The 107,193-nt window shown below is 30.2% G+C and carries 97 protein-coding genes, 1 tRNA gene and 1 other RNA gene (1 of these 99 cut by a window edge); 56 read left to right on the top strand and 43 right to left on the bottom strand.

Features of this window, described 5'->3' with window-relative positions:
* The 3 genes from cas9 to BTO16_RS02305 all read right to left on the bottom strand — a co-directional run.
* Positions 1–1,307 (bottom strand): type II CRISPR RNA-guided endonuclease Cas9 (gene cas9, locus BTO16_RS02315; RefSeq protein ID WP_407675510.1); only part of this gene is annotated, 1,307 nt, incomplete at its 3' end.
* Between the two features lie 740 nt (positions 1,308–2,047).
* Positions 2,048–2,680 carry a response regulator transcription factor gene (locus BTO16_RS02310; RefSeq protein WP_105020051.1) on the bottom strand — a complete coding sequence of 211 codons (633 nt, stop codon included), beginning with the start codon at positions 2,678–2,680 and terminating at the stop codon, positions 2,048–2,050.
* 82 nt (positions 2,681–2,762) lie between these two features.
* Positions 2,763–5,756: a ligand-binding sensor domain-containing protein gene (locus tag BTO16_RS02305; RefSeq protein WP_245891939.1), complete on the bottom strand. Its 2,994-nt coding sequence runs from the start codon at positions 5,754–5,756 to the stop codon at positions 2,763–2,765.
* Positions 5,757–5,950: 194 nt separating this feature from the next.
* Between BTO16_RS02305 and BTO16_RS02300 the strand changes: the two genes are divergently transcribed.
* The 11 genes from BTO16_RS02300 (at position 5,951) to BTO16_RS02250 (ending at position 19,663) form a co-directional block, all read left to right on the top strand.
* Positions 5,951–6,463, top strand: a complete 513-nt coding sequence (locus BTO16_RS02300; protein WP_105020050.1) for a nuclear transport factor 2 family protein — start codon at positions 5,951–5,953, stop codon at positions 6,461–6,463.
* A 253-nt stretch (positions 6,464–6,716) separates the two neighbouring features.
* Complete coding sequence (locus BTO16_RS02295; RefSeq protein ID WP_105020049.1) at positions 6,717–7,655, top strand: NAD-dependent epimerase/dehydratase family protein; 939 nt, start codon at positions 6,717–6,719, stop codon at positions 7,653–7,655.
* 76 nt (positions 7,656–7,731) lie between these two features.
* Positions 7,732–9,717 carry a M1 family metallopeptidase gene (locus BTO16_RS02290; RefSeq protein WP_105020048.1) on the top strand — a complete coding sequence of 662 codons (1,986 nt, stop codon included), beginning with the start codon at positions 7,732–7,734 and terminating at the stop codon, positions 9,715–9,717.
* Positions 9,718–9,785: 68 nt separating this feature from the next.
* Positions 9,786–11,768: a M1 family metallopeptidase gene (locus BTO16_RS02285; protein ID WP_245891937.1), complete on the top strand. Its 1,983-nt coding sequence runs from the start codon at positions 9,786–9,788 to the stop codon at positions 11,766–11,768.
* A 42-nt stretch (positions 11,769–11,810) separates the two neighbouring features.
* Complete coding sequence (locus BTO16_RS02280; RefSeq protein WP_105020047.1) at positions 11,811–13,547, top strand: amidohydrolase family protein; 1,737 nt, start codon at positions 11,811–11,813, stop codon at positions 13,545–13,547.
* Between the two features lie 48 nt (positions 13,548–13,595).
* Positions 13,596–15,668 (top strand): prolyl oligopeptidase family serine peptidase, encoded by a 2,073-nt coding sequence (locus BTO16_RS02275; RefSeq protein ID WP_105020046.1) that lies wholly within the window; start codon positions 13,596–13,598, stop codon positions 15,666–15,668.
* A gap of 53 nt (positions 15,669–15,721) precedes the next feature.
* Positions 15,722–17,212 (top strand): M28 family peptidase, encoded by a 1,491-nt coding sequence (locus BTO16_RS02270; RefSeq protein WP_105020045.1) that lies wholly within the window; start codon positions 15,722–15,724, stop codon positions 17,210–17,212.
* 50 nt (positions 17,213–17,262) lie between these two features.
* On the top strand, positions 17,263–18,579 hold the full coding sequence (locus tag BTO16_RS02265) for a DUF418 domain-containing protein (protein WP_105021476.1): 1,317 nt from the start codon (positions 17,263–17,265) through the stop codon (positions 18,577–18,579).
* Positions 18,576–18,782 carry a hypothetical protein gene (locus tag BTO16_RS02260; protein ID WP_105020044.1) on the top strand — a complete coding sequence of 69 codons (207 nt, stop codon included), beginning with the start codon at positions 18,576–18,578 and terminating at the stop codon, positions 18,780–18,782. Before BTO16_RS02265 ends, BTO16_RS02260 begins: the two co-directional genes overlap by 4 nt.
* A gap of 356 nt (positions 18,783–19,138) precedes the next feature.
* Positions 19,139–19,414: a hypothetical protein gene (locus BTO16_RS02255; RefSeq protein ID WP_146105329.1), complete on the top strand. Its 276-nt coding sequence runs from the start codon at positions 19,139–19,141 to the stop codon at positions 19,412–19,414.
* A gap of 176 nt (positions 19,415–19,590) precedes the next feature.
* Positions 19,591–19,663 (top strand) — tRNA-Gly (locus tag BTO16_RS02250).
* A 157-nt stretch (positions 19,664–19,820) separates the two neighbouring features.
* Here BTO16_RS02250 and BTO16_RS02245 read toward each other — a convergent pair.
* The gene (locus tag BTO16_RS02245) at positions 19,821–20,471 is read right to left on the bottom strand and encodes a rhomboid family intramembrane serine protease (RefSeq protein ID WP_407675513.1); all 651 of its coding nucleotides are present in this window, start codon (positions 20,469–20,471) and stop codon (positions 19,821–19,823) included.
* Between the two features lie 89 nt (positions 20,472–20,560).
* Here BTO16_RS02245 and BTO16_RS02240 point away from each other — a divergent pair, with 89 nt between their 5' ends.
* Positions 20,561–21,469 (top strand): lysophospholipid acyltransferase family protein, encoded by a 909-nt coding sequence (locus BTO16_RS02240; protein WP_105020041.1) that lies wholly within the window; start codon positions 20,561–20,563, stop codon positions 21,467–21,469.
* Here the strand turns inward: BTO16_RS02240 and BTO16_RS02235 are convergent.
* From BTO16_RS02235 to glmM, 3 genes are read right to left on the bottom strand one after another with little or no spacing between them, the layout of a single operon-like run.
* Positions 21,459–22,928 carry an aminotransferase class V-fold PLP-dependent enzyme gene (locus tag BTO16_RS02235; RefSeq protein ID WP_105020040.1) on the bottom strand — a complete coding sequence of 490 codons (1,470 nt, stop codon included), beginning with the start codon at positions 22,926–22,928 and terminating at the stop codon, positions 21,459–21,461. The genes BTO16_RS02240 and BTO16_RS02235 overlap by 11 nt on opposite strands.
* Positions 22,928–23,761 carry a hypothetical protein gene (locus tag BTO16_RS02230; RefSeq protein ID WP_245891935.1) on the bottom strand — a complete coding sequence of 278 codons (834 nt, stop codon included), beginning with the start codon at positions 23,759–23,761 and terminating at the stop codon, positions 22,928–22,930. The genes BTO16_RS02235 and BTO16_RS02230 overlap by 1 nt, the downstream gene beginning before the upstream one ends.
* Positions 23,762–25,153, bottom strand: coding sequence for a phosphoglucosamine mutase (gene glmM, locus BTO16_RS02225; protein ID WP_105020038.1), 1,392 nt, complete (start codon positions 25,151–25,153; stop codon positions 23,762–23,764).
* A gap of 143 nt (positions 25,154–25,296) precedes the next feature.
* Here glmM and BTO16_RS02220 point away from each other — a divergent pair, with 143 nt between their 5' ends.
* Together BTO16_RS02220 and BTO16_RS02215 are read left to right on the top strand one after the other, a co-directional pair.
* Entirely contained in the window at positions 25,297–26,100 is an 804-nt protein-coding gene (locus BTO16_RS02220) for a DUF6090 family protein (RefSeq protein WP_105020037.1), read from the top strand.
* Positions 26,101–26,305: 205 nt separating this feature from the next.
* Positions 26,306–26,926: a hypothetical protein gene (locus tag BTO16_RS02215; RefSeq protein ID WP_146105328.1), complete on the top strand. Its 621-nt coding sequence runs from the start codon at positions 26,306–26,308 to the stop codon at positions 26,924–26,926.
* A gap of 126 nt (positions 26,927–27,052) precedes the next feature.
* On the opposite strand, the gene rimO is transcribed toward BTO16_RS02215, so the two are convergent.
* On the bottom strand, positions 27,053–28,369 hold the full coding sequence (gene rimO / locus BTO16_RS02210) for a 30S ribosomal protein S12 methylthiotransferase RimO (RefSeq protein ID WP_105020035.1): 1,317 nt from the start codon (positions 28,367–28,369) through the stop codon (positions 27,053–27,055).
* A 125-nt stretch (positions 28,370–28,494) separates the two neighbouring features.
* On the bottom strand, positions 28,495–30,135 hold the full coding sequence (locus tag BTO16_RS02205) for an amidase family protein (RefSeq protein WP_105020034.1): 1,641 nt from the start codon (positions 30,133–30,135) through the stop codon (positions 28,495–28,497).
* A 100-nt stretch (positions 30,136–30,235) separates the two neighbouring features.
* Here BTO16_RS02205 and BTO16_RS02200 point away from each other — a divergent pair, with 100 nt between their 5' ends.
* The 7 genes from BTO16_RS02200 (at position 30,236) to BTO16_RS02170 (ending at position 37,677) form a co-directional block, all read left to right on the top strand.
* On the top strand, positions 30,236–31,495 hold the full coding sequence (locus tag BTO16_RS02200; protein WP_105020033.1) for an NAD(P)/FAD-dependent oxidoreductase: 1,260 nt from the start codon (positions 30,236–30,238) through the stop codon (positions 31,493–31,495).
* A gap of 143 nt (positions 31,496–31,638) precedes the next feature.
* Entirely contained in the window at positions 31,639–32,667 is a 1,029-nt protein-coding gene (locus BTO16_RS02195; protein ID WP_105021475.1) for a glycoside hydrolase family 26 protein, read from the top strand.
* Between the two features lie 193 nt (positions 32,668–32,860).
* Positions 32,861–33,208, top strand: a complete 348-nt coding sequence (locus BTO16_RS02190) for a hypothetical protein (RefSeq protein ID WP_105020032.1) — start codon at positions 32,861–32,863, stop codon at positions 33,206–33,208.
* A gap of 88 nt (positions 33,209–33,296) precedes the next feature.
* Positions 33,297–33,800: a hypothetical protein gene (locus BTO16_RS02185; RefSeq protein ID WP_146105327.1), complete on the top strand. Its 504-nt coding sequence runs from the start codon at positions 33,297–33,299 to the stop codon at positions 33,798–33,800.
* 32 nt (positions 33,801–33,832) lie between these two features.
* Positions 33,833–35,767: a KUP/HAK/KT family potassium transporter gene (locus tag BTO16_RS02180; protein WP_105020030.1), complete on the top strand. Its 1,935-nt coding sequence runs from the start codon at positions 33,833–33,835 to the stop codon at positions 35,765–35,767.
* Positions 35,768–36,029: 262 nt separating this feature from the next.
* Positions 36,030–36,707, top strand: a complete 678-nt coding sequence (locus BTO16_RS02175) for a VTT domain-containing protein (RefSeq protein WP_105020029.1) — start codon at positions 36,030–36,032, stop codon at positions 36,705–36,707.
* A 25-nt stretch (positions 36,708–36,732) separates the two neighbouring features.
* Positions 36,733–37,677, top strand: a complete 945-nt coding sequence (locus BTO16_RS02170; protein WP_105020028.1) for a TerC/Alx family metal homeostasis membrane protein — start codon at positions 36,733–36,735, stop codon at positions 37,675–37,677.
* Between the two features lie 194 nt (positions 37,678–37,871).
* Here BTO16_RS02170 and BTO16_RS02165 read toward each other — a convergent pair whose 3' ends face one another.
* On the bottom strand, positions 37,872–39,185 hold the full coding sequence (locus BTO16_RS02165) for a hypothetical protein (RefSeq protein WP_105020027.1): 1,314 nt from the start codon (positions 39,183–39,185) through the stop codon (positions 37,872–37,874).
* Between the two features lie 141 nt (positions 39,186–39,326).
* Here BTO16_RS02165 and BTO16_RS02160 point away from each other — a divergent pair, with 141 nt between their 5' ends.
* From BTO16_RS02160 to BTO16_RS02130, 7 genes are all read left to right on the top strand, one after another.
* Complete coding sequence (locus tag BTO16_RS02160) at positions 39,327–40,139, top strand: TonB-dependent receptor plug domain-containing protein (protein WP_105020026.1); 813 nt, start codon at positions 39,327–39,329, stop codon at positions 40,137–40,139.
* A 31-nt stretch (positions 40,140–40,170) separates the two neighbouring features.
* Complete coding sequence (locus BTO16_RS02155; protein ID WP_105020025.1) at positions 40,171–41,727, top strand: TonB-dependent receptor; 1,557 nt, start codon at positions 40,171–40,173, stop codon at positions 41,725–41,727.
* Between the two features lie 120 nt (positions 41,728–41,847).
* A complete protein-coding gene (locus tag BTO16_RS02150) occupies positions 41,848–42,849 on the top strand; it encodes a zinc-dependent alcohol dehydrogenase family protein (protein WP_105020024.1) in 1,002 nt (333 codons plus the stop codon).
* 223 nt (positions 42,850–43,072) lie between these two features.
* Positions 43,073–45,133: a hydantoinase/oxoprolinase family protein gene (locus BTO16_RS02145; RefSeq protein WP_105020023.1), complete on the top strand. Its 2,061-nt coding sequence runs from the start codon at positions 43,073–43,075 to the stop codon at positions 45,131–45,133.
* A 2-nt stretch (positions 45,134–45,135) separates the two neighbouring features.
* Positions 45,136–46,815, top strand: coding sequence for a hydantoinase B/oxoprolinase family protein (locus tag BTO16_RS02140; RefSeq protein WP_105020022.1), 1,680 nt, complete (start codon positions 45,136–45,138; stop codon positions 46,813–46,815).
* A 15-nt stretch (positions 46,816–46,830) separates the two neighbouring features.
* A complete protein-coding gene (locus tag BTO16_RS02135) occupies positions 46,831–47,142 on the top strand; it encodes a cupin domain-containing protein (protein ID WP_105020021.1) in 312 nt (103 codons plus the stop codon).
* A gap of 38 nt (positions 47,143–47,180) precedes the next feature.
* Complete coding sequence (locus BTO16_RS02130) at positions 47,181–48,479, top strand: cytosine permease (protein WP_105020020.1); 1,299 nt, start codon at positions 47,181–47,183, stop codon at positions 48,477–48,479.
* A 231-nt stretch (positions 48,480–48,710) separates the two neighbouring features.
* Here the strand turns inward: BTO16_RS02130 and ftsY are convergent, their stop codons facing one another.
* From ftsY to BTO16_RS02080, 8 genes are all read right to left on the bottom strand, one after another.
* Entirely contained in the window at positions 48,711–49,664 is a 954-nt protein-coding gene (gene ftsY, locus BTO16_RS02125) for a signal recognition particle-docking protein FtsY (RefSeq protein ID WP_105020019.1), read from the bottom strand.
* 289 nt (positions 49,665–49,953) lie between these two features.
* Positions 49,954–50,106 (bottom strand): DUF4295 domain-containing protein, encoded by a 153-nt coding sequence (locus tag BTO16_RS02120; RefSeq protein ID WP_105020018.1) that lies wholly within the window; start codon positions 50,104–50,106, stop codon positions 49,954–49,956.
* A 52-nt stretch (positions 50,107–50,158) separates the two neighbouring features.
* Positions 50,159–50,341, bottom strand: coding sequence for a 50S ribosomal protein L33 (gene rpmG, locus BTO16_RS02115; RefSeq protein WP_104809583.1), 183 nt, complete (start codon positions 50,339–50,341; stop codon positions 50,159–50,161).
* A 26-nt stretch (positions 50,342–50,367) separates the two neighbouring features.
* Entirely contained in the window at positions 50,368–50,607 is a 240-nt protein-coding gene (rpmB, locus tag BTO16_RS02110; RefSeq protein WP_091892271.1) for a 50S ribosomal protein L28, read from the bottom strand.
* Positions 50,608–51,037: 430 nt separating this feature from the next.
* Positions 51,038–52,279 (bottom strand): competence/damage-inducible protein A, encoded by a 1,242-nt coding sequence (locus tag BTO16_RS02100; RefSeq protein ID WP_105020016.1) that lies wholly within the window; start codon positions 52,277–52,279, stop codon positions 51,038–51,040.
* A 330-nt stretch (positions 52,280–52,609) separates the two neighbouring features.
* Positions 52,610–53,218 (bottom strand): fumarylacetoacetate hydrolase family protein, encoded by a 609-nt coding sequence (locus BTO16_RS02090; RefSeq protein WP_105020014.1) that lies wholly within the window; start codon positions 53,216–53,218, stop codon positions 52,610–52,612.
* A 96-nt stretch (positions 53,219–53,314) separates the two neighbouring features.
* Positions 53,315–54,184, bottom strand: a complete 870-nt coding sequence (gene purU / locus BTO16_RS02085; protein WP_105021474.1) for a formyltetrahydrofolate deformylase — start codon at positions 54,182–54,184, stop codon at positions 53,315–53,317.
* Between the two features lie 155 nt (positions 54,185–54,339).
* Positions 54,340–55,179: a 1,4-dihydroxy-2-naphthoyl-CoA synthase gene (locus tag BTO16_RS02080; RefSeq protein ID WP_105020013.1), complete on the bottom strand. Its 840-nt coding sequence runs from the start codon at positions 55,177–55,179 to the stop codon at positions 54,340–54,342.
* A gap of 70 nt (positions 55,180–55,249) precedes the next feature.
* Between BTO16_RS02080 and BTO16_RS02075 the strand changes: the two genes are divergently transcribed.
* Positions 55,250–56,407 (top strand): alpha/beta hydrolase-fold protein, encoded by a 1,158-nt coding sequence (locus BTO16_RS02075; protein ID WP_105020012.1) that lies wholly within the window; start codon positions 55,250–55,252, stop codon positions 56,405–56,407.
* A 1,130-nt stretch (positions 56,408–57,537) separates the two neighbouring features.
* Here the strand turns inward: BTO16_RS02075 and BTO16_RS02070 are convergent.
* The 3 genes from BTO16_RS02070 to fsa all read right to left on the bottom strand — a co-directional run bounded on the left by BTO16_RS02070 (position 57,538) and on the right by fsa (position 60,582).
* Entirely contained in the window at positions 57,538–57,993 is a 456-nt protein-coding gene (locus BTO16_RS02070; RefSeq protein ID WP_105020011.1) for a S1 RNA-binding domain-containing protein, read from the bottom strand.
* A complete protein-coding gene (gene menD / locus BTO16_RS02065; protein WP_105020010.1) occupies positions 57,993–59,651 on the bottom strand; it encodes a 2-succinyl-5-enolpyruvyl-6-hydroxy-3-cyclohexene-1-carboxylic-acid synthase in 1,659 nt (552 codons plus the stop codon). The genes BTO16_RS02070 and menD overlap by 1 nt, the downstream gene beginning before the upstream one ends.
* A gap of 277 nt (positions 59,652–59,928) precedes the next feature.
* Positions 59,929–60,582, bottom strand: a complete 654-nt coding sequence (gene fsa / locus BTO16_RS02060) for a fructose-6-phosphate aldolase (RefSeq protein WP_104809591.1) — start codon at positions 60,580–60,582, stop codon at positions 59,929–59,931.
* Positions 60,583–60,765: 183 nt separating this feature from the next.
* Between fsa and BTO16_RS02055 the strand changes: the two genes are divergently transcribed.
* A complete protein-coding gene (locus tag BTO16_RS02055) occupies positions 60,766–61,788 on the top strand; it encodes a hypothetical protein (protein WP_105020009.1) in 1,023 nt (340 codons plus the stop codon).
* A gap of 3 nt (positions 61,789–61,791) precedes the next feature.
* Here BTO16_RS02055 and BTO16_RS02050 read toward each other — a convergent pair whose 3' ends face one another.
* A complete protein-coding gene (locus tag BTO16_RS02050; RefSeq protein WP_105020008.1) occupies positions 61,792–62,595 on the bottom strand; it encodes an SDR family oxidoreductase in 804 nt (267 codons plus the stop codon).
* Between the two features lie 106 nt (positions 62,596–62,701).
* Positions 62,702–62,800: signal recognition particle sRNA small type (gene ffs / locus BTO16_RS02045), an RNA gene on the bottom strand.
* Between the two features lie 175 nt (positions 62,801–62,975).
* On the opposite strand from ffs, the gene BTO16_RS02040 reads away from it, so the two are divergent.
* The 5 genes from BTO16_RS02040 to BTO16_RS02020 all read left to right on the top strand — a co-directional run bounded on the left by BTO16_RS02040 (position 62,976) and on the right by BTO16_RS02020 (position 69,493).
* A complete protein-coding gene (locus BTO16_RS02040) occupies positions 62,976–63,497 on the top strand; it encodes a DUF4199 domain-containing protein (protein ID WP_105020007.1) in 522 nt (173 codons plus the stop codon).
* Positions 63,498–63,567: 70 nt separating this feature from the next.
* Entirely contained in the window at positions 63,568–64,524 is a 957-nt protein-coding gene (locus BTO16_RS02035; protein WP_105020006.1) for a glycosyltransferase family 2 protein, read from the top strand.
* 44 nt (positions 64,525–64,568) lie between these two features.
* On the top strand, positions 64,569–66,284 hold the full coding sequence (locus BTO16_RS02030) for a phospho-sugar mutase (protein WP_105020005.1): 1,716 nt from the start codon (positions 64,569–64,571) through the stop codon (positions 66,282–66,284).
* Entirely contained in the window at positions 66,284–68,110 is a 1,827-nt protein-coding gene (locus tag BTO16_RS02025; RefSeq protein ID WP_105020004.1) for an ABC transporter ATP-binding protein, read from the top strand. The genes BTO16_RS02030 and BTO16_RS02025 overlap by 1 nt, the downstream gene beginning before the upstream one ends.
* Positions 68,111–68,260: 150 nt before the next feature.
* Positions 68,261–69,493 carry a HEPN domain-containing protein gene (locus BTO16_RS02020; RefSeq protein ID WP_105020003.1) on the top strand — a complete coding sequence of 411 codons (1,233 nt, stop codon included), beginning with the start codon at positions 68,261–68,263 and terminating at the stop codon, positions 69,491–69,493.
* A gap of 213 nt (positions 69,494–69,706) precedes the next feature.
* Here BTO16_RS02020 and BTO16_RS02015 read toward each other — a convergent pair whose 3' ends face one another.
* The 4 genes from BTO16_RS02015 to BTO16_RS02000 all read right to left on the bottom strand — a co-directional run bounded on the left by BTO16_RS02015 (position 69,707) and on the right by BTO16_RS02000 (position 75,863).
* Positions 69,707–73,159, bottom strand: coding sequence for a pyruvate carboxylase (locus BTO16_RS02015; RefSeq protein ID WP_105020002.1), 3,453 nt, complete (start codon positions 73,157–73,159; stop codon positions 69,707–69,709).
* 99 nt (positions 73,160–73,258) lie between these two features.
* On the bottom strand, positions 73,259–73,654 hold the full coding sequence (locus BTO16_RS02010; RefSeq protein ID WP_105020001.1) for a hypothetical protein: 396 nt from the start codon (positions 73,652–73,654) through the stop codon (positions 73,259–73,261).
* Between the two features lie 9 nt (positions 73,655–73,663).
* Positions 73,664–74,434: a DUF1647 domain-containing protein gene (locus BTO16_RS02005; protein WP_105020000.1), complete on the bottom strand. Its 771-nt coding sequence runs from the start codon at positions 74,432–74,434 to the stop codon at positions 73,664–73,666.
* 13 nt (positions 74,435–74,447) lie between these two features.
* On the bottom strand, positions 74,448–75,863 hold the full coding sequence (locus BTO16_RS02000) for a CCA tRNA nucleotidyltransferase (RefSeq protein ID WP_105019999.1): 1,416 nt from the start codon (positions 75,861–75,863) through the stop codon (positions 74,448–74,450).
* A gap of 235 nt (positions 75,864–76,098) precedes the next feature.
* Here BTO16_RS02000 and BTO16_RS01995 point away from each other — a divergent pair, with 235 nt between their 5' ends.
* Positions 76,099–76,902, top strand: coding sequence for an alpha-1,2-fucosyltransferase (locus BTO16_RS01995; protein WP_105019998.1), 804 nt, complete (start codon positions 76,099–76,101; stop codon positions 76,900–76,902).
* Positions 76,899–77,645 carry a glycosyltransferase family 25 protein gene (locus tag BTO16_RS01990; RefSeq protein WP_245891933.1) on the top strand — a complete coding sequence of 249 codons (747 nt, stop codon included), beginning with the start codon at positions 76,899–76,901 and terminating at the stop codon, positions 77,643–77,645. Before BTO16_RS01995 ends, BTO16_RS01990 begins: the two co-directional genes overlap by 4 nt.
* Here the strand turns inward: BTO16_RS01990 and BTO16_RS01985 are convergent.
* Both BTO16_RS01985 and BTO16_RS01980 read right to left on the bottom strand, forming a co-directional pair.
* Positions 77,642–78,397 carry a glycosyltransferase family 2 protein gene (locus BTO16_RS01985; RefSeq protein ID WP_105019996.1) on the bottom strand — a complete coding sequence of 252 codons (756 nt, stop codon included), beginning with the start codon at positions 78,395–78,397 and terminating at the stop codon, positions 77,642–77,644. The genes BTO16_RS01990 and BTO16_RS01985 overlap by 4 nt on opposite strands.
* Positions 78,398–78,411: 14 nt before the next feature.
* Positions 78,412–79,227 carry a 2,3,4,5-tetrahydropyridine-2,6-dicarboxylate N-succinyltransferase gene (locus tag BTO16_RS01980; RefSeq protein WP_105019995.1) on the bottom strand — a complete coding sequence of 272 codons (816 nt, stop codon included), beginning with the start codon at positions 79,225–79,227 and terminating at the stop codon, positions 78,412–78,414.
* A gap of 187 nt (positions 79,228–79,414) precedes the next feature.
* Here BTO16_RS01980 and ruvX point away from each other — a divergent pair, with 187 nt between their 5' ends.
* The 4 genes from ruvX (at position 79,415) to mazG (ending at position 82,198) form a co-directional block, all read left to right on the top strand.
* On the top strand, positions 79,415–79,828 hold the full coding sequence (gene ruvX / locus BTO16_RS01975; RefSeq protein WP_105021473.1) for a Holliday junction resolvase RuvX: 414 nt from the start codon (positions 79,415–79,417) through the stop codon (positions 79,826–79,828).
* A 303-nt stretch (positions 79,829–80,131) separates the two neighbouring features.
* A complete protein-coding gene (def, locus tag BTO16_RS01970; RefSeq protein ID WP_105019994.1) occupies positions 80,132–80,722 on the top strand; it encodes a peptide deformylase in 591 nt (196 codons plus the stop codon).
* 140 nt (positions 80,723–80,862) lie between these two features.
* Positions 80,863–81,282, top strand: a complete 420-nt coding sequence (locus BTO16_RS01965) for a DUF5606 family protein (RefSeq protein ID WP_105019993.1) — start codon at positions 80,863–80,865, stop codon at positions 81,280–81,282.
* Positions 81,283–81,418: 136 nt separating this feature from the next.
* The gene (gene mazG, locus BTO16_RS01960) at positions 81,419–82,198 is read left to right on the top strand and encodes a nucleoside triphosphate pyrophosphohydrolase (RefSeq protein WP_105019992.1); all 780 of its coding nucleotides are present in this window, start codon (positions 81,419–81,421) and stop codon (positions 82,196–82,198) included.
* Between the two features lie 112 nt (positions 82,199–82,310).
* Here mazG and BTO16_RS01955 read toward each other — a convergent pair whose 3' ends face one another.
* Together BTO16_RS01955 and BTO16_RS01950 are read right to left on the bottom strand one after the other, a co-directional pair.
* Entirely contained in the window at positions 82,311–83,177 is an 867-nt protein-coding gene (locus BTO16_RS01955; protein ID WP_105019991.1) for an OmpA/MotB family protein, read from the bottom strand.
* 208 nt (positions 83,178–83,385) lie between these two features.
* On the bottom strand, positions 83,386–86,025 hold the full coding sequence (locus BTO16_RS01950; protein ID WP_105019990.1) for a valine--tRNA ligase: 2,640 nt from the start codon (positions 86,023–86,025) through the stop codon (positions 83,386–83,388).
* A gap of 124 nt (positions 86,026–86,149) precedes the next feature.
* Between BTO16_RS01950 and BTO16_RS01945 the strand changes: the two genes are divergently transcribed.
* Positions 86,150–86,560 carry a DUF1573 domain-containing protein gene (locus BTO16_RS01945; protein WP_105019989.1) on the top strand — a complete coding sequence of 137 codons (411 nt, stop codon included), beginning with the start codon at positions 86,150–86,152 and terminating at the stop codon, positions 86,558–86,560.
* Between the two features lies 1 nt (position 86,561).
* Here BTO16_RS01945 and BTO16_RS01940 read toward each other — a convergent pair whose 3' ends face one another.
* The gene (locus BTO16_RS01940; protein WP_105019988.1) at positions 86,562–87,902 is read right to left on the bottom strand and encodes an aspartyl protease family protein; all 1,341 of its coding nucleotides are present in this window, start codon (positions 87,900–87,902) and stop codon (positions 86,562–86,564) included.
* A gap of 151 nt (positions 87,903–88,053) precedes the next feature.
* Here BTO16_RS01940 and BTO16_RS01935 point away from each other — a divergent pair, with 151 nt between their 5' ends.
* From BTO16_RS01935 to BTO16_RS01910, 6 genes are all read left to right on the top strand, one after another.
* Positions 88,054–89,244: a pyridoxal phosphate-dependent aminotransferase gene (locus BTO16_RS01935; RefSeq protein ID WP_105019987.1), complete on the top strand. Its 1,191-nt coding sequence runs from the start codon at positions 88,054–88,056 to the stop codon at positions 89,242–89,244.
* Positions 89,245–89,316: 72 nt separating this feature from the next.
* The gene (gene murB / locus BTO16_RS01930) at positions 89,317–90,324 is read left to right on the top strand and encodes a UDP-N-acetylmuramate dehydrogenase (RefSeq protein WP_105019986.1); all 1,008 of its coding nucleotides are present in this window, start codon (positions 89,317–89,319) and stop codon (positions 90,322–90,324) included.
* A gap of 245 nt (positions 90,325–90,569) precedes the next feature.
* Positions 90,570–91,175 carry a hypothetical protein gene (locus BTO16_RS01925; protein WP_105019985.1) on the top strand — a complete coding sequence of 202 codons (606 nt, stop codon included), beginning with the start codon at positions 90,570–90,572 and terminating at the stop codon, positions 91,173–91,175.
* 3 nt (positions 91,176–91,178) lie between these two features.
* On the top strand, positions 91,179–92,261 hold the full coding sequence (locus BTO16_RS01920) for a sensor histidine kinase (RefSeq protein WP_105019984.1): 1,083 nt from the start codon (positions 91,179–91,181) through the stop codon (positions 92,259–92,261).
* Between the two features lie 11 nt (positions 92,262–92,272).
* Complete coding sequence (locus tag BTO16_RS01915) at positions 92,273–93,601, top strand: sigma-54-dependent transcriptional regulator (RefSeq protein WP_105019983.1); 1,329 nt, start codon at positions 92,273–92,275, stop codon at positions 93,599–93,601.
* Positions 93,602–93,796: 195 nt separating this feature from the next.
* Positions 93,797–94,162 (top strand): hypothetical protein, encoded by a 366-nt coding sequence (locus tag BTO16_RS01910; protein WP_105019982.1) that lies wholly within the window; start codon positions 93,797–93,799, stop codon positions 94,160–94,162.
* Positions 94,163–94,282: 120 nt separating this feature from the next.
* Here BTO16_RS01910 and BTO16_RS01905 read toward each other — a convergent pair whose 3' ends face one another.
* From BTO16_RS01905 to BTO16_RS01875, 7 genes are all read right to left on the bottom strand, one after another.
* Positions 94,283–94,954, bottom strand: a complete 672-nt coding sequence (locus tag BTO16_RS01905; RefSeq protein ID WP_105019981.1) for an SCO family protein — start codon at positions 94,952–94,954, stop codon at positions 94,283–94,285.
* Positions 94,923–95,537 carry a toxin-antitoxin system YwqK family antitoxin gene (locus tag BTO16_RS01900; protein ID WP_105019980.1) on the bottom strand — a complete coding sequence of 205 codons (615 nt, stop codon included), beginning with the start codon at positions 95,535–95,537 and terminating at the stop codon, positions 94,923–94,925. Before BTO16_RS01900 ends, BTO16_RS01905 begins: the two co-directional genes overlap by 32 nt.
* Before the next feature lies 1 nt (position 95,538).
* Positions 95,539–96,294 carry a YHYH protein gene (locus BTO16_RS01895; RefSeq protein WP_105019979.1) on the bottom strand — a complete coding sequence of 252 codons (756 nt, stop codon included), beginning with the start codon at positions 96,292–96,294 and terminating at the stop codon, positions 95,539–95,541.
* 84 nt (positions 96,295–96,378) lie between these two features.
* Positions 96,379–96,657, bottom strand: a complete 279-nt coding sequence (locus BTO16_RS01890) for an EF-hand domain-containing protein (protein WP_105019978.1) — start codon at positions 96,655–96,657, stop codon at positions 96,379–96,381.
* A gap of 201 nt (positions 96,658–96,858) precedes the next feature.
* Positions 96,859–97,350 (bottom strand): hypothetical protein, encoded by a 492-nt coding sequence (locus BTO16_RS01885; protein ID WP_105019977.1) that lies wholly within the window; start codon positions 97,348–97,350, stop codon positions 96,859–96,861.
* Between the two features lie 5 nt (positions 97,351–97,355).
* Positions 97,356–97,673: a hypothetical protein gene (locus tag BTO16_RS01880; RefSeq protein WP_105019976.1), complete on the bottom strand. Its 318-nt coding sequence runs from the start codon at positions 97,671–97,673 to the stop codon at positions 97,356–97,358.
* An 86-nt stretch (positions 97,674–97,759) separates the two neighbouring features.
* Positions 97,760–98,341 (bottom strand): RNA polymerase sigma factor, encoded by a 582-nt coding sequence (locus BTO16_RS01875; protein WP_105019975.1) that lies wholly within the window; start codon positions 98,339–98,341, stop codon positions 97,760–97,762.
* A gap of 92 nt (positions 98,342–98,433) precedes the next feature.
* Between BTO16_RS01875 and BTO16_RS01870 the strand changes: the two genes are divergently transcribed.
* From BTO16_RS01870 to lipA, 7 genes are all read left to right on the top strand, one after another.
* Positions 98,434–98,637, top strand: a complete 204-nt coding sequence (locus BTO16_RS01870; protein ID WP_105019974.1) for a membrane or secreted protein — start codon at positions 98,434–98,436, stop codon at positions 98,635–98,637.
* Positions 98,638–98,651: 14 nt separating this feature from the next.
* The gene (locus tag BTO16_RS01865) at positions 98,652–99,755 is read left to right on the top strand and encodes a glycosyltransferase (protein ID WP_105019973.1); all 1,104 of its coding nucleotides are present in this window, start codon (positions 98,652–98,654) and stop codon (positions 99,753–99,755) included.
* Complete coding sequence (locus tag BTO16_RS01860) at positions 99,746–100,309, top strand: RNA polymerase sigma factor (RefSeq protein WP_105019972.1); 564 nt, start codon at positions 99,746–99,748, stop codon at positions 100,307–100,309. Before BTO16_RS01865 ends, BTO16_RS01860 begins: the two co-directional genes overlap by 10 nt.
* A gap of 2 nt (positions 100,310–100,311) precedes the next feature.
* Positions 100,312–101,532, top strand: a complete 1,221-nt coding sequence (locus BTO16_RS01855; RefSeq protein WP_105019971.1) for an Nramp family divalent metal transporter — start codon at positions 100,312–100,314, stop codon at positions 101,530–101,532.
* A gap of 233 nt (positions 101,533–101,765) precedes the next feature.
* Positions 101,766–101,888 carry a hypothetical protein gene (locus BTO16_RS17930; RefSeq protein ID WP_262503028.1) on the top strand — a complete coding sequence of 41 codons (123 nt, stop codon included), beginning with the start codon at positions 101,766–101,768 and terminating at the stop codon, positions 101,886–101,888.
* A gap of 12 nt (positions 101,889–101,900) precedes the next feature.
* Positions 101,901–102,086, top strand: a complete 186-nt coding sequence (locus tag BTO16_RS01850) for a hypothetical protein (RefSeq protein ID WP_105019970.1) — start codon at positions 101,901–101,903, stop codon at positions 102,084–102,086.
* A gap of 54 nt (positions 102,087–102,140) precedes the next feature.
* Positions 102,141–103,013: a lipoyl synthase gene (lipA, locus tag BTO16_RS01845; protein ID WP_105019969.1), complete on the top strand. Its 873-nt coding sequence runs from the start codon at positions 102,141–102,143 to the stop codon at positions 103,011–103,013.
* Between the two features lie 95 nt (positions 103,014–103,108).
* Here the strand turns inward: lipA and BTO16_RS01840 are convergent, their stop codons facing one another.
* Positions 103,109–104,284, bottom strand: a complete 1,176-nt coding sequence (locus BTO16_RS01840; RefSeq protein WP_105019968.1) for a GlmU family protein — start codon at positions 104,282–104,284, stop codon at positions 103,109–103,111.
* Positions 104,285–104,417: 133 nt separating this feature from the next.
* A complete protein-coding gene (locus BTO16_RS01835) occupies positions 104,418–105,041 on the bottom strand; it encodes a T9SS type A sorting domain-containing protein (protein ID WP_170064399.1) in 624 nt (207 codons plus the stop codon).
* A 245-nt stretch (positions 105,042–105,286) separates the two neighbouring features.
* On the opposite strand from BTO16_RS01835, the gene BTO16_RS01830 reads away from it, so the two are divergent.
* Positions 105,287–105,853 (top strand): acyl-CoA thioesterase, encoded by a 567-nt coding sequence (locus BTO16_RS01830; RefSeq protein ID WP_211298189.1) that lies wholly within the window; start codon positions 105,287–105,289, stop codon positions 105,851–105,853.
* A 39-nt stretch (positions 105,854–105,892) separates the two neighbouring features.
* On the opposite strand, the gene BTO16_RS01825 is transcribed toward BTO16_RS01830, so the two are convergent.
* Positions 105,893–106,759, bottom strand: coding sequence for a DUF5777 family beta-barrel protein (locus tag BTO16_RS01825; protein WP_105019966.1), 867 nt, complete (start codon positions 106,757–106,759; stop codon positions 105,893–105,895).
* A 4-nt stretch (positions 106,760–106,763) separates the two neighbouring features.
* Positions 106,764–107,193, bottom strand: the 3' portion of a protein-coding gene (locus BTO16_RS01820; protein WP_105019965.1) for a YceI family protein. Its footprint extends 116 nt past the window's final position; 430 of the gene's 546 nt are visible here — the last part of the coding sequence; its start codon lies beyond the right edge, outside the window; the stop codon is at positions 106,764–106,766.

The following is a 107,193-nucleotide window of genomic DNA, read 5'->3' as shown; positions in this document are numbered from 1 at the left end:
CACAATCTAAATTCCTGAAATAAAGGGTTAGACTTAGCAATACATTTTATCTTTTGCGTATTTTTTATACCCTCTTTTATAAAAAATCTTTCTTCATAAGGACAATCCGAAATTGTAGACTTTTTACTTTTTAATGGTCGTTGATAAAAAATTATATCATCAATAAATAGATAATCAAAACCATTATCCTTTATATTATTTTGATGCGCTTCATTTCTTGGATATAATTCATTTATACAGGCATCATACAATTCTCTATCTTGTAATTCAGAATGAAATTTTATTTGTGTTTTTAATATTTCTTGCAGTTCTTCCTTATAAAACTTTCTTTCAATAGTTTTAACTAGTTTTCCTCTTATTTTTTGTGTTGGATTTTGTAATAGTGTTTCGTATATAAATTGTCCTACTCCAACAAGACTTTTCTCACTATTAAAAGACTTAATTTTTTTCTGTGTACTTTCTTTTATAGCAATCCAATCTGTTTCCGAATCTACGATCTTAAAACTTCTTTTAATCTCTCCATTCTTAAGTTCTGTTGTAGTGACTATAAATTCTTTTAGTTTATTTAACCAACTTTCAGGTTTTGTTGTTTGTTTATCATACTTCCATCCATTATTAAAATAAATATCATAAAGCAATTCCCCTGTTTTTTTTATAACGTCTCCAGACACTTTAACTTCTGCAACAAAAAGCGTCTCAAAACTTTTATTATTCTCCTTACCTCCTTCTTCATCCTCTCCTCTTAACTGATAATAACCTCTTTTCTGATTAAAGTTTAATAATATCCAAGCTAATTCCTCTTGGCTAATTTTTTTAGTTAATGCCTTTTTACGGAGGTAATATATAGTCCAATCTAAAGGTATAGTAGTTTCTTTACCCGCTTGTTTAAATTCAGTAACCATTTCATTAAAAGAATCCATAAATATAAATTCATGTTTTCCAACTTCATTTTTACGATAGTTAAGTTTTTCTTCTGTGCCATTTTTAAATTGTCCGAAATGTTTTTCAAAATCAATGGACTCTTTATAATGTTGCGGTAAAAAGTTTAAAACATTTAAAACTCTGTGAAGTCTTTCTCTTCTTAATAAATTTCTTTGATAAAGTCTCCTAACACCTCTATATTTAGTCCTTTCTGCAGTTTGAGAATAAGATTGTCCAGAATCAAATTTACCTAAAATGTCCTGAGACATAGGAATAATTCTACTACCTAGGCCATTTATTTCTCCTTTCTTATTATTAAAGTCTTGTGTTGTTAATGCCCAACCAATAGAGTTTGTACCAAGGTCTAAACCTAATATTTTTTTCATAATCTATTTTTTTCTAAATTTAGAATAAAAAAATAAATTAGATTTACTGAAACCCGTAAAATAGTATCATTTTTTTATTTTATATTTGTATAACAATTTTGAAATCAATTCACAATAAGGATTATTCCGTTGTGAAAACATTTAAAGCGGCATCATATTTAATTATGATGTCGCTTTCTTTTATAAAAATAATTAAGTTATTGAATTTCTAAAGATGATTGATTTTGTATCACAAAAATCAGTACATTTGAGTAGAATTTTTTTATAAATCAGAGTACACGTTTCGGTACACGATTTAGTTAAAATATAGCATAAAAGCGAAAAATTAGGGAGTTTTTGTAAAATTCATAACCCTGAGGTCACGGGTTCAAATCCCGTTCTCGCTACAAACTTCAATCGTTTACAAAACAACAGTTTAGTTCACTCTAAACTGTTTTTTTATGCTTAATATTCAAGAAATCATTACCTTTAACTCCAAAATTGAACACGATTTGGAACACGGGAAATAAAGAACTTTATAAAAAACTAGTAAGTATGTTGATAATTGTGGAGTAAAAAATGAACCTATTTTGAAATACAATTTCAAGCAATTTAAGTTTAACTTACTAAATTTCAAAACTATAAAAAGACTATTATTTAAAGTTTGTAACCCTTAGAATATTGTTTAAAATCTCGTTTTAGCCACAAAACGAACTAAACTTAAACGAATAACAAAACTGACTAATTTTTTGCTAAAAGATTCAAATCTCATTATCGTAAGACTTTTTAATTAATTCTGCTTTACTATTAATCTCTAAAACTTTGTAAATATTTTTTATATGACTGCGAACAGTATCTAATGATATAAATAAATTGTCAGCAATCATTTTATAGCTTTTCCCGTCAACAAGTTCCGTTACTATTTCTTTTTGCCTTGCAGTAAGTAATCCTTTTTTTGAGGTATTTGGTGCAAAATGATTTGCGATTTTTCTAGCTATTGAAGGTGACATATAAGAGCCGCCTTTATGAACAACTTCTACCGCTTCAAGTATTTTTTTTAAAGGTGTTCTTTTAGATAAATAAGAACAAGCTCCTGCACATAAAGCCTTAAAAATGCTATCACTATCTTCAAAAGTTGTGAGCATTATAATATCAATATCAGGTAACTTTTTTGTAATTAAAGGAATTCCTTTAATACCAGACATTCCTAATAAATTAATATCTAATATCAAAATTGATGGCTGAAGTATATGTAAATCTACATTTTTAAGAAAATCTTCAACCGAAGAGGTAATAAGTACACAATCTATATGTGACTGTATGTTAAAAAATGCCTTTAAGCTTTCTTGCACTAAAACATCATCTTCTATAATTGCAAGTCTTAAATCATTCATTTTTTATAATTTGTAACACATATATTTAGCTAGTAAAGTTATAAAAATAACTATTTAAAAAAAATCACATATTAATGTGATATTATAAATTAAATGGAAGATATATTTGAATATAAAAGCCAGCATCTTTGGTAATTTTAAGTTTGCCTTTTATTTGCTTTGTTCGCATTTTCATATTTGACAATCCTAATCCTGTAGAATTACAGTCTCCTATATTCTTACCATTATCTTTTATGTTAAAATGACTTCCTTTTTTGCAATTTACAATACTAATAATTACATGATTTGCATTTGAATGACGAATTATATTTGTGATCGCTTCTTTAAATATTAAAAATAAATTTTGTTTTATTTGTGGCGATAACTCTCGATTCGGGTATTTTATAGTGTCCGTTTCTAATTGAAATGTAATTTCTTTTGATAGCAATAAATCTTCCGAAAGCTCTCGCATTCGCTCTACTAAATCATTTGTGCTTTGCCTTCTACTATCAATACTCCAAACCAAATCTCTCATTTGCGAAATTGCGTTTCTACTAATCGTTGCAATTTTTTGTAACTTAAATTTATCTGCATCATTTGCATTGGTCTCTAAAAGTTCGGTTTGCATTGCCAAGCCAGAAAGCATAGAGCCAACATCATCATGTAAATCACTTGCAATTTTGGTTCGCAATTTTTCCATGGCAAAAACTTGCTCTAATCGATATATAAAAATAGCGTAAAACAACACTATTATTAAAAAAATGATGATACTTATAAACCACCATTTTTTATAAAATACTTGTTGCACAGTAATAGGAATTGATAAAATAGTAGCGCTCTCAACTCCTCGAGAATCTTTACCTTTTACTTTTAAAACATAATTACCAGCTGGCAATTGATTGTAGCGAATAAATGAAGCATTGCCTTGATGAAACCAACGGTCTTCAAAACCCTCTAATTTAGTACTATAAGTATTCTTGTTGTTCTGAAAATAGCTGGGCATCATCCAACGAACTTCAAAGTATTGATCATATGGTGAAATTTTTAAAGTTGTAAGTTTTGTTTGACTATAATCTGTATTAAAGTTCTTTTTATCTTTACTGTTATATCGGTTAATACTTGAAAGATGTAACCTTGGAGGATTCGATTTTTTTAAAATATCTTTAGGTCTAAAGGTGTTTAAACCATTCATGCCTCCAAAATAAAAATCGCCAGCGTTCGATTTATAAAATGATGAATAGTTAAATTCGTTATTTGACAAACCATCTTCATCATAAAAATTTTGAAAAGTTTTAGTCTTTTTATTGAATTTAGAAATTCCGTTATAAGTACTAATCCAAAGGTTTTGTTCTTTATCTGTTAAGATCCCTACAATATTGTTATCTGGTAAGCCTTCTGTTTTGGTATATTTTTTTACGGTGTTTCCATCTGCAGAAATATGGTTAAGTCCACCGGCATAAGTACCAACCCAAAGACTGCCATCTATATCCTCTTCCATAACAAGAATTAAATTTCTTGAAACACTTGGTTTAGAATCCGTTTTGTATTGTTTTATTAATCGTCCGCTAAGATGTATTTTTAGTACACCATCATTTTGTGTTCCTATCCATAAAACACTATCTGTTTTACTTTCTTTAAAATATCTAAAATCGGCAATATTATATTCAGCTTTTGGGTTTTTAAAAATAAGTTTACTAGTTTCTGTTTCAGGATTAAAAAGTAGTAATCTGTTTAGACTTTGTCCTAAAAGGATTTTACCATTCTTAAGCTTAATTAATGTGTTTTCTCCTTTAAGTGAAATATTATAATTAAATTGAGGGTAACTTTTAGTAGTTCCATCCTTCAAATTTATTTTCAGCAAATTATCTCCTATTGTAAACACATTGCGCTTTTTATCATCTAAAACATAAAAATTGCTTTTGTATTTTGATGCATCTCTTGAGACACTATCTAGTTTAATTTGTAAAGTATCAATAATGCCATTTTTTGTTTTGTAGATAAGCTTGTTTTCACTTTCACATTTTGCAAAAACAGTTCCATATTTATCTTCAAAAATACCACGCATTGTGTTGCCCCAACCTTTGTTTTTAGATGTAAAAAGAGTTTTAAAAAGTTCTTCAATTATTTGAATTTTAAACAAACCATTATCGGTTGCAACCCAAAGTAATTTATTAGCATCTATAAAAAGATAATTAATTTTAGAGTACTCAAATCTAGAGATTAATTGTTTGGTATAATCAACAAATTCTCCTTTAAAATTCATGCGATATAACTTTTTACTACTAGCAAACCATAGTTGTTTTTGGTGATCTTCTATGGCATAGTAAAATTGGTCATCGCCTTTAAAAATTCGTTTTTTGGTTAATTTTTTTTCATCAAAAGTAAAAATACCAAGTTCTTTTCTTGGAAAAAAGTAATGAATATTATTACTATTAAAAAAAGATACCGTAAAATTTAAATCGGCAAAATGCCACGTATAATTTGATAATTGAAACGTATTTAATAAATTTCCTTCGCAATCAAATTTTAAACTTCCGTTAGGTGCAGACCATAAAATATTACCTTTTTTATCCTCTACTAATCTACTATACGCATATTTAGGTCTTTTTATAGAAGCTCTAACTTCAAATTTTTCATTTGTTAATTTTTGTAAATATTGTTTTGCTTTTCCGTTTTCTACGGATAAAAAATCGTCAGACATAATCCAAATACTACCATCTGTCGCTTTTAATATTCGTAAAACGCTGCCTTTGATGTTGTGTGTGCTGTTATAGGCAATAACTTTATCTGTAGATAATTGTAGTTTAAAGAGCCTTTCATTTGCTAAATACCAAAGTTCATTAGTAGTCTTATCATAGACTAATTCTCCTGTAATTAATTCCTCTTCAATATAAAAAGGGTTCTTTTTATCAGAATTATAAACCTTAAAATTATAACCATTGTAGCGAACCAAACCAATGTCTGTGCCAAACCACATAGCACCTGTAGCATCTTGAGTTATAGATGTAATGTCTCTAAAAGGCAACCCTTGTTCTGTAGTAAGTACATCTATTTGAGATGGATTTTGTGCATACACAGAATTACAAACGTGTGCCAATATAAAACAGGTAATTCTTAGAGCGATTTTTTTAAAGATTTTCAAAAAGCATTATTAGGTAGTTAGTTGGTTTCAAATATACAAAAATAAAGAAGCTAAATATCACATTAAGATGTGATTGACATTACACTAAACATCTTTTAATTTAGCTTTTATAATTACCAACATAAAAACTATTTATTAAAACCAAACTTATGAAAACATTAAAAACAAGTGCAATTGTATTATTTCTGCTAATTGGGCAAATTAGTTTTGCGCAAAACAAAAGTTACAAAGAAACAGTAATAGAAAATCCTACTGCCGAAGAAGATTTAAAAGTAGTTGCAGATTATTATGATGCACTTTTAAATAATAAAATAGACAAAGTAGCTAGCTTACTCGCTGAAAACTTTGTGCAAAAGGGGCCAAGCTTCGGTAAAACAGAAACAAAAGCTGAATTAATTGCCAATTGGAAAGAATGGAATAAAGTAAGAACAGAACAGAAAAACAACTTTATTAGTCAGACATTTAGAGTTATTGATGGCGACTATAAAGGTGATTGGGTTTCTGTTTGGGGAAACTACATTTTTACACAAGATAGTATTGAAGTGAATATGCCTTACCAATCAACGGCAATGATAACAGACGGTAAAATTGCTAGCCTTACAATCTATTATGACGTGTTAGCTTTGTATCAGGCTATGGGTTATAAATTAACAAAGAATTAGAGAAAGAAAAAGAAGAAGTAATTATAAACAACTAACCAAACTTGAAAGGCATTGCTAAAATCGCTTAATGATTCTTGGTGGTGTCTTTTAAATTTAACTTTATAAAATAAATCAATAGTGTCCGATTAAAAATGTATTTAGCTTGATAAACCCTTTTTAAAATCAAGTCTTGATTCTAAAAACAAAGCGAACTTATGTCTTTTATCAGACAACAACTAAAATAAATATAGTAACCATTAAAAATCAATTTATTATGAAAACAGTAGGTATTATTGGAGGTTCTGGCTTTATAGGAAGTTATGTTACCAAAAACTTTCTAGAGCAAGGTTTTAAAGTTAAAGTTTCTTCGACAGACATTACAAAAGGAGAAAAATACGCACATTTAAAAGAACTAACTAATGCTCAAAACTTGAGCATCATTCCGTTGAATGTAGAAAATAAAAAACAGTTAGAGAACTTTGTATCAGATTGCGATATTGTAGTGCATGGCGGCACTCCTTTTCAGTTAGATTTTGTGGATGCAAAAACCGAATTATTTGATCCAACGATAAAAGGTACAGAAAATTTTTTAGCAGTAATTAACAGCACTCCAAGTGTAAAAAAAGCGGTCTTAATTGCTTCGGTTGCTGCTTACAATACCAACTTTCCTTTACCCGCTGGTAATAAATCATCAAGTGATATATTCAGTGAAAAAGATACTCCTTTTATGAGTGAAGAAAGTCATCCGTATGCACAAGCAAAATTTATTGCGAATACAACCGTGAATGACTTTATAAAAAATCATCCTAATTTAGATGTAGAAATAACAACAGTATCACCCGTTGGTGTTTTTGGAAAATCAATGTCGCAAAGACAAGACTCTACCTCTACTGGTTTACAGTATTTAATTAAGAATAATATTGCGCCGAATCCTTTTGTACAAATGTTATTTGATACGGATGCAGAAATGGCAATGGTAAATGTAAAAGATGTTGCAAAAGGTATTTACAACGCTGCAACAAAAAAAGGGTTACATGGTAAAAACTATTTATTGAGTAGTGAATCCTATCCAATATCAGATATTTCTTTGATGCTGAATAAAAAAGAACCACAACATGCTGCTAAAGTAATTTATCAAAATGGTTTGGCTGAAAGAGAATTAGATTTACCATTTGTTTCTGCTCAACAAACCCTTAATGAATATGCTGGTTAGTCTTATTTATGATAGATAAAATGAACTTGAAAATTGATGCAATCAAACAAAGTTTAGACTATAAAACAAATACACTATGAAAAGAAAAATATTGTTTTTAATAATTTTTCAATTAACCATTTGCACGTTACATAGCCAAATTATAACAGGCAAATGGTATGAAATTAAAGACACACCTAGTTTAGAAGTAATCATAGAAAAGAATAATGATGCATATTCTGGTACTTTTAATTGGGAATGGAAAAACTGGAGGAATACAGCTAATGCACCACTTTATGAGCTATTTGTTAAAAAAGATTCTCTTTTATTTGAGTTAAGAAGTGGAAATGATATTGAGAACTACAAATTAAAATGGGATCCTAAAACAAATACCTATAATGGTTTTTATTATCAGAAATTTGAAAAATTAGATTCAGTAAAATTCAGTAGAACTCCAATAAAACGAGATTTAACCAATACCAAACCTGCTAAAAAAAAGTATACAAGACAAGACACTTTAAGAGGTACAATAACGCCAGAAAGAATTTGGTGGAATTTAACCCACTATAATTTAGATTTTGAATTAGACGTAGAAAATAGATTTATAAAAGGTTCTAATACGATCACATATACAGTATTAGAATCAAAAAATGTGATGCAAATAGATCTGCAACCTCCAATGAAAATTACCAAAGTGAAGCAATCTGGTAAATCGTTGACTTTTAAACAAGATGGTAACGCATATTTCATTCAATTAGATGAAAATCAGGCAATAGGGACATCAAAAGAAATTGAGGTTTTTTATGAAGGGAGTCCTAGAATAGATCCAAATCCACCTTGGGGAGATGGATTTACCTATAATAAAGATGCCAATGGCAAACCATTTATTTATACTGCTTGTATGGGTGGTGGTGCTAGTTTGTGGTGGCCAAACAAAGACCACATGTATGATGAGCCAGATAACGGAATGGTCATAAGTATCACTGTACCCAATGATTTAATGGCGGTTGCCAATGGGAAATTGACAGCTACAGAAAAAAAGAAAAACGGAACAACAAAATATGAATGGACCGTTGTAAATCCCATCAACAATTACGGAGTTAGTCTTAATGTAGCAGATTATGTTCATTATTCAGATCCTTATAAAGGTTTAAAAGGAACACTTGAATGTAATTATTATGTGTTACCAGAAAATTTAGAAAAAGCAAAAGAGCAGTTTAAACAAGTGCATTTAATGTTAGAAGCTTTTGAGCATTGGTTTGGACCGTATCCATTTTATGAAGATGGTTATAAATTAGTAGAAGGGCAAGGTATGGAACATCAAAGTTCTGTTGGGTATTCAGGCTATCAAAACGGAAGGTTAGGAACTGTTCAAGACCCCTCGGATTCAGGTTGGGGCTTAAAATTCGATTATTTAATTATCCACGAATCTGGTCATGAATGGTTTGCAAATAGCATTACGTTTAAAGATGTAGCTGATGTTTGGATTCAAGAAGGATTTACAAATTATGCTGAAGCCTTATATTTAGAATATCATTTTGGAAAAAAAGCAGGAGAAGAATATATAAAAGGGTTGTCTAAACTTATTAAAAACGAAGAACCTATTATAGGAAATTACGATGTAAATGATTTTAATTGGTCTAGAGATGTGTACATAAAAAGTGCAGTAATCCTGCATACTTTAAGAAACGCACTTAATGATGATACAAAGTGGCGCGCTATTCTTACAGGTTTAAATACAGCGTTTTATCATAAAACCGTTACTTCTGCGGATGTTGAGAATTATATCATAAAACATTCAGGCTTAAATCTGAAACCATTTTTTGATCAATATTTAAGAACTACAACAAGACCAATCTTAGAATATTATTTTAAGGATAATCAATTTGTTTACAAATGGATAAATACGATTGTAGGATTTGAAATGCCTTTAAAAGTAGACATCAATAATAGAGAATATTGGATTAAACCAAAAACAGTATGGACTTTTTATCATCTAAACGATACAGATACTAATACTAAAAAGGAGTTAAGTATCGATCCTAATTTTTATGTTTTGAGTTTAAAAAATATGGATAAATAAATGTTGATAGTAATCAAAAAAATAAAAACTAATACGGCATCACTCTAACCAAACAGTAAAAATACAAGATGAAAAGAAAAATACTATTTATATTGATTTTCCAAGTCTCCATTTGCACAATATACAGTCAAAACAAAACAGGTAAATGGTATGAAATTAATAATCCGAAGGGAAATTTAGAGGTTATCATTGAAGAAAATAACAATAACTATGCTGGTACCTTCAATTGGGAATGGCAAAATTGGATTAACAAAGTAAATGCACCTTTAGATTATTTGCTTTTTAAGAACGATTCACTATTATTTAATATAGAGCAGCCTAAAACCACGTTTAATTTTAAATTAAAAAGGGATGCTGAAACAAATACCTACAAAGGTTTTGCTTTTGTCAAATCTCGCAATTTAGGTCCTGTAACCTTGAGTCGAAATCCTATTAAAAGGGATATGAAGATAAAAGCTGTAGCTGAAAAAGCATATACAGCGCAAGATACTTTAAGAGGAAAAATAACTCCAGAAAGAGCTTGGTGGAATTTAACGCACTACAAACTAGATTTTGAATTAGACATCGAAAATAAATTTCTTACAGGATCTAATACAATAACGTATACAGTATTAGTAGCAAATAAAAGCATGCAAATTGATTTGCAACCTCCTTTAAAAATTACGAAAGTGCTGCAATCTGGCACTTCTTTAAATTTTACACAAAATGGGAATGCTTATTTTATCCAATTAAACGAAAATCAAGTAGTAGGATCCTCAAAAGAAATTGAAGTTTTTTATGAAGGAAATCCTAAGGAAGCACCAAGACCGCCTTGGGATGGAGGTTTTACCTGGAGAAAAGATGCAAGCGGCAAACCTGTAGTTTTTACATCTTGTCAAGGTGAAGGCGCTAGTTTGTGGTGGCCTAATAAAGATCATATGTATGATGAACCAGATAACGGAATGACGATTCGTGCAACGGTTTCTAGTGACTTAATGGCGGTTGCAAATGGAAAACTAACCGCTACAGAAAAAAATAAAAACGGAAAAACCACCTACGAATGGACGGTTCTAAATCCTATTAATAACTACGGAGTTAGTCTTAATGTGGCAGATTATGCTCATTTTTCTGATCCTTACAAAGGATTAAACGGAACACTTGAATGTGATTTCTATGTGTATCAAGAAAATTTAGAAAAAGCCAAAGCACAATTTAAACAGGTGCATTTAATGCTAGAAGCTTTTGAGCATTGGTTTGGACCTTATCCATTTTATGAAGATGGTTATAAACTGGTAGAAGGAGTTGGTATGGAGCATCAAAGTGCTATAGGCTATTGGGGATACCAAAATGGAATGCCAAGAGATGGTCAAGATTCTTCAGGTTCTGGTTGGGGTTTAAAATTCGATTATCTAATCATCCACGAATCTGGGCACGAATGGTTTGCAAATAATATTACCTACAAAGACATGGCAGATATGTGGGTACATGAAGGATTTACAACCTATTCTGAAGCCCTGTATGTTGAATATCATTATGGACAAAAGGCAGGAGAAGAATATATAAAAGGACTATCTAAAAAAATCAAGAACGACCAACCAATTATTGGCGATTATGATATAAATGATATTGAGTATTCAGGAGATGTATATGCTAAAAGTGCAGTAGTCTTGCATACTTTAAGACACGCACTTAATGACGATACAAAGTGGCGCGCTATTCTTACAGGTTTAAATAAAGAGTTCTATCATAAAACAGTAACTACAGCAGAAGTTGAAAATTACATTACAAAACGTTCTGGATTAAATTTGAAGCTATTTTTTGATCAATATTTAAGAACTACGCAAATACCAACATTAGAATACTATTTTAAAGAGAACCAATTTGTTTATCGCTGGATAAATACAATTGTTGATTTTGAGATGCCCCTAAAAGTAACGCTAAATAATCAAGAGCTTTGGATTACTCCTAAAACAAAATGGACGTATTACTATGTGAATGATGCGGACGCTAAAAAAGAAGTAACTATTGATCCTAATTTTTATGTAGCTAGTTTTAGGAATATGGAAAATTGATAAAAAACTCAATCTTATAAAAAATCTCAAAATATTAAAATCATGAAAAAAATTCTCATATTCACACTTTGCTTTTTTGCTTACTATTCAAATTTTGCGCAGACTTATATAACAAATACAACCATCATAGATGTAGAAAATCAAAAACTACTTCCAAATCAAACGCTTGTCATTACTAATAATAAGATTTCAAATATTAATTCAAGCAAAAAAATTACAATTCCTGCAAATGCTACTGTGATTGACGGAACTGGAAAATATCTTTCACCAGGTTTAACCGATGCACATATTCATTTTTCTCAAAATGGTGGCATATATACGCGACCAGATGTAATCGATTTACAAAAATTTGTCCCTTATGATCAAGAAATTGAAGCTACAAAAACCAATATGGAAGACAAACTTCGTCGTTATTTACAAAATGGAATAACTACTGTCTTTGATGTTGGTGCTTCTTATCCTTTTTTAAAACAAAGAAATGATTTTAAGGAGGCAGCATTTGCACCAACTATATTTATCACTGGTCCATTAGCAACTACTTATGAACCTAAAGTTTATGAAAACTTTCAAGATGATACGCCATTTACTTTAACCAAAACCATTGAAGAAGGTATTAAATCTGTGCAAGACCAGTTACCTTTTAAACCCGATTTTATAAAAATTTGGTATATCGCTGGAGCTGATGGTTTATCGATTGAAGAAAGCGCCAGAAAAAATATTCCAATTATTAAAGCTATTATAGACGAAGCTCACAAAAACAATTTAAAAGTTGCTGTTCATGCTACAGAACGAATTACAGCACAATTAGCGGTAGAAAATGGTGCCGACTTTTTAGTACATAGTGTAGTCGATGAAATTCTAAAACCAGATTTTATTCAATTATTAAAAAAGAACAAAACAATTCTTTGTCCAACACTGGTTGTGATGGAAAATTATAATAAATCATTGGGGCAAGAATTGGAATTCAACTTGTATGAATTTGAAAAATCGGATGCTTTTCAATTGGGTAGTTTAATGGATTTAAAACATATAACCGACACAACTTTGGTTGAACGCTATAAAAATATAGTGCAATCTAAAAATGCAAAGGAAAAAACGATTCGTGATGAAAAAAATATGCTAGCAAATTTAAAACTCCTTTCTGATGCTGGTGTTACTATAGTTACCGGAACGGATGCTGGAAATATTGGAACATTGCACGCTACCTCATATCAAGCCGAATTAAAAATGATGCAAAAAAGCGGCATGACTAATTGGCAAATTATTGTGGCTTCAACATTAAATGGAGCAAAAATATTAGACAAAGAAAAAGATTTTGGAAGTATTGCTATCGGCAAAAATGCAAACCTCATTTTACTAGATGAAAACCCTGTTGATGATTTGAAAAATTTAACCAAAATAAACAAAGTCATAAATAAAGGCGTTGTTTTTAACCCAAGTGATTTGGTAAAAGACACGCCAGAAATTTTAGTACAACGTCAGCTTAATGGGTATAACATGAGAAATATAGATGCTTTTTTAGAACCGTATGCAGAAGATGTTGAATTGTACACCTATCCAAACACCCTAATTGGAAAAGGAAAAGAAAATATGCGAAAAAACTATACTCAAATGTTTGAAAACACACCCAATTTGCATTGTGAACTAAAAGGCAGAATTGTACAAGGAAACATTGTTATCGATAAAGAACAAGTCAAATTTGGTAATAAATTCCAAGACGCTACTGTCATTTATCATATCGAAAACGGAAAAATTCAAAAGGTATATTTTGTGAAGTAATAAAAGAAAAACTATAAATAACCACAAATCAATAAATGCAACCAAACCATGAAAAACTATATTTTAATACTAGTAGCCTTATTAGGAATTACTCAAATAACACAAGCACAAGAAGACAACTATCTATGGCTTGAAGAAGTTGATGGCGAAAAAGCTTTGGAATTTGTGAAAAATCAAAATAAAGCAACTGTAGAAAAATTAAGTGCAGAAAAAGATTACCAAGATATATATGATCGAAGTTTAGCAATCTATAATTCTAAAGAAAAAATTGCGTACCCCAATGTTTATGGCAACTATGTGTTTAACTTTTGGAAAGATAAAAATCATGTAAGAGGTATTTGGAGAAGATGTTTATTAGAAAGTTATACTAGCGGAAATCCTGTTTGGGAAACCTTATTAGATATTGATGCCCTTTCAAAAAAAGATGATATTAAATGGGTTTATAAAGGAGCCCGTGGTTTGTATCCTGATTTTAATCGTTTTATGGTTGAACTTTCTAAAGGAGGTGGAGACGCAGTAGTTATCAAAGAATTTGATATCAACAAAAAAGAATTTATAGAAAATGGTTTTTCTATGGATGAATCAAAAGGAGGTGCTAGTTATATTGATAAAAATACGTTAATTGTTACTTCAGATTTTGGCGAAGGCACCATGACCACATCTGGCTACCCAAGACAAGTAAAAATATGGAAACGAGGTACACTTCTAAAAGATGCACAACTTATTTTTGAAGGCAATTCTACTGATGTAGGTGCAGGGGGAAGTGTGTTTAGAGATGGAGATAAAGCTTTTAATGTAATTTATCGAGGTTTGACTACTTTTTCTACCCAACTTCTAGTTTGGAATAATAACAAACTGATACAACTAGATATTCCTGATGACGCTGAAACAAGAGGTATTATAAATAATCAACTGCTTGTTCAATTAAAATCTGATTGGACAGTAAATGCTAAAACCTATAAAATAGGAACTCTTTTAAGCCTCAATTTTACCGAATTGTTAAAAGGAAATAAAGAAATCGAAGTAGTTTTAGTGCCAAATGAGTTTTCAAGTATTTCAGGTGTTAGAAAAACCAAAAATAAACTTCTTGTAAACCTATTAACAAACGTTACAAGCAATTTATTTATCTACTCATTCAACAACGGAAAGTGGTCAGATCAAAAAATGAATACGCCAGATTTAGGAGCTATTTATATTGCTGATACTAATGATTTTACAGATCAATTCTTTTTTGGTTTTGAGAATCTAATTACCCCAAGTACCTTATACACAGCCGACGCCAGTAAAAATACTTTTAAAGTTTACAAATCATTACCAGAATATTTTGATGCTAGTAAATATGAAATAAATCAGTACAAAGCAACATCGAAAGATGGTACGATGATTCCTTATTTTATGGTATCCGCCAAAGGCGTTAAAAAAGACAGTTCTAACCCAACGTTAGTCTATGCATATGGTGGGTTCGAAATTTCTTTATTACCTTATTACTTATCAACTGATGGAATAGCATGGTTAGATAAAGGAGGTGTTTATGTTTTGGCTAATCTTCGTGGAGGTGGCGAATTTGGACCAAAATGGCATCAAGACGGAATCAAAGAAAAGAGACAAAATGTCTACGACGATTTATTTGCGGTGTCTGAAGGTTTGATCGCTAAAAAAATAACATCTCCAAAACATTTAGGTGTTATGGGTGGCAGTAATGGTGGTTTATTAGTAGGTGTTGCTTTTACACAACGACCAGATTTATACAATGCTATTGTTTGTGAAGTGCCTTTATTAGATATGAAACGTTATAATAAACTATTAGCAGGCGCAAGTTGGATGGGCGAGTTTGGGAATCCTGATATTGCTGAAGAATGGGAATACATCAAAAAATATTCTCCTTACCATAATCTTAAAGAAGGAGTTGATTATCCAGAAGTATTCTTTGGCTCTTCTACTCGTGATGATAGAGTGCATCCTGGTCATGCACGTAAAATGGTGGCTAAAATGAATGCAATGGGTTACAAAACCTATTATTATGAAAATACAGAAGGCGGCCATGCAGGCTCTTCAACCAATGAACAAAGTGCAAAATCAAACGCTTTGATATTTTCTTATTTGCTGATGAAGTTGAAGTAATATAATTTAATTGTTTAAAATAAAATAGCATTAACATTTCTATCAAATAAAAAATGAAACTAAAAAAAACAACTTTATTATTAATAGCACTTTCGCTAACTATAACTCTTAAAGCACAAACAGAAAAAGAGAAAGTAATTGAAACAACAAGTAAAGCAAAAATTGAAGGTCATATTTATTTCTTGGCAGACGACTTGCTAAAAGGGAGAGAAACAGGAACTCCAGAAAATAAAATTGCAGCTTCTTATTTAGCAAACACATTACGAAGTTATGGCGTAAAACCAAACCCAAAAACAGGAACATTCTATCAAGATGTAAAATTGAAACGAGCTTCATATCCTGCTGATGTTGCTATAGAAATTAATGGACAGCAAATTAAAGAGTATGCTTTAATTGTTCCATCAGCAATAAATACAAATGCTGATGCGGTGTATTTAAACTACGGCCTTAAAAATGATTATAATGGAAAAAATATTAAGGGAAAAGTCATCATCATAAAATCTGGAAGTGAAGAAATAAAAGATGCCAGAGCTGCTTATGGTTTGCTAGAAAAAAAACAAGAATTAGCCAAAGCGAATGGTGTAGTTGCTATCATTGAATTATTAGATACTGATAAAAATATGTGGGAGCTTATTAAGCATCACTTCAATGCACCTCGAATGATTGTTGCTAAAAATAAAAAAGCCGATAAAAGTGATGATACTGATATTCCACACCTTTGGACTTTAGATGAGAAACATAAAACGGCTACCGTTTTTAGTTCGATAAAAAAAATGACGGCTAAAGTAGAAATGAGCGAAAAGACAGAAGAAATAGTTATGTCTCAAAATGTTATAGGCTTTATAGAAGGTACAGATCCAAAGCTAAAAGAAGAATTTATAATTTACTCTGCACATTACGATCATGTTGGTATTGGTAAGCCAGATGAAACTGGAGATACAATTTACAATGGCGCAAGAGATAATGCTATTGGCACAACAACAGTGTTGAGTATTGCGGAAAATTTAGTTAAATACCCAACAAAGCGTTCTGCTTTATTCATATTGTTTACAGGAGAAGAAAAAGGACTTTTAGGTAGTGAATTCTATGTAGAAAATCCTGTGCTTCCTTTAAAACAAATGGTCTATTGCTTTAATAGCGATAATGCTGGTTATAACGATACCTCATTAGTTACAATTATGGGTTTGTCTAGAACTACAGTTGCACAACATATTAAAGACGCTGCAGCTACATTTGGTCTTACAGCGATTGATGATCCTGCACCAGAACAAGGTTTATTTGATAGAAGTGATAATGTGAATTTTGCAAAAAAGGGAATTCCTGCGCCTACATTTTCTTTGGGATTTACGGCTTTTAACGGCGATGTTACAAAATACTACCACCAACCTGGAGATGAAGCAGATACTTTAGATTATGATTATTTATTAAAGTTTTTTAGATCTTATATATTATCTGGAAGAAAAATTGGCAACGATTTAAAAACACCTGTTTGGACAGGCGGAGATAAGTATGAAGAAGCATCAAAAGCACTTTATGGAAATTGACTTTTTATAATTTCTCAATTTTAAGCAATAACCAACCAACCAACCAAAAAATGGAAACTAAACAAACATCATTAACACCATTAAAAGCAGTCGATCGAATACAGTCTATAGATATAATGAGAGGCATCGTACTTTTTGGCATTTTATTAATGAATATCAATGGAATGGCACTAGCAAATGCCTACGGTGACCCTACTGTATCTGGTGGCGCAACAGGATGGAATCTCTATACATGGATCGCTACAAATATGCTTTTTGAAGGGACAATGAGAGCTTTATTTTCGCTATTATTTGGTGCAGGAATGTTTATTCTTTTGAATCGTTTGGAAAAAAAAGGTGCAGGTATAAAGGCGGCAGACATTTATTTTAGACGCTTAATGTGGCTGCTACTTTTTGGTCTTATACATGCCTATCTAATTTTGTGGACGGGAGAAATTTTGTTCGCATATTCGTTAATGGGTTTCTTAGTTTATACTTTTAGAAATATGCAGCCCAAGAAATTAATTATTATAGCGCTTGTTTTACTTTCTTTTGGTACCCTTTGGAATTATGCCGATTACGAGGAAAATGCTAAATTTATTAAAAATGTTTCTATAGCAGAACAATTTAAATCCGAAGGAAAACCGCTTACTGATGAACTAAAAACAGCGCAAATAAAATGGGAAGAATTACAGAAAGAGCGCTCGCCAGAGGCAATTACCGAATACAATAGTAACATGCAAAAAGAGTATTTTAGTGTGGTTGCTTTTTTAGCACCTATCAATATATATTATGGAAAACTCTACTCCTATCGCTACGATGTCTGGGATATTTTAAGCATGATGCTTTTAGGGATCGCTTTTTTTAAATTAAACATACTTTCCTCTGAAAAACCCTATGCTTTTTACTTTCTTATGGCAACTTTTGGGTATTTGGTAGGATTGACAACTAACTATTTTGAGATCGCTTACATTATGAAACAAAACTTCTCATGGTTAAGTTTCTCAAAAACAAATATCACTTACGATTTAGGTCGTGTTGCAGTAGCCATAGGACATGTTGGACTTATTATGCTATTTTGTAAATCAACTATTCTATCACAACTAAAAAAAGCACTTGGTGCAGTTGGTAAAATGGCACTGACCAATTATATAATGCATTCGGTAATTGCACTGTTTATTTTTACTGGCGCTGGTTTTGGACTATTTGGAGCTTTTCAAAGACATGAACTCTTGTACATTGTATTTGCAATTTGGATTTTTCAGTTAATTGCAAGTCCTATTTGGCTTAAGTACTACTATTTCGGTCCTTTAGAATGGCTTTGGCGAAATTTAAGCTATCAAAAAAGACATCCTTTGAAAAAGAAAAATTGGGCGCAAAAAAAATGAAAAAATTTCTAAAACAGTTCTTTCTAATTTTAATAAGTGTTATTACTATTACAATAATTACAGTATATATAATTGAACTAGTGCATGAACTGCTCATTTGCATCAATCATTTATACCAAATGGTCGTGAACGAAATGCTTGTTGGTACAAACTATGTAGACAAAGTAATATTAAATATGAATTTAAATAAACACGCCGCTTAAGTAAATCTATTTACATTAATCAACTACTATTAGTATCTTTAATTCACTTTCTTAAAACGAATTACTTTTCTAAAATATTTTTTTTGGTATTTGGTATTATTGTAAATCTAATAAATCTTTTAGGCAGCGATAGCCCTTTTTATCAGTTAAAAATTACACTTAGAGTGTTTTTATTTGCAGTTCATATTGGTCTATTTTAAATGAATCCTATTTTTATTTACTTGTATGTTGAAAATAAAAAAGTAGTAATTTATACTTTGCATAGTTAAACAACAAGCTATATTTTTACCGAAAATTATAAATCTGAACATAAAATTAAAATAATCAAAACTAAAAATATCATTTCTATTATTCCGTTGCTATCAATAATTAAGACAAATACGCCGCCAAAAATATTAAAAGAGCGTGTTGTAGAAATGGTAAACTTGCCTTATTACGAATGTGTTGTTTTGTTTATTGATAACAAATTATCTGTTATTGTGAAGCTTTGGCAATCAACTAGACATTACGTTTGTAAAAGTGTAGCCCAAGAACGTGTTATTATTGATGAAACTTTAAGAGGAAAAAGTTTAGGAAACAGCTTTTACTTGGATAGACGAGCAGGTAAAAAATATAGGTTGCGAAGCCATTGAATTAAACACTTATATAAGCAACCCAAAATCTCATAAATTTTATTATAATCAAGGATACAACATCTACGGATTTCATTTTTTAAAAGTATTGAGAGATGATAAAAAGTTTTATTAATTTTTGATAAAAAAAAGATTGTAGAACTCAAAAATGATACTATATTTGCAGCCTTTACCAAGCGAAAGTAGCTCAGTTGGTAGAGCGTCAGCCTTCCAAGCTGAATGTCGCCGGTTCGAACCCGGTCTTTCGCTCAAAAGACTTTATTAGAAATAATAAGGTCTTTTTTTTGCTTTAAATTTACTTAAAACAAAAAATTATTACTCGAAAACAATATCAAACATCAATCAAATAATATTTGTATTTCAATAAAAATGAAGTCTTTACTACTTTATAAAGTCTCTATTTATTTTACAAACTTTTTAATTTATCTCCGAAAAGTAATAGTAAAAGAATCGGAATTGCTAAAATAATTACAAATGTAGTGTTGGTTGTAAATAACATAGGATTTAACAAAAGTGTTAAAGCAAAACCACCAATTGTGCCTCCTAAATGCGCTGCATGCCCAATATTACCTACCTGCTTTTTCATTCCATAAATAGAATAGACTAAATAACCTACTGCAAAAACATACCCAGGAATCGGAATTGCAAAGAACAACAACAATTGCATATCAGGAAACAATAAAATAGAAGCATATACAATTCCGGAAACCGCACCAGAAGCTCCTACTGCACTATAATAAGGTTCATTTTTATGATACTGTAACGTGTACAAACTACCTGCCAATAAACTTCCAAAATAGATAATTAAAAAACTAATACTTCCTAAAATACTATCCACAAAACCGCCAAACATATAAAGTGCATACATATTAAAACCAAGATGCATCCAATCTACATGCAAAAAACCAGAAGATATCATTCTAATTTTTTCTTTTCCTAGAACTCTACCAACTTGAAATTTATATTTATCTAAAAAAGCATAATTATCAAAGCCTTTCATAGAAAACAAAACGTTGGCGATAATTATCAATAAAACTATGGGATTTGAACCTTGCATCATCTTGCAAAAATAGCAAAATCTCTTTGTTTTATTTATCCTTTCTGTTTAATTTAAATTATAGATATTTGCAATTAAAACAAAACCGAATGCAATTTTTAGCTTTTGCAATAATCTACCCTTTTATCTACTTACTTTCTAGATTACCAATGCGTATATTATATGTATTGTCAGATTTTTTTTTCTTCTTGATGTACAATGTAATCGGCTATCGAAAAAAAGTAGTTTTAGAAAATTTAAAACTCGCTTTTCCTGAAAAATCCGAAGAGGAAAGAAAAAAAATAGGAAAGGACTTTTTTAAACATCTTACTGATTTAATTATGGAAAGTGTAAAGGCCTTTTCTATATCAGAAAAAGAAATGTCAAAACGATACACTTATAAAAATCCTGAATTGGTAAATAATTACACCAGGCAAGGCAGAAGTATTGCATTAGTTGCTGCACACCAAGCAAACTGGGAATGGTCTATTAGTTTACCACTTGTTTTAGAAGGAAATGTAAGTGGTGCATACACCAAATTAGGCAATCCTTATTTTGAAAAAGTTGTACGCAGTTCTAGAGAAAAGTATGGAATTATAGGATATAAGGCAAGTGAAACTGTAAAAGGCATGCAAAAGAATTTTGCAGAAAAAACGCAAGGTTTATATGTTTTATTAAGTGATCAGTCTCCTCAAATGCACAAAACATACTATTGGAATGATTTTTTTGGTATTAAAGTGCCAATGCATACAGGTGCAGAAATGCTTGCTAAAAGGTTTAATTTAGTGGTGATTAATTATGTAACCAAAAAGATAAAAAGAGGATATTATGAAACAGAATTTCAGTTGATAACGGACGCTCCAAAAGAGTTCGAAGATTATGAAATTACTGACAAATATACGCTGTTAACAGAAAATAATATTAAACAGCAACCAGCTCTTTACCTATGGTCTCATAAAAGATTTAAACATAGAAATAGTTTTGACGAATGGCAAAAAATGAAAGTTTCTAAACAGTAAACCAAGAAGCAACTAGTTCTTTTTCAATTGGTTCTATAGAATTATGCACATAATCATTCTTTATAGAATCGTACTTATAATCTTTAGCCCAATCTTGTATATTTTCTGACAATTCTTTTAATGATTTACAAATAAAATCTAATTCGTTATTTGTTACCGTTGGATGCAAAGACAAACGAATCCAACCTGGTTTTTGTGTATTACAGCCATGTAAAATCTCATCTTTTATTCTATTTGAAGTCTCTTGATCTACGTTTAATAAAAAATGGCCGTAGGTTCCTGCACAAGAACATCCACCTCTAGTCTGAATCCCAAAACGATCATTTAATAGTTTAACAACTAGGTTAAAATGAACCTTTTCAAAGTAGAAAGAAAAAATACTTAATCTTTTTTTATGATTTGGAGCTAATATTTTTACACCAGATAAACCTTCTAAAGTTTTAAATAACACTTCGTTAATTTCATCTTCTCTTTTTCTGATGTTCTCTACGCCCATTTTGTTTTTCAACTGAATTGCCAATGCAATCTTTATGGTTTGTAAAAAAGCAGGTGTTCCGCCATCTTCTCTAGTTTCTACATCATCAAAATAATCATGCTGTCCCCAAGGATTTGTGTAACTCACCGTTCCTCCTCCTGGATTATCTGGTACTGTATTTTTATATAATTTCTTATTAAAAATCAATACACCTGCACTTCCTGGTCCTCCTAAAAATTTATGCGGAGAAAAGAAAATTGCATCTAAATATTCCTCTTCAATTTCTGGATGCATATTAATATCAACATAAGGCGCACAGCATGCAAAATCTACAAAGCATAAGCCGTTATACTGATGAATTAATTTTGCAACTTTATGATATGCTGTTTTTATACCTGTAACATTAGAACAAGAAGTTATTGAAGCGATTTTTATTTTTCTATGTTCGTGCTTTTGAATGCATTTTTCAAAACTTTCTAAACACACTAAACCTTCATCATTACAAGGAACAACCTCAACATCTGCAATGGTTTCTAACCAAGAAGTTTGATTTGAGTGATGCTCCATATGAGATATAAAAACAATCGGTTTTAAATCTTCTGGAACCGTTGTGTACTCTTTTAAATTTTCGGCAACTTTTAAGCCTAAAATACGTTGAAATTTGTTCACAGCAGCCGTCATTCCCGATCCTGTGGTAATTAAAACATCATTAGAATTTGCGTTTACATGACGTTTTATAATATTTCTAGCTTCGTGATACGCAAGTGTCATTGCGGCACCTGTTGTAGAAGTTTCTGTGTGTGTATTTGCTACAAAAGGTCCTAGTTCGTTACAAATTTTTTCTTCAATAGGTCTGTACAATCTTCCGCTTGCCGTCCAATCTGCGTAGATGATATTTTTTATTCCATAAGGAGATGTAAATGTTTGATCTACGCCTATAATATTTGCACGAAATTGACCGAAATATTGCTCTAAATTTTTCATTATAATCTAAATTTACCTCCAATTAAAATATTATTTTGTAAAAAGAAAAAATCTTGAGAAGCACTATCCGCAGCATTCGTACTTATCTTAACATCGGGCATGTTTATATAGCCACCTTTTAAATCTGCCTGAATAAAAAAATGTTTTAAAAATGTAACATTCAATCCAAATCCGGCAGAAAGTCCGTAACCAGAAATATGATAATCATCGTGTCTATCAAGACCTAAAAGCGAAGTATCTGTTTTTGGATATAAAACTCCAGCACCAAAACCTTCTGTAATGTTTATTTGAAAACTCTCTGATTGTAAACCAAACCAACTGCTAATATCATCAAAACGATATAATTCTATATTGATGTAATTTAAACCATCTGTATGTTCTAGGCGTAAAAAATCTTCTGTTAATTGAATTTGTTGTCCGTTATAAACACCATCATATTTTGTATTACCAATATTTATTGTTCCGTCTATATCTACAAACTGGTCATTATTAACAACATATTTCATGTGATCTACACCTAAAGAAATCGTGTAATTTTCTTTAAAAAAATATCCAATTCTTGCATTTGTTTGTGGTTTAGTCAAGTTTGTAATTCCAAAATACTTTTTAAAAGTAAATGCAGATGGTGTATCTCGAGCTTTTACATCTTGCAAGGTAAAATCATAATTATCACCTTTAAAGCGAATATTTGAATCGGTATAACTTGCCCAATTCCAACCCCAATACACAAAAAACTTACCTTTGTTCGTACCCTTTTTCTTTTGATTTTCTTGCGCATTCACAGATAATACCATGAAAATTAAAAGTAGTGAAAAGTGTTTTTTCTGAAACATTTAAGCTATTATTTCTTTAATTTCATTGATAAAACGTATTGCCAAAGCATCGGCTGCATCTTGAGATTTAGCTTCTGTATAAATTCTAATAATTGGTTCTGTATTCGATTTTCTTAAATGAATCCATTCATCAGCAAAATCAATTTTAACGCCATCAATCGTGTTTACATCCTCATTTTTATAAGTTGATGCCATGGTTTCTAAAATTTTATCAACATCAATCTCTGGTGTTAATTGAATCTTATTTTTGCTCATAAAATAACTTGGATACGAATCTCTCAAGGTTTTACAAGATACTTTTTGATGTGCTAAATGCGATAAAAACAAAGCAACACCTACCAAAGAATCACGCCCGTAATGTGAAGCAGGATAAATGATTCCTCCATTTCCTTCACCACCAATTACCGTATTTGTTTCTTTCATTTTTATAACCACATTAACTTCACCAACTGCACTTGCCGTATACGTTCCGCCATGTTTTTGAGTAACATCTCTTAATGCTCTAGAAGAAGATAAATTAGAAACCGTGTTCCCTCCTTTTAAACGTCCTAATACATAATCTGCACACGCAACTAATGTATATTCTTCGCCAAACATAGAACCATCTTCAGAAACCAAAGCCAGTCTGTCTACATCTGGATCAACTACAATTCCTAAATCTGCTTTTTCTTTCACTACCAATTCAGAAATATCTGTTAAGTGCTCTTTTAAAGGTTCTGGATTGTGAGGAAATTGCCCATTTGGTGTGCAATATAATTCAATACATTCTACACCTAATTTCTCTAATAATGCAGGTATAAAAATTCCTCCAGTAGAATTTACACCATCAACAACCACTTTAAATTTTGCTTTTTTAATAGCTTCAACATCAACTAATTCTAAGTTTAAAACTTCTTGAATATGCTTTTCTAAATACGAATTATCTTTTGTATAACTTCCTAAATCATCAACGTCTGCAAATTCAAAATCTTCACTTTCTGCTAAAGCAAGAATTTCTTCTCCTTCTGCTCCATTTAAAAACTCACCTTTTTCATTTAATAATTTTAAAGCATTCCATTGTTTTGGATTGTGGGAAGCCGTTAAAATAATACCGCCATCCGCTTTTTCTAAAGGTACTGCAACCTCAACAGTTGGTGTTGTAGAAAGACCTAAATCAACTACATTAATTCCTAAACCTACTAAAGTATTTGCTACTAAACTAGAAATCATTTTACCAGAAATACGAGCATCTCTGCCTACTACAACGGTTAATTTTTCTTTATTCGGATTTCTGTTTTTTATAAAAGCCCCATATGCTGAAGCAAATTTTACTGCGTCTATAGGTGTTAAATTATCAGCAGTTTTACCTCCAATTGTACCTCTAATTCCTGATATCGATTTTATTAATGTCATAGTTTTATTTTAACACTACAAATATAAAATTTTTCATTCGATTACAATTCATTAAAACCCTTTTAGTATCATTTTTAATAGATATTATAATCATTTTTAATGCTTTGTATTTTTTTAGTATATTTAAAATAAAAATCAATGTTATGTTACATTTATTGAGAAAAGCAAGACAAAAACTTTTAACAGAAAATAAATTTAGAAAATACATCATATATGCTCTTGGAGAAATACTTCTTGTAATGGTTGGTATTCTGCTAGCATTGCAATTTAGTAGCTGGAACCAACAAAAAGAAAACACAAAAAAAGAAGAATGGTATTTAAATAATATTGTGGAAGATTTAGAATATCAAAAAGCAATACTAAAAGATATGATTATTCATTATAACGAATCAATTTTTATTGAAAAATCAATAATAAAAGACTTCTCTATAAATTATAGTTTCTCTGATATCGATAGTTTAGATGATAAATTGAATTATTTAACGATTTCATATGACTTTCCTAAAATAGATAATACCTATAGAGAGCTTGTTTCTTCTGGACAATTTAGTTTAATTAGTGATAAATTTTTAAGTGTTGAAATTATAAATTACTATTTATTTTGTGAAGCAAATGACAATGATGTAAATAATGATCTTAACAATATTTTTTACAAAGAAATATACCCTGTTATTAATAAATACGCTCAAGTTACTATTTATGAAAAAGGAAGCTCGCCGGATGACGAGTCTTTAAACGATATTGACCCCGCTTTAACTTTATTTATACAAAACAAACTAAAAGAACCTGCATCTAAACTAGAGCTCATTAATGCCGTTAAAACCAAATTTATTTTACAAGAAAATTTCCTTGATTTAGTAAGTAAAACCTTGATTGATATTGATTCTTTAATTAAAAAAATAGATGCTTATTTAGGATATACGCCAGATATGGTAAATCATTATTAGTAATTAATAATAAAATATTAACAATGCTCTTTTTTATCATAACAACGGGCTTGATTTAAGATCAAAATGTATTTAAGCAAAACAATAAATAAAATATAATACACTAATATTCAATAAAATAAATATTAAAAATATTTATTTTAACATTTATTTAACTATATTTGATTTAACCAAATTACTTAGAACAAATCTAATTAAATATACCATGACTGCATTCACAAACATTTTTATGATTCAAACGATGAAGAACCTGCAGTCTCAATTATTGATGGAATATGCGGAAATGACTTTTTTAATAATTTTTATTTCAATAGCTACTTTTATTATTATGGCAACACCAGTTGCACTATTTTATTTTACTTTAGATAATTATTTTAAATGGAGAGTTACCAAAAAACTCATTAACAAAGACTTGTGTTGTAAAAATAATCAAAGCCATTCATCGTATGTTACTAAAGTATGCGAGCAATACAAAACTTCTTTTACTAAATTTATAGCCAACGCATCTGCTTTGATTGCATGGAATATATTCTCTATAATTTATATTAGCCTCTACTTTTCTGATTTTAAAACGGGAGTTTATACGTACTTCTTATCTCCTTTTCAGGTAATAGAATCATTTAACATCAATTACTCAATAGATACGCTTTCGCAATTTAAAACAGAGGGTTTTTATATGTTTGTTATATTTATGATCTCTTTACTATTTTTTCAAATTGGAAGATATGTAGCACTATTTTTACTTAAAAACAATCTATTATTTAGTCTAAAAAATAAATTACTTACCAACTACAACCAATTAGAAGCAACAATTATTGAGGCTTAATTAAAAGTTTACAGCAATTAGAGACCTTAAAAAATATTTTTAATAGATTCTAAAGAATCTAAAACGGAATTATATAAACAAAAAAATACGGCAATTGCCGTATTTTTATATCGTATCAAGTACTATTTATTTTTTAACGGGCGTTCCGTATAAATCATAATCTCCAGCTTCGTGAATTTCGATATCGATAAACTCTCCTATTTTAACATAATGCTCTTTTGCATCTACTAAAACATCATTATCAACATCAGGTGAATCGTATTCTGTTCTTCCGTAAAAATACTCGCCATCCTTTCTATCAAACAAACATCTAAACGTTTTACCAATTTTTTGTTGATTCAGTTCCCATGAAATTTGAGACTGAATTTCCATAATCTCATTAACACGTTTAAATTTCACATCCGCAGGCACATTATCTTCTAAAACATAAGCCCCAGTATTTTCTTCGTGCGAATATTCAAAAACACCTAAACGCTCAAAACGCATTTCTTCTACCCACTCTTTTAATTCTTGAAAATGAGCTTCTGTTTCTCCTGGATATCCTACAATTAAAGTAGTTCTTATCCCCATTTCTGGCACAGCTTCTCTAAATTTATGAATTAAAGCAGTCGTTTTTTCGTGCGTTGTTCCTCGTTTCATCGATTTTAAAATCTCTGAATTGATGTGTTGTAAAGGAATGTCTAAGTAATTACACACTTTAGGTTCGCGTTTCATCACGTCTAAAACATCCATTGGAAAACCTGTAGGAAAAGCATAATGCATTCTAATCCATTCTATTCCGTCTACTTTAGCCAGCGCTACTAACAATTGTGCTAAAGCTCTTTTTTTATAAATATCTAAACCATAATAGGTTAAATCTTGTGCAATTAGCATGATTTCCTTAATCCCCTTTTCTGCTAATTTAGTAGCTTCTATAACAATGTTTTCAATTGGCGTAGATTTATGCTTACCTCGCATTAAAGGTATTGCGCAAAAAGAACAAGGTCTATCACAACCTTCGGCAATTTTTAAATATGCATAGTGTTTTGGAGTCGTTGTTAAACGTTCTCCTATTAATTCGTGCTTATAATCCGCTTCTAAAACCTTTAATAAATTTGGCAAATCATGTGTACCAAAATACTGATCTACATTGGGGATTTCCTTCTCTAAATCTGGCTTATATCGTTCACTTAAACAACCCGAAACAAAAACTTTATCAATTTCACCCGCTTCTTTTCTTTGCACATAATGCAAAATAGTGTCAATACTTTCTTCTTTGGCTTTACCAATAAATCCGCAAGTATTTATAACAACAATATTTCCATCATCTTCAGGATCTTCGTGAACCACGTTTTTACCATTGGCTTTTAACTGGCCCATTAGCACTTCAGAGTCGTAAATGTTCTTTGAACAACCTAAAGTAACAACGTTAATCTTATTTTTTTTGATAGTTTTTGTGCGCATATGTATAGCTTTTTGCCCTTAGCTGCTTGGCTTTAGACAGTATATTCTTATCATTTTTCGCTTTAATTTGTATAAAAATTAAAACGAGTGCAAAAATAGTGATTTTTAAATGATTGGTATTCTTTCTATTGATAGTTTTTAGGCATTTTTCTCACTTTTGTTAATTGTTCAAAAGCATACCCGATTTCTAATAGTCTTCTTTCCGAAAAAGGAACTCCAATAAACGTTAAACTAATAGGTTCTCCCGACTCTTTATATCCCATAGGAATTGTAAGCGTTGGATATTTTGCAACCGCGGCAATACCCGAATGATAATTATTAATTGATAAAATTGCGTCTAAATTCTCTGCTTCTAAAGCTTGTAAATACTTTTTCCCTTCTGAGTTTAAATGTTGTTTCACAATTTCTAGCTGTTCTAAAGTAGTGGTATCTTTTACTATTCCTTTAAATAATTGTTGACCATAAGGAGCTCTTAAAAGAGAATCTTTTTTATTAAAAGTTATAACATCTTTTACATTTTTAACATTTAAAGATTTGTCTGCATTGTTCTTTAAATATTTTGGCAAATCATGTTTCATATCAATATTTAATAAAGTAATAAACCCATCAAAAGAAATTTCTGGCGGTGTAATTTCTAAAATCTCTGCTCCTGCTTTTTTAAGTTCTTTTATCGTATTTGCATAAATTGAATCTGATAAGAGCGATTTTAAAACTCCTACTTTCTTACCTGTAAAGTTATTTCTAAATCCGTTTTGTAAATAATCTCCGCTTAATTTTTTCGAAGCATTATCCTTCTCATCAAAACCTTTTATCGCGTTTAATAAAATTGCGTTATCAATAACATTTTTTGTCATTGGGCCAGGTGTATCTAAGGTACTAGAAATTGGTGCAATACCGGTTCTACTCAAAACACCTATGGTAGGTTTTAAACCTACAACAGAATTCAAACTTGAGGGCGATGTTATAGAACCCGATGTTTCTGTTCCTATCGCTGCAACTGCATAATTTGCAGCAACTGCAACGCCACTTCCTGCAGAACTTCCTCCAGTTTCAAATACTTTTCTGCCGTAAGGGTTTAAAGTTTGTCCGCCAATGGCAGAATATCCTAAAGGGCAACCAGAACAGAAAAAATACGCCCATTCACTTAGGTTTACCTTCCCTAAAATTAAAGCACCATTTTCTTTGAGTTTTTCAACAATAAAAGCATCCGTTTTAGTTAAATTTTTTTCTAACGCAATCGCTCCCGCGGTAGTTGGCATTTCTTTTGTGTCTATATTATCTTTCAATAAAATAGGCATTCCGTATATAGAAAATTCAGAAATATCTTTTGCATTCTTATCTTTTTCTCTAGCTTCTTTTAAAACATCAGCATTTAGTGCAATAATGGCATTTAAAGATTTTGTACTATCACTTTCAAACTTTCTAATTCTATACAAATAAAAGAGCGTCAATTTTTCATAGGTTAAACTTCCTGCTTTGATGCTTTTTTGTAGCGAAGGAATGTCTTTTTCAAGAATTAAAGGTTTTAACTTTTGGTAATTTTCTTCAGAAAAATAAGCTAAATCGTCCTTAAAAGGTTTAAAAACTTCATTCATATCTAATTGCTTAGATTGAATGAGTTTAAATTTCATTCTATTATTTTCATGGTTTTGCTGTGCTACTAATTCAGCCGTTTCATTATATTTTTTAAAAATGATTTCAGGTTGTCGATTTTTACAAGAATTTAGTAAAAAAGTCAGCATAAAAATAAAAAGAATATTTTTCATAAGAAAATAAATTTGCTGGGTTAAATATACAAATTATTTAAAATTATGACCTTACGTGTTTAATTTAGTTTATTTTTAAATATCGATACAATCTATTTATATGGCTACTTCTATTGTTATCTGCGGAGCAGGAATTGCGGGCATTTCGACAGCTTACTATTTACTTAAAAACAATTGTAAATCGAAGGTTGTTTTAGTTGATAAAAATCAACCTTTATCATTTACAACAAGTAAATCTGGCGAAAATTACAGAGATTATTGGCCACAAGAATGCATGCAGAATTTTGTAAGCCGCAGCATTTTATTGATGAAAGACTTAAGACTAAAATATGGCTCAGACTCTTTTAAAATGATAGAATCTGGTTATAATTTTATAAGTCATCACAAAGAAAACCCTATTTTTGACATAGAATCAAATGACAAATCTAAAGCCCTTTTAGAAAAAATTGATGACACGGCAATCATCCAAAGAGACTATCCTTATTTAGATAAAAAGATAGCAAAAATTATAAAAATAAAAAATGCAGGTAAAATTGATGTGTACGATTTAGGTAATTTACTATTACGTGAAGCTAAAAAAATGGGACTTCAATTTATACAATCAGAAGTTTTATCAATCAGTAAAATTAATGGCGATTATAAGGTAAATTTAGCTTCTAAAGAAACCCTAAATGCCTCTAAAATTGTAATTTCTTCCGGTCCTTTTATCAATACTATTGCAAACATGTTAGATTTACATTTTCCTGTTATAAATACGTTACAAAGAAAATTTATCATTCCAGATCCTAAAAACATCATCCCAAAAAATATGCCTTTTACCATTTATGCAGATTCTCAAAAGCTAAATTGGTCAAAAGACGAAATCGCTTTTTTTTCTTCGGATGAAAAGTTACATTGGTTATTGCAGGAGTTTCCTGGAGGTTTGCATATAAAACCAGAAACTGAAGGCATAAAACTCGGCTGGGCTTTTCAAACAGAAAGTGAAATACCAGAATGGCATCCTAAAAATTTCGATTTATTTCCGCAAGCAGTTTTAAAAGGTGCCAGTCGGTTTATTCCAGAGTTAGCTGCTTATGAAGAAGATATTCCTACGCCAATTATAGAATATGCTGGTTATTACACTAGAACAAAAGAAAATTGGCCAATTATTGGGCCAACCAAAGAGAAAAACGTTTTTGTTGTTGGCGCACTTGCAGGTTACGGAACAATGAGCGCTTGTGCTGCTGGAGAATTATGTGCTAACCATATTTTAAAAAGTATTGATTTGCCTAGTTATGCTGAATATTTTCATCCATTGAAATATGAAAATCCTAAAATTATGAACTTAATTAATAACCTTAAAAGTGATGGACAGTTGTAAAAGGTTACAAAAATTTTCTTTCTATAGTTTTAATTGGGTAATTATATAAATTGAACAGAAATTTGAAAAACACAAAACATCAACATTTAATAAACTTTGCAATTATTTTTATAATTTATAGTTGCGCATCAGTTAAACAAAATATGCAAAATACTTCTCTTAAAACAGTATCCACTAGCGCTAAATTTGAGCCTAAAAACGGCGAATGTCTATTTTTTATTGGTCAAGATTTAAAAGCTATTGGCGGTCTTGAAAATTATTCTGATGGATATTGCGACCATTTTGAGATTCCTGCCGGCATTACTTTATACACCGGTTTTGCAAAAGGAACTGAATCTTACGGATATCTGCAAAAAGGAAATGACGGCATTAAAACGATTGCAAATTGGGGCGCAGAAGACAGTTGCATGCAATGTTATGTGGATAATGCAGCTTTTAAACATAGCATTATTGCCATTGGTTTATCTTTAGTTGGTAACGAAAAAAAAGTAGCAAATGGCAAACACGATTCTTTAATAAAAGAACTTGGCGAATGGATTAAAAGTATAAAAAGGCCTGTTTTTCTTCGGATTGGTTATGAGTTTGATGGTTGGGATTGGAATAATTATAACAAAAAAGACTATTTGGCTTCTTGGAAACGCATTCATGCCATGTTTGCCGAAATGAAAGTAACCAATATTGCTTTTGTTTGGCAATCTAAAGGAACAGGTTCTGATCAAAAAATTTTGGAAGAATGGTATCCTGGTGATGATTTGGTTGATTGGTGTGCCTATTCTTATTTCATAAACACAGACGAAGAAATGCTAACCTTTGCTAGAAAACATCATAAACCCGTATTTATTGCAGAAGCAGCTCCTATTCTTTTTAATGGTTCACAATTCTTGGATACGTTTCTTTCAAATCCTGCGCAAGCAAAACAAGCCTGGGAACAATGGTTTGTGCCTTTTATTAAAACTTTAAATGACAATAAAGATGTTATCAAAGCATTTTCTTACATCAATGTAAACTGGCCAGAACAGCCAATGTGGAAAAATAACGACTTGTTTAAACACGTAGATTCTCGCATTCAAAAAAGTGAGTTTATTACAAAAAAATGGTTAGAAGAAATAGCAAATCCCAGATATCTAAAATCCACCCCTAAGTTGTGGTCTCATTTAGAGCAGAAAGATTAAATAGTAGCTTTTATATGTTGATGAATTTCAAGAGATAAATTGTCTAACCCTACTAAATTAAGCTATTTTCTAATCATTTTATTTCAACAACTCGCAGCAATAAATGGTTCAAAAAATATTCTTAAAATTTTTGAAAAAAAATCTAATTATGAATGAATTTATTAACATACATTTGTACTCAAATTATTTATAAATGCTTTACTTTAAGTGTTTTATTTTTAGCCTTATTTTGTGGCTTTCTTTTACCTCATCACTTCAATTAAATGAAGCTACCTCAACTTTTGATCGCAAAACAGAAATTAAAAATTTGTCTAACAACATTAATCATCAAGCATTAATTGTTGATGCACATTTAGAAATAAACAGTGCTAATTGGTCTGGAAAAACATCTAAAATTCCAAATAACTATTTAGAAAATAAACTAAAGCAACCCGTTGCCGAAACTTACAATTATAAACTTGTTTATTTAGCGATTGGAAATAGGATTCCTTTAAAACTAACATCAAAAATTATCCTTTTTCCTTTTCATTTTTTTACGTAAAAAAGTACTTCCTATTTTTTACTAAAAAGTGTTCTCAATTTTCGAGAACAGAAAGTTAATGCAGTTAAATCAATAAAAAACTTACACTATGCTTGCAATAAAAATATCAATGTCTGTGATTTACACAATCACTACCTTATTCTGTGTTTTACCATGTATTTATTTCATATTTATAGGAAAAAATAATACCACAAAAAAAGAAAAATTATTTAAAAATACCATAAGAAATGAAAACGTTTCTCTGAGTGAAACAGAGCAATGGCATAATAATTTTATTGGCTTTGACGATTATCAAAATATACTAGTTTTTATGCAGTTGATAAACGAAGAAGTATCGCTTTTAAAAATAGATTTAAACCAGATAAAAGGCTGTCAAATTAATAAAAAAACAAGAGATGTTAAAAGAGAAAATAAAATGCATACTGAATTGCAATCTTTAAATTTAGAATTGATGTTTTTAAAGAAAGACAAAATTAGTACGCTTAATTTATATGATGTAAATAGTGAATTTACACAAGATTCAGAAATAGAACGTGCTGAAAAATGGCAGAAATTAATTCAACAAAATAAACTAAAAGCAGCTTTAAAATAAAGGTGCAACTTAATTCAATTTAACTATAAAAAATGCAAGAAAACCTAAATAAAGTATCAATAATGTCACTTTTAGTAACATTAGGAATTGTTTTTGGCGATATAGGAACCTCACCTCTTTATGTTTTTACAGCCATTACCCAAGGTAACACTTTTGATGAAGTATTGGTGCTTGGAAGTTTATCTTGCATTTTTTGGACGCTATTAATTATAGCAACATTTAAATATATTTACTTAGCTTTAAATGCAGACAACCACGGCGAAGGAGGTATTTTTGCGCTGTATGCATTATTGCGCAGAACAAAGTCGAAATGGATTATTTATCCTGCATTGATTGGCTGTGCCACATTAATTAGTGATGGTTTTATAACACCTGCAATTTCTATTTCTTCGGCGGTTGAGGGATTAAGTTTAATTTATCCAGACATTTCAACTTTACCAATTGTAGTTGCTATTGTAATTGGTTTGTTTTTAATTCAGCAGTTTGGAACTAAAAAAATTGGCGGCTTTTTTGGCCCAGTAATGCTTATTTGGTTTTTAACTTTAGGAACCTTGGGCGCGCTACAGCTAATAAAAAACCCAGAAGTTCTAAAAGCAATAAATCCTGTGTATGCCTTTTCGTTTTTATATAATTACCCAAAAGCTATTTGGGTTTTAGGTGCAGTATTTTTATGTAGTACAGGAGCAGAAGCATTATATTCTGATCTTGGTCATTGCGGTAAAAAGAATATACGAATTGCGTGGACTTTTGTTTTAAGTATGTTGTTGCTTAACTATTTTGGACAAGCTGCTTTTTGTTTATCAATGCAAGGAAAAGGCAGTGTAGACTCGGTATTTTATGCAACTGTGCCAGATGGATTTTTATATTACGTAATAGGTATTGCAACATTATCTACAATCATTGCTAGTCAGGCATTAATTACAGGAATTTTCACCTTAGTAAATGAAGCTATTAAACTTAAACTATGGACTAATTTAAAAGTTAAGTATCCTTCAACTCACAAAGGTCAAATTTATATACCTGCAATTAATTATTTTTTACTCTTTGGATGTTTATTAGTAATTTTTATTTTCAAAAAAGCGTCGAATATGGAAGCTGCTTATGGACTAGCAATTACCATAGATATGATTATGACAAGTATTTTGTTGGGCTTTTTGTTAAGGATTAGAAAACGAAAATTGAAAAGAATATATGCTTTTTTTGTAATTGTTTTTTTTAGTATAGAATTCACTTTTTTAATATCAAATCTTAATAAAATTCCTCACGGTGGATGGTTTACACTTTTGCTGGCGTCATTTTTCTTTTTATTACTGCTATTTTATAACAAAGCTAAAAGATTAAGAAGCAAATTTGCCGAATATCAACAAATGGTAGACATTAAGCCGATGCTAATTAGTATTCAGGATGATATTCAGATTCCTTTTTACGCCACTAATATTGTATATCCAACAAGATCTTCTAATGCTAATTTAATTGATAGAACCATCGTACATTCCTTATTTTACATGCAACCTAAAAAGGCAAAAGTATATTGGTTTTTACATTTAAATATTACTGATATGCCTCACGAAATTGCCTATGAAATTGAAACGCTTATACCAAAAAGAGCCTTTTTTGTTACCTTAAATTTAGGATTTAAGGAACCGCACTTAATCGATTATTTTATCAAGAAAATTTATCAAGATTTAATTGATTCGGGAGAGATAATACCCGAAAGTGCTTTTAAAAGCTTGATTGATTATAAGATTCCAACAGATTTTAAATACGTTTTAATAAACTCACGAGCGGCATCAGAAAATGAATTATCACTAATAGATATATTCACCATAAAACTCTATCGCATCTTAAAATCGAGTGGTTTAACAATCATTTCAGACTTTGGGCTAGAATCAGCAAATATTGTGGAAGAAAAAATACCTATAAATGTTTCAAAAATTAATAATGATTTATTAATAAAAAGGATATAAATAATATCAACTATATTTTTTACTGAAGTTATAAAGTCTAAAAAAATATTAAAATAGATTTTTAAGGGTTAAAATAAAAAAGGTTTTGGAATTTAAAAAATTAACAGAATCGTTTTTATTTTATCCTTCTTTTTTTACAAAAATCTATAGATAAAAAATATGTACTACTTAAAGAATCCGTTTTAAAAATTGATTAAAGAAACTACTTAGTAGCAATATTAAAAAATAATTTAAGCCTAAAAACACTAAACAGAACCCTACTTTGGAAATTATAAATATTTTTGGAAATTTTTTCCTAAATCTAGATAAACACCTTTTTGAATTGGTTTTAGAGTATGGAATTTGGATTTATGCCATTCTCTTTTTAATCGTATTTTTGGAGACAGGACTCTTAGTTATGGCTTTTTTACCAGGAGATGCTCTATTATTTACTGCTGGTACTTTTTGCGCAGGTGTTAAAAATGATTTGGGAGAAACAGCGGAGTTGAATCTCGTTTTAACACTTATTCTATTGCTCATAGCTGCAATTATTGGTGATGGTTTAAATTATTATCTTGGTAAACATATAGGTCTAAAAGTGCTGAATTGGAAAATTAGGAATAAATCAATCGTGAATCCAAAATACATTATAAAGACCAATGAATTTTATACGCTTCATGGTCCTAAAACAATCATTATTGCACGTTTTTTACCTATTATTAGAACTTTTGCGCCTTTTGTGGCAGGAATTGCAGAAATGCCTTATGCAAAATTTGCTCGCTTTAATATAATTGGAGCATTTGTGTGGGTTTTTAGTTTGGTTTTTCTAGGTTACTTTTTTGGAAATCTAACCTTTGTGAAAAATAATTTTGAAGCTATGATATTAGTAATTATGCTACTATCTGTTTTACCAATATTTATTGAAATTATTAGAATAAACTGCAAGAAGATCAAAAAATAAATTAACAAAACTGCTATAGAGTTTTATGGAAAAAATGACCCCTTGGATTGTATTAATATCTTACTTACTTGCACTTTTACTAATTGATTTTTTTATTTTACATAAAAAAAATCGCGTAACCTCTGTAAAAAGAGCTGTTTTTGAAACTATTTTCTTTATTACCAATGCACTCATCTTTTCTGGTCTTATATATTGGTTTTACGATAATAATCTGACAGAAAACTTAAATAACCTACAACCAACTGAAGCAGTAATTAAATACTTAACAGGCTATATTATTGAACTTTCTTTAAGTGTTGACAACCTTTTTGTAATTGCTATTATCTTTACTTCTTTTAAAATTCCGAGTCAATATCAACATAAATTATTATTTCTTGGAATTCTTGGGGCAATTATATTTCGTGCAATTTTAATTAGTGTTGGATTGATCTTATTAGATAAAATTCACGGAATGAGTATTATTTTTGGTTTATTTTTATTATTTACAGCTCTAAAAATGTTAAAAAAAGAGCCAGAACAAGAAGTAGAAAAAGAACCAAAAGGAATCATGAAATTATTTAGATTCAGTAAAGAATTACACGGCGGCAAATACATTGCTAAAGTAAATGGTAGAACTGTTTTTACGGCACTTTTTGGTGCATTAATAACTATCGAATTTACAGATTTACTTTTTGCACTAGACAGCATTCCTGCAATTTTTGCAGTAACCACAGACCCTTTTATTGTATATAGTTCAAACATATTTGCCATCATGGGTTTAAGATCTCTTTACTTTTTCTTGTCAAATATGCTCGATAAATTCACCTACTTAAAATACAGTATTTTTGCCATTCTTGTATTTGTCTCTATTAAATTAATGACAGCTGGCTTGCTAAAAATTCCTGAATGGTTTTCACTTTTATTTATTGGAGTTTCGCTTTCTATTGGTATTTACATATCAACTCTTAAAGTAAAATCAGAAAAAAATTAGACACAATTAAATTTATAATTAGTACTGTTTCTTCAACTATTTAGAAAAATTACTGCAATTATTTCTTATTAAATTTAGGTGCTAAAGTAATTGCCGTTGTAGTTCATCTTATGAAAAAAAGTATTAAAGACTTAATTTTAAAAAATCCAATTTTAAACCTTTTATAAAAGACAAATGATAGTAAACTGCTATTTTTAAATGACTTTCTCCTTAAGATACTGTTCAATTTTCTTCTCAATAGTTGCATCTACGTCACTAATATTTAAATAAAATCCTTTATTAGCCTCTAACAATGCCTCTAAAGCACTATTATTTTTCCATAATAAAACTTTTCCGCTTAAAACATCTGCTCCAGAATACACTAATATGTAACTTTTAAACAAATCTTTTTCTAAAGGTTTTATTTGAATAGAAAACTGAGAATACGAATTGTTTTTTTCTGAAAATTCAGAAATTAAATAGTTTTCTGTTTTATTAATTCTACCGATTCCTTTAAAACTTTTATTATTGATTTTTAAAGTTAACTCGCCAAGGTCATTGTGCACTATAAAGTTGATAGGAATTAAGTAATTATTTTCATCAAGGTAGAATCCAAAATAGTCTCCAATTAAAAAGTTTACAATTTCTAAACGATTCACAGAAACAGAGAGATCAGAATCTTTATGCGGTAAAATGTTTTCTACCTCCATTCGTTGTGAATATAAATAGTGGTGAAAAATAGGATTTACTTCAGTAGATCTCACTTTTATATCTTGTGTTTCTTTATCATTAACTTGTTCTAAAATTAATTTACCTATAACGGGTCCGTTATTTCTATTAAAACCACAATAAGCGCCCAACAAAATTGGTTTAGATTGCATATTATTGCCATAAAATAAGTTCACAAAACACTCTTTGTTTAAACTAGAGTTTTCTTTATTAAAGTAAAAAGACAATGCACTTTCTCCTGTTGGCACACATTTTCCATAATAGGTATAAAAAATAGGTTTCGAATTTCTTTCCCAATATAAAATTTCCCAAGAAACTGTTTTCATTTTATGAATGGTAAACTTACTCTTTATAAAATATTGTTCGTTTTCTACATAATATCCAACATAGTAAAGCGCATTTTCATTGGTTGAATCATCTTCAATATTTCCGCCTTCTGCTTCTCGAGTAGCATCGCTAATGTATAGAGATTCCTTTAAATATTGTTTGTAATTGTCATATCCTGCGGCAATAATTAGCAGCGATAAGTAATCCCTTCTCATTTTTACATTCTTACTGTTTCCTTTTTGTACTTCTCTAACTTTATTATAAATATATTTGCCGTTAATCCATTTTGTGGTTTTTTCAATTATAAATCCTTTTAAGTTAGGTTCTTTCTCATTGAAATTACCAAAGCCATACAACTGAAATACAGTCAACGTTTTTAATTCTACCCCATAATGTTTGGAGAAAGTTACTAATAACTCATTGTGAAGGCTTTCTATAAAACCATTTGAAAGTTGAATTCCTCTTACATTCATTGTTGTATCTTTTAGGTATTCAAAAATACAAGTATTCCTATTAAATTCCTATTTTTAAGGAATAACATTAAATTAACAGGAATGATGGAATTAATAATAATATATTTTTAGATTTGTTTAACTAATTTTAAATACTTGATAATGAAATATTTATTTCTTTGCATTTTATGCAGTAGCTCCCTGTTCATTTTTGGACAAACAAATAAAGATATAGGAGGTAAAATTTTAGACAAAACAGGAAACCCATTGCCTGGAGCTACTATCATCGAAAAAAACAATTCAAACAACGGAGTTACTTCTGATTTTAACGGGGATTTTATTATTTCTGTACCTAAAGCGACGAACGAGTTAGTCGTTTCTTATTTAGGATTTGAGACTAAAACAGTTCAAATAACAAGCAATAATTTGTTTATTACACTATTAGAAGCATCGAATCAATTGGGCTCTATTACTATTAAAGGGTTTTCGTCAGTAGCTAGTAAAGCACGGGTAAGGGCGCAAGCTATTCAAAGTCTTCCAGAAACCACAGTAGCTGTAAATGCAGAAACAATTGAGTTAAGTGGTATTAATAATATTCAATCATTTACTTCTCAAATATCAAATGTAACTTTTAACGAAGCACAACAACCTGGCGTTAACTTCTTAACCGTAAGAGGAATTTCGCAAATTAGAAATGCAGAATCTCCTGTGGCTGTTGTTATAGACGGAATGACTTTGCCAGATGCAAGTGCTATGAATATGTCTTTATATGATATTGAATTATTAGAATTTGTAAAAGGACCTCAAGGAACATTGTACGGTAAAAATGCAATTGCAGGCGCTATTAATATTACTACAAAAGAGCCAACAAATAAAAATAAGACCAAAGTTATGCTATCATCTGGTAACGGCGGAATGTTTGGAGCAGGACTTTCTTCTTCTGGTGCTTTGGTAAAAAGTAAATTTTTTTTATAGTGTTACCGGTCATTATAATTCTTTTGATGGGTTGATTAACAATACTTTTTTAAACCAAAACGTAGATTTTTCAAAAGAATACAATGTAAGAGCAAAACTGAAATATAGATTTAACCCAAGATGGTCTGCAACTTTTGTTCAAGATAATTTTAATGTAGATGCAGGTGGAAACTATTATGTAACTAAAACTGATATTTTTGTTGCAGGACCGCCACTAGCAGATAATGACTATTCGAGTGAGCCATTTGGTGATATTTTAGGAGATTCAGATCTTTCGAATTCGTTGAGTAGTTTTAAGCTTGAAGGTTCATTGAATAAAATGAAAATACAGTCAGTTACTTCCTATAATGCTACTAAAAGATATTACATAGGTGAAAATGATTATACACAGTATGCTTTTAGTAAAGTATCACAACAAGCAGATTCTGATACATTTAGTCAAGAAATTAGAGTAACATCAAAAGAGAATGAAAATTCTAAAATCAATTATACTTTTGGTACACTGTATCAGAATAGTAAGCGTTATTTAAACACTTCAACATTTTTAAATAAAACCTATTATGAAGGCGGATTTGTAGATGCTTCTGCTGAAAATGCAAATTATAGTAAAGATCCATTAGTAGGAAACGATGATGATAATTCTATTGCAACCTTGGCAGGTTTTGGTTTTTTAGATTTTAAATTATCTTCTAAATTCACGCTTTCTGCAGGAGTTAGAGTAGATTATGATAAACTAACAAATGAATCTCGTATCTCTAATACTTCTCAAGAAAACGACATCACTGTTTGGCAACCTAAATTTTCAATATCTTATCAATTTTCAGAAAACACAATGGGGTATGCAAATTACGGACGTGGTTATAGAAGTGGAGGATTTAATTCTGATACTACTGTAAAATTTGATAAAACGTACAAAGCAGAGTTTACAAATAATTATGAAATAGGTTTAAAAACAAGCTTTTTAAATAACAGAATTATTTTTAATAACTCATTTTATTATATCGATTTTCAAAATCAGCAACAATACACTTTTATTCCTGTAACACCAGCGGTATTGGGAATTTATAACTTTGATGAATCTAAAATTTCAGGATTTGAATCAGAAATAAAATTTAGAGCAACTAATAATCTAGATTTCTTTGCAAGTTTAGGTCTTAATGATGGTGAGATAAAAAAAGGAACGTACAACAGATTAACCAACGCGGCTGCATTTGATTATGAAACCCATGAAGATGTAGATGTTAGCGGAAATACATCACCATTCACCATAAAAAGTACAATTCAACTAGGTGCAAATGCTAATTTTGAATTAGGAGAAAAATCAAAATTAGGATTTCATTTAAATGTTGATAGTAGAGGAACACAATATTGGGATCCTTTAGAAGAGTACAAACAAGATCCATACACGCTGGTAAATGCAAGAATAAATCTAAAATTTGATAAAATAGGAATCAACCTTTGGGCTAATAATATTTTAAACACCAAGTTTAATACAGAGTTTTTTCCAACAGCAGAATTTGGTTTTAACAACTTAAGGTTTCCAAATACACCTACAACCATTGGGATAGATCTATCCTATACTTTCTAAATCTAGAAAACTAATTACAAAAATTTAATAATTAATTTTTCTTCTTATCAATAATTAGATAGGAAGGCAGGATTACTGACGCAAAAATTAAATAATAATCAACACTTAAAATAACAAATTATGAAAATCAATTGTAACATTTTACAGTTTCATGAAACAGGACAGCTAGACGTTTTAAAAATGGACAATGTAACGCTAGAAGACCCAGTAAACGATGAAGTATTATTCAGAGTCGATGCATTTGCTATAAATAGAGCAGATGTGCTTCATTATCAAGGTGCGCATACTACGTTGCCTACTTTTCCTGCACGTATTGGTTCAGAAGCAACAGGTGAAGTTATTAAAATAGGTGCTAAAGTAACTGATTTTAAGGTAGGTGATAGGGTTACTTCTATACCTTTAAATACAGATAAATATGGTGTGCAAGGTGAATATGCTACAGTACCACAAGATTATTTGTCAAAAGCGCCAGAAAATTTAACTACAGAAGAAGCTTGTTCTATTTGGATGCAATATTCTACCGCATATTTTGCTTTATTTCATGTAGGTAGCGTAAAAAAAGACGATTTTATTTTTATCCCTCCTATTTCTAGCTCCGCTGGCTATGGTTGTTTTGAATTGGCAAGAGATGCTGGTGCCAATGCTATTGGATCTACAAGGTCAAGTGCTAAAAAAGAGGAGTTAAAAAAATTAGGCATCCATAATCTTGTCATCACAAACGAGGAGTCTGTTGAAAACAGATTGGCAGAAATAACGGGTGGAAAAGGCGTTAGTTTCGTGTATGACCCAGTAGCAGGAAACTTTTGTAACGAATATTTAGACTCATTATCAATGGGTGCAGTGATTATTATTTACGGATTATTAGATCCGAATCCAACACTATACCCATTGGTTCCTTTAATTCGTAAAAAAGCAATTATGGATGCATATTCTCAATTCAATCATGTAGAAGATATCAATAAATTGAATGAATGTAAAGCTTATATTTTAGAAAGAATTAAAACAGGAGCAATCAAACCAGTGGTGAGCAAAGTTTTTGATTTCAAAGATTACAAAAAAGCGTATGAATATATGCTTTCTAATCAGCAGATAGGAAAAATTGTAGTTCGCGTAAGTAAATAAATACCGCGAGATGGGCTCATTGTAGTATCAAATAAGAATACTTTTTTACTATTTTGACGAAGAGTGTTAGAGGTGTTAAATCAAAAATCCCGCTTATAATACTGAACTTGTTTCAGCATCTAGCGGGATTAATTTGCCTTAAGCCGGCAAGTTTAGATAAGTTTTTGAATTTAAAACTTCGCTATTTTTCAAAATGGAATTTCAATAATAAATAATAAAAGATATGAGAGTAGCAACAGATATTGGAGGAACTTTTACAGATCTTGTGTTTTTCGATTACGATCAAAAAAACAAAGAGGTTAAAAATGTAGAGGTATCAAAGGCAAGTACCACTCCAGGCGAATTTGAGAAAGGAATTCTCAACGCTATCGATAAAATAAATCTAGACCTTAGTACTATTGATTTTTTTGCACACGGCACTACCGTTGTAATCAACGCAATAACAGAAAGAAAAGGAGCAAAAACAGCATTAATTACAACAGAAGGTTTTCGAGATGTTTTAGAAATTGCAAGAGGAACAAGACCCGATTTATATAACTTTAACTTTAAAAAGGAAGCACCCTTTGTAGAGCGATATTTAAGACAAGAAGTTAAAGAACGCATCAATTATTTAGGGGAAATTATTACACCAATTGATGAAACTACCGTAGATAAACATATTGTAGAATTTATAAAAGAAGGAGTAGAAGCAATTGCAATTTGTTTTTTACATGGCTACAAAAATCCTATTCATGAAGAAAAATTAGCGAATTATATTCGTACTAAATATCCACAATTCGAAGTTATCTCATCCTATGAAGTTACAAGAGAATGGAGAGAATATGAGCGTACGAGTTCTACAGTGCTTTCTGCTTATGTAAAACCATTAGCCACCAAATACTTAAATAACTTAACGCATCATTTACAAAAGTTGGGATATAAAAATGATCTTTATATTATGCAATCTAATGGTGGCATTACCACGGTAGATGATGTAAAGGCAAACCCTATTACGCTTATTGAATCTGGACCTGCAAGTGGTATCCTAGGCGCAGTAGTATTAGGTAAAACAATTGGTAAAGAAAATTTATTAGTTTTAGATATTGGTGGTACAACAGCAAAATGTTCTTTGATTGAAAACGGAACACCAAAAATTGTAACTACTTACAATATTGAAAAAACAAAAACCCAAGCCGGATTCCCGATACTAACTCCAGTTATTGATATTGTAGAAATAGGAAATGGCGGCGGAAGTATTGCTTGGTTAGATGATGGTGGTAAGATGCGTGTTGGCCCAAAAAGTGCAGCTGCAAATCCAGGCCCTTCGTCTTATGGACAAGGAGGTACTCATTTTACAACAACAGATGCAAATGTTGTTTGCAACCGCATACATAAAGACTACTTCTTAGGAGGTGAATTAAAACCAGACTTCAATAGCATAGAAAAAGCGGCAAAACCACTTTGTGAAACATTAGATATGACGATGCAAGAGGTTGCACGTGGTGTAATTCGTGTGGCTAACTCTAATATGATCAATGCATTAAAAAGTGTTTCTGTAAATAAAGGCTACGATCCAAGAGATTTCACATTAGTTGTTATTGGTGGTGGCGGACCCATGCATGGCGCTTATTTAGCGCAAGAACTGCAAATGCCAGAAGTAATTATACCTCTTAATGCAGGCGTATTTTCTGCTTTCGGAATGCTAATGTCAGATTTAAGAAGAGATTACATTCGAACCGATGTAATGGACTTGAATGAAGATAAATTCTCTACGTTGAAAGCTGTTTTTCAAGAAATGAAGAATGAGGCCGTGAAAGCCTACGAAAGAGATTCTTATTTAAAAGAAGACATCAAATTTGAGTATTATTTAGACCTGCGTTACAATGGTCAAGAACATTCGGTAAAATTGGGTATTCCTAATTTAGATGATTTAAAAATGGATGAAATCGAGAATAATTTTCATCAATTACATAAAAAGCGTTACGCGTTTAGTTTAAAAAATACAACAATTGAAATTGTGAATTATCACTTGGTGGCAGAGGTTATCGTAAATAAGCCAATTATTGCCAAGGTTACATCAAAAGGTAACACAATCGCAGATGCTTTAATTGTTAAAGAAGCTGTAGATTTTGATGAGGCAGGCATTCATGAGGCTAATTTTTATGATCGCACTAAATTAGAGCCTGGAATGACCATAGAAGGACCGGCAATCATTGTAGAACAATCTACATCCACAGTTGTACCACCTAATCATCAATTTTCAATTGATGCGTATGCAAACATTATCATTAGCAAAACAAAATAATTATGAGCTTAAATAAATTCACATCAGATATCATTCAAGATTCATTAATTTCTATTGGTGAAGCAATGTTTGAAACAATTCAGAGAACCAGTATGAGTCCTATAATATACGAGGCATTAGATTATGCAGTGGGTATTACCGATGGCGAAGGACGATTGTTAGCGCAAGGTAACGGAGTAATTACCTTTTTAGCAGCAATGAGTCTTGTGGTAGAAGAAACATTAGAACGGTTTGACAATGAGGACCCAATAAAAGAAGGAGATGTTATTATCGCCAACACGCCTTATGCAGGTGGCGGAACACATTTATCAGACATTGCGTTAATTACACCTGTTTTTTATAAAGGAGAGCGTGTTGCTTTTACAGTAAACAAAGCACATTGGACAGATATTGGCGGAACAAACCCAGGTTCTGTATCAACAGTGTCTACTGAAATTTATCAAGAAGGTTTGCATTTCCCTTTTGTTAAAATTAAAGAGGAAGGCAAATTAAATTCAGCGCTTATTAAAATGTTAGAAGCAAATGTTAGACTTCCAAAAAGTACGTTAGGAGATTTATTTTCGGGCATTGCTGCAAATGATGTAGGAGCCGAAAGAATTGTAAAATTAATTGACAAATACGGTTTAGAAGCATATAAACAAGCTGCGGAAGAATTTATGGATTATGGCGAGCGTATTAGTTTACAAGAGTTGAAAAAAATTCCGAATGGTGAGTATGAAAACACAGGTTGGATAGAGAATGACGGTTTTGGCAACGGTCCTTTTCCTCTGAAATTAAAAATAACAATTTCAGATGAAAACATGATTTGCGATTTTACAGGATCTCATCAACAATTAAAAGGGCCTTTAAATTTATCAAGAACAGGATTAGAAACCGCTGTTAGAGCGGCTTTTAAATCGATAACCACACCAACATTACCCGCAAATAACGGCTCTTTTAAGCACGTAAAATTAATTTGTCCAGAAAAGACAATCGTAAGTGCAGAGGCACCCGCGCCAATTTCTGTTTATTATGAAGTTTTTTTAGCTGCCATCGATTTGTTGCTAAAAACGTTAGGCCCTGTGGTTCCAGATAAATTACCAGCAGGTCATTTTAGATCGGTATGTGTAACGTATATTTCTGGAATTCATCCCGTAACTAATGAGTTTTACGTTCAGGCAGAACCGCTTTCTGGAGGTTGGGGAGGTTGTGCTACGCACGATGGAAATCGTGGACAATTTTCATATGCACATGGAGAATCTTATAACATTCCTGCAGAAACTCGAGAAAGAAAATATGGCGTTGTTGTAGAAGAATATGCTTTTCATAATGAAGGTGGTGGTTACGGAGAATTTCAAGGCGGAAATGGACAATATTTAACCTTTAAAATTTTATCTGATGAAGCATATTTAACGGGTGCATTTTTAGGGTATTCAATTCCTACTTGGGGGCTTTTTGACGGAAAAGAAGGCAGTTATAATTATTTTACAGTAATAAGAACCGATGGTACTGAAGAAACCTACAATGTTGTTACAAATGTAAAGCTCAATAAAGGCGATCGAGTAAAGCTAGTAACTGCAACAGGTGGTGGCTATGGAGATCCTAAAAACCGACCTATTGAGAAGATAGAAAAAGATATTAAAAATGGCTTTATTACAACAGCGCAAGCTTTAGAGCATTATCCTAAAATTGGTAAAGCATAACAAAACCAAAAAGAGATGGAAGTTATAAAATTAAGTTATCCAGAAAATGATTGTTATTTAAAATACATCATTCAAAAGCAAGAAAAAGGAATCGCTGTAGATTGTGGTTCCGTAGTTTTAAAAAAAGGGCAAAAACTTGATTTTAAGACACTTGATTCGCATGAAATAAGCTATTTAATTTCTGGAAAGTTGAAGGTATTTACAAAAGATGGAAATGAAAAAATCATGAATGCAGGAGATTTAATTTATTTAAATAAAGATGAAATTCGTAAAACAGAAACGTTAGAGAAAAGTGAAATTCTATTCTTTTTGTTTAAGGAAGACTAAAGTATAATTTCAATATTAAGTATTAAAGTATAAAACCAATGGAAAATATTTCTAAAAATTCACAAAAAAATAAAGATTCAGCTTTTTCAGCTGTGCCAGTAACTGAACGTCAACCTTGGTATGTTCCAGCTATTATTTTTGGCGGACTCGAGTTTTGTATTCCTGTACTTTTAATAGGAGGCATTTTAATTGCAAACTTTAGTTTACTCGAAATCATAGGGATTTTAATAGTAGGTCTCGTATTTTTTCAATGGATTGGGAATGCTATACAAGGGTATATAGGAGCAAAATCAGGCTTAACTTCATCAGCTTTGGCCGCTTTAAGTTTTGGAAAAGAACAGGCTAGAGTTGTTGTAGGTATTGTTATTTTGATGTTAACTTTAGGTTGGTGGGCAATTCAAACTTCTGTTGCAGCAGATGCTTTTATCGCTTTACTAGGAATCAGCAAACAGGATGATTTGTTTTTATGCATTTTAAGTACTGCACTTATCGGTTTCCTTTTTGCAATTCCATCCATATTGGGCTATGGTTCTATAAAATGGGTAGATTATATAGCTATTCCTGCCGGATTACTATTAGTTACTGTGGCACTTTATTTATCTATTAACAATTTAGGATGGGAAAAAATAGCATCCTGGAGTCCAGAAGGAAACATGTCTTTTGTAGAAGCTATTAATCTAGTGATTGGCATAAATGTTGCCCAATGGCTTATTGCTCCAGATTACACTCGATTTGCAAAGCCAAAATGGAAAGATAATATTTTGATTCCGTTAGGCATCATAATCGTTGGTTTTCCGTTGTTTTTAGTAGGTGGTATTATGTCTATGGGTTCTGGTAATGCAGATATTGTAGAAGTAATGCAAGAATTAGGTTTTCCAGCTTGGGGATTCGTGGTTTTATGGGTTGCTACGTGGACCAGTCAATTGGTGAGTAATTATACAGGAGGTCTAGTACTTTGCAATATGTTTAACCTGAAGGACGACAAAAGCAGAAAAATGATGACACTGCTATTTGCAGTACTCGGAATTATATTAGCACTAATAGGTATTATGGATCAATTTATTAATTTCTTATATGCATTAGCGCTAGTAATTCCTGTAATTGCAGGAGTCATTATGAGTCACTACTTTTTTGTGAACAAAACAGCTTTTACAACAGATCAATCATGGAATTGGTTGGCAACAATAAGTGTACTCGTGGGTCTGTTAGTTGGTTATTTAACGCAATATCAATATTCTGTAGGAATCCCTGCAGTTCAATCATTACTAGTTTCAGGAACCGTTTATGTTCTTCTAAATAACTGGCTAAAAAGTAAAAAAAATGAAGTAACTATTTGATGATATATAAATTATATAAGCTTTAAAACTAAAGGCTAAAATAGATAGCATTCGTTTTTTATAAAATTGATTATTAATAAACTAGCTAAAAATTTTACTGCATAGAAGTTATAACGCTAAATACAGTACACTTGCATATCTTAGAAATATTAAACTTTAGCAAAACTTTATTTTAAAACATAAAAAAAACTCATTAAAAAGGAGTTTTTTTATGTTTTAAAACTACTGTATTTACTTAAAAAAGGAATCTACAAATTCGTGTTTATTAAACACTTGCAAATCGTCTATACCTTCTCCTACTCCGATATATTTTACAGGAATTTTAAATTGATCAGAAATACCGATGACGACTCCGCCTTTAGCTGTTCCGTCTAATTTAGTAACTGCTAAAGAAGTAACTTCTGTTGCTAATGTAAATTGTTTTGCTTGCTCAAATGCATTCTGACCTGTAGAACCATCTAAAACTAATAAAACCTCATGTGGTGCATCTGCTACAACTTTTTGCATTACACGTTTTATCTTTGTTAATTCGTTCATTAAATTAACTTTATTATGCAAACGACCTGCAGTATCAATAATTACAACATCTGCATTTTGCGTTACTGCAGATTTTAAAGTATCAAAAGCTACAGAAGCAGGATCAGAACCCATTTCTTGGCGCACAATTGGCACATCTGTTCTGTCTGCCCAAACCTGTAATTGATCTATTGCTGCAGCTCTAAAAGTATCTGCTGCTCCTAAAATAACCTTTAATCCTTGTTTTTTAAACTGACTTGCTAATTTACCAATGGTAGTGGTTTTACCAACTCCGTTAACACCAACAACCATTATTACGTAAGGTTTTTTATCTGCAGGAATAGTAAAATCAGTTTCATTACCAATATTTGTTTCAGATAAAAGTCCGGCAATTTCTTCTCTAAGAATTGTATTTAACTCGTCTGTGCCTACATATTTATCTTTGGCTACTCTTTCTTCTATTCTTGTTATAATTTTAAGCGTTGTATTTACACCAACATCTGATGCCACCAAAATCTCTTCTAAACTATCTAAAACATCTTCATCTACTTTAGATTTTCCAACGACTGCTTTTGATAGTTTGCCAAAGAAACTTTCTTTAGATTTTTCTAACCCTTTATCTAAGGTTTCTTTTTTTTCTTTTGAAAATATATTTTTAAAAAAACTCATAATTCGAGTTGCTAGTTTTTAGTTAATACTTTTTAGCTGTCTAATATTGTGCCACCTTAAATTGTCGTCAATTTGTCAGATTTACTTTTTATTAGCAAACAACTGGCGTTAGGGATTGAAGCGATATCCTTTTTTTGATTAAAAAATCTGCCTTAGCAGGTTTTAATTAAAAAAAGATTTAGCGTAAAGCCCGACCTTTAGGTAACGCTCAAAAATACGTAATTATAACCCATAAAAAAAGCTACTTTCTAAATTAGAAAGTAGCTTTAAATATTTTATGTAGTAAATATTACTTTTTTGCTAAAAAGGCATCTACTTTTTCTGGTTCCATGATCGATTCTACAAATGTGTAAGCTCCTGATTTTGGAGATTTCACCATTTTGATAGCTTTACTTAATCTTTTAGATGAAGTTTGTAACGATGCAACTGTTTTTTTTGCCATTGTCTAAATGTTTTTAATCTATATGCTCATTTCTGAGTTCTAGATGTTTTAATTATTTAATTTCTTTGTGAACAGTCACTTTTTTTAAGATAGGATTGAATTTTTTAATTTCCATTCTATCTGGAGTGTTCTTTTTGTTCTTAGTAGTAATATATCTAGAAGTACCTCTTTCTCCTGAAGCTTTATGCTCTGTACATTCTAAAATTACCTGAACTCTGTTTCCTTTTTTTGCCATCTCTGTATGTTTTTACTAGCTTTAGATTATTTTGTTAAAAATCCGTTAGCTTTTGCTTCTTTAATAACTGCAGAAATTCCTTTCTTGTTAATATTTTTTAAAGCTGAAGCAGATATCTTTAATGTAATCCACTTATCTTCTTCTGGAATATAAAAACGCTTGGTCATTAAGTTAGCGTCAAATGTTCTTTTTGTTCTATTCATAGCATGAGAAACATTGTTCCCAACCATTGCTTTTTTTCCTGTTAATTCACAAACTCTAGACATTATCTTGACAGTATTTTATAGTGTTATCTCTAAACGAGGTGCAAATTTACAATTAATTCTAATTATGAACAAAACAATTTTATAAATTTTTTACTTTTCTTTTGTAATAATGTTTCATCGATATCAAAAAGGCCTTTTTTTCTGATGCTTTTTAGATAAACAAACTCTAAAAAGACCTGGTAATAAATAGATTTCTAAAATTACTAGAACTTTTAAACCCTTGTTTTTCAGGCTCGTTTTTAAAAAACCTGAAATCTTAAAAAAGTAATATAGTTTTCCAAAAGTTCTAAACTGTTTATAATTTGGTAAAAATAGAGCCATATTTAAAAACCAAAATACCAACTAATAATAAATAATTATAGACTACTACCATTCATTTTTAGCTCACTTATTCTAATTTAGAACAAAATAAATGGGTTGTAAAAGCAGATTACATCAATTCTCTGTACACTATTTCTAGCGCTTTACTAACGGTTCTATTAATCACTTTTTCTCTTGGTTGCCCAAAATTAAATTCCTCAACGAACTCTTTTTCATCGGATACAAAAGCAATATACACCAAACCAACACTTTTATCATTATGATCTGTTGTTGGGCCTGCGTTTCCTGTAACTGCAATTGCATAATTAGTTTGCAATCTTTCTTTTGCACCTTTTGCCATTTCTAAAGCAACCTCTTTACTTACAACAGAATGTTCTTGAATCGTTGCTGGCAAAACGCCTAACAAACTTGTTTTTGTTGCGGCAGAATAGGTTACAAAACTGCCTTTGTAATAGGCTGATGAACCTTCTATAGAGACAATTGTTGCAGCTATTTTACCACCTGTAATGCTTTCTGCTGTACAAATTGTCTTGTTATTCTTTTGCAACAACTCTCCTACTCTTTTTTCTAAAGAACGATCATCATCTAAACCTGTAATAATTTCTGGAATTAGTTGATAAATTGCAGCAACTTTTTCGTTTAACTCCTTTTCAAGAATTTCTTTGTTTTCGCCTTTGGCGGATAATCTTAAACGCACTTTACCAAACGAGGGCAAGTACGCTAACTTTATATAAGCTGGTAAATTATTCTCAAAATCTTCTATTCTTTCTGCAATCGTACTTTCGCCTTGTCCATACGTCATAATTGTTTTATGAATAATAAATGGCAATTTAAATTGTTGCTGAATTCTTGGTAAAACCTGATTAGTAATTAACCCTTTCATTTCATAAGGAACTCCGGGAAGTGACACAAAGACTGTGTTATTTTCATAAAACCACATTCCTGGTGCTGTCCCAAAATTATTCATTAATAAAGTTGCTTTGGATGGCAATTGCGCTTGAAAACGCTGCACTTCTTTAAACGGATGGTTTATTTTTCTAAACAATCCTTTAATGTGTTCTAAAACTTCTGGATATTCAACAATTTCATCATCATGAAAGAATTCTGCAATGGTTTTTTTTGTGATATCATCTTTTGTTGGTCCTAGGCCTCCTGTTAGAATAACAATATCTACTCTTTCTTGCGCTTCTTTTAACGCATTTAAAATGTGTTGTTTATCATCCTGAATTGAAGAAATCTGATACACAGAAACCCCAATCTTATTCAATTCAATTCCTATCCACTGTGAATTTGTATCAACAATCTGACCTATTAAAATCTCATCTCCAATGGTTATAATTTCTGCTTTCATCTATTCTCCTATTTTATCTATTGAATCAACCTTTACCTTCTTTTTTTTACTCCAAACAAAATTTAATAAATGAAATATAATAACCAGAAAAAATAAACCGATAAAAAATGCTTTCATACCTATTGCTGGCAGATTATCTACATTAAACTCTTCTGAATTAAAAAACTTACAAAAAAGAACATACGTGAAATATGCGACTGCGAAAATAATGATTCCTAAAAAACCAAATAACCATTTATTCTTTTCATGATTTTCTGCAAGTCTAAAAAAATAAAAACCCACGTAAAAAAGAAATATGCAACCTAAATATCCCAATTATTTAATTCTCGTTTATTTCACTCTAATATTAAATGCCTCTTTTCCTTCAATAACTCCTTTTAAAGTATCATTCTCTAAAATTTTTCCAACGCCTGCAGGCGTTCCTGTAAAAATAATATCTCCCTTTTTTAAAGTAAAATATTGAGAAACATAAGCAATCAATTCATCGGTTTTCCACAACATTGCATTGGTGTTACCATCCTGAACAATTTCATCGTTCTTAAACAATTGAAATTGTAAATTCTCTAAATCGAATTGTTCTTTTGGATAAAATTCACCCACAACGGCACTTCCATCAAAAGCCTTTGCTTTTTCCCAAGGCAACCCTTTTTCTTTACACGCGTCTTGCACATCTCTTGCTGTAAAATCGATTCCTAAACCAATTTCATCATAATATTTATGTGCAAATTTTGCATCAATGTATTTACCAACTTTATTAATCTTAATTAAAACCTCTACTTCATAATGAACATTATTAGAAAAAGGCGGAATAAAAAATGGATTCTTTTTTGGTAAAATTGCAGAATCTGGCTTCAAAAAAACAACAGGGTTTTCTGGTTTTTCGTTCGCTAACTCTTCTATATGTTTTGCGTAATTGCGCCCAATACAAATTATTTTCATTCCTTTTTATTGAGAATTAAATGATTCAAAAATTAAAGTTGATAATTTTATTTTTTATAGACTGCCAACTGCAACTGAAATACTACTTACTTTTTTTTACTCCCCTGCTTCTGGAAAAACAATTGCTCTATTTCCTGAAACTATTATTTGATGGTTTAAATGGCATTTTACTGCTCTTGCCAATACTAATTTTTCTATATCTGCACCAATTCTTTTTAAAGTTGTTGGCGTGCTTTCGTGTGTTACCGGCTTTACATCTTGCTCAATAATAGGTCCTTCATCTAAATCTTCTGTTGCATAATGTGCCGTTGCTCCTATTAACTTTACACCTCTTTCATATGCTTTTTTATATGGATCTGCTCCTTGAAAAGCAGGTAAAAAAGAATGATGAATATTAATAATTCGCTCTGGATAATGATTGATAAAATCCGAAGACAAGATTTGCATATATCTCGCCATAATTACCAAATCGATTTCATTAGAATCTAACAACTCAATTACTTGAGCTTCTTGGGTTAATTTCGTTTCCTTGGTAACGGGTAAATAATGAAAAGGAATCCCAAACATTTCTGCAATGTATCTTAATTTATCATGATTACTAACAATCATTTTTATAGTACAATCTAAACGACCTTCTTTAGATCGCTCTAATAAATCGTATAAATTATGACTTGTATGCGAAACCATAATGGCAACATTCTGCTTTTTATCGCCATAATTTACAGACCAATTAAATTCTAAAGGCGCTGCTAATTCTAAAAAACTTTTTTCTAATTCAGTTTTTGAAATATTTGTTCCGTCTGCATTTAAACGAACTCTCATAAAATAAGTATCTTCAATAGAATTTACATATTGCTGACAACTTAAAATATTGAATCCTTTTTCAAAAAAGAAATTAGTAATTTTAGCCACCAATCCTTTTTGATCAGGACATTTTATTAAAAAAGTTACTACTTGTGATTTCATAAAAACAGCCCATCCTAACCTTCCCAAAGAGAAGGAACTTCAAACTGGGTAATTTGGAATTTCTATTAATTTCTATACGTTAATCAAAAAACACATTCACTTATTAAACTGAAAACTGTGACTGCCAACTGAATGCTTAAAAACTGCCTACTTGTCTATGGTATCCATTTTTTAGGAAAATTAGGTTTTCTTTTTTCCAAAAAAGCATCTCTTCCTTCTTTTGCTTCATCCGTCATATACGCCAATCGTGTTGCTTCACCAGCAAAAACTTGTTGCCCAACCATTCCGTCATCTGTTAAATTCATTGCAAATTTTAACATTCTAATAGAAGTCGGACTCTTTTCTAATATTTCTTGCGCCCATTCATAAGCGGTAGATTCTAATTCGTCATGCGGAATAACAGCATTTACCATTCCCATATCATAAGCTTCTTGTGCCGAATAATTTCTTCCTAAAAAGAAAATTTCTCTTGCTCTTTTTTGACCAACCATTTTTGCCAAATATGCAGAACCGTAACCACCATCAAAAGACGTTACATCAGCATCCGTTTGTTTAAAAATTGCGTGTTCTTTAGAGGCTAAAGTTAAATCGCAAACCACATGTAAACTATGTCCGCCACCAACTGCCCAACCAGGAACCACCGCAATTACTGCTTTTGGCATAAATCTAATTAAACGTTGTACTTCTAAAATATTTAATCTGTGGTAACCATCGTCACCAACATATCCTTGATGTCCTCTTGCTTTTTGATCTCCGCCAGAACAAAAAGAATACACGCCATCTTTTGTACTTGGTCCTTCTGCAGATAGCAAAACCACACCAATATTTACATCTTCGCCAGCATCATAAAAAGCTTCGTACAACTCTTTTGTTGTTTTTGGGCGAAATGCATTTCTAACATTTGGTCTGTTAAACGCTATTCTTGCAACTCCGTTGCACTTTTGATAGGTAATATCTTCGTATTCTTTAGCTGTTTTCCATTCAGGTTGTATCATATTTTTGTATTTTGTACGTTCTTGTAACAGAACAAAAGATCATTGCTTGCAAAAATAAACATTCTAACGTATGATTAAGAACTCACTCACATTATTATTTATTCTTTTTTATTTCTGCGGATTTTCGCAAAAAACAATCCAAAAAAGTTTAGAATCTACTTTTTTAGATTCGGATAGAAATATTAGTATTTATATTCCCGAAGGATATGAAAAAGACAGTCTTAAAAATTATCCTTTAACCATTGTTTTGGATGAAGAATATTTGTTTGACGCCTATGTTGGTAACGCTGTTTTATTTGCAAAAAAAGACAAAGCACCAAAACAAATTGTCGTTTCAATTTCTATGGAAAACACCAAAGGAGCCGACATTTCTTTTAATATCAATTCTGGACAATTAACTGCTACCGCTCAAAATTTCTATAACTTTATTAGAGATGAAGTCTTGTTTTATATGGAAAGTACTTACCGAACTTCGCCTTTTATTACATTAGTTGGTCAAGGATATTCTGCTAATTTAATTACACATTTTTTGAAAGAAGACACTGCATTTATCAATTCTTTTATTTGCATAAATCCTAGTTTTTCAGATTTTATTGGCTCTGAATTACAGTCTTACAATCTACTAAAATTCGCAAAAGAAGACAATACTTTTTACTTTTACACTAATAATTCCACGTCATTTTCTGCTGATAAACAAATTCAAATTGATCAAGTTCAAAAGGGATTATCTGGTTTAGAAATGAAAAATTTTAATGTTATTAATGATGTAATAAGCACTTCTAGTTCCGTTTCTGCAATGAGTGAAGCAATACCTAGAGCACTTACAAAAGTTTTTGAGGTTTATTCTGGAATTACTAAAGAAGAATTTGATAAAAATATTAAAGATCTGGCTCCTTTGGATGCAATTTCATATTTAGAAAATAAATATTTAGAAATTCAGTTTTTATTTGGAAGTGACCTCGGCATCAGAAAAAATGATATTTATGCGATTGAAAATATCATTATGGAAAAAGAAAACGGTGATCGTTTGCGCGATTTTGGCAAAATGATTTTAAAATTATTCCCTTCTTCTCCTTTAGGCGATTATTATATTGGCAAATATTATGAAACTGGCAAAATGATTAAAAAAGCACTAAAACAATACAAAATTGGTTACGGAAAAATGGATCCTTCAGATCCAAATGCAGATGCATTTTATGAAAACATTTTAAGACTTGGAGGACGGTAAAAAGTTGGCAATGTTCAGTTGCAGTATTCAGTTGCAGTATTCAGTCAGTTTGTTTCTGAATACTCTTAACTGAGACTGTTCATTGATAACTGATAATTGAATAGTATGCAGTATTCAGTTGCAGTATTCAGTCAGTTTGTTTCTGAATACTCTTAACTGAGACTATTTATTGAAAACTGATCACTGAATAGTTTGCAGTATTCAGTTGCAGTATTCAGTCAGTTTGTTTCTAAATACTCTTAACTGAGACTGTTCACTGAAAACTGATAATTGAATAGTTTGCAGTGTTCAGTTGCTGTATTCAGTCTGTTTGTTTCTGAATATTCTTAACTGAGACTATTCACTGAAAACTGATCACTGAATAGTTTGCAGTGTTCAGTTACACTATTCAGTCAGTTTGTTTCTGAATACTGTGAACTGAGACTATTTATTGAAAACTGATCACTGAATAGTTTGCAGTGTTCAGTTGCTGTATTCAGTCAGTTTGTTTCTGAATACTGTGAACTGAGACTATTCATTAAAAACTGATCACTGAATAGTTTGCAGTATTCAGTTGCTGTATTCAGTCAGTTTGTTTCTGAATACTCTTAACTGAGACTATTCATTAAAAACTGATCACTGAATAGTTTGCAGTGTTCAGTTACACTATTCAGTCTGTTTGTTTCTGAATACTTTTAACTGAGACTATTTATTGAAAACTGATAATTGAATAGTTTGCAGTGTTCAGTTGCAGTATTCAGTCAGTTTGTTTCTGAATACTGTGAACTGAGACTATCTATTGAAAACTGATCACTGAATAGTTTGCAGTGTTCAGTTACACTATTAAGTCAGTTTGTTTCTGAATACTGTGAACTGAGACTGTTCATTGAAAACTGATCACTGAATAGTTTGCAGTGTTCAGTTACACTATTCAGTCTGTTTGTTTCTGAATACTTTTAACTGAGACTATTTATTGAAAACTGATAATTGAATAGTTTGCAGTGTTCAGTTACACTATTCAGTCAGTTTGTTTCTGAATACTGTGAACTGAGACTGTTCACTGATAATTGATAATTGAAAACTGATCACTGACAACTGATAACTGATCACTGACAACTGTTAACTGATAATTGATAATTGATAATTGAAAACTAAACCAGTTCTATTCTATCGTCTTTAATAACAATAAGTTTTTGCTTATAAAGATTTCCAACAGCTTTTTTAAATGCTTTTTTACTCATTTTCATGTGAAAACGGATGGAATCTGGCGAGCTTTTATCGGTAATTAAAATAAAACCTTCTCTGCTACTTTTTAACCTTGCAAGCACTTTATCTACATCCGAATTTATAACATTTCTAAAACCTTGTGGTCTTAAAGAAACATCAATTTTACCATCTTCACGAATATTTTTGATATAGCCAGTAACTTCCATGTTTTCTTCTAACTCCTGAAAAACTTCACTTCTAAAAAGTAAACCGTCAAATTCTTCATTAATTAAAACCGTATACCCCAAAGCAGATTCAGTTTCAATGATCAATTGCACTTTATCTCCTTCTTTCAAATTCATTTCTACTTCTTCAAAATCGTCGTGTTCTTGTAAATCCATTATTGTATATTTTTAAAATATGCGGTTAAAATTAAATCATTTTCTGCACTTGGTGTAAAAATCTCTAAAATTTTTGGTCTTTCGGATGTTTTATAGAAATCTTTTAATTCGTTGGTAACACTTTCTGATGAAAATGCTTTTTGATAGTCAAACTCATACATTTTACACAAATGTTCTGCAGTTAAACAATGAGGCGTTACAAAATACTGCAATGCATTTGTTAATTTTGGACCTGGTAAAATTTTAAAAATTCCGCCACCAGAATTATTAATTAAAATAACTCTAAAGTTTACCGGAATGTTTTTATTCCATAAACCATTGCTATCATAAAAAAAACTAAGATCACCGGTTATAAAAACAGTCTGGTTTTTGCTAGTGTATGCAGCTCCAATTGCGGTACTTGTGCTGCCGTCAATTCCGCTTGTTCCTCTATTACAAAAAACGGTAATACTATCTGCTACACTAAATAATTGTGCGTATCTAATAATAGAGCTATTGCTAATTTGCAACTGACGATTATTAGGAACACTTTCTAAAACTTGCCCAAAAACTTTAAAGTCTGAATGTATTACTTTTGATATGTATTGTTGATGTTTTACGCGTTTTTCATCACGAATTTGCAACCATTTAGATTGATAAGTACTTTCTTTTTTTATTACAACATCTTTAAACTTCGAAAAGAAATCTACTGGTTTTATTTGAATAAATTCTGATAAACAAAAGAAAGTATTTACTGCTTTTTTAGGATCAATATTCCAATGATGTTTTGGTGTATATTTTCTTAAAAATTGTTTTATTTTTTTAGAAACAATCATTCCGCCAAAAGTGATGAGAACTTCTGGTTTTAGATCTTGAAACTGATTTTCATCCAAAGAAAAAATAAGTTGATCTATAGAATCAATTGCTTTTTTATGATGCAAGTTTGACGTAGTTTCTGTTAATATTAAAACCGATTCGTCATCCGCATAAAAATCAATTAATTTGTGTAACTCTGTATCAGGATAATTAACACCAACTACAATCATTTTCTTTTCGGCAGCATTCCAAATTTTAGAAAACGCTTCATAATTAATATGAGAATTATCCAAAGAACTCATAGAAATATGCGGAAAATGAAATTTTTGCATTTCAGCTACCGTTTCATACAAAGGTTCATCAAAAGGTACATTGATGTGAACAGGACCTTGTTGTGAAACAGAAATCTGCAAAGCTTCGCCAATTAATTGAGAATTACGCGTTTTAAACTTATCATTCTCCACCAAATTAGCAGAAAATAAAATATGATTTTCAAACACGTTTTCTTGACGAATTGTTTGTCCGTCGCCAATATCAATTAAATGTTTTGGCCTATCTGCAGAGATTACAACCAACGGAATGTTACTATAAAATGCTTCTGCAATTGCAGGATAATAATTTAACAAAGCAGAACCAGAAGTGCATAAAATTGCTACTGGTTTATGAGTTTGTTGGGCAATACCTAAAGCAAAAAATGCTGCACAACGCTCATCTACAACGCTTAACGTTTTAATTTCTGGATGATTAGAAAAACCAATAGTAAGTGGCGCATTTCTTGAACCAGGGGAAATAACAACTGTATCAATCTCAAATTGATGACAAGCCGAAATTAACATTTGTGCGAGTTCTTTTTTTGGATACATTTTTAAAATCTTTATAAAAGATTTGAAAAGTTATTAGTTGTTGGTTTTTAGTTATTTGCGAACACTCAAAACTAAAAAAAACAAGCTAAAACCATTTATATTAAGTTAATAGTTACTAAATAAGTTTAGCCCTGATTGAAGTGACATCCTTTTTTTTTTCAAAAAAGATAAAACGGAAAGCAGGAAATAGCTTCAAAATATTTTTAAAATTTTAATTATTAGTGTTTAGTTCTAAGTAACTACCAACAACTAAACACTAATAACTAAAAACTTTTATTTAATTCCCTTTTTTATAATCTTCTAAAAATTTAGCCAAACCGATGTCTGTTAAAGGGTGTTTTAACAAACCTTCAATCGCACTTAATGGACCTGTCATTACATCTGAACCTAATTTTGCACAATCAATAATATGCATTGTATGACGCACAGAAGCTGCTAAAATTTGAGTTTGAAATCCGTAATTATCATAAATTAAACGAATCTCAGAGATTAGGTTTAAACCATCTGTAGAAATATCATCTAAACGACCAATAAAAGGAGATACATAAGTTGCACCTGCTTTTGCAGCCAATAATGCTTGACCAGCAGAAAAAACTAACGTTACATTTGTTTTAATTCCTTTTGATGAAAAGTATTTACACGCTTTAATTCCGTCTTTTATCATTGGTAATTTTACTACAATTTGAGGGTTTAATGCCGCCAAAGCTTCACCTTCTTTAACCATTCCGTCAAAATTTGTAGAAATAACTTCCGCAGAAACATCGCCATCTACTAACTCACAAATAGCTTTGTAATGATTTATAATATTAGCTTCGCCAGTAATTCCTTCTTTAGCCATTAAAGACGGGTTTGTTGTTACACCATCTAAAATTCCTAAAGCTTGCGCTTCTTTAATTTGCTCTAAATTTGCAGTATCTATGAAAAATTTCATCTCTTTAATTTATAGTTATATATTTTACAAAGATAACCACAATGATTTTTAATTTTTAAAATATTAATTACAAGTTTTAAACATCGATCAATTAATAGCTCATAATTACGGTTAAAAATTATTTGTTATGGTTTAATTGCCCTACCTTATTAGAAATAAATACCTTTGTTAAAATTATTTTTTATGCCTTTTAAAAGTATTGTTATTTTCTTATTATTATTCATTGTATGCTCTTGTGAAGAAGAGTTAAATGTAGGAACGAGAATTGAGGGTAAAGTTGTTTGCATTACATCCGAAGTTGACGTATCTAAAGCTGATAACGTAGTAATAACAGACAATGTAGCCCCTGTTTTATGGAAAGGAAGTTACACAGATACTTCTGTGAAAATTAATTACACCAAAAAAGCGGGCACAGATGGCGAAACAGAAACATTTACTTTTGTATTTAATAAAAAAGAAAATTGTTTGCAGATAGATTACGGTTATAAATACTATTATGGCTCATTTACAGATATTTCGGCGGTAACAAAAATTCAAATTTTTGACTTAAAATTAAATGAATGGGAAGTAAATAAAAAAGTTACAGGTCAATTAATTTATAAAGACCATCATGATAAACAAACGTATACCGTTAAGTTTTGGGTAGAATTTAATGAAGATGATTATGAAATTGAAGCGACCAATTATACTTATTTTTCTAATTGCCTTTTAACTAAATTACCTCTAAATATTGATGTTGATAAAAATGGAACAACAGATTATAGCATAATTTATGAAAAAAATAGAGATATTGGCAACAGGCCACAATTTAATATTTACAAAATAAAACTAGTATCAACAGACGCTACAAAAAATGAAATACTTGCTTTAAAAGGTGGTTCTAATCCTTATCCTATAATTTTTGAAGCTCCTTTTTCTACTGAAAACACGAAAGTTTATCTAACAGATATTAAAAATACTTTAGATGTTTTTTATGAATTTGATGCTCCTTACCAAAAGCACAATTATTTTCTAAACAATAATTTAACTTATAAAAACACGCTAAAAAACAACAAAGAAGACTATTTTCTTGTAAAAATGAATTTTGGTGACAAAAAGTTTTATGGTTGGATAAAATTTAAGTTCAATGCACTTGAGTGTAATCTAGAAATTTTAGAAACGTATTTGAATCCAATAGAAACTAAACATGTTTCGGTTGCAAATTAATTTTTACAATTTATAATGATTCATCAATATTTTCTGATACATTTTGTCTGGTAAAACACGTTTTAAAACGATGGAAAATTTTTCCATAAAACCGCCAACTTTATAATGTATATTAGGCTTTTTTGTGTTAATAACATCATACACAGCCTTTGCCATTTCTAAAGGATTCATACCGCCGTTTACATGCGAGTCCATTAAATCTAAATTTGCTCGATAATTTTCTTTATAAGCAGAATTTTCAAAAATAGGCGTGTGATATCTTCCTGCAGCAATATTTGTAGCAAAATCTCCCGGAGCAATATTTACAACGTTAATTCCAAAACTTTTAACCTCCATACTTATAGATTCTGTTACCAATTCTAAAGCACCTTTTGTTGCAGAATACAAACCTCTAAAAGGCAAACCCATATAACCAGCAATTGAGGTTACGTTTAAAATCATTCCGTGTTTTTGTAAACGCATTTGCGGTAAAACAGCTTTCATTACATCAATAGCTCCAAAAAGGTTGGTATTAAAAACGGCTCTCATTTCATCCGTTGGCGTATCTTCAATTGGACCTGTAATTCCCATACCTGCGTTATTAATTAACACATCTAATCTTCCTTCTTTTTTGATGATAAAAGCAACCGCCGTTTCAATTGTTTCTACTTTTAAAACGTCCAAAGCAATCATTTGAAAAGAAAAATTTTCTGTGTTTTTAGGATTTCTGCTGGTTCCAAAAACTTTGTAGCCTTTTTCGTGTAAATAAGTAGCGATTGATTTTCCTATTCCGGATGAAGCTCCAGTAACTAAAACTACTTTAGACATAAAATTAATTTCTAATTATAAGGTACGAAGTAACAAAAAATAAATTTAAAGAGAATTAAGAAATAAAGAAAACTAAAGAGATTGACAAGAAACTTTAGAGCAAAAAAAATGGCAAGCTATCTACATCACACTGCTACAACCTAATACCTTTGCTGTGTTCCCACCCTGGAGGATTCAAAGGGAGCTAGTTGTGTAGGACTTGCCGATGCAAATTTACAATCTATTTTTATTTTATCAATAAAAAAATGTAAAAAATTATGTAACATTTTTAACTAGTTGAATACTAATAAGATGTTTTTAAGTTTTTAATCTTTTAGCTAAAATAAAAACTATAAAAAATGAAAATGATATATTTGTCACACTAATTAAATTTTAATACAATGGAAAATCAAGCAAACAGTAAAAACATTATACTCAACTATGGTTTATATTTAGGTGTAATAGGAATCATAATTCATTTAGTCTTATGGGCTTCTGGAAATGTATTTAAACTACAATGGCTAAATAATGTACTTATTTACGCTATTATGATTGTTTTTATTATTTTGGGAATTAAACAATTTAAAAAAGAAAATGTTGGCTTTATTTCATGGGGCGAAGGTGTAAAAATTGGTTTAGGTATTACAATGATTAGTGCTGTATTAACGGTAATTTACACGCTTGCTTTTACAAATATAATAGAACCAACTTTTCAACAACAAGCAATGGACTTCCAAGCAAAAGCTTGGGAAGATGCTGGATTAACTTCTGATCAAATAGAAGCTTCTATTGAAATAGCTGAAAAATTTAACAGTCCAGCAATTGTGTCTGCAATAATTTTAGCTTTTTCTGCTTTTGTAGGTTTTGTTTTTTCTGCAATTATTGCGGCAGTGATGAAAAAAACTGAAGAAGAAACGTATTAAATTTCAAAGTATCAATAAATCTAGAACTTTGAATTTTTAAATTTTAAACTTTGAACTTTGAATTAAGCATATGGATATCTCGGTAGTAATACCACTTCTTAACGAAGACGAATCTTTAAAAGAATTACACGATTGGATTGCAACTGTTATGCAATCCAATCGTTATTTATATGAAATTATTTTTATTGATGATGGCAGCACAGACAGTTCTTGGAGTGTTATAAGTCAATTATCAGCAAATAATAACAGTGTAAAGGGAATTCGTTTTCAAAAAAACTACGGAAAAAGTCAGGCTTTAGACGCCGGTTTTGAACGTGCTACAGGCAAGGTTGTAATTACGATGGATGCTGATTTACAAGACAATCCAGAAGAAATACCCGATTTATACAACTTAATTATTGATAAAGATTTCGATTTAATCTCTGGATGGAAAAAGAAACGTTATGACAATGTTTTCACTAAAAATATCCCTTCCAAATTATTTAATGCTGCAGCAAGAAAAACATCCGGATTAAAATTACACGACTTTAACTGTGGTTTAAAAGCTTACAAAAATCAAGTTATAAAGACCGTAAAAGTAAGCGGAGAAATGCACAGATACATTCCGGTTTTGGCCAAAAACGAAGGTTTTACAAAAATAGGCGAGCAAGTTGTACAACATCAGGCTAGAAAATACGGAGAAACTAAATTTGGTATGGATCGTTTTGTAAACGGATTTCTAGATTTAATAACTATTTCATTTTTATCAAAATTTGGCAAAAGACCTATGCACTTTTTTGGGCTCTGGGGTTCATTTATGTTTTTATTTGGAACTACATCTGCTTTTTACATTGGTGCTTTTAAACTTTATAAAATGTATAGTGGTGCAAAAACTATTTTAGTTACCGATAATCCTTGGTTTTTTATTGCCCTAACATCCATGATTTTAGGAACTTTACTTTTTTTAGCTGGTTTTATTGGTGAACTCATAATAAAAACAAAAAGCGACGAAAAACACTATACAATTAAAGAAAAACTCAATTTCTAAATACTATATTTGTATCCTATTTAACAACACAAATTTAAATCTCTATGAAAGATATTTTAGACAAAGCAAAGCAATGGTTAACATCAACCTTTGACGCTGAAACTCAATCAGAAATTAAAAACCTTATCGACAATAATTCTAGTGATTTAGCAGACAGGTTTTATAAAGACATGGAATTTGGTACTGGTGGAATGCGTGGAATTATGGGCGCAGGAACTAATAGAATAAACAAATATACTTTAGGGAGAGCAACGCAAGGCTTGTCTAATTATTTAATAGAAAACGTAAAAAAAGAACAACTAAAGGTTGTAATTGCTTACGACTGTAGACATAATAGTAAAAAATTCGCTAAAATTGTGGCGGATGTTTTATCAGCAAATAAAATCAAGGTTTTTCTTTTTGAAGATTTACGTGCAACTCCAGAATTGTCTTTTGCAGTTCGTCATTTAGGTTGTGATGCAGGTATTGTTTTAACAGCATCTCACAATCCGCCAGAATATAATGGTTATAAAGTGTATTGGGCAGATGGCGGTCAGATTGTTCCTCCTCATGATGGCGGAATTATAGGCAACGTAAATGCATTGGATTTTTCTGAAATCAAGTTTACGGCAAACGAAGATTTAATTGAAATTATAGGTAAAGAAGTTGATGATGATTTTATAAATGCATCTGTAAAAAATGGATCTTTGTCTGATAAAATTAATCGAGATAACTTAAAAATTGTTTTTACATCACTACACGGAACCTCTATTGTTTCTGTGCCAGACACTTTGGCTAGAGCGGGTTATACTGATGTACATATTGTTGAAGAACAACGAGTTCCTAATGGTGATTTCCCAACAGTAAAATCTCCAAATCCAGAAGAGCCAGAGGCTTTAGCAATGGCTACAGATTTGGCAAATAAAATTGGCGCTGATATCGTTATTGGTACAGATCCTGATTGTGATAGATTAGGCGTTGCTGTAAGAGATCTTGATGGAAACATGAAGTTATTAAACGGAAACCAAACGATGGTTGTTATGACCAATTTCTTACTTAAAAAATGGAATGATGAAGGCGAACTTAACGGCAAACAATTTGTAGGTTCTACAATTGTTTCAACAGAATTAGTAAACGATGTTGCTGCCAATTATAATGTTGAAACCAAAGTTGGATTAACTGGTTTTAAATGGATTGCAAAAATGGTAAGAGATTTTCCAGAACTAGATTTTATTGGCGGTGGCGAAGAAAGCTTTGGTTATATGGTTGGTGATTTTGTACGCGATAAAGATGCTGTTACTGCTACTCTTTTAGCTTGTGAAATTGCAGCCTATGCAAAACAAGATGGAAGTTCTTTTTATGAAGAATTACTAAATATTTATGTTAAAAATAGTTTTTACAAAGAGCATTTAATTTCTATCACTAAAAAAGGAATGGACGGCGCTGCAGAAATTCAGCAAATGTTAAGCGATATGCGTAACAATCCTTTAACTGAAATTGATGGCGAAAAAGTAGAATCACTTTTTGATTATGAAGCATCAACAAAGAAAAATATTATTACTGGCGAAGTAACAAAAATTGATTTACCAAAATCGAATGTGTTAATTTATCAAACTGCAAACGGAACAAGGATTGCAGCGAGACCTAGCGGAACAGAGCCTAAAATAAAATTCTATTTTAGTGTGAATACTCTTTTAGACTCAGTAAAAAATGCAAAAAGTGTTGAAGCTAAATTGGATGCTAAAATTCAAAGAATAATTGAAGAAATGAAATTGAATTAATGAATTATTTCAAAGACATTTTAAAATACGAGAAGAAGTATAGAAAGTTTACACTTTTAAATATACTCTTTAATATCTTCTATGCTATTTTTAATGTCTTATCAGTTTTAGCTTTTATTCCTGTTTTAGGAATTTTATTTGGTACAGATAAAGAGGTAGTTGCTAAACCAACTTATGAGGGAATTACTAAGATTGGAGGCTTTTTAAAAGATAGTTTCTATCACTTCATTTCTGATAAAATTGAAAATGAAGGGCAAATAAATACGTTGTTCTTTATTTGTATGTTGGCACTTTCACTATTTTTCTTAAAAAATTTATTTAGATATTTAGCATCTTATGTTATTACTTTTTTAAGAACTGGTATTGTAAAAGACATACGTGACAAACTCTATAATAAAATTGTAGAATTACCAATATCGTACTTTACAGAAAAAAGAAAAGGAGATATTATTGCAAGAATGACCTCGGATGTACAAGAAGTAGAAGTTTCTATTTTAACTTCTATAGAAACCATTGTAAGAGAACCTTTAACCGTAATTATTGCCATTTCAATTATGCTCTTTATGAGCTTTAAATTAACCCTTTTTGTTTTTATTTTATTACCAGTTTCGGGTTTTATTATTTCATCCATCAGTAAAAAATTAAAGGCAAACTCTGCCAAAGCACAAAAAGAAACAGGTAATTTTCTCTCATTTATTGAAGAAACTTTAACCGGTTTACGGGTAATTAAAGGATTTAATTCAGAAAAAATTATTGAGCGTAAGTTTAATGCATCTACAGAAACTTTTAGAGCTTTAATGACGAGTGTTTTTCATAGACAAACTTTGGCATCACCAATGAGTGAGTTTTTAGGTTCTGCTACTATTATTGCGATTCTTTGGTACGGAGGAACAGAGGTTTTATCAAATACAAGTTCTTTACAACCAGATGAATTTATGGGTTATATTGTACTTTTTTACACTGTTTTAAATCCTATTAAATTAATTACCACCTCTTATTACAATATTCAAAAAGGAGAAGCTTCTGCAGAACGAATTATGCAAATTTTAAATACTGAAAACAGCATTAAAGACAAACCAGATGCAATTATAAAAGCTGATTTTAATGAAGAAATCTGTTTTAACAATATTTCATTTAAATATAAAAATGAGTATGTTTTAAAAGATTTTACTTTGACATTAAAAAAAGGGCAAACTGTTGCTTTAGTTGGGCAATCTGGTAGCGGAAAATCTACACTAGCAAACTTGATTACACGTTTTTACGATGTTAATAAAGGTTCTATTACTGTGGACGGAATTGACATTAAAGATGTTACAAAAAAATCTTTAAGAGATTTAATGGGTATTGTTACGCAAGATTCTATATTATTTAATGATACGGTAGAAAATAACATCAAACTTGGTACAGAGCATGCATCCGAAGCTGCAGTAAAAGAAGCTTCAGAAATTGCAAATGCATTTGAGTTTATTAAAGATTTACCCGAACAATTCAAAACAAATATTGGTGATGGTGGAAACTCACTTTCTGGTGGACAAAAACAACGTTTATCTATAGCTAGAGCGGTTTTAAAAAATCCGCCAATAATGATTTTAGATGAAGCAACTTCTGCTCTAGACACAGAATCTGAACAATTGGTGCAAACTGCTTTAGAAAAAATGATGCAAAATAGAACATCATTAGTAATTGCACACAGACTCTCTACCATTCAAAAAGCTGATATTATTGCAGTTATGAAAAAAGGAAAAATAGTAGAACAAGGAAAACATGAAGAATTACTTGCTAAAAAAGGCGAGTACTTCAAATTGGTTTCTATGCAATCTTTTTAACGTTAGAATTTTAAAATCTTATAAAATTAAAAAAAGCTTAAAATAATCATACGGAATATTTGAAGCTTTTTTTATGTTTGTAATAAACCAATTTAGTTTCTATATTAGTATCTGGGAGCAAGCTAAGAAAATCCTATAAATTAAATAATATTGGAGTATTATAATAAATATTTTGAAGGTGTATTTTGGATACCAGGAAAAGAGGAAAGAAAAATAATTTCAACTATATTTATTGATGAAAATGGAATTGCGATTATAACATCTTTAGAATCTTTAGACATTGATGAAAATGTTAATAATAAATGGAATAATTTAGATTTAGTTTTAGGTTACATAAATTGTAATGAAAAATCAAAAACATATTCAATTAAATTGCATAACATTTATAAAACACATCAGTCATTAGGAGCATTAACTAAGTTCAAATACAAGTCCAATAATACAATAATTACTCCATTTTATGACCGAGAAATTGAATCAATCTATTATAGCATAGTAATGTTAAATGCAGATATTTTAGACAACTGGATACCTATTTCAGGCTTTGATTTCAAATCAGATATAGAAAATAAATCATTTGAAGTCAGTCAATATTATAAACAACCTCAAATAATAGAATTATTTAAAAGTAAAGATTATGAAATCTATTTATTCTTTAGAGCAAAATCAGGTTTTAAAAAATGGAGAGAATCTTTTATTAATGAAAGTGTATTTATAAATATAGAACCATCTAAACATTTTGAAATAAAAGAATTACCAAAAATAAAAACTACAATAGAAAGACTATTTAACCTTTTACTTTTCGAACCGTTCTACTTTGAAAATACTGAAATTAGATCAACGAATAAAAAAGATTATAAGGTTATAAAAAAACAAAATAAACTTAATTCAAGTTTAAATAACAAAATTGAATTTGAAATTTTCAGAAACCAATCTCAAAATATTTTTTCAAGATGGTTTGAAAAACAAGATAAATTAGAACTTGCAATTTCAAATTTTTTTAGTGTTTTTGGTCAAAAAGGTGTTTTAATAGAAAACAAGTTTCTAACATATATTTCAATTTTAGAAAACTACCATAAAAACAATGTAAGTAAAAAAGGAGTTTTAAAATGGAGACTAAAAAACTTATTAGAAAAATCAAGCATTAACAATATATTTGAGGATGTTGAAAAATTTGCAGAAAAACTAAAAATAACAAGAAATTATCACGCTCATCTTGAAGAAGAACATAAGGAAAAAAGCCTAAAAACAGAAGAAATTTATAAAGCTAACGATTTACTTGAATTTGTAATTCGTGAAATACTTTTAAGAGAAATAGGAATAATTGAAAATTCTGAAATATCTTCAGAAATAAAAGAATTTATAAATACATTTAATGAATAAAAAGCCTGCTATCAAAACCGTGTAAAAAAATTGTTGGTAAAAACCTACTTACAAAAATCCTATCGAATTTTCATAAGTAGGCTTATATTTGCTGACTTTTGTGCTTAACCACACAACTAATCATACTCAAATATGTTCTCAATACAATTTTTTATCAAAAATCACTCGAACTGATATTGCCTTAATTCATATTATAAACCAAATTCATTAATACTACTTCAACTCAATAATTAAATCATCAGAATTTACCATTGTCCCTGCTTTTAAAACTATTTTATTGATCGTTGCATTTTCAAATGCTGTTATTGTAGTTTCCATTTTCATGGCTTCAATAATAAATAAAGGCTGATTTTTTGCCACATCTTCTCCAATCTTTACCAAAATAGTTGATAACAATCCTTGCAAAGGAGCGCCAATTTGCGTTGCATCATTTTTAGTTACTTTCTCATTTTTAATAGTTTCAACTTTTATAGATTCATCTTTAACCTCTACTTTTCTTCCCTGCCCATTTACTTTAAAGTGTACAGTAACCATTCCTTCTAAATTAGGTTTTCCTACATAATCTAAAGTAATTAATAAAGTTTTTCCTTTGTCAATTTCAACCGTAACCTCCTCACCTATTTCCATCCCAAAGAAGAAGTTCTTGGTAGGAAGATTCGTTAAATTATCATATTTTAAATGCTTATTATACGCATCTGTAAATACTTTTGGATACAATTTATAAGATAGAAAATCAGTAAAATCGATATTTCTGCCTAAATCATTTTCAAATATTTTTCTGAAATCTGCATATTCTTTATCAAAATCTGTTGGAGGAATATGAGCATTTGGCCTATCTGTAAAAGGTATTTGATCTTTTAAAATTAGCTTTTGTAATTTCTTTGGAAATCCGTTTACAGGCTGTCCTAACTCACCTTTAAAGAAACTAACTACAGATTGCGGAAAAGAAATCGTATCCCCTTTTTCTAACACATCGGTAATTGTTAAATTATTGCTCACCAAGTATTGCGCCATATCACCTACCACTTTAGAGCTCGGCGTAACTTTTACAATATTGCCAAATAAGGTATTTACTTCTGCATACATTTTAGTAATTTCGTGAAAACGATCTTCTAAACCTAAAGCTTGTGCTTGTGGTTTTAAATTAGAATACTGACCTCCCGGGATTTCATGTTTAAAAACTTCACCAGAACCCGATTTTAAACCAGATTCAAAAGGATAATAATATTCTCTTACGGTTTCCCAATAATTAGAATATTCGTTTAAAGAATTGATATTTATAGGGTTTTCTCGCTCATTAAATTTCATCATTTCTATAATAGAATTGAAATTTGGTTGCGATGTTAAACCAGATAATCCGCCTAAAGCAACATCAACAACATCAACACCAGCCTCAATCGCCTTTAAATACGTTGCAGCTTGAATTGACGAAGTATCGTGCGTATGTAAATGAATAGGAATGTTTAATTCTGATTTTAAAGCGGTAACCAATTCTGATGCTGCATAGGGTTTTAACAAACCTGCCATGTCTTTAATTCCTAAAATATGAGCACCCGAATTTTCTATTTCTTTTGCTAAATCTACATAATATTTTAAATTATATTTTGTGTTTTTTACGTCCAAAATATCACCCGTATAACAAATAGAACCTTCTGCCAAACCTTGTGTTTTTGTTCGAACATGTTCTATACAAGGTGCAATAGATTTCATCCAGTTTAAAGAATCAAAAACTCGGAATAAATCAACACCATTTTCCCAAGATTTTTCTACAAATTTGCCAATTACATTATCTGAATATGCGGTATAACCAACACCATTAGAACCTCTAATTAACATTTGCAACAACACATTTGGCATCTTTTCTCGCAACATCTGCAAACGTTCCCACGGATTTTCTTGCAAATAACGCAGGCAAACATCAAAAGTTGCACCACCCCAAACTTCCATACTAAAAATATCAGAATGATTTTTTGCATATCCTTCAGCAACTTTTAGCATGTCAAAAGTCCGCATTCTTGTTGCCAACAAACTCTGATGCGCATCACGCATTGTAGTATCTGTGTAATGGATTTTCTTTTCGTTCATTAACCATTTAGAAAATTTATCTGGACCTAATTCTGTCAATAAATCTTTAGTTCCTTTTGGATACGTTGCATTTGCATCAAATTTTGGAATTCTTGGTTTTATAAATGTTTTAGTTCTGTCTATTTTTTTAACATCAGGATTGCCATTTACAGTAATATCTGCCAAATACGTAATTACCTTATTAGCTCTATTTCTTGGTGCTTTAAAAATAAATAAATCAGGGTTCGATTTTATAAAGTTTACGGTAATAGCCCCTTTTCTAAAGGTATCATGCTTTAAAATATTATCTAAAAAAGGCATATTTGTCTTTACACCTCGTATTCTAAATTCACTTAAAGCTCTTCTTATTTTTCTTGATGCGCCATCTAAAGTTCTACTATTTGCGGTTACTTTTACTAACATGGAATCAAAAAACGGAGAAATTACAACTCCTTGATATACACTTCCTGCATCCAAACGAATACCAAAACCAGAAGCACTTCTATAGGTAGAAATAGTACCAAAATCTGGTTTAAAATCATTTTGAGGATCTTCTGTAGTAATTCTACATTGCAATGCAAACCCTGTAATTTTAATCGCTTTTTGATTTGCAATTTTTATTTGCTGATCAGATAATTTATATCCTCCTGCAATAAACAACTGGGTTTTTACCAAATCGATATTAGTTACAACCTCTGTAACTGTATGTTCTACTTGAATTCTAGGATTTACTTCAATAAAATAAATGGAGTCATCATCATCAACTAAAAACTCTACAGTACCAATATTATTATACTTTACAGCTTTACAAATTTTAATTGCATAGGTATATAAGGCATCTTTTATTTCTTGTTTCAGACCAAAAGAAGGCGCAAATTCTATTACTTTTTGATAACGACGTTGCACAGAACAATCTCTTTCATATAAATGCACTGTATTTCCATAATTATCTGCAACAATTTGTATTTCTATATGCTTAGGGTTTTCAACAAATTTTTCTAAAAAAACAGTATCATCACCAAAAGCATTTAAAGCTTCTCTTTTACTTTCTGGGTACGCTTTTTTTAATTCTTCTTCTTCTCTAATTACACGCATTCCTCTTCCACCACCACCAGATGCGGCTTTTAGCATTAAAGGATATCCAATTTTTTTAGCTTCGGAAAGTGCAATTTTTATAGTATCTAAAGGTTGTATGTTACTTTTAATAATAGGAATATCGTTGTCAATCGCTACTTTTTTAGCAGCAATTTTATCGCCAAGTGATTTTAAAACGGATACTTTGGGCCCTACGAAAATAATGTTATTTTCTTCACATTTTTGAGCAAATTCGGCGTTTTCGGATAAAAAACCATAACCAGGATGAATCGCATCTACATTATTCTCTAAAGCAACTTTTATAATCGCATTAATATCTAGGTAAGGTTTTAGCGGTTGATTGTCTTCGCCAATTTGATACGATTCATCCGCTTTATATCGATGTAAAGAATACCTGTCTTCATAGGTAAAAATACCAACAGTTTTTACACTGATTTCGGTACATGCTCTAAATATTCTAATTGCAATTTCTCCTCTATTTGCTACAAGTACCTTTTTAATTTTCATAACTTTTTTATCTATTTAATTAGCGAATGTTCGCTTTAAATATACAAAACGCAAATTAAGAAATGCTTTTATTAGTAGAAAAGTTTAAAAAAAAATTTACTAATTTTTATTCTGATATTTCATCAACAATGCTCCCATTTTCTGATGAATTAAATTCAAGGCTTTTAAAGGTCTTAACATCACTTTAAAACTAATTATTTTGCCTTGATCATTCCAAGAAATTAAATCAATTCCGTTAATAAGAATTCCGTCGATCTCGACTTCAAACTCTAAAAATGTTTCTGTTTCGTTAACAACTTCATTCACGTATTTAAACGAATCATTAAAAAGCACTACAAATGCAGCAGACAAGTACATAAAGGTAAGTTGCTTTCCTTTTATAGGACTATGCACCACAGGTGAATGAAAAATTACATCCTCTGCTAAAATTTCTAATAATTTAGTAGTATTTTGATTAAAAATAACAGAGTGCCAAGTTTTAAGGTTTGCATTCATAAAATAAGGTTAATCAACATCTTGATGAATTTTAAATCCAAAACGTTTATAAGTCATTTTTTTTCCTATTTCAGGAATAAATTTGTAAACTAAAACAGATAAAATTGCTTGATCCTGCCTATGATTAGCCCTACTACTTCCATCGGGAGCAATACAATTTTTATTCAAAGCCCCTACTTTCCATTTATGAATTACATCTTTAACTTTTAAATTATTATAATTTGCACAAACACATGCACCATTTAAATTTACTTGTTTAAGTAACTTTACATCTGATAAAACACCTAAATTTTCTAATGATTTAGGGTGTGTCCAATCAGAAATTACACCTTTAGAAAACGGAGAATAAAAACCATATAATTCTAAAACTTTTCTTATTTTAATTAGTGGCTTTGTAATAATATTACCGGCATCTATCCAACAAACAGAACATTTAAATTCATTTAACACCTTATCAATTATCACCGGTTTCCAAGCATATTCTCCAGCATTTACTTTTATATTGAGATAATTTGGGTATTTTGAATAATCAAATTCTCTTAACTCTATCTTTAAAAAATTTGCTTCTATTTTTTCTTTTTCAAACTTTTCTAGCCCTAAATCATAAACAATCACTTTAGTTTTAGACTCATGTTTATTCAAACTTTCTAAAAGTTGATATAGACTTTTAAAATGCGAACTGTCAGAACCGGTTACAATAACAAATTCTTGTTTATAAGAAGAAAATAATAAACGTGTTTCTAACAGTATTGTCTTAATAAAAATTATAATCTTTTTCATTTTTACAATCTAATTACAAAAGTTGTTTTAAACCTAAAGATAATCCTTTTTGAATCATAAACTGATAAGAAGCTCCGTGTTCATTTGGGATATCACCTTCCAAAATTGCTTCTTTTATAGCTTCTTTTATTTGCCCTATTTCTCTACAAGGTTTTAAATTAAAAGCTTCCATAATTTCTTCACCAGTAATAGGAGGTTGAAAATTACGAACATGATCACGTTCTTCTACTTCTTTAATTTTAGTTCTAACCAGTTCAAAGTTTTGATGATATCGTTTAAACTTCTTAGGGTTTTTAGTAGTAATATCTGCTTCACACAATGTCATTAAAGAATTGATATCATCGCCAGCATCAAAAACCAAACGTCTTATAGCAGAATCTGTAACTTCGCTTGCTAAAACAATTGGACGCGAACTTAGCAACACCATTTTTTGAACAAATTTCATTTTGTTATTCAACGGCATTTTTAATCTCTTAAATAATTTATAGACCATTTTTGAACCTACAAATTCATGCGCATGAAACGTCCAACCAACAGTTTTACTAAACTTTTTTGTAGGTGCTTTGCCAATATCATGCAATAATGCCGCCCAACGTAACCAAACATCATTGGTGTTTTCTGCAATATTATCCACAACCTCTAGCGTGTGATAAAAATTATCTTTATGTTTCTGGCCTTCAACCTCTTCAACCCCTTTTAAAGCAATTAATTCTGGAAGAATTTGTGGCAATAAACCTGTTTCTTCCAAAAGTAAAAAACCTATAGATGGTTTTACTGATGACATAATTTTATTTAATTCATCAACAATTCGTTCTCTTGTAATTATTTTAAGTCTGCCAGCATTTTTACTGATGGATGAAAGTGATTCGTTTTCAATTTCAAAATGTAACTGGGTTGCAAAACGAATGGCACGCATCATTCTTAAAGGATCATCAGAATATGTAATATCTGGTTTTAAAGGAGTTCTAATGGTTTTATTTTCTAAATCTTCCATTCCGTTAAATGGATCTAGCAATTCACCAAAATTATCCTCATTTAAACTTAACGCTAATGCATTTATCGTAAAATCTCTTCTATTTTGATCGTCTTGTAAGGTTCCTTCAGAAACTTCCGGATTTCTAGTTTCTTCAGAATAAGACTCTTTTCTAGCGCCAACGAACTCAATTTCTACCTCTTTATAACGCAACATTGCTGTACCGTATGTTTTAAAAACCTGCACTTTTGGCTTGTTTGGTAATAAACTGGCAACTTTTTCGGCTAAATCTATTCCGCTTCCAATGGCAACAACATCAATATCTTTTGCGGTTCCTCTTTTTAAGAAAAAGTCTCGTACAAAACCACCAATTACATAACTTTCTATTTCAATTTGTTTTGATGCCTTAGATATTACACTAAAAATTTCTGAGGAAATTGCTTCTGTATACTTCATATTTTTACTGGTCACTAGTTCAATAAGAATTAATTAAAAAACTAAATAACTTTAATTAAATTTTAAAATAAAAATCAATTTATTCTAATTAAAAAACTTAGTAATTTTACCTATTCTATTTTCTCGTTCTTTAAAAAAAACAAATTTATTGTTTTCTGTACTTTTAAACATCAATTGATAAAAGAAAATTGCAATAACATTTGTATTTTTGTTTTGATCTCTAAAATTAATTTAAATGATTGTTGTTAGAATTATTGGCGGACTTGGAAATCAAATGTTTCAGTACGCGTTTGCAAAATCTTTACAACAAAAAGGCTATCAAGTTAAAATTGATATTACAAAATTTAAAACGTACAAACTACATGGCGGTTATCAATTAGATAAATTTAAAATTGATTTAGAAACGGCTACTACTCTTGAAAACATCATATCTAGATTAGGATTTAGAAGATCTACAAAAGAAAGAAGTTTACTCTTTAATAAGAAATTTTTAGAAGTCCCAAAAAGAGAATATATAAAAGGATACTTTCAGACAGAAAAATATTTTGAAGATATAAAAGCCATTTTATTAAAGCAATTTGTGGTAAAAAATGAAATATCTAGCTCTACTTTAAAATATTTAAAAGAAATTACCATTCAACAAAATGCTTGTTCTTTGCATATAAGAAGAGGCGATTATGTTTCTGACAAAAAAGCTAATAGCGTTCACGGTACTTGTGACTTAGCCTATTATAAAGAAGCCATAAAAGTCATGAAAAATAAATTTAATGATACTCATTTTTTTATTTTTTCTGATGATATTGCTTGGGTAAAACAAAATCTAAAAGTAAAAAACACGACTTATATTGATCATGAAGTAATACCTCATGAAGATATTCATTTAATGAGTTTGTGTAAGCATAATATTACCGCAAATAGTAGCTTTTCTTGGTGGGGCGCTTGGTTAAATCAGCATAGTAACAAAGTTGTAATTGCTCCGAAACAGTGGTATTTAAATAAAGAAAATGAAATTGCTTCTAAAGACTGGATAAAAATATGAGTTCTTACAAAGTATATTATATCAATTTAGACAAGAGTTTAGAGCGTAGAAATTTCATGGAAAATCAATTTAAAGAATTGAATATTCCCATTACAAGAATGCCCGCTATTTATGGCAAAGAATTACCACAAGATTTCTTACAAAAAGCAAAAAGACAGCATCAACTTTTAACCCACTTCCCAAATTTAAATGATGGCGAAATTGGTTTGACAAAGACCTATTTTGATTTATGGAAAATTATAACAAATCAACAGGAAGATTTTGCGATTATTTTAGAAGATGATGCTTTATTAACTTCAGATTTTTTTAAAGATTTAGACACCTTGTTCTCTTTAATTTCTAAAAATGATTTTATTGACATTGCTGGTAGAAAAGGTTTTTTTTCACTGGAAAAAAACATCTATTTATCTAAATTTTTAGTTCCGGCATTGCAAACAACAGGACAAATTATTGGTAAAGACGCTGCAAAAAAACTTTCAATTAACTTAAAAACCTTTTACGCACCCATCGATGTTTTGAAACAAGATGTTTTTAAACATCAGGTAAAAGTGTACACTTCTAATAAAATGTATGTGAGCACTAATGATAAGAATCTTGGCGGAACAACTATTCAGCAGAAGAAAATGTTTATTTGGAAAAAAGCAATCAGAGAAATTACGCGTCCTTTATGGCAAATAATTTCGGTTTTAACATACAAACTAAATAGATGTATTAAAAATTATAGGTTCTACAAAAGCAACTAATTTTCTTTAATCCCTTTATTTAATATCCATAACTTAATATATCTAGTTAAAACACCATAAGCTTGAGTTTTTGCAACTAAAAAGCCAGTAAACCCGTCTAAAAAACCAAGACGAATTATATAATGAATAAAAAAGCGTGCTGGCGGTTTTATCATCACATGATATATATTAACTTTATCTCCTCTTTTATGCAATTCCTTAGCTCTAATTGCTGCATAATGATTTAATTTAGAGATATAATGATCGTAATTTCTGTAAGAAAAATGATCTATCTTGTTTTTAAAGAAACCTAATTTTCCTTTGGTGGTAATTTTTTCGTGCACAAGACCGCTATAACAACAATACTCTTTTAAAAACAATCGTATTACTTTGTCTCTTTGAAAACCACTATAATTGACGCGCTTTTTAGAGAAATAATAAGTTCTTCTTACATAAAACCCAACACAATCTTCTGGGTCTTTAACAGCTTCTAAAATTTCTCCTCTAACTTCAATAGTCACTCTTTCATCTGCATCTAGAATATAGATCCAAGGATGTTTTGCTTGATCAATCGCAAAGTTTTTTTGAGATGAAAAATCATCAAACTTTCGTTTGATGATTTTTACATTGTACTTTTCTGCTAAAACGATTGTCTTGTCTGTACTAAAAGAATCGATTACAATAATTTCATCAGCAAAACTAACAGATTTAATAGCCTCTTCTATGTGAATTTCTTCGTTTAAAGTAGGTATAATTGCAGTAATCTTTGTCATAGTTTTTTCAAATCTTAAACGGCAACATCATATTCACGTAACGCATCGTTTAAAGAAGTTTTTTTGTTGGTACTTTCTTTTCTTTTTCCAATAATCAATGCACAAGGTACATTGTATTCTCCTGCTGCAAATTTCTTAGTATAACTACCCGGAATAACCACAGATCTTGCAGGAACTACACCTTTCATTTCTATAGGTACAGGTCCAGTAACATCAATAATTTTAGTACTCATTGTTAACACAACATTTGCACCTAAAACCGCTTCTTTTTCTACTCTTACACCTTCTACTACAATACATCTAGAACCTATAAAAGCACCATCTTCTATAATAACCGGTGCAGCTTGTAAGGGTTCTAAAACACCACCAATACCAACGCCGCCAGATAAGTGTACGTTTTTGCCAATTTGGGCACAAGAACCTACTGTGGCCCAAGTATCAACCATAGTACCTTCATCTACGTACGCGCCAATATTTACATAACTTGGCATTAAAATAGTACCTGAAGCAATATAAGCGCCATGCCTAGCAACCGCGTTTGGCACGACTCTAATTCCTCTTTCTGCAAAATTTCTTTTTAACGGAATTTTATCGTGATATTCAAAAATACCCGCTTCTAAAGTTTCCATTTTTTGAATGGGGAAATACAGCACAACTGCTTTTTTAACCCATTCATTAACTTGCCATCCACCATCAATTGGCTGTGCAACTCTTAATTCTCCTTTATCTAATAAATCAACTACTTTTCTAATCGTATCAATCGTGTTTTGTTCTTTTAACAAATCACGATTATCCCAAGCTGATTCTATAATTTTTCTAATTTCTTCCATTTTAATAAATTCCTTTTTGCAAATATAATTTATATACAAAAACTAAGAGCGAAGATACATTTTTTAAACACATGTGCATGGTTTGTTTAAAAACCGAGAAGGTTTTTTGCCTAACTTATTGATAATATCATCATTAATTTATTCTATTAAAACTATAAACTATATTTTTGCAGAAATAGTATACAACTTGGGAAGAATTTTAGCAATTGATTTTGGAAAGAAAAGAACAGGAATTGCAGTTACAGACGAATTGCAAATTATTGCTTCTGGTTTAACAACCGTAAATACGGATGAAATTTTCGCATTTTTAAAAGAATATGTTTCTAAAGAAAAAGTTGAGCTTTTTATTGTTGGTAAGCCAAAACAAATGAATAATACCGATAGTGAGAGCGAAGCTTTGATTATCCCATTTTTACAAAAATTATCCAAAGAAATACCACAAATTGAAGTGAAAAGAGTGGATGAACGTTTTACTTCTAAAATGGCTTTTCAAACAATGATTGATGGTGGCTTGAAAAAAAATCAACGTAAAAATAAAGCGTTAGTCGATGAAATTAGTGCCACTATTATTTTACAGTCGTATTTGTATAGTAAAAGTTAATATTTTTACTATTTAAATGTTGAATAGCGTAATTTTTTGAAAATTATTAATTTTTAGGAAGAAATATACTTTTACATAAGCGCTATATTTTATTAAAATAAACGAATATTAGCTGAAAAAAGATTTCAAAAATTAAAAAACAGAACTATTGTATAAAAAATTCACCATCATTCATATCATAAACTCCTTAAAACCTAAGTAAACGTTTAACTTGTTAAAAATTATTGAACATTAAAATTCATAATTCAAAGTTGGTAATTCGTAATTCAAAATTGTACTTTTGCACCCATTAAAAAATTAAAAATGATTTTACCAATTATTGCTTACGGAGATCCTGTGCTAAGAAAATTAGCTATAGAAATAGACAACGAGTATCCAGAATTAAAAACACTAATTACCAACATGAAAGAAACCATGTACAATGCTTCTGGTGTTGGTTTAGCTGCGCCACAAATTGGCATTGCAATTCGTTTGTTTATTATTGACGCTTCTCCTTTTGCAGAAGATGAAGATTTATCAAAAGAAGACAGAGCTACTTTAAAAGCATTTAACCATGTTTTTATTAATGCGAAAATCATTAAAGAAGAAGGCGAAGAATGGTCTTTTAACGAAGGATGTTTAAGTATTCCTGATGTTCGTGAAGATGTTTCTCGTCAACCAAAAGTAACTATTGAATATCAAGATGAAGATTTTAACACACACACAGAGGTTTTAGAAGGTTTAGCTGCTAGAGTTTTTCAACATGAATATGATCACATAGAAGGGATTTTGTTTACGGATAAACTTTCTACACTTAAAAAACGACTGTTAAAAAAGAGACTAGAAAACATTTCTAAAGGAAAAATTAATGCGGATTATAGAATGAATTTTCCGAATTTAAAAAAAGGTAAATAATAAAAATTAATAGCGGTTCTTGCTCTACTGAAATCATAAGATATTTTGATTGAAAGAGTAAATATGCCAGCAATAACTATCAACTTTTAATTTAAAGAAACCTCCCTAAATAGCTTGTGGAGACAAACAATATAAAATATATGGAATTTAATAAAATCATTTCTGTTAACGGTAAACCAGGTTTATACCAAGTAGTTTCACAGTCTAAAAATGCAATTATCGTAGAATCTTTAACAGACAAAAAACGTTTAGCAATCAACTCTACACAAAACGTTAGTTTGTTAGAAAATATTGCAATTTATACCTACGAAGAAGATGTGCCGTTGTTAACAATCTTTAAATCTATGTTTACAAAAACAGAAGGAAAAGAAGCGATTTCGCATAAAGAAAGTGCTAACAAACTAGCTGCATTCTTTGCTGAAGTTTTACCAAATTACGATGTTGAAAGAGTATACTCTTCTAACATTAAAAAAGTAATTCAGTGGTTTAATTTATTAGTAGTTTCTGGAATGGATTTTTCTAAAATAGAACTTCCTACTGCAGAAACTGAGAAAGAGTAAATAGTTATTGGTTTTTAGTTTTTAGTTTTTAGTTTTTAGTTTTTAGTTTTTAGTGAAAATAAAAACTCGTTAGCGAAAACAATTTTAACTGAACAACTTTGAATTTTACAACTCTAAACCTTTGTAAATCGTGAAAATGAACTCAAGAACAGAACAATTAGCTGCTTTTAATCGTTTGTTAGATATAATGGATGAACTTCGTGAGAAGTGTCCTTGGGATAAAAAACAAACTTTAGAAAGCTTACGTCATTTAACAATTGAAGAAACGTACGAATTGGCAGATGCTATTCTTGACGATGACTTGCAAGAAATAAAAAATGAATTAGGCGATGTTCTGTTGCATATTGTTTTTTATGCAAAAATTGGAAGTGAAAAACAAGCTTTTGATATTGGGGATGTTGCAAATGCTATTTCTGATAAATTAATTCATAGACATCCTCATATTTATGGCGATGTTGTTGTCGAAAATGAGGAAGATGTAAAACGTAATTGGGAACAGTTAAAACTAAAAGAAGGTAAAGATTCTGTTTTAGAAGGCGTACCAAAGAGTTTGCCTGCCGTTATAAAAGCTAGTAGAATTCAAGAAAAGGTTGCAGGAGTTGGTTTTGACTGGGAAAAGCCAGCACAAGTTTGGGAAAAAGTACAAGAAGAACTTTCTGAACTGAACGAAGAAATTAAAGCAGGCAATAAAGAAAATACTGAAAAAGAGTTTGGAGACGTTTTATTCTCGATGATTAATTATGCGCGTTTTATTGGCGTAAATCCGGAAAATGCTTTAGAAAAAACGAACAAAAAATTTATTAATCGCTTTCAATATTTAGAAAAAGAAGCTAAAAAAGAAGGCAAAGAATTATCTAATATGTCTTTAGTAGAAATGGATGTGTATTGGGAAAAATCAAAAGAATTTTTTAAGTAATTCATAGAAAAAACATTTATTTTTTTTTTATAATACATAAAAAAATCCTTCAAGTTTTTAAACTTGAAGGATTTTTTTTATAATTTCTATTTATTAAATAACCCTTTTAGGCTTAATTTTTCACTTCTTCATCAGCAATTAACGCAAAAAATTTATCTAAATTTGGTAAAATTACAATTTTAGTTCTTCTATTTTTTGCTCTATTTTCATTAGATGTATTTGGCACTAAAGGCATAGTACTACCTCTTCCAGAAGCAATTAATCTGCTACCATCCACTTTATATTTTCCTTCTAAGATTCTAACAATTGCAGTGGCTCTTTTTACACTTAAATCCCAATTATCTTGCACATCATCATTGCTAATAGATTGAGAATCTGTGTGACCTTCAATCATAACATCCATACTTGGTTCAGCTTTAAGAAGGTTTGCCATTCTTTCAAGAAAAGAATATGCGCCACTTTTAACTCTAAAACTAGCTGTATTAAATAGTAGTTTATCAGAAATAGAAATCATAACTACCGTTTGTTCAATATCAATATTAATGTCATCACCACCACTTAAATCTGATGAATTCATTTTATTTTTCAAATTATAAGAAATTGCTAAATTTAAAGAATCTTTTAAACTTTTTGCATTCGCTAAAATTGCAGGATCTACTTTTGATAAAGTTTCTCTCATGCTTTTTCTTGTTTTATTAGAAATAACTGCTGTTTTACCAACCATATCTAATTTTACGTCATTTTCATCTTGTAACTTATCGTTATCAACTTTTAAGGAATTAATCTTTTCATAATAACTTGCTACTCTCGTTTCAATTTTCGCAAACTTAGATTCAAGCTCCTCTTTTTCTAAAGTTGTTTTTTGAAGGTTTCCTTTAGTATCCTTATACTGATTTTCTAAAGCAACAAACTTTTTTTTAGAAACACATGATGTTGCCAATAATGAGAATGCTACAAATGGAATAATTAATTTTTTCATAAATACTTAGTTAAAATTACATAACCTTTTAGCGGTTATTCTGTTAATAAATTGCACTATAATAGTATAACAACTCAGTTTAAAAAAACCCTACCAAAAAAAATGATTTTTTTTTAAATTAAATTAATTTTTGATTTTTCTAAAAAATAGAGTTTTAAAAAATGACAAAAAAAGTCCATAAAAACTAACTTTTATGGACTTTAAATATTTATTTAAGTGCGTTTAAACTACTTTTAATCGTTTCTATTTTTGCAATCGTATCCGATTCTTTTTTACGTTCTAAAGTAATTACTTCTTCGGGTGCATTTGACACAAAACGTTCATTTGATAATTTTTTTGAAATTCCGAATAAGAAACCTTCTGCTCTTTTTAATTCGCCTTCTAGTTTTTCAATTTCAGCTTCAATATCAATGTTTTCAACAGAAATTGGTACAAAATATTCATTCGATTTTACTCTAAAAGATGCGCCTTCTACTTTTTCTGAAACTGTTTTTATTGCGGATGCATTTGTTAATTTCTGAATAACAGCATCAAATTGTTTGGTGTTCTTTTCATTATCAACAACAAACAGTTCAACTTTATCTTTAAAAGAAATGTTTTTATCTTTTCTGATGGTTCTAATTCCTGAAACTACCGAAGTTGCAAATTCAAAATCAGTAATAATTTCTGAATTAAATTCAGTTTGAACTGGATATTTTGCAATGACCAAAGCTTGTTCTGGTGTTCTTTCTGCAATATGTTGCCAAATTTCTTCTGTTAAAAATGGCATAAACGGATGCAATATTTTTAGATTATTTTCTAAAACTTCAATAATTCCGTTAAATGTTTTTTGATCAATTGGTTGCTGATATTCTGGTTTTACAATTTCTAATAACCATGAAGAAAAATCATCTGTAATTAATTTATAGATTGCCATTAAAGCATCTGATAAACGGTATTTAGAAAAATGGTCTTCTGTTTCTACCAAGGTTTTTTGAAACTTAGCTTCATACCAAGCCAAACCAATTTTAGACGTTTCTGGTTGCTCTAAAGTCGCATCAATTTCCCAACCTTTTATCAAACGGAAAGCGTTCCAAATTTTATTTGCAAATCCTTTTCCTTGCTGACATAAATCTTCATCAAACATTAAATCATTTCCTGCCGCAGAACTTAATAAAAGTCCAACTCTTACTCCATCTGCACCATAATCATCAATTAATTTTAATGCATCTGGCGAATTTCCTAAAGATTTAGACATTTTTCGTCTTTGTTTATCTCTAACTAAACCCGTTAAATACACATTCTGAAAAGGTTTTTCGTCTTTATATTCATAACCCGCAACAATCATTCTTGCTACCCAGAAAAATAAAATATCCGGACCAGTAACTAAATCGTTTGTTGGATAATAGTATTTAATTTCTTCGTTTTCAGGGTTGCGAATTCCGTCAAAAACAGACATCGGCCAAAGCCAAGAAGAAAACCAAGTATCTAATGCGTCTTCGTCTTGACGCAAGTCTTCCATCTTAAATGATTTCTCGATTAGGTTTTTAGAAATAGCTAACTTGTAAGCTTCTTCCCTGTTCTCTGCAACTACAAAATCTTCTTTTCCGTCGCCATAGAAAAACGCAGGAATTTGTTGTCCCCACCAAAGTTGACGAGAAATATTCCAATCGCGAATGTTTTCCATCCAATGACGATAGGTGTTTTCAAATTTCTTTGGATATAAATTGATTTCAGAATTCTCGCCTAAAACTGCTTCAATTGCAGGTTTTACCAAATCTTCCATCTTTAAAAACCATTGATCAGACAATCTTGGTTCTATAACTGCTTTTGTTCTTTCTGATGTTCCTACTTTATTGGTATGAACTTCCGTTTTTACTAAAAAGCCTTTTTCTTCTAATTCTTGGGTAATTTCTTTACGAACAACAAATCTGTCTTTTCCTTGATAATGCAATCCGAAGGAATTTAAAGAAGCATCATCATTAAAAATATCAACAACTTCTAGATTGTGTTTATCTCCTAAATTCTTGTCATTTTCATCGTGCGCAGGTGTTACTTTTAAACAACCAGTACCAAACTCAACATCAACATATTCATCCTCAATAATAGGAATAACTCGGTTACACAAAGGCACAATTGCTTTTTTGCCTTTTAAATGTGTAAAACGTTCATCATTGGGATTGATGCAAATAGCAGTATCTCCAAAAATAGTTTCAGGACGTGTTGTTGCAATTGTCAAGGTATCTTCAGAACCTTCAATTTTATATTTTAAATAGTATAGATTTCCTTGTCTTTCTTCGTGAATTACTTCTTCATCAGAAAGTGTGGTTTTTGCTTCTGGATCCCAGTTTACCATTCTGTAACCTCTGTAAATTAAACCTTTGTTGTATAAATCAACAAAAACTTTAATTACAGATTCAGACATTTCTGGATCCATGGTAAACGCTGTTCTTTCCCAATCGCAAGAAGCTCCTAGCTTTTTTAATTGGTCTAAGATAATTCCTCCGTATTGATCTTTCCAATCAAAAGCGTGTTTTAGAAATTCTTCACGCGTTAGATCGCTTTTATTAATTCCTTGTTCTTTTAACTTGGCAACCACTTTTGCCTCAGTTGCAATAGATGCGTGATCTGTACCTGGAACCCAACAAGCATTTTTACCCAATAAACGTGCACGTCTAATTAACACATCTTGAATGGTGTTATTTAACATGTGGCCCATGTGTAAAATTCCTGTTACGTTTGGCGGCGGAATTACAATTGTATATGGTTCTCTATCGTCTGGTGTTGAATGAAAATAATTGTTTTTCATCCAATACGCATACCATTTATCTTCTACCTGGCTTGCATCATATTTTGATGGAATTGTCATACTTTGGAATAATTTTTGAAATATAGTTGACAAAAATACAATTATCTATTTTGTAGAGAAAATGTAATGATTGATTTTTTAAAACAAAAAATAAGTTATAATTTTACCATATAAATATCTAATTATGAAAAGCTTTACTTTTACTTTGGTTTTATTTTTACTTTCATTTTCAATAAACGCGCAAGAATTTAAATTTGAAAGCGAAACGATTGATTATGGAAAAATTGATAAAGGCGCTAATGGCGAAAGAATTTTTACTTTTACAAATATTGGGGATCAACCAATCATTATAAAAAACATACAATCTTCTTGTGGCTGTACAGTTCCTAAAAAACCAGAAAAACCAGTTATGCCAGGCGAAAAAGGTGAAATAAAAGTTTCTTATGATACTAACAGAGTTGGTGGATTTTCTAAATCTATAACTATTTTCTCGAACGCTATAGAAGCAAACAAAGTAATTAGAATAAAAGGAATTGTAACTGACGGCGTTTCTTTAGAAAAAGAAAAAAATATGCTTTCTGATTCAGAAAACTAGTTTAAATCTTTTTTTCTAAACGGAATTCAAATTTCATCTTTTTACCATTTCTTTCTATTATAATTTTTATTTTCTTGTTATCTCTTTCTTGAAATTTTAATGTAATTTCATTTAAGTTCAACCTATGAGACTGTATATTGTTAATACTTAAAATAATATCATCTTTTAATAAACCTACTTTTTCTGCTGGCGAATTTTTTAAAACACTTTTTATTTTAAAAGATGGTTTAAATTTATACAAATAATTTGTAATTAAACTAGCTGTATTTTTTTCTTCTAATTTATTGTTATACCCATCTTTGTAGGTTTTCACTACCTGTTCCCTAACTAATTGTTTTCCGCTATAAACAACATCTAAACCCGTCATGTTATAATTAAATCCTTTAGAAAAAGAGGCGTTTTTTTTAAGCCTTAATTGTCTATGAGGATAATCAAACCAAACTATAAATTTATTTAAAATAGCACCACCAATGCTTCCGTTTCTTTTTCTAAAACCTCTAGCATTTTTTGTGGAAATTGTGTCTAAAAATGAAACAGTTGGGTTTTTAATTTCAAAAGAGCCTAGTTTAATTTTCGGAATTCTGCTTCTATTTCCATAAATAGGGCCACTTAAACCTTCCCCTAAGATATCTTTAAAAAAAAGTTTAGGTGTTTTAATTTCTTCTTTTGAGTTTTCAAAAAGCCAAATAGCATCACTTCCACCAGAATCAATTAACAATTTTACGTCTGTTAATTTATCAATTACAGTATCAATTTGAACTTTTAAATCTATGTACGGTTTTTTTCTATTTAGTTCTAGAGCAAAAACCTCACATTTTCTACACTTTTTATATTTATAGGTTTTTGGGTTATAGAAATCTATTTTTTTACTTCCATAATTAATTTTTACAATAAAATTCTTTAAAAGATTATATCCAATTATTCCGTGTATTGTTGTTCCCATTTTACTAGATAAATCAAAGTGATCATCTAAAATGGCGTAAATGGTTTCATTATTACTAACTAAATTTTTGATCGAAATATTATTTTTTCTTGATAAAAAGGCTTCTATAGGATCACCTTTTCCTAACCCTTGCAACATCACTTTTTCTATATCATTTAAACCAATACTATCATTTTCAGAAATTTTAAAAAGTATTGTTCTAGTTACACCCGAATCAAAAATAAACGACAACTCTTTACCATTTAACTCTAAAGGGATTACAATTAAATTATTAATCAACTTAAAACGAATACGTTGATGCTTTTTGCTTTGATTGTTAAAACGAAAACCATGTTGCGCCTTAAAATTGAAACAAAAAATAAATACTAGACAAATAAATAATGTGATTTTTTTTTTCAAAGGGAAAAGTTAAGAATAAAAGAAAGATACAAATTAAGATACTTATTTTCTTGTTTTAATTAAAATTTAATATTTAAAGAAACCAAAATTAAAACGCACATCTAAAAAATATTTCGCAAATTTGCATCTTTAATCAAGTAATATACTATATATGCCAGCAATATCGAAAAAAGGAATTCAAATGCCAGAATCGCCAATTAGAAAATTGGTACCATATGCAGAAGATGCAAAAAAAAGAGGAACAAAAGTATTCCATTTAAATATTGGGCAACCAGATATTAAAACACCACAAGTTGCTTTAGATGCTGTAAAAAACAACAACATAACAACATTAGCCTATGCGCGATCTGAAGGTTCTGAAGAATACAGAACTAAACTTGCTACGTATTATGTAAATAATAATATTGATGTTTCTGCAAATAATATTGTTATTACAACTGGTGGATCTGAAGCACTCCTTTTTACTATTGGAAGTATCACAGATCCAGGTGATGAAATTATAATTCCTGAACCATTTTACGCAAATTACAACGGATTTTCTACAGCTTCTGGAGTTACTGTAGTGCCTGTAATTTCGTCTATTGAAAATAATTTTGCGTTGCCAAAAATTGAAGATTTTGAGAAACTTATCACAAAAAAAACAAAAGCAATTTTAATTTGTAATCCAGGAAACCCAACAGGATATTTATATTCTAAAGAAGAAATTGAAAAATTAAAACAAGTTGTTTTAAAACACGATTTATTTTTAATTGCTGATGAAGTTTATAGAGAATTTACTTACGACGGTTTGCAACATACTTCTGTAATGTCTTTAGAAGGCTTAGAACAAAACTCAATTGTAATTGATTCTGTATCTAAACGATATAGTATGTGTGGTGCAAGAATTGGTTGTATTGTATCTAAAAACGACGAGTTCATAAAAACGGCAATTAAATTTGCACAAGCACGTTTAAGTCCGCCAACATATGCATTAATAGCAAGTGAAGCAGCTTTAGACACACCGCAAAGGTACTTTGATGAAGTAATTGAAGAATATGTAGAAAGAAGAAACACATTAATTACCGAATTGAAAAAAATTGAAGGTGTAAAAGTTGCGAATCCAAAAGGTGCTTTTTACTGTGTTGTACAATTACCAGTAAAAGATACCGATGATTTTGCACAATGGCTTTTAGAAAAATTTGATCACAACCAAGAAACTGTAATGGTTGCACCCGCAAGCGGATTTTACTCGACACCAGGTGAAGGTAAAAACCAAGTTAGAATCGCCTACGTTTTAAACAAAAAAGATTTAATTAGGTCTGTAGAAATTTTAGGGGCAGCACTAAAGCAATATAATTCATAAATTAACATTTAAAGCGCAGTCTAAAACTACAAAAAACTTTCGACTGTTTTAAAAGTGAAATAAATATTAATTTTGAATATTCGAAACAACATATCACTAAAAAATTATAACACGTTTGGTATTTCTGTAAATGCCAAACGTTTTATTTCTGTGAATTCTGTATATCAATTACAACAACTTTTAAAAATTGAAAAAGACATTTTTTTAATTTCTGGCGGAAGCAATATGTTGCTAACAAAAGACATTGAAAATTTAGTTGTACACATCGATATTAAAGGAATCTCTATTGATAAAGAAGATGACAGTTCTGTTTATATTACCGTAAACTCAGGCGAAAACTGGCATGAACTGGTGTTGTGGTGTGTTTCTAATAATTATGGAGGAGTTGAAAATTTATCTTTGATACCTGGTAATGTTGGTACTTGCCCCATTCAAAATATTGGTGCTTATGGCATTGAAGTAAAAGATACCATTTCTAAAGTAGAAGCACTAGAAATTGAAACCGGTAAGTTAATCTCTTTTTCTAATGTTGAATGCAATTTTGGATATAGAAATTCAATTTTCAAAAACGAAGTAAAAGGGAAATATATTATTACTTCCGTAAGCTTTAAATTAACAAAAGATGCTCATCAATTAAATACTTCTTATGGTGCAATTGATGTTGAATTAGCATCCAAAAACATAAAAAACCCTACTTTAAAAGATGTTTCTAATGCAGTAATTGCTATCAGAAAATCGAAACTTCCAGATCCTAAAGAACTAGGAAATAGTGGTAGTTTTTTTAAAAATCCTGTGGTTTCTAAGGCTCAATTTATAGAAGTTCAAAAAGAGTATACAACCATACCTAGCTATTCAGTTTCTGATACTGAAATAAAAATTCCTGCTGGTTGGTTAATAGAACAAGCTGGCTTTAAAGGCAAACGTTTTGGCAATTGTGGTGTGCACGAAAAACAAGCGTTAGTCTTAGTAAATTATGGCAATGCAACTGGTTCAGAAATTTATGAGCTTGCTAAAAAAATACAAAATACAATTCTTCACAAATTTGGCATTATTCTAGAGATTGAAGTAAACGTAATTTAAAACGAAACTATCAAAAAAGTCTTATAAACTTCAAATTCATTAGACAAATCCGTTAAGAACTATTATCTTAGTGAATGAAACACTAATTAATTAAAAAAACGAGTAAAAAATACCCATACTGATAAATTTGAACCCAGTAAAATTATAAAACAAATAGTTAAAGATTTGTTTACTAGGTATTTGATTATTTTAGTTTTTAAAGGCATATTAATTGTGACATATAAAAATTTAAAATCACCAAAAAAATGGCTACTAATTTTACATCTTACAACCGCATAAATATTGGGTTAGCACTAACAATTGTTTTTCTGTTAGTTTACGCAACCAATAGAATTGATAACAAACATTTTGAAACGGTACAAAATGCTTTAGTTACTTTACATACAGATAGGATTATAGCACAAGATTTTATTTATAAAATGAATACTATAGCCTACGAAAAGCAACTTCATTACATAGACGAAAGCCATAATAATGTTCACAAAAATTTAAATACTGATTTCTATACTTTATTAGAAGATTTTTCTAACACAAAACTTACCCTAAAAGAAGCTACAATTTTTGACGAATTAAAAATAGATTTTGATAAATTAATCTTATCAGAAAAAAAAGGTTTGTTAAACAGTACAAAAAAAGATGCTGCAATAAATAGTTTAAACACTATAAAAAAAGATTTAATCAACTTGTCTGAAATTCAAATTTCTGAAAGCAAACATTTAACAAGTTTGGCTCAAAAATCGCTAGATACAAATAACTTAATATCCAAATTTGAAATTGGCTTTCTAATTTTAATAGGTTTGTTAATTCAATTTACAATATTTTATAGAGTAAAAAAGTCGGAAAAATCTTAGTTGATGAATAAAACAGATGCTGCCTTAAAAGAACGAATAAAAGAACTAACCTGTCTTTATGAAGTTTCTTCAATTATAGGTGATGCTAGTGATCATTTTATTGAAGACACTCTAAAAGCAATTGCATTTAGTTTAAAACGAGGTTTTCAATTTACGGAAAATATAAACATTGCAATTCACACAGAATTACTTACAATTACAACAACAGAAGCTATTAATAAGACCGTAAATATTAACGCTAATATTAAAGTTTTTAAAAAGATTAAAGGTGCATTATATGCCTGTCTAAATCCTGTAGAATATGATGTTAAAGATTTCTTAAAAGAAGAACAAATATTACTAGATAATATTGCTCTAAAAATTGGTGGTTTTTTAGAACATGTTGCTACTCAAAAAAATGAAACTTCTTTAAAACGGCAGATGGAACACGCAGATCGTTTAAGCATTGTTGGTGAAATAACAGCAGGTATAGCGCATGAATTAAATACCCCATTGGCTAATATTTTAGGGTTTGCAGAACTACTACAAAGTTCTTTTAATAAACCTAATAGCGATTTAGATAAAATTATAGATAATGCCATATATTCTCGAGAAGTTGTAAAAAAACTGATGTTTTTTGCGTGTAAAATGCCACAAGAAATGAAGGCAATAAACCTTGTTCCTATCATAAAAAATGCAATTAATTTGTTAGATGCAACTTTTAGAAAAGAGCAAGTAAAATACCTTATTCAGATTAAAGAAGATATATTATTGCTAAAAGCAGATTCAGTACAACTAACACAAATACTTTTTAATCTTTTAATGAATGCTATTTACTTTTCTCCAAAAGATGGTTTAGTAACTGTGAAAGCCTATGAAACAAAAGCCAATATTATTTTAAAAATTTCTGACCAAGGCAAAGGGTTAAGTAAAGAGGATTTAAAAAAGATTTTTCAGCCCTTTTTTACTACAAAACCAATTGGCGATGGTTCTGGCTTAGGTTTAAGTGTTGTTCATGGTATCGTTTTATCTCATAAAGGAACTATTTATGCAGAAAACAACAAGAATAAAGGGGCCCTTTTTACCATAACACTTCCTAAAAACTAACTATATATTAGATGCAATTACGTAAAGAAAACATACTAATAGTAGATGACGATTTAAATATTTTAGAACTATTACAACGTCATTTACAATCTTGGAATTATCATATTTATAAAGCTATTTCTGTAAAAGAAGCCGTTATAATCTTAAAAGATACGCCAATAGATTTACTGATAACAGATTTAAAAATGCCAGAAGTAGATGGTTTTGAGTTGATAAAATTTGCTTCTGAACACTATCCAAAGTTACCAAAATTAATAGTTACAGGCTATCCTTCGGTACAAGATTCATTAGCCGCAATAAAGTCTGGTGTTGTAGATTATTTAACAAAGCCATTTACAAAAGACGAATTAATGGTTGCGGTAAATAAATCTTTAGATTCAGAAAAAATAGGCAATAAAACATCCGAAAAAATAACTACAAAAAATCAAAATTCTTACGGTGAAATAATTGGCAATTCAGAAAAAATTAATGATGTTATTCAGATTATTGAAAGGGTAAAAAACAACAAAGCGACCATTTTTATAAAGGGCGAAAGCGGCACTGGTAAAGAATTAGTTGCAAGAGCAATACATTACCAAGGTAAGTTTTCTAGAGCTCCTTTTATTGCTGTAAATTGTGGGGGAATTCCAGAAAACTTATTAGAAGCAGAACTGTTTGGCTATACAAAAGGCGCTTTTACAGGAGCTGACAAAACGCGTGATGGCTTTTTTCAAGCAGCAAATGGAGGTACTATTTTTTTAGATGAAATTGGCAATGCTCCAAAATCTGTTCAATCTAGATTGTTAAGGGTACTTCAAGAAAAAGAAGTTGTAAAAGTAGGTGCTCAAAAACCAGAAAAATTAGATGTTAGAATTATCGCGGCTACCAATGGCAATTTAAAAGAAATGATTAAAAAAAATACTTTTAGAGAAGATCTTTATTATAGACTTACCGTTGTAGAAATTGATGTTGCGCCACTAAGAGAGCGTAAAGAAGATATCTCTTTATTAGTAGAAAAGTTCTTGTATAAATACGGAATTGAATATAAAGATCGATTTGTAAAAATATCGCCAGAAAGCAGCGCTGTTTTGCAAAGATATAATTGGCCCGGAAATATTCGTGAATTAGAAAATGTTATTCAGCGTGCAGTAATTATGTGCGATAAAGTTATAGAGGTAGAACATCTGCCAACTTTTTTAAAGTTTAATATAGATTTCCCTACGAGTGAATTAGTTTCTTTGAAAGAAATAGAAAGAAAATACATCCTAAAGGTATTGAACGCAACAAACAATAATAAAACAAAAGCAGCAGCAATATTGGGGATTACTAGAAAAACATTACGGCAGAAGGTAGATGATTAAATTGTATCCTATTTACTCAATCGGGTATTTATTACTCGGTTATAAATTATTTTTATTTACAGATTTACATATTAAAATACTTAATATGAGTATATTACTATTTATTTTAAGGTAACTGTCATTTTTTGGAACAAAGATTGCAATTATTGTAATAGAGAACAAAAAAGTAAAATATCTAACTTAAAACAATTTTAAATGAAGAAGTATTTAATAACAACAGTAATTGCATTAATAGCTACTTTTAGTATCAATGCACAAGAAGCAAAAATAAAGGTAGAAAAAGGAGATCTATTAGAAATTGTAAAACCTTCTAGTCATGAATTTAAATACATCAATTTTCCTAAGAAAAACTTTATTATTAAAAGAGGAGGTATTGCCAATGATAAATTGGTAAACGGCGAAGAGGTAGTAGTCACAAAAGTAACAAAAGAAAAAGACGGTTCTACTACCATTTCAATAAAACCAACCGATGGAAGTCGATTCTATCAAGCGATACCAATCGTTACAGTAGATTTTGAAAAAGCGATAAAATCAGGAGAAATTAAAGTACTAGAGATATAGTTAATTTTTGTTAGTTCGTTAGTTAAAGTCCTTAGCAATTCATTTGCTGAGGATTTTTTTTTATTTTATTAAAAAAAATATTCAAATGCATGTTAAAACTAACTAATCAAAAAATAAGAGCTATTCTTTTTTTAGCGTTTTAATATCTGTAATTAATTGCATTACTGAGTTTTTATTTAACCCATTATAAATACCTCGAATGTGTTTGTGTTTATCAATTAAAACAAAATTTTCTGTGTGTAAAAAATCATCTAATCCTTTTGGTTCTCCTAAATCTTCTTCAACAAAATAAAATTTTCTACCTAAATCATAAATTTCTTTTTTATCACCTGTAACCAAATGCCAATTCTTAAGCACTTGTTTATCCAAAGCATATTTTTTTAGTTGCGCAACAGAATCTATAGTAGGTGTTACAGAATGTGAAAGCATTAAAACGTCCTCATCATCCTTAAATGCCTCTTGCACCAAAGTCATGTTTTTAGTCATCATTGGGCAAATCCCCGGACAGGTTGTAAAAAAGAAATCTGTTACATAAATCTTATTCTCAAATGTTTTTTGAGTAATGTTTTCTCCATTCTGATTTGTTAAACTAAAGTCAGAAATTTTATGAAACGTTTTTAATTGATCGCTTTTAGCATCTATCCATTTAGGCGTAAAAGAAGCTTCGTTGTAATAGGGAAGAACATCTACTCTACTTGTAACCTCATCCGTTTTTGCTTTTTTACAACTTAAAAAAAGTAAAAACCCAATGAATAAAATACTATTTTGATTTATTTTCTTCAATTTTCTCATTTTTTAATTGATAACATAAATTTGCACGACTCATGCCAAATGTTCTTCCGTTTTTAGCTTCGTAATTCACATAAATCTTCCCATTTTGCAACCAAGCTCTTTGCAAACCATTTTCTTGACCCTTTAATAAATTTCTTTCTTTAGATAAACTACCATCAACATACCACTGACGCTCAACGCCATCTTTTTCGCCATTTATATATTGAGACTCTAAAGCTAAAATTCCGTTTATCCACCAAGCTTTATAACTATTTACAAGCACATTTTGATTGTAATGAGATTCTAATTGTAGTTCACCATTTACGAACCAAACCTTATAAACTCCTTGCTTTTTTCCATTAAAAAAACCAGTCTTTTCTTTTAAAGAATCATTCTCATAATAGGTAACTGCAAACCCATTAAAAAGTTTCTTTTTAAAATACCAATTACCTTCATTACCGTTTAAAATCAAACTATCTTTATGAACAGTCTTGGTATAATCGACTACTTTTTTTTCTAAACGATTACTTTCTAAATCTTTAGTATTGGAAGTAGAATTACATCCAATACTAAAAATTAATAAAAACAACTTTAGCCCTTTCATTTTAATACCCTTTATATGGACCTGCAAATGCAATATAAGAACCAGTTGTTGAGTACAACTCGTTAATAATATGGTAATGATATTCTTGCACTCCGTTTGTATATTGAGTTGTAGATTTATGACCACCAGAAGCATCTAAATTTGTTGGATACGTTCCTGTTGATTCACATTTTCTGCCATACAGAAAAACGCCGTCTAATAAAATACCAACTAAATTAGCATCATCGTTTGTAAAGGCTTTTGGTTCTAAATGGTAATGATATACTCCAGGACCAATATGAGCTCCTGTCCAATCTAAGCTTGCTGCAGCAGAACTTAATGCGCCATTTCCTTCTTGATCATTAAAAATTGAGGCGCCACTTACGGCAATGCCAATAGTACTTAATTGCGTACTTACAGAACTTCCTGTCAAATTCGGAGTTGCATCCACCGTAATTGTGGTCGCATTATTATTACTAGACATCAATGATGGCGTAGTTGCTACATTTGGTTCGTCTTTGTATAAAGCATTTCCAGAACCCCAATAAACACTTTCATGATTTGGTAAACCAGTTGTTTCTATAGTTACTTTAGTTCCGCCGCTTGACAAATAAATATCTGTTGCTTCTATATTAAACTGCCCAAAAGCAGCATGTAATTCTGTAACAACCGTATCTGTTGTTGCTGTATCTATTGTTTCACTATCTGAATTGCAAGAAATTAATCCTGTAAAAAGAATTACTAAGAGTGCTGATTTTTTAATAAAATTATTTTTCATTTTTTTAATTATTTTGTTATTTTGGATTGATATTAATTTAGATGCTAGTTTTTCTAAAAACTTGCGCTTAAAACTTAATTATTATTAATTTCTTTTTTCTGGTCTTTGTGGTTTTGGTGCCTTCTTCATTTCTTCTTTAGAAAGAAAACCATCTTTATTTGTGTCAATTTTTTTGAAATCGTTTTTTAAAGGCCCTTTCGCCTCTTTTAAAGAAATTTTCCCATCTTCATCTTTGTCCAAATCTTTAAATATTTGTTCTAAAGAAGGCGGTCCTTGTTTTTTTGCGTCGTCATTTCTTTCTTGTGATATAACTGTTGAGGAAGCTAATACTACAAAACCTATTGATAAAATTAATTTTTTCATGATATCTATTTTAATATTATATTTCTTTAGATGTGGTTATTTTCTAATACTTGCGTTGTTAACGTAACTTTAACAAAAACAAAAATCTTGCATAATAGTGCGCAAGACTTTAAATATGAATTCTCCAAAACAAAAAAAACTACTTTAATATTAGAATCCTAATATTTAAAATAGTTTGAAATTTTTTATAAAAAAAGAAAATTATCTTGGTGGTGGATGCATTGCACCTTCTCTTGGTGGGCGATTCATTCTATCATTTGGCGGTGAACCCTGTTTACCTCCCTTTAAAGCTTTATTAATAATTTTATCAAATTTTTCTTGTTGAGCTTTATTACAAATCTTTCTCACAGATTTAAAAAACCCAAAAACTTCAACTTCTTTTTTTCCTTCTAAATTTCCAATAATTTGACTAATTGAATCAATATTTATAAAATTATCAGAAAAGGATTTAAATAATACATCTTTATTTTTTCTAATTTGAAGATCAAAACTCATCATATTCTCTCTGTGAGCATCGTCTAAATTTATAAATTTATATTTTTGAGCATCCGTAAACAGAAGTTGCTCAATTAAAAAGTTTCTTTCTTCTTTAGGTCTTTTATTTTGATGCGGTTTATTAATCAACATAAAAATTAAAACACCATTTAATACTACAAGAAGTATTAATAAAACTGATAGTAATTTTGATTTCATAATTTCTAATTTAAGATAGAAGTTGTCTCGGATTGTAAAGAATACTCTTGCGCAAAAGTTTCTAAACTAGCATCCAAAGTATCTGTTTGTGCAGAAAATGCATACAAAATTGCACTCGCATTTAACAACACAATCAAGGCTAAACTGGCCATTTGAAGTTGCGGTGTAAACCAAGTAAAAACTTTTGATTTTTCTTCTTTCTGATGTGCTAATTGTTGCAGTACTTTGTGCTTAAAAAAATGATTTACTTTCACTTCTCCAATAACACCTAAAGCATTAAAAGCAGCTTCAACTTGCTGATCTATATGTTCTTTATTTTTCATTTTCAATCATTTTAAAAACAATTATATTTATTTAGATGCAAGAAATTATAAAAACTTGCGCGCTGTTTTGTTTTTTTACAAATAATTTAGGATTGCTCATTTTTATAAAAATTCTCTAATTTAACTTGCAATCCTTTTTTGGCTCTAAATAAAACAGATTCTACAGACGACAAACTTTTACCCGTAATTTCTACAATTTCTTGATAGCTTTTTCCATCAATTTTAGCTAAAGTAAAAATAACTCGTTGACTATCTGGCAAAGTATTTATCGCCTTAAAAATAGTTGCTGATTTTTCTTTATTTTCCATTAAAATACCAGGATGATCAAATTCAGTAAAATAATTGGTTTGATCTATGGAGATTTCATTTCCCATAATTCTCTGCATAAATGCAAAACGTTTTTTGGTATTCTTTTTTCTGATGAACTCTAAAGACTTATTTGTGGCAATTCTAAAAATCCAAGTAGCTAATTTAGAATCTCCTTTAAAATTTGAAATCGATTTAAAAACCTCTAAAAAAACTTCTTGTGTAACATCTTCGGCATCTTCTTTATTAGGCACAAAAGAAATACAAGTACCAAAAACTTTCTGCTGATAATCATCTAATAATTGATTGTATGCAGTTTGATTTCCTTGAATTAATTGATTAATAAATTCTTGTTCTTCCAATCGATTTTAAAAAAAGTAAACATACAAAAAATGCTTTAAGAGAGTTTAAAAAAACATTTATTAAACGTATCTTTACAGCCCAAATACTTTATATGAAATTATTATTTCTTACTTTAGGTTTACTAGCACTTGCTGTGGCAGGTATTGCTATAAAAATCTGGGCAAAAAAGGATGGCAAATTTGCAGGTACTTGTGCAAGCCAAAACCCAATGTTAAATAAAAATGGTGAGTCTTGCGGTTTTTGCGGAAAAACTCCAGACAAGTTTGACAACTGCGCAGAACCACAACATAATTAACCTATCAAAAAAGAATGATTTTATCTGTAATCTTCTGCATTTTTGTAGCATGTACAGTACTTCAAATTACTTATTTATTTGCTTTTTATTCATTTCTTTCTAAATCAAAAAAAGGTTATAATAACAGCGTAGAATTACCTGTTTCTGTAATAATTTTTGGCAAAGATCAAGGAGAAAACCTACTAAAATTAATCCCATCAATTCTAGAACAAGAGTATTCTGTGTTCGAAATCGTTATTATAAATAATGCTTCTTCGGATGAAACAAACCACATTATTGAATCTTTTGCAGAAGAACATGCTGCCATTAAAGTCGTAGAAGTAGAAAATATTGAAGCCTTTTGGGCAAGTAAAAAGTACGCCTTAACATTAGGTATCAAAGCCTCTAAACACGATCATTTATTATTTACAAATGCTAATTGCAATCCCGTTTCCAAAACCTGGATTTTTGAAATGAGTAAAAATTTTACTTCAAAAAAAGGAATTGTTTTGGGATATAAAAAATATCGCAAAGAAAATTCTGTAATGAATCTTTTTGTTCGGTACGAAAACTTAATAACTGCAATTAAATGTTTTAGTTTTGCAAAAAAGGGTTCGCCTTTTATGGCTTTTGATGGCAATTTAGCCTATGATAAAGCAACCTTTTTTAAGGTGAAAGGTTTTATAAATCACATGAAAATAAATGCTGGCTTAGAAGATTTATTTATCAAAGATGCTGCAACTAAAGAAAATACATCATTTTGTTTATCAGAAAATAGTTTTGTAGAGACCGATGCTCCAACTTCTTTTTATAAATGGTTTATTGATAAAAAAGAAGTAGCATTCATCAAAAAGAACTATAAATATAAACATCGTTTAATATTAAATACATTTACATTTACAAAAATTCTTTTTTATATTTTAACAATTATATTATCTATTTTATATTCATATACGTTAACGCTAACAATAGCAGCACTTTACTTTATTACAAACTATATTGTTGTAGGGTCATCTGCAAAAAAACTAAAAGAACCACAAATTATTTTTTTCTTACCTTTTTTAGAAATTGGTTTACTATTGTTTCAAATTAGTATATTTATTGCTAATTTGACTTCAAAACCAACACATTGGAAATAAACGATAAACTACTTGAACTAAATATTTCTAAAGCTAGAGAAGGCAACCAAGCAGCTTTTAGATATCTGTTAGAGACGTATTGGTCTGCTGTATACAATTATCAACTAAAACGTACAAAAAGCGAAAATGATGCCGAGGATATTGCAATTCAAACATTCTCTAAAGCTTTTGATAAAATACATACTTTTAATGAAAAGTACGTTTTTAAAACATGGTTAATTACCATTTCTAAAAATGTACATATTGATTTATTGCGCAAAAAAAATGCATCTATCTCTTTTGAAACTACAAAAGGCCAAGAAGAAAAAGTATATTTAATTGCTGATGAAAACCCTACTCCAGAAGATAAAATTATTGGTGAACAAAATTTAGCAAACCTATTAAAAGATATTAAAAAATTAAAACCTAAATACCAAGAAGTTATTCAGTTACGTTACTTTCAAGAACTAACATATAAAGAAATTTCTAAGCAAATTAACGAACCTATGAGCAATGTAAAAGTAAAACTATTACGTGCCAAAAAATTATTAGCAGAAATTATAAAGAGAAATTAGAAATGAGAAAATCATTCTTGAACTCTTTAGGACCTGGTTTGTTATTTGCCGGCGCTGCAATTGGTGTTTCTCATTTAGTACAATCTACAAAAGCTGGTGCAGAATTTGGTTTTGGTTTACTTTGGTCTTTAGTGTTAGTGCATCTTTTTAAATATCCTTTTTTTCAGTTTGGGCCTCGTTATGCAGCAGCAACAGGAGAAACATTACTTGATGGTTATAAAAAATTAGGCAAAAGTGTTTTGGCTATATATTATGTATTAAATTTTGCAACTATGTTTACCATACAAGCTGCGGTTACAATTGTAACTGCTGGTTTGGCTTCGCAACTTTTTGGATTTACAAATAATTTAGTGATTTGGTCTACGGTTTTAATGGCAATTAGTATGCTTATTTTAATAGCTGGTAAATATAAATTGTTAGATAATTTAATGAAATACATTATTATTATCTTAACAATAAGCACAATTATTGCCGTTTCAGTGGCTTTATTTAGCACAAAAGAGGCTTTTGATATAACCCAAGTTTTACCATCCGGAACTATAGAAATTACTTTCTTAATCGCTTTTTTAGGATGGATGCCTGCCCCATTAGATGTTTCTATTTGGCATTCTATTTGGACTATAGAAAAAAATAAAAACAACGAAACTAAAATAAAACCAAAAGCAGCTATTTTCGATTTTAACGTAGGATATTTTAGTACTCTTTTTCTGGGAATTTGCTTTGTACTTTTAGGTGCTTTGGTGATGCATAATTCGGGTGAAAGTTTCTCTAATAACGGAAGTGAATTCGCATCGCAACTTATTACTTTATACACCAAAAATTTAGGCGAATTTTCATACATATTTATAGCTATTGCTGCATTTACAACAATGTTTAGCACTACAATTACAACCTTAGATGCTTCGCCAAGGGCGATGACAAAAACTACAAATTTATTGTTTGATAAAGAAACAAAACTGAATTATTGGTTTTGGATTATTTTCTTATTTCTTGGAACTTTTATAATTCTTCAATTTTTTATAGGTAATATGGGCGTTTTAATAAAAATTGCCACTATTCTATCTTTTTTAACGGCACCATTTTATGCGATTTTAAATTATATTTTAATTACTGGTAAACACACTCCTAAAGAACATCAACCAAAAATATATTTAAAAATCTTGAGTATTGTGGGTATATTTTTTTTAATAGGGTTTAGTATTTGGTTTTTGATGAATTTGTAAAATATTCTATATATTTTTAAAAAATCATTGTTGTTCAATAAAAGAGTAAAGAATGCTTCACATATAAAAACAAGACTTGATAGCATCTACCTAACAAATCTCTAAAACTTAAAATAAAATTGTGTCTTTTATTTCAATGAAATTATTTAAAAAATTAAGGCCTCAGATACAAGATAAATATATTATTTTATTTAAAAATTGTTATTAAACTAGAACATTTTAATCAGATACTAATGAAAAAAGAGAAAAACAAATTAAGAATAAAAATAGTTGTTTCTGTAATTTCATTTTTTGTGATTAGCGCTATTTTTTCTGATTGGGATCATTTTAAATTAGGTTTATTTGGTGGATTCTAGCAATAAAAAGATATGAATCTATTTGACGCAGCTGCAAACAATTTATTTAAAACTTCTTTAAAGCTAGCTTTAAAATCAGAAATAATAGAAATTAAACAATCCGTTCAACTATCCGAGTTACAAATAAAAGCAGCAATTTTAAAATTAGAACTAACTTATCAAAAAAAAGTAAATCAATCTAAATTCTATCTCTTTTAACATTTTTCATTCCTTATTTTCTTCGTAAATTTGCAACTAAATTACGATATAAAAATGGCGATAGCATCTGTAATAACTCCTACCGAAAGACCAAGCAAACCTAAATGGTTACGTGTAAAATTACCTGTTGGTAAAAAATACACAGAATTAAGAGGTTTGGTTGATAAATACAAACTAAACACAATTTGTGCAAGTGGAAGCTGCCCAAACATGGGCGAATGTTGGGGCGAAGGAACTGCAACATTTATGATTCTTGGAAATATTTGTACGCGATCTTGCGGATTTTGCGGGGTAAAAACCGGAAGACCAGAAACTGTTGAATGGGATGAACCAGAGAAAGTTGCGCGTTCTATAAAAATAATGAGCATTAAACATGCTGTAATTACTTCTGTAGATAGAGATGATTTAAAAGATGGTGGTTCTATTATTTGGGCAGAAACAGTAGACGCGATTCGTAGAGCAAATCCAACGACGACTTTAGAAACTTTAATTCCTGATTTTCAAGGAAATAAAAATCAAATAGATAGAATTATTGAAGTGCATCCAGAAGTAGTTTCTCATAATATGGAAACTGTAAGGAGGTTAACGCGTGAAGTAAGAATTCAGGCAAAATACGATAGAAGTTTGGGTGTCTTAAAATACCTAAAAGAAAAAGGAATGCGCACAAAAACAGGTTTAATGCTTGGTTTAGGTGAAACTGAAGAAGAAGTTTTAGAAACAATGAAAGATTTACAAGCTGTAAATTTAGATGTGTTAACTATTGGTCAATATCTACAACCTTCTAAAAAACACTTACCTGTAAAAGAGTTTATAACTCCAGAGCAATTTAAAAAATACGAAACGATTGGTTTAGAAATGGGCTTTATGTATGTAGAAAGTGGTCCTTTGGTAAGATCTTCTTACAAAGCGCACAAACACGCGGTGTAAAGGAAATCATTAACAAGCAAAACAATAAATACTAAAAAACCATCTCAAAAGAGATGGTTTTTACTTTGTAAGTATTTTATAAACAGAACTTACTGTTAGTAATTTCTATACTGTTTGGTTACTTCAAAAACATTTTCTAAAATTCGTTGTTCTACTTCATCAAAAATGATGTCTTTACGTTTCATAACGATATTAGCAACTTCAAACACTTTATCTGTTTTGTATTCTGTAAAGCCAGATGCTCCTCCCCAACTAAAAGACGGAATAAAATTTCTTGGAAATCCGCTTCCAAAAATATTTACAGAAACACCAATAACGGTTCCTGTATTAAACATGGTGTTAATTCCGCATTTAGAATGATCGCCCATCATTAAACCACAAAACTGCAATCCTGTTTTTGCAAAACGACCCGTTTCGTAATCCCATAATTTAACTTCGGCATAATTATTTTTTAAGTTAGAATTATTTGTATCAGCGCCTAAATTACACCATTCACCTAAAACTGAATTGCCTAAATATCCTTCATGACCTTTACTCGAATAGCCAAATAAAACAGAATTATTAACCTCTCCTCCTACTTTACAATAAGGTCCTAAAGTAGTTGCTCCGTAAATTTTTGACCCCATTTTAAGCACTGCATGCTCGCACATTGCAAATGGGCCTCGCACAACAGAACCTTCCATAATCATGGCATCTTTACCTATATAGATGGGTCCATCCGTTGCATTTAAAGTAGCAAAAGTTATTTCTGCGCCTTCTTCTATAAAAATATTTTCTTTGTTTAAAAATCGAGTTCCTTCAGGAATCGGTTGTGATGCTCTACCTTCTGTAATCAAATCAAAATCTTGTTGAATTGCTTTATCATTTAATGAAAAAATATCCCAAGTATTTTTTATTTGAATAATTTCCTCATCAAATTCTATAGGTGTGTACTCTTCAAAATTTACTTCTTCTTGAGAGTCTGATGTAAAAAAAGCAATGACATCTTCTCCCTTAAAAATAGCTTCATTTTTTGATAAATTTTTCACTTTTTCAACCAAAGTTTCAGTAGGACAAAATGAAGCATTTATCAAAATATTTTCATCCAATTCTACCATTGGATATTTTTCTTCTAAATATTCTTCTGTAATCGTTGTAGTTGTTAAGCCTAAATGCATTTCCCACTTTTCTCTAATGGTTAAAATACCAACTCTAATGTCTGCAACTGGTTTTGTGTATGTAAAAGGCAATAACGATTTTCTAACATCGCCATCAAATAAAATATAATTCATAAAAAACTTTTTACAAATATAAATCTTTGTGATTTTTAAAAGGTATTTTTTTTATAAAATCCGATTAAAAAAAACAAAGATTTAGTAATAAACTTAAAATAAAATTTTAAATTTATGAGTTAATGCTTACAAATTAGTTTTTTACAAAACGTTTTGTAATTGAATTTTGACCGTTTAAAGAGGTAATTCTTACAATGTAAATACCATCATTTAGAGTTGAAACTTTTACGGAAGCATCATTTTTTGAGATTTGCTTCGATAACATTTCTTTACCTAATAGATTAAAAACTTTAATATTTAATTTTTCAACATTTTGAATTTGAAAATCTATGGTAAGATTAGAATCCGTTGGGTTTGGATACATATTAATAGTGCCTAACGCGTCAAAAGTATCAATACTTAAAGTTCCTTCTGCCACCACCGTAATAGTCCCAAACATATTACCTGAGTGAGGTGAACACACATAACCATTTGTTCCTATAGAAGTAAAAGTACGTGAAAAAGTTCCTCCTTGTCCAAAAAAGGCACTCTCAAAACTTTCATTCGAAGATGAGTTACTTTTCACATTGTGGTTACCGCCAGAATACCAGTTCCAAGTTACTGTATCACCAACTTCTATGGTTCTGCTAGATTTCGTATTTCCTGTTGCCGATGGGGTAGAGTTAAAACTCCAATCAATAGTAACTGTGCTGGTACTTTGCGCCGAAATACTAATCGCTAGCATTAGAAATAAAATAAAAGGTAATTTTTTAATCATGATTTTAAGTTTTAATTGTTTAACTATTTGTCGTAATTCTTTTGGAAACATTTCAAAATATCTTTCTAAAAATAATAAATTGATTTTAATTACAAACCAAAGAACTTAGTTTTAAGAGAATTTTACAATAAAAACTAGCTAAAAGGGAAAATTAGCTTTTAAAAAGGAAAAAAATTACTTGAAACTTATCGCCTTTTTAATAGTTTAAAAATCATTTCAAAAAAAAAGAGTTGTATTTTTGAAACATGTCAAAAATAAAAGAAGAATTTAAGCACATTAAAGAATCCCAAGTAACAATAACCCAGCTGATGTTACCTTCTCATTCTAACTTTAGCGGAAAAATACATGGAGGTCATATTTTAAATTTGATGGATCAAATTGCGTTTGCTTGTGCTTCTAAACATTCTGGAAATTATTGCGTTACAGCATCTGTAAATAAAGTTGACTTTTTAAACCCTATTGAAGTTGGTGAATTGGTTACTCTAAAAGCTTCAATTAACTTTACAGGAAGAACTTCGATGGTTGTTGGTTTGCGAGTTGAGTCTGAAAATATTAGAACCGGAGAAAAAAAACATTGTAATTCTTCTTACTTTACGATGGTTGCTAAAGATGAAAACGGAAAAAGTGCACCAATTCCTGGGATAATTTTAACTACCAAAAGCGAAATTAGACGTTTTGCTAGAAGTGTAAAAAGGCAAGAAGAAGGTAAAAATAGAACTTCTCGTTTTAGTAGTAAGGTTTTTAAAACCGATGATTATTTATATCTTTTTGAAAGAAGTAACTCTAAAATTGAATTGAAAGAAAATAATTAAGGTGTACTTCCTATCTTCTTTCAATTTAAAAATAAAAGATTAAAAAGTCCTTGATATATTAAAGCCTAAGTGAATATCACCACCAAAGAAATTTCCTGTAGTTTCTGTAATAAAACTCTTTTCAATCATCGTAATTGCGTTTGATAATATAATCTGAAAAACATGTCCTCCTGTTTCTATATCGACTCCAAAAGCTAAAGAATTCCGTGCATTGATCGATGTAGATTCATCAAAAGCATAATAATATTCGCCATTTATAGAAACTCTTTTACTAACTTTTACTCGGCTTCCAAAACCCAATGCAAAAATATCATGCGGATCTGCATCTATTTTTACGGTATTTCTATGCACATACGTAGGTGTTAACTGAAATGATATTGATTCATTTACCTTTCTAGCAATCAAAACCTGACCTACATAAAATAAGCTTTCGGCAAACGATCTTTTATCCGCAGGTTCATAATCTTTAATCGTTTTTACAGCCACACTTCCAAAAAGTGAAACCGCAAACGGAAATGATTTTTCACCTCTTTTTTGCTTTAACAAACTGTATTTTAAATAAGAATCATAGGTTTTTTCAAAACTACTTCTACCAATACCTGCCGTTAAATCATCGCTTAAACCATATTCAAAAGCAAAACGAATATTAGATTGATCTAAGCCAAAAAGTTCATCAAATCCTAAATTTACTCTACCAAATCTGTGAGAAATTATAAATTCTAATTCTTTAGCTTTTCTATTTTCTACAGAATGGCCATTTATAATCCTTGTGCCTTTAAATGTTGAAGTAACAATGTCCTCTTTTTCGTTTACAGTTGTTTCGCTGTCTAAAATAGCTAACAAATCTTGCGAACATAAGTTTACATGTATACTAAAAAAAAAAATAATTAAGAGTAGCTTTTTCATGCTTCTATTTTTTATAGGGTGTATGGTTAAAATTAAAACTTACTTTTATTTGTTTGGCTATATTTTTTTCAACAACAGCAGGAATTTCTACATTAAATTCGTCTAAAACTACAATAAAATCGCCATCAACTAAAATAGTCTCTTTTGTTCTTTTAAAGTTTGCCTCAATTGTTTTTTCTTTGGATATGCCATGAATTGTTAAAACACCTTTTACTTGTAACTTAGTTGCAGTATCTTTTAACGTATCAAAATTTAAAATAACCCCTTTAAAAGTAGCTTTCGGAAACGTATCCGACTCTAAATAATTCTCGTTAAAATGCTCTTGCATTAATGCTTTTTTAAACATAAAGGACTTTATTAAAATAGAAATAGCCATTTTACCAGAAGTAGCATCTACAATACTTAAAACTTGGTTGTTGTCTGCTGTTATATCT

The organism is Polaribacter glomeratus, from assembly GCF_002954665.1.
Lineage (GTDB): Bacteria > Bacteroidota > Bacteroidia > Flavobacteriales > Flavobacteriaceae > Polaribacter > Polaribacter glomeratus.
This window is presented reverse-complemented; position numbering and strand designations above follow the sequence as displayed.

Bases quoted from the DNA above. Each gene is read 5' to 3' on its own strand.
- BTO16_RS02245 (WP_407675513.1), bottom strand. From the start codon at position 20,471: ATGCAAGGTTCAAATCCCATAGTTTTATTGATAATTATCGCCAACGTT.
- purU (WP_105021474.1), bottom strand. From the start codon at position 54,184: ATGAAATCACAAGTAGTAACTTTTTTAATAAAATGTCCTGATCAAAAA.
- BTO16_RS02150 (WP_105020024.1), top strand. From the start codon at position 41,848: ATGAAAATCAATTGTAACATTTTACAGTTTCATGAAACAGGACAGCTA.
- BTO16_RS01850 (WP_105019970.1), top strand. From the start codon at position 101,901: ATGAATCTATTTGACGCAGCTGCAAACAATTTATTTAAAACTTCTTTA.
- BTO16_RS02230 (WP_245891935.1), bottom strand. From the start codon at position 23,761: ATGTTTCAGAAAAAACACTTTTCACTACTTTTAATTTTCATGGTATTA.
- def (WP_105019994.1), top strand. From the start codon at position 80,132: ATGATTTTACCAATTATTGCTTACGGAGATCCTGTGCTAAGAAAATTA.
- BTO16_RS01895 (WP_105019979.1), bottom strand. From the start codon at position 96,294: ATGAAAAATAATTTTATTAAAAAATCAGCACTCTTAGTAATTCTTTTT.
- BTO16_RS02185 (WP_146105327.1), top strand. From the start codon at position 33,297: ATGCTTGCAATAAAAATATCAATGTCTGTGATTTACACAATCACTACC.
- BTO16_RS02285 (WP_245891937.1), top strand. From the start codon at position 9,786: ATGAAAAGAAAAATACTATTTATATTGATTTTCCAAGTCTCCATTTGC.
- BTO16_RS02240 (WP_105020041.1), top strand. From the start codon at position 20,561: ATGCAATTTTTAGCTTTTGCAATAATCTACCCTTTTATCTACTTACTT.
- BTO16_RS01925 (WP_105019985.1), top strand. From the start codon at position 90,570: ATGGCTACTAATTTTACATCTTACAACCGCATAAATATTGGGTTAGCA.
- BTO16_RS01905 (WP_105019981.1), bottom strand. From the start codon at position 94,954: ATGAGAAAATTGAAGAAAATAAATCAAAATAGTATTTTATTCATTGGG.
- BTO16_RS01830 (WP_211298189.1), top strand. From the start codon at position 105,287: ATGTCAAAAATAAAAGAAGAATTTAAGCACATTAAAGAATCCCAAGTA.
- BTO16_RS02180 (WP_105020030.1), top strand. From the start codon at position 33,833: ATGCAAGAAAACCTAAATAAAGTATCAATAATGTCACTTTTAGTAACA.
- BTO16_RS02295 (WP_105020049.1), top strand. From the start codon at position 6,717: ATGAAAACAGTAGGTATTATTGGAGGTTCTGGCTTTATAGGAAGTTAT.
- BTO16_RS02080 (WP_105020013.1), bottom strand. From the start codon at position 55,179: ATGATACAACCTGAATGGAAAACAGCTAAAGAATACGAAGATATTACC.
- BTO16_RS02120 (WP_105020018.1), bottom strand. From the start codon at position 50,106: ATGGCAAAAAAAACAGTTGCATCGTTACAAACTTCATCTAAAAGATTA.
- BTO16_RS02090 (WP_105020014.1), bottom strand. From the start codon at position 53,218: ATGAAAATAATTTGTATTGGGCGCAATTACGCAAAACATATAGAAGAG.
- BTO16_RS01870 (WP_105019974.1), top strand. From the start codon at position 98,434: ATGAAATTATTATTTCTTACTTTAGGTTTACTAGCACTTGCTGTGGCA.
- BTO16_RS02270 (WP_105020045.1), top strand. From the start codon at position 15,722: ATGAAACTAAAAAAAACAACTTTATTATTAATAGCACTTTCGCTAACT.
- BTO16_RS01835 (WP_170064399.1), bottom strand. From the start codon at position 105,041: ATGATTAAAAAATTACCTTTTATTTTATTTCTAATGCTAGCGATTAGT.
- BTO16_RS01890 (WP_105019978.1), bottom strand. From the start codon at position 96,657: ATGAAAAAATTAATTTTATCAATAGGTTTTGTAGTATTAGCTTCCTCA.
- BTO16_RS02130 (WP_105020020.1), top strand. From the start codon at position 47,181: ATGGAAAATATTTCTAAAAATTCACAAAAAAATAAAGATTCAGCTTTT.
- BTO16_RS02280 (WP_105020047.1), top strand. From the start codon at position 11,811: ATGAAAAAAATTCTCATATTCACACTTTGCTTTTTTGCTTACTATTCA.
- mazG (WP_105019992.1), top strand. From the start codon at position 81,419: ATGAACTCAAGAACAGAACAATTAGCTGCTTTTAATCGTTTGTTAGAT.
- BTO16_RS01980 (WP_105019995.1), bottom strand. From the start codon at position 79,227: ATGGAAGAAATTAGAAAAATTATAGAATCAGCTTGGGATAATCGTGAT.
- BTO16_RS02000 (WP_105019999.1), bottom strand. From the start codon at position 75,863: ATGAAGTATACAGAAGCAATTTCCTCAGAAATTTTTAGTGTAATATCT.
- BTO16_RS01985 (WP_105019996.1), bottom strand. From the start codon at position 78,397: ATGACAAAGATTACTGCAATTATACCTACTTTAAACGAAGAAATTCAC.
- BTO16_RS01935 (WP_105019987.1), top strand. From the start codon at position 88,054: ATGCCAGCAATATCGAAAAAAGGAATTCAAATGCCAGAATCGCCAATT.
- glmM (WP_105020038.1), bottom strand. From the start codon at position 25,153: ATGACATTAATAAAATCGATATCAGGAATTAGAGGTACAATTGGAGGT.
- BTO16_RS02140 (WP_105020022.1), top strand. From the start codon at position 45,136: ATGAGCTTAAATAAATTCACATCAGATATCATTCAAGATTCATTAATT.
- BTO16_RS02190 (WP_105020032.1), top strand. From the start codon at position 32,861: ATGCTTTACTTTAAGTGTTTTATTTTTAGCCTTATTTTGTGGCTTTCT.
- BTO16_RS02035 (WP_105020006.1), top strand. From the start codon at position 63,568: ATGGATATCTCGGTAGTAATACCACTTCTTAACGAAGACGAATCTTTA.
- BTO16_RS02015 (WP_105020002.1), bottom strand. From the start codon at position 73,159: ATGAAAATTAAAAAGGTACTTGTAGCAAATAGAGGAGAAATTGCAATT.
- BTO16_RS01885 (WP_105019977.1), bottom strand. From the start codon at position 97,350: ATGAAATCAAAATTACTATCAGTTTTATTAATACTTCTTGTAGTATTA.
- BTO16_RS01880 (WP_105019976.1), bottom strand. From the start codon at position 97,673: ATGAAAAATAAAGAACATATAGATCAGCAAGTTGAAGCTGCTTTTAAT.
- BTO16_RS01950 (WP_105019990.1), bottom strand. From the start codon at position 86,025: ATGACAATTCCATCAAAATATGATGCAAGCCAGGTAGAAGATAAATGG.
- BTO16_RS01840 (WP_105019968.1), bottom strand. From the start codon at position 104,284: ATGAATTATATTTTATTTGATGGCGATGTTAGAAAATCGTTATTGCCT.
- rimO (WP_105020035.1), bottom strand. From the start codon at position 28,369: ATGCGCACAAAAACTATCAAAAAAAATAAGATTAACGTTGTTACTTTA.
- BTO16_RS02170 (WP_105020028.1), top strand. From the start codon at position 36,733: ATGGAAAAAATGACCCCTTGGATTGTATTAATATCTTACTTACTTGCA.
- BTO16_RS02030 (WP_105020005.1), top strand. From the start codon at position 64,569: ATGAAAGATATTTTAGACAAAGCAAAGCAATGGTTAACATCAACCTTT.
- menD (WP_105020010.1), bottom strand. From the start codon at position 59,651: ATGTATCCAAAAAAAGAACTCGCACAAATGTTAATTTCGGCTTGTCAT.
- fsa (WP_104809591.1), bottom strand. From the start codon at position 60,582: ATGAAATTTTTCATAGATACTGCAAATTTAGAGCAAATTAAAGAAGCG.
- BTO16_RS02220 (WP_105020037.1), top strand. From the start codon at position 25,297: ATGTTACATTTATTGAGAAAAGCAAGACAAAAACTTTTAACAGAAAAT.
- BTO16_RS02205 (WP_105020034.1), bottom strand. From the start codon at position 30,135: ATGAAAAATATTCTTTTTATTTTTATGCTGACTTTTTTACTAAATTCT.
- BTO16_RS01990 (WP_245891933.1), top strand. From the start codon at position 76,899: ATGAGTTCTTACAAAGTATATTATATCAATTTAGACAAGAGTTTAGAG.
- BTO16_RS02055 (WP_105020009.1), top strand. From the start codon at position 60,766: ATGCCTTTTAAAAGTATTGTTATTTTCTTATTATTATTCATTGTATGC.
- BTO16_RS02235 (WP_105020040.1), bottom strand. From the start codon at position 22,928: ATGAAAAATTTAGAGCAATATTTCGGTCAATTTCGTGCAAATATTATA.
- BTO16_RS01915 (WP_105019983.1), top strand. From the start codon at position 92,273: ATGCAATTACGTAAAGAAAACATACTAATAGTAGATGACGATTTAAAT.
- BTO16_RS02265 (WP_105021476.1), top strand. From the start codon at position 17,263: ATGGAAACTAAACAAACATCATTAACACCATTAAAAGCAGTCGATCGA.
- BTO16_RS01910 (WP_105019982.1), top strand. From the start codon at position 93,797: ATGAAGAAGTATTTAATAACAACAGTAATTGCATTAATAGCTACTTTT.
- ftsY (WP_105020019.1), bottom strand. From the start codon at position 49,664: ATGAGTTTTTTTAAAAATATATTTTCAAAAGAAAAAAAAGAAACCTTA.
- BTO16_RS01825 (WP_105019966.1), bottom strand. From the start codon at position 106,759: ATGAAAAAGCTACTCTTAATTATTTTTTTTTTTAGTATACATGTAAAC.
- BTO16_RS02300 (WP_105020050.1), top strand. From the start codon at position 5,951: ATGAAAACATTAAAAACAAGTGCAATTGTATTATTTCTGCTAATTGGG.
- BTO16_RS01865 (WP_105019973.1), top strand. From the start codon at position 98,652: ATGATTTTATCTGTAATCTTCTGCATTTTTGTAGCATGTACAGTACTT.
- rpmG (WP_104809583.1), bottom strand. From the start codon at position 50,341: ATGGCAAAAAAAGGAAACAGAGTTCAGGTAATTTTAGAATGTACAGAG.
- BTO16_RS02025 (WP_105020004.1), top strand. From the start codon at position 66,284: ATGAATTATTTCAAAGACATTTTAAAATACGAGAAGAAGTATAGAAAG.
- BTO16_RS01995 (WP_105019998.1), top strand. From the start codon at position 76,099: ATGATTGTTGTTAGAATTATTGGCGGACTTGGAAATCAAATGTTTCAG.
- BTO16_RS02070 (WP_105020011.1), bottom strand. From the start codon at position 57,993: ATGGATTTACAAGAACACGACGATTTTGAAGAAGTAGAAATGAATTTG.
- BTO16_RS02100 (WP_105020016.1), bottom strand. From the start codon at position 52,279: ATGAAAGCAGAAATTATAACCATTGGAGATGAGATTTTAATAGGTCAG.
- BTO16_RS17930 (WP_262503028.1), top strand. From the start codon at position 101,766: ATGAAAAAAGAGAAAAACAAATTAAGAATAAAAATAGTTGTTTCTGTA.
- BTO16_RS02260 (WP_105020044.1), top strand. From the start codon at position 18,576: ATGAAAAAATTTCTAAAACAGTTCTTTCTAATTTTAATAAGTGTTATT.
- BTO16_RS01945 (WP_105019989.1), top strand. From the start codon at position 86,150: ATGAAAAGCTTTACTTTTACTTTGGTTTTATTTTTACTTTCATTTTCA.
- BTO16_RS02075 (WP_105020012.1), top strand. From the start codon at position 55,250: ATGATTAAGAACTCACTCACATTATTATTTATTCTTTTTTATTTCTGC.
- BTO16_RS02165 (WP_105020027.1), bottom strand. From the start codon at position 39,185: ATGAATGTAAGAGGAATTCAACTTTCAAATGGTTTTATAGAAAGCCTT.
- BTO16_RS02010 (WP_105020001.1), bottom strand. From the start codon at position 73,654: ATGAATGCAAACCTTAAAACTTGGCACTCTGTTATTTTTAATCAAAAT.
- BTO16_RS02195 (WP_105021475.1), top strand. From the start codon at position 31,639: ATGCAAAATACTTCTCTTAAAACAGTATCCACTAGCGCTAAATTTGAG.
- BTO16_RS02160 (WP_105020026.1), top strand. From the start codon at position 39,327: ATGAAATATTTATTTCTTTGCATTTTATGCAGTAGCTCCCTGTTCATT.
- BTO16_RS02290 (WP_105020048.1), top strand. From the start codon at position 7,732: ATGAAAAGAAAAATATTGTTTTTAATAATTTTTCAATTAACCATTTGC.
- BTO16_RS02040 (WP_105020007.1), top strand. From the start codon at position 62,976: ATGGAAAATCAAGCAAACAGTAAAAACATTATACTCAACTATGGTTTA.
- BTO16_RS02275 (WP_105020046.1), top strand. From the start codon at position 13,596: ATGAAAAACTATATTTTAATACTAGTAGCCTTATTAGGAATTACTCAA.
- BTO16_RS01955 (WP_105019991.1), bottom strand. From the start codon at position 83,177: ATGAAAAAATTAATTATTCCATTTGTAGCATTCTCATTATTGGCAACA.
- BTO16_RS02215 (WP_146105328.1), top strand. From the start codon at position 26,306: ATGACTGCATTCACAAACATTTTTATGATTCAAACGATGAAGAACCTG.
- BTO16_RS02050 (WP_105020008.1), bottom strand. From the start codon at position 62,595: ATGTCTAAAGTAGTTTTAGTTACTGGAGCTTCATCCGGAATAGGAAAA.
- BTO16_RS02145 (WP_105020023.1), top strand. From the start codon at position 43,073: ATGAGAGTAGCAACAGATATTGGAGGAACTTTTACAGATCTTGTGTTT.
- BTO16_RS02310 (WP_105020051.1), bottom strand. From the start codon at position 2,680: ATGAATGATTTAAGACTTGCAATTATAGAAGATGATGTTTTAGTGCAA.
- BTO16_RS02135 (WP_105020021.1), top strand. From the start codon at position 46,831: ATGGAAGTTATAAAATTAAGTTATCCAGAAAATGATTGTTATTTAAAA.
- BTO16_RS01965 (WP_105019993.1), top strand. From the start codon at position 80,863: ATGGAATTTAATAAAATCATTTCTGTTAACGGTAAACCAGGTTTATAC.
- BTO16_RS02005 (WP_105020000.1), bottom strand. From the start codon at position 74,434: ATGAAAAAGATTATAATTTTTATTAAGACAATACTGTTAGAAACACGT.
- lipA (WP_105019969.1), top strand. From the start codon at position 102,141: ATGGCGATAGCATCTGTAATAACTCCTACCGAAAGACCAAGCAAACCT.
- rpmB (WP_091892271.1), bottom strand. From the start codon at position 50,607: ATGTCTAGAGTTTGTGAATTAACAGGAAAAAAAGCAATGGTTGGGAAC.
- BTO16_RS01920 (WP_105019984.1), top strand. From the start codon at position 91,179: ATGAATAAAACAGATGCTGCCTTAAAAGAACGAATAAAAGAACTAACC.
- BTO16_RS01855 (WP_105019971.1), top strand. From the start codon at position 100,312: ATGAGAAAATCATTCTTGAACTCTTTAGGACCTGGTTTGTTATTTGCC.
- BTO16_RS01900 (WP_105019980.1), bottom strand. From the start codon at position 95,537: ATGAAAGGGCTAAAGTTGTTTTTATTAATTTTTAGTATTGGATGTAAT.
- BTO16_RS02200 (WP_105020033.1), top strand. From the start codon at position 30,236: ATGGCTACTTCTATTGTTATCTGCGGAGCAGGAATTGCGGGCATTTCG.